Annotated in this window: 117 protein-coding genes, 1 tRNA gene and 4 pseudogenes (2 of these 122 only partly in view); 46 read left to right on the forward strand and 76 right to left on the reverse strand. The window is 73.1% G+C overall.

Features of this window, described 5'->3' with window-relative positions; translation table 11 throughout:
- Both PGB27_RS20255 and PGB27_RS20260 read right to left on the reverse strand, forming a co-directional pair.
- On the reverse strand, positions 1 to 897 hold the 5' portion of the coding sequence (locus PGB27_RS20255; protein WP_274202214.1) for a FecCD family ABC transporter permease. 168 nt of this gene lie to the left of the window's left edge; only the first 897 of its 1065 coding nucleotides appear in the window; the start codon lies at positions 895 to 897; its stop codon lies off the left edge, out of view.
- Positions 894 to 1979: a FecCD family ABC transporter permease gene (locus PGB27_RS20260; protein WP_274202215.1), complete on the reverse strand. Its 1086-nt coding sequence runs from the start codon at positions 1977 to 1979 to the stop codon at positions 894 to 896. Before PGB27_RS20260 ends, PGB27_RS20255 begins: the two co-directional genes overlap by 4 nt.
- Positions 1980 to 2101: 122 nt before the next feature.
- Here PGB27_RS20260 and PGB27_RS20265 point away from each other — a divergent pair, with 122 nt between their 5' ends.
- Genes PGB27_RS20265 through PGB27_RS20280 form a run of 4 tightly spaced genes read left to right on the forward strand, consistent with a single transcriptional unit; the run spans position 2102 to position 5903 of the window.
- Positions 2102 to 3166 carry an iron-siderophore ABC transporter substrate-binding protein gene (locus tag PGB27_RS20265; RefSeq protein ID WP_274202216.1) on the forward strand — a complete coding sequence of 355 codons (1065 nt, stop codon included), beginning with the start codon at positions 2102 to 2104 and terminating at the stop codon, positions 3164 to 3166.
- Between the two features lie 20 nt (positions 3167 to 3186).
- Positions 3187 to 4563, forward strand: a complete 1377-nt coding sequence (locus PGB27_RS20270) for a M14 family zinc carboxypeptidase (RefSeq protein ID WP_274202217.1) — start codon at positions 3187 to 3189, stop codon at positions 4561 to 4563.
- A gap of 9 nt (positions 4564 to 4572) precedes the next feature.
- Positions 4573 to 5160: a cob(I)yrinic acid a,c-diamide adenosyltransferase gene (locus PGB27_RS20275; protein WP_274202218.1), complete on the forward strand. Its 588-nt coding sequence runs from the start codon at positions 4573 to 4575 to the stop codon at positions 5158 to 5160.
- Positions 5160 to 5903, forward strand: coding sequence for a glycoside hydrolase family 16 protein (locus tag PGB27_RS20280; protein ID WP_274202219.1), 744 nt, complete (start codon positions 5160 to 5162; stop codon positions 5901 to 5903). Before PGB27_RS20275 ends, PGB27_RS20280 begins: the two co-directional genes overlap by 1 nt.
- Here PGB27_RS20280 and PGB27_RS20285 read toward each other — a convergent pair.
- Entirely contained in the window at positions 5894 to 7105 is a 1212-nt protein-coding gene (locus PGB27_RS20285) for an alanine racemase (RefSeq protein WP_274202220.1), read from the reverse strand. The two genes, PGB27_RS20280 and PGB27_RS20285, sit on opposite strands and share 10 nt — an antisense overlap.
- A 23-nt stretch (positions 7106 to 7128) precedes the next feature.
- On the opposite strand from PGB27_RS20285, the gene PGB27_RS20290 reads away from it, so the two are divergent.
- Together PGB27_RS20290 and PGB27_RS20295 are read left to right on the forward strand one after the other, a co-directional pair.
- Complete coding sequence (locus tag PGB27_RS20290) at positions 7129 to 8481, forward strand: D-arabinono-1,4-lactone oxidase (protein WP_274202221.1); 1353 nt, start codon at positions 7129 to 7131, stop codon at positions 8479 to 8481.
- 17 nt (positions 8482 to 8498) lie between these two features.
- Entirely contained in the window at positions 8499 to 9056 is a 558-nt protein-coding gene (locus PGB27_RS20295; RefSeq protein ID WP_274202222.1) for a hypothetical protein, read from the forward strand.
- A gap of 50 nt (positions 9057 to 9106) precedes the next feature.
- Here the strand turns inward: PGB27_RS20295 and rutA are convergent, their stop codons facing one another.
- From rutA to PGB27_RS20335, 8 genes are read right to left on the reverse strand one after another with little or no spacing between them, the layout of a single operon-like run.
- Positions 9107 to 10159 carry a pyrimidine utilization protein A gene (rutA, locus tag PGB27_RS20300; protein WP_274202223.1) on the reverse strand — a complete coding sequence of 351 codons (1053 nt, stop codon included), beginning with the start codon at positions 10157 to 10159 and terminating at the stop codon, positions 9107 to 9109.
- A gap of 22 nt (positions 10160 to 10181) precedes the next feature.
- Positions 10182 to 11237, reverse strand: a complete 1056-nt coding sequence (locus PGB27_RS20305) for an LLM class flavin-dependent oxidoreductase (protein WP_274202224.1) — start codon at positions 11235 to 11237, stop codon at positions 10182 to 10184.
- Complete coding sequence (locus tag PGB27_RS20310; protein ID WP_274202225.1) at positions 11224 to 12621, reverse strand: MmgE/PrpD family protein; 1398 nt, start codon at positions 12619 to 12621, stop codon at positions 11224 to 11226. The genes PGB27_RS20305 and PGB27_RS20310 overlap by 14 nt, the downstream gene beginning before the upstream one ends.
- Positions 12622 to 12673: 52 nt before the next feature.
- Positions 12674 to 14056: an amidase gene (locus PGB27_RS20315; protein WP_274202226.1), complete on the reverse strand. Its 1383-nt coding sequence runs from the start codon at positions 14054 to 14056 to the stop codon at positions 12674 to 12676.
- Entirely contained in the window at positions 14053 to 14271 is a 219-nt protein-coding gene (locus PGB27_RS20320) for a hypothetical protein (RefSeq protein WP_274202227.1), read from the reverse strand. Before PGB27_RS20320 ends, PGB27_RS20315 begins: the two co-directional genes overlap by 4 nt.
- The gene (locus PGB27_RS20325; protein ID WP_274202228.1) at positions 14268 to 15431 is read right to left on the reverse strand and encodes an acyl-CoA dehydrogenase family protein; all 1164 of its coding nucleotides are present in this window, start codon (positions 15429 to 15431) and stop codon (positions 14268 to 14270) included. The genes PGB27_RS20320 and PGB27_RS20325 overlap by 4 nt, the downstream gene beginning before the upstream one ends.
- Positions 15431 to 16648 (reverse strand): CaiB/BaiF CoA transferase family protein, encoded by a 1218-nt coding sequence (locus PGB27_RS20330; protein ID WP_274202229.1) that lies wholly within the window; start codon positions 16646 to 16648, stop codon positions 15431 to 15433. The genes PGB27_RS20325 and PGB27_RS20330 overlap by 1 nt, the downstream gene beginning before the upstream one ends.
- Positions 16645 to 17202 (reverse strand): MaoC family dehydratase, encoded by a 558-nt coding sequence (locus PGB27_RS20335; RefSeq protein WP_274202230.1) that lies wholly within the window; start codon positions 17200 to 17202, stop codon positions 16645 to 16647. Before PGB27_RS20335 ends, PGB27_RS20330 begins: the two co-directional genes overlap by 4 nt.
- 64 nt (positions 17203 to 17266) lie before the next feature.
- Between PGB27_RS20335 and PGB27_RS20340 the strand changes: the two genes are divergently transcribed.
- The 3 genes from PGB27_RS20340 (at position 17267) to PGB27_RS20350 (ending at position 18815) form a co-directional block, all read left to right on the forward strand.
- Positions 17267 to 18025 (forward strand): FadR/GntR family transcriptional regulator, encoded by a 759-nt coding sequence (locus PGB27_RS20340; RefSeq protein WP_274202231.1) that lies wholly within the window; start codon positions 17267 to 17269, stop codon positions 18023 to 18025.
- Positions 18022 to 18387, forward strand: a complete 366-nt coding sequence (locus tag PGB27_RS20345; protein ID WP_274202232.1) for a hypothetical protein — start codon at positions 18022 to 18024, stop codon at positions 18385 to 18387. Before PGB27_RS20340 ends, PGB27_RS20345 begins: the two co-directional genes overlap by 4 nt.
- Before the next feature lie 137 nt (positions 18388 to 18524).
- On the forward strand, positions 18525 to 18815 hold the full coding sequence (locus tag PGB27_RS20350) for a putative quinol monooxygenase (protein WP_274202233.1): 291 nt from the start codon (positions 18525 to 18527) through the stop codon (positions 18813 to 18815).
- Here PGB27_RS20350 and PGB27_RS20355 read toward each other — a convergent pair.
- The 24 genes and pseudogenes from PGB27_RS20355 to argS form a co-directional block, all read right to left on the reverse strand.
- Positions 18812 to 19243 carry a DUF2550 domain-containing protein gene (locus PGB27_RS20355; protein ID WP_274202234.1) on the reverse strand — a complete coding sequence of 144 codons (432 nt, stop codon included), beginning with the start codon at positions 19241 to 19243 and terminating at the stop codon, positions 18812 to 18814. The genes PGB27_RS20350 and PGB27_RS20355 overlap by 4 nt on opposite strands.
- Positions 19244 to 19274: 31 nt before the next feature.
- Positions 19275 to 19673: a F0F1 ATP synthase subunit epsilon gene (locus tag PGB27_RS20360; protein WP_274202235.1), complete on the reverse strand. Its 399-nt coding sequence runs from the start codon at positions 19671 to 19673 to the stop codon at positions 19275 to 19277.
- Complete coding sequence (atpD, locus tag PGB27_RS20365) at positions 19673 to 21142, reverse strand: F0F1 ATP synthase subunit beta (RefSeq protein ID WP_274202411.1); 1470 nt, start codon at positions 21140 to 21142, stop codon at positions 19673 to 19675. Before atpD ends, PGB27_RS20360 begins: the two co-directional genes overlap by 1 nt.
- Positions 21143 to 21147: 5 nt before the next feature.
- Positions 21148 to 22209 carry a F0F1 ATP synthase subunit gamma gene (locus PGB27_RS20370; RefSeq protein WP_274202236.1) on the reverse strand — a complete coding sequence of 354 codons (1062 nt, stop codon included), beginning with the start codon at positions 22207 to 22209 and terminating at the stop codon, positions 21148 to 21150.
- A 132-nt stretch (positions 22210 to 22341) separates the two neighbouring features.
- A pseudogene (gene atpA / locus PGB27_RS20375) lies at positions 22342 to 23952 on the reverse strand (F0F1 ATP synthase subunit alpha); the annotation flags it as partial.
- A gap of 70 nt (positions 23953 to 24022) precedes the next feature.
- Positions 24023 to 24868 (reverse strand): F0F1 ATP synthase subunit delta, encoded by an 846-nt coding sequence (locus tag PGB27_RS20380; protein ID WP_274202237.1) that lies wholly within the window; start codon positions 24866 to 24868, stop codon positions 24023 to 24025.
- Entirely contained in the window at positions 24865 to 25536 is a 672-nt protein-coding gene (atpF, locus tag PGB27_RS20385) for a F0F1 ATP synthase subunit B (protein WP_274202238.1), read from the reverse strand. The genes PGB27_RS20380 and atpF overlap by 4 nt, the downstream gene beginning before the upstream one ends.
- 43 nt (positions 25537 to 25579) lie before the next feature.
- Positions 25580 to 25786 carry an ATP synthase F0 subunit C gene (gene atpE, locus PGB27_RS20390; RefSeq protein ID WP_116706531.1) on the reverse strand — a complete coding sequence of 69 codons (207 nt, stop codon included), beginning with the start codon at positions 25784 to 25786 and terminating at the stop codon, positions 25580 to 25582.
- Between the two features lie 61 nt (positions 25787 to 25847).
- Entirely contained in the window at positions 25848 to 26678 is an 831-nt protein-coding gene (gene atpB / locus PGB27_RS20395; RefSeq protein WP_274202239.1) for a F0F1 ATP synthase subunit A, read from the reverse strand.
- Complete coding sequence (locus PGB27_RS20400; RefSeq protein WP_274202240.1) at positions 26675 to 26974, reverse strand: AtpZ/AtpI family protein; 300 nt, start codon at positions 26972 to 26974, stop codon at positions 26675 to 26677. The genes atpB and PGB27_RS20400 overlap by 4 nt, the downstream gene beginning before the upstream one ends.
- Before the next feature lie 88 nt (positions 26975 to 27062).
- Positions 27063 to 27545, reverse strand: coding sequence for a hypothetical protein (locus PGB27_RS20405; RefSeq protein ID WP_274202241.1), 483 nt, complete (start codon positions 27543 to 27545; stop codon positions 27063 to 27065).
- A 39-nt stretch (positions 27546 to 27584) separates the two neighbouring features.
- A complete protein-coding gene (locus PGB27_RS20410; protein ID WP_274202412.1) occupies positions 27585 to 28718 on the reverse strand; it encodes a glycosyltransferase family 4 protein in 1134 nt (377 codons plus the stop codon).
- A 107-nt stretch (positions 28719 to 28825) separates the two neighbouring features.
- Positions 28826 to 30112: a serine hydroxymethyltransferase gene (locus PGB27_RS20415; RefSeq protein ID WP_274202242.1), complete on the reverse strand. Its 1287-nt coding sequence runs from the start codon at positions 30110 to 30112 to the stop codon at positions 28826 to 28828.
- Positions 30113 to 30167: 55 nt separating this feature from the next.
- A complete protein-coding gene (locus PGB27_RS20420) occupies positions 30168 to 30812 on the reverse strand; it encodes an L-threonylcarbamoyladenylate synthase (RefSeq protein ID WP_274202243.1) in 645 nt (214 codons plus the stop codon).
- A gap of 11 nt (positions 30813 to 30823) precedes the next feature.
- Positions 30824 to 31642, reverse strand: a complete 819-nt coding sequence (gene prmC, locus PGB27_RS20425) for a peptide chain release factor N(5)-glutamine methyltransferase (protein ID WP_408630105.1) — start codon at positions 31640 to 31642, stop codon at positions 30824 to 30826.
- Positions 31639 to 32760 carry a peptide chain release factor 1 gene (prfA, locus tag PGB27_RS20430; protein WP_274202245.1) on the reverse strand — a complete coding sequence of 374 codons (1122 nt, stop codon included), beginning with the start codon at positions 32758 to 32760 and terminating at the stop codon, positions 31639 to 31641. The genes prmC and prfA overlap by 4 nt, the downstream gene beginning before the upstream one ends.
- An 87-nt stretch (positions 32761 to 32847) precedes the next feature.
- Positions 32848 to 33066 carry a 50S ribosomal protein L31 gene (gene rpmE, locus PGB27_RS20435; RefSeq protein WP_274202246.1) on the reverse strand — a complete coding sequence of 73 codons (219 nt, stop codon included), beginning with the start codon at positions 33064 to 33066 and terminating at the stop codon, positions 32848 to 32850.
- A gap of 163 nt (positions 33067 to 33229) precedes the next feature.
- A complete protein-coding gene (locus PGB27_RS20440) occupies positions 33230 to 35881 on the reverse strand; it encodes a phenylacetate--CoA ligase family protein (protein ID WP_274202247.1) in 2652 nt (883 codons plus the stop codon).
- A 211-nt stretch (positions 35882 to 36092) separates the two neighbouring features.
- Entirely contained in the window at positions 36093 to 38333 is a 2241-nt protein-coding gene (gene rho, locus PGB27_RS20445; RefSeq protein ID WP_274202413.1) for a transcription termination factor Rho, read from the reverse strand.
- A gap of 426 nt (positions 38334 to 38759) precedes the next feature.
- Entirely contained in the window at positions 38760 to 39629 is an 870-nt protein-coding gene (gene thrB, locus PGB27_RS20450; protein ID WP_274202248.1) for a homoserine kinase, read from the reverse strand.
- Between the two features lie 56 nt (positions 39630 to 39685).
- The gene (gene thrC, locus PGB27_RS20455) at positions 39686 to 40702 is read right to left on the reverse strand and encodes a threonine synthase (protein ID WP_274202414.1); all 1017 of its coding nucleotides are present in this window, start codon (positions 40700 to 40702) and stop codon (positions 39686 to 39688) included.
- A gap of 62 nt (positions 40703 to 40764) precedes the next feature.
- On the reverse strand, positions 40765 to 42126 hold the full coding sequence (locus PGB27_RS20460) for a homoserine dehydrogenase (protein WP_274202249.1): 1362 nt from the start codon (positions 42124 to 42126) through the stop codon (positions 40765 to 40767).
- A 3-nt stretch (positions 42127 to 42129) separates the two neighbouring features.
- Positions 42130 to 43554 carry a diaminopimelate decarboxylase gene (gene lysA, locus PGB27_RS20465; protein ID WP_274202250.1) on the reverse strand — a complete coding sequence of 475 codons (1425 nt, stop codon included), beginning with the start codon at positions 43552 to 43554 and terminating at the stop codon, positions 42130 to 42132.
- 40 nt (positions 43555 to 43594) lie between these two features.
- Complete coding sequence (gene argS, locus PGB27_RS20470) at positions 43595 to 45247, reverse strand: arginine--tRNA ligase (protein ID WP_274202251.1); 1653 nt, start codon at positions 45245 to 45247, stop codon at positions 43595 to 43597.
- A 123-nt stretch (positions 45248 to 45370) separates the two neighbouring features.
- On the opposite strand from argS, the gene PGB27_RS20475 reads away from it, so the two are divergent.
- Positions 45371 to 46297, forward strand: coding sequence for a DUF3105 domain-containing protein (locus PGB27_RS20475; RefSeq protein WP_408630101.1), 927 nt, complete (start codon positions 45371 to 45373; stop codon positions 46295 to 46297).
- Positions 46294 to 47064 carry a DUF305 domain-containing protein gene (locus PGB27_RS20480; protein ID WP_274202252.1) on the forward strand — a complete coding sequence of 257 codons (771 nt, stop codon included), beginning with the start codon at positions 46294 to 46296 and terminating at the stop codon, positions 47062 to 47064. The genes PGB27_RS20475 and PGB27_RS20480 overlap by 4 nt, the downstream gene beginning before the upstream one ends.
- Positions 47065 to 47208: 144 nt before the next feature.
- On the opposite strand, the gene PGB27_RS20485 is transcribed toward PGB27_RS20480, so the two are convergent.
- Entirely contained in the window at positions 47209 to 48207 is a 999-nt protein-coding gene (locus PGB27_RS20485) for an NAD(P)-binding domain-containing protein (RefSeq protein WP_274202253.1), read from the reverse strand.
- Positions 48208 to 48258: 51 nt separating this feature from the next.
- On the opposite strand from PGB27_RS20485, the gene PGB27_RS20490 reads away from it, so the two are divergent.
- The 8 genes from PGB27_RS20490 to PGB27_RS20525 all read left to right on the forward strand — a co-directional run bounded on the left by PGB27_RS20490 (position 48259) and on the right by PGB27_RS20525 (position 52946).
- Positions 48259 to 48333: transfer RNA gene (locus PGB27_RS20490), tRNA-Arg, on the forward strand.
- Between the two features lie 90 nt (positions 48334 to 48423).
- A complete protein-coding gene (locus PGB27_RS20495; RefSeq protein WP_274202254.1) occupies positions 48424 to 49869 on the forward strand; it encodes a tyrosine-type recombinase/integrase in 1446 nt (481 codons plus the stop codon).
- Between the two features lie 430 nt (positions 49870 to 50299).
- Positions 50300 to 50713, forward strand: coding sequence for a MerR family DNA-binding protein (locus tag PGB27_RS20500; protein WP_274202255.1), 414 nt, complete (start codon positions 50300 to 50302; stop codon positions 50711 to 50713).
- On the forward strand, positions 50710 to 51396 hold the full coding sequence (merB, locus tag PGB27_RS20505) for an organomercurial lyase (protein WP_274202256.1): 687 nt from the start codon (positions 50710 to 50712) through the stop codon (positions 51394 to 51396). The genes PGB27_RS20500 and merB overlap by 4 nt, the downstream gene beginning before the upstream one ends.
- Positions 51393 to 51731 carry a DF family (seleno)protein gene (locus PGB27_RS20510; protein ID WP_274202257.1) on the forward strand — a complete coding sequence of 113 codons (339 nt, stop codon included), beginning with the start codon at positions 51393 to 51395 and terminating at the stop codon, positions 51729 to 51731. The genes merB and PGB27_RS20510 overlap by 4 nt, the downstream gene beginning before the upstream one ends.
- Before the next feature lie 70 nt (positions 51732 to 51801).
- Entirely contained in the window at positions 51802 to 52284 is a 483-nt protein-coding gene (locus tag PGB27_RS20515; RefSeq protein WP_274202416.1) for a DUF1440 domain-containing protein, read from the forward strand.
- Positions 52281 to 52481 (forward strand): rhodanese-like domain-containing protein, encoded by a 201-nt coding sequence (locus PGB27_RS20520; protein WP_274202258.1) that lies wholly within the window; start codon positions 52281 to 52283, stop codon positions 52479 to 52481. Before PGB27_RS20515 ends, PGB27_RS20520 begins: the two co-directional genes overlap by 4 nt.
- Before the next feature lie 3 nt (positions 52482 to 52484).
- Entirely contained in the window at positions 52485 to 52946 is a 462-nt protein-coding gene (locus PGB27_RS20525) for a CBS domain-containing protein (protein ID WP_274202259.1), read from the forward strand.
- Between the two features lie 88 nt (positions 52947 to 53034).
- Here the strand turns inward: PGB27_RS20525 and PGB27_RS20530 are convergent, their stop codons facing one another.
- Positions 53035 to 53430 carry a DUF302 domain-containing protein gene (locus PGB27_RS20530; RefSeq protein ID WP_274202260.1) on the reverse strand — a complete coding sequence of 132 codons (396 nt, stop codon included), beginning with the start codon at positions 53428 to 53430 and terminating at the stop codon, positions 53035 to 53037.
- Between the two features lie 134 nt (positions 53431 to 53564).
- Here PGB27_RS20530 and PGB27_RS20535 point away from each other — a divergent pair, with 134 nt between their 5' ends.
- The 8 genes and pseudogenes from PGB27_RS20535 (at position 53565) to PGB27_RS20570 (ending at position 59088) form a co-directional block, all read left to right on the forward strand.
- Positions 53565 to 53831 (forward strand): metal-sensitive transcriptional regulator, encoded by a 267-nt coding sequence (locus PGB27_RS20535; protein ID WP_274202261.1) that lies wholly within the window; start codon positions 53565 to 53567, stop codon positions 53829 to 53831.
- Positions 53832 to 53906: 75 nt separating this feature from the next.
- Positions 53907 to 55280, forward strand: coding sequence for an MBL fold metallo-hydrolase (locus PGB27_RS20540; RefSeq protein WP_274202262.1), 1374 nt, complete (start codon positions 53907 to 53909; stop codon positions 55278 to 55280).
- A gap of 159 nt (positions 55281 to 55439) precedes the next feature.
- Positions 55440 to 56114, forward strand: a complete 675-nt coding sequence (locus PGB27_RS20545; RefSeq protein ID WP_274202263.1) for a rhodanese-like domain-containing protein — start codon at positions 55440 to 55442, stop codon at positions 56112 to 56114.
- A 2-nt stretch (positions 56115 to 56116) separates the two neighbouring features.
- A pseudogene (locus tag PGB27_RS20550) lies at positions 56117 to 56605 on the forward strand (TSUP family transporter); the annotation flags it as partial.
- Between the two features lie 67 nt (positions 56606 to 56672).
- Positions 56673 to 56915 carry a hypothetical protein gene (locus PGB27_RS20555; RefSeq protein WP_274202422.1) on the forward strand — a complete coding sequence of 81 codons (243 nt, stop codon included), beginning with the start codon at positions 56673 to 56675 and terminating at the stop codon, positions 56913 to 56915.
- 30 nt (positions 56916 to 56945) lie between these two features.
- Positions 56946 to 57272 carry a rhodanese-like domain-containing protein gene (locus PGB27_RS20560; protein WP_274202264.1) on the forward strand — a complete coding sequence of 109 codons (327 nt, stop codon included), beginning with the start codon at positions 56946 to 56948 and terminating at the stop codon, positions 57270 to 57272.
- Between the two features lie 113 nt (positions 57273 to 57385).
- Positions 57386 to 57583, forward strand: a complete 198-nt coding sequence (locus tag PGB27_RS20565) for an SHOCT domain-containing protein (protein WP_274202265.1) — start codon at positions 57386 to 57388, stop codon at positions 57581 to 57583.
- 50 nt (positions 57584 to 57633) lie between these two features.
- The gene (locus tag PGB27_RS20570; protein ID WP_274202266.1) at positions 57634 to 59088 is read left to right on the forward strand and encodes a multicopper oxidase family protein; all 1455 of its coding nucleotides are present in this window, start codon (positions 57634 to 57636) and stop codon (positions 59086 to 59088) included.
- A 560-nt stretch (positions 59089 to 59648) separates the two neighbouring features.
- On the opposite strand, the gene PGB27_RS20575 is transcribed toward PGB27_RS20570, so the two are convergent.
- The 3 genes from PGB27_RS20575 to PGB27_RS20585 all read right to left on the reverse strand — a co-directional run bounded on the left by PGB27_RS20575 (position 59649) and on the right by PGB27_RS20585 (position 61033).
- Entirely contained in the window at positions 59649 to 60176 is a 528-nt protein-coding gene (locus PGB27_RS20575) for an NUDIX hydrolase (RefSeq protein ID WP_274202267.1), read from the reverse strand.
- Entirely contained in the window at positions 60058 to 60345 is a 288-nt protein-coding gene (locus PGB27_RS20580) for a hypothetical protein (protein ID WP_274202423.1), read from the reverse strand. Before PGB27_RS20580 ends, PGB27_RS20575 begins: the two co-directional genes overlap by 119 nt.
- A 70-nt stretch (positions 60346 to 60415) precedes the next feature.
- Positions 60416 to 61033 (reverse strand): RNA polymerase sigma factor, encoded by a 618-nt coding sequence (locus PGB27_RS20585; protein WP_274202268.1) that lies wholly within the window; start codon positions 61031 to 61033, stop codon positions 60416 to 60418.
- A 564-nt stretch (positions 61034 to 61597) separates the two neighbouring features.
- On the opposite strand from PGB27_RS20585, the gene PGB27_RS20590 reads away from it, so the two are divergent.
- Complete coding sequence (locus PGB27_RS20590) at positions 61598 to 62788, forward strand: hypothetical protein (RefSeq protein ID WP_274202269.1); 1191 nt, start codon at positions 61598 to 61600, stop codon at positions 62786 to 62788.
- A 31-nt stretch (positions 62789 to 62819) separates the two neighbouring features.
- Here the strand turns inward: PGB27_RS20590 and PGB27_RS20595 are convergent, their stop codons facing one another.
- Complete coding sequence (locus PGB27_RS20595; protein WP_274202270.1) at positions 62820 to 64064, reverse strand: IS110 family RNA-guided transposase; 1245 nt, start codon at positions 64062 to 64064, stop codon at positions 62820 to 62822.
- Positions 64065 to 64672: 608 nt separating this feature from the next.
- Between PGB27_RS20595 and PGB27_RS20600 the strand changes: the two genes are divergently transcribed.
- The gene (locus tag PGB27_RS20600; RefSeq protein ID WP_274202271.1) at positions 64673 to 65008 is read left to right on the forward strand and encodes a hypothetical protein; all 336 of its coding nucleotides are present in this window, start codon (positions 64673 to 64675) and stop codon (positions 65006 to 65008) included.
- Here the strand turns inward: PGB27_RS20600 and ligD are convergent.
- Entirely contained in the window at positions 65005 to 66021 is a 1017-nt protein-coding gene (gene ligD / locus PGB27_RS20605) for a non-homologous end-joining DNA ligase (protein WP_274202272.1), read from the reverse strand. The genes PGB27_RS20600 and ligD overlap by 4 nt on opposite strands.
- Positions 66022 to 66348: 327 nt before the next feature.
- On the opposite strand from ligD, the gene PGB27_RS20610 reads away from it, so the two are divergent.
- Positions 66349 to 66957, forward strand: a complete 609-nt coding sequence (locus tag PGB27_RS20610; RefSeq protein WP_274202273.1) for a sigma-70 family RNA polymerase sigma factor — start codon at positions 66349 to 66351, stop codon at positions 66955 to 66957.
- Positions 66958 to 67003: 46 nt separating this feature from the next.
- Here the strand turns inward: PGB27_RS20610 and PGB27_RS20615 are convergent, their stop codons facing one another.
- On the reverse strand, positions 67004 to 67468 hold the full coding sequence (locus PGB27_RS20615) for an ArsI/CadI family heavy metal resistance metalloenzyme (RefSeq protein WP_274202274.1): 465 nt from the start codon (positions 67466 to 67468) through the stop codon (positions 67004 to 67006).
- A gap of 165 nt (positions 67469 to 67633) precedes the next feature.
- Here PGB27_RS20615 and PGB27_RS20620 point away from each other — a divergent pair, with 165 nt between their 5' ends.
- Entirely contained in the window at positions 67634 to 68377 is a 744-nt protein-coding gene (locus PGB27_RS20620) for a PIG-L deacetylase family protein (protein ID WP_274202275.1), read from the forward strand.
- 30 nt (positions 68378 to 68407) lie between these two features.
- On the opposite strand, the gene PGB27_RS20625 is transcribed toward PGB27_RS20620, so the two are convergent.
- Positions 68408 to 69277: a helix-turn-helix domain-containing GNAT family N-acetyltransferase gene (locus PGB27_RS20625; RefSeq protein ID WP_274202276.1), complete on the reverse strand. Its 870-nt coding sequence runs from the start codon at positions 69275 to 69277 to the stop codon at positions 68408 to 68410.
- A gap of 95 nt (positions 69278 to 69372) precedes the next feature.
- Between PGB27_RS20625 and PGB27_RS20630 the strand changes: the two genes are divergently transcribed.
- Together PGB27_RS20630 and PGB27_RS20635 are read left to right on the forward strand one after the other, a co-directional pair.
- Positions 69373 to 70722: an FAD-dependent oxidoreductase gene (locus PGB27_RS20630; RefSeq protein WP_274202277.1), complete on the forward strand. Its 1350-nt coding sequence runs from the start codon at positions 69373 to 69375 to the stop codon at positions 70720 to 70722.
- Between the two features lie 49 nt (positions 70723 to 70771).
- Positions 70772 to 72013, forward strand: a complete 1242-nt coding sequence (locus PGB27_RS20635) for an MFS transporter (protein ID WP_274202278.1) — start codon at positions 70772 to 70774, stop codon at positions 72011 to 72013.
- Here the strand turns inward: PGB27_RS20635 and PGB27_RS20640 are convergent.
- The 6 genes from PGB27_RS20640 to PGB27_RS20665 all read right to left on the reverse strand — a co-directional run bounded on the left by PGB27_RS20640 (position 71994) and on the right by PGB27_RS20665 (position 75401).
- Positions 71994 to 72512, reverse strand: coding sequence for a DinB family protein (locus PGB27_RS20640; protein ID WP_274202279.1), 519 nt, complete (start codon positions 72510 to 72512; stop codon positions 71994 to 71996). The genes PGB27_RS20635 and PGB27_RS20640 overlap by 20 nt on opposite strands.
- An 86-nt stretch (positions 72513 to 72598) precedes the next feature.
- Positions 72599 to 73003: an ester cyclase gene (locus PGB27_RS20645; protein ID WP_274202280.1), complete on the reverse strand. Its 405-nt coding sequence runs from the start codon at positions 73001 to 73003 to the stop codon at positions 72599 to 72601.
- 11 nt (positions 73004 to 73014) lie between these two features.
- Entirely contained in the window at positions 73015 to 73350 is a 336-nt protein-coding gene (locus PGB27_RS20650) for a YnfA family protein (RefSeq protein WP_408630102.1), read from the reverse strand.
- Positions 73351 to 73669: 319 nt separating this feature from the next.
- Entirely contained in the window at positions 73670 to 74110 is a 441-nt protein-coding gene (locus tag PGB27_RS20655; RefSeq protein WP_274202281.1) for a MerR family transcriptional regulator, read from the reverse strand.
- A complete protein-coding gene (locus PGB27_RS20660) occupies positions 74107 to 74442 on the reverse strand; it encodes a hypothetical protein (RefSeq protein ID WP_274202282.1) in 336 nt (111 codons plus the stop codon). The genes PGB27_RS20655 and PGB27_RS20660 overlap by 4 nt, the downstream gene beginning before the upstream one ends.
- Positions 74443 to 74783: 341 nt before the next feature.
- The gene (locus PGB27_RS20665) at positions 74784 to 75401 is read right to left on the reverse strand and encodes a cation transporter (protein ID WP_274202283.1); all 618 of its coding nucleotides are present in this window, start codon (positions 75399 to 75401) and stop codon (positions 74784 to 74786) included.
- A 64-nt stretch (positions 75402 to 75465) separates the two neighbouring features.
- Between PGB27_RS20665 and PGB27_RS20670 the strand changes: the two genes are divergently transcribed.
- Positions 75466 to 75789 (forward strand): ArsR/SmtB family transcription factor, encoded by a 324-nt coding sequence (locus tag PGB27_RS20670; RefSeq protein WP_274202284.1) that lies wholly within the window; start codon positions 75466 to 75468, stop codon positions 75787 to 75789.
- Between the two features lie 52 nt (positions 75790 to 75841).
- Here the strand turns inward: PGB27_RS20670 and PGB27_RS20675 are convergent, their stop codons facing one another.
- The 5 genes from PGB27_RS20675 to PGB27_RS20695 form a co-directional block, all read right to left on the reverse strand.
- Positions 75842 to 76006: a hypothetical protein gene (locus PGB27_RS20675; protein ID WP_274202285.1), complete on the reverse strand. Its 165-nt coding sequence runs from the start codon at positions 76004 to 76006 to the stop codon at positions 75842 to 75844.
- Entirely contained in the window at positions 76003 to 76395 is a 393-nt protein-coding gene (locus tag PGB27_RS20680; protein ID WP_274202286.1) for an NAD(P)/FAD-dependent oxidoreductase, read from the reverse strand. The genes PGB27_RS20675 and PGB27_RS20680 overlap by 4 nt, the downstream gene beginning before the upstream one ends.
- A 453-nt stretch (positions 76396 to 76848) precedes the next feature.
- On the reverse strand, positions 76849 to 77517 hold the full coding sequence (locus PGB27_RS20685) for an arsenate reductase ArsC (RefSeq protein ID WP_274202287.1): 669 nt from the start codon (positions 77515 to 77517) through the stop codon (positions 76849 to 76851).
- Positions 77517 to 78653, reverse strand: a complete 1137-nt coding sequence (arsB, locus tag PGB27_RS20690; RefSeq protein WP_408630103.1) for an ACR3 family arsenite efflux transporter — start codon at positions 78651 to 78653, stop codon at positions 77517 to 77519. Before arsB ends, PGB27_RS20685 begins: the two co-directional genes overlap by 1 nt.
- Complete coding sequence (locus PGB27_RS20695; protein WP_274202288.1) at positions 78650 to 79084, reverse strand: ArsR/SmtB family transcription factor; 435 nt, start codon at positions 79082 to 79084, stop codon at positions 78650 to 78652. The genes arsB and PGB27_RS20695 overlap by 4 nt, the downstream gene beginning before the upstream one ends.
- A gap of 497 nt (positions 79085 to 79581) precedes the next feature.
- Here PGB27_RS20695 and PGB27_RS20700 point away from each other — a divergent pair.
- A pseudogene (locus tag PGB27_RS20700) lies at positions 79582 to 79715 on the forward strand (Ig-like domain-containing protein); the annotation flags it as partial.
- A 298-nt stretch (positions 79716 to 80013) separates the two neighbouring features.
- Positions 80014 to 80235 (forward strand): annotated as a pseudogene (locus PGB27_RS20705) (L,D-transpeptidase); the annotation flags it as partial.
- 202 nt (positions 80236 to 80437) lie between these two features.
- Here PGB27_RS20705 and PGB27_RS20710 read toward each other — a convergent pair.
- From PGB27_RS20710 to PGB27_RS20730, 5 genes are all read right to left on the reverse strand, one after another.
- Positions 80438 to 81451, reverse strand: a complete 1014-nt coding sequence (locus tag PGB27_RS20710) for a cation diffusion facilitator family transporter (protein WP_332843845.1) — start codon at positions 81449 to 81451, stop codon at positions 80438 to 80440.
- A 1-nt stretch (position 81452) separates the two neighbouring features.
- Positions 81453 to 81824 carry a hypothetical protein gene (locus PGB27_RS20715; RefSeq protein ID WP_274202290.1) on the reverse strand — a complete coding sequence of 124 codons (372 nt, stop codon included), beginning with the start codon at positions 81822 to 81824 and terminating at the stop codon, positions 81453 to 81455.
- Between the two features lie 109 nt (positions 81825 to 81933).
- Positions 81934 to 82830, reverse strand: coding sequence for a vitamin K epoxide reductase family protein (locus PGB27_RS20720; protein WP_274202291.1), 897 nt, complete (start codon positions 82828 to 82830; stop codon positions 81934 to 81936).
- A 310-nt stretch (positions 82831 to 83140) separates the two neighbouring features.
- Positions 83141 to 83704, reverse strand: a complete 564-nt coding sequence (locus PGB27_RS20725; RefSeq protein WP_274202292.1) for a hypothetical protein — start codon at positions 83702 to 83704, stop codon at positions 83141 to 83143.
- Positions 83705 to 83869: 165 nt separating this feature from the next.
- The gene (locus PGB27_RS20730) at positions 83870 to 84382 is read right to left on the reverse strand and encodes a L,D-transpeptidase (protein WP_274202293.1); all 513 of its coding nucleotides are present in this window, start codon (positions 84380 to 84382) and stop codon (positions 83870 to 83872) included.
- 357 nt (positions 84383 to 84739) lie between these two features.
- Between PGB27_RS20730 and PGB27_RS20735 the strand changes: the two genes are divergently transcribed.
- Positions 84740 to 85375 carry a methyltransferase family protein gene (locus tag PGB27_RS20735; protein WP_274202294.1) on the forward strand — a complete coding sequence of 212 codons (636 nt, stop codon included), beginning with the start codon at positions 84740 to 84742 and terminating at the stop codon, positions 85373 to 85375.
- Between the two features lie 12 nt (positions 85376 to 85387).
- Here the strand turns inward: PGB27_RS20735 and PGB27_RS20740 are convergent, their stop codons facing one another.
- Complete coding sequence (locus PGB27_RS20740; protein ID WP_274202295.1) at positions 85388 to 85576, reverse strand: hypothetical protein; 189 nt, start codon at positions 85574 to 85576, stop codon at positions 85388 to 85390.
- Between the two features lie 45 nt (positions 85577 to 85621).
- Between PGB27_RS20740 and PGB27_RS20745 the strand changes: the two genes are divergently transcribed.
- From PGB27_RS20745 to PGB27_RS20760, 4 genes are read left to right on the forward strand one after another with little or no spacing between them, the layout of a single operon-like run.
- Positions 85622 to 86533 (forward strand): DsbA family protein, encoded by a 912-nt coding sequence (locus tag PGB27_RS20745; RefSeq protein WP_274202296.1) that lies wholly within the window; start codon positions 85622 to 85624, stop codon positions 86531 to 86533.
- Positions 86530 to 87147 carry a TlpA family protein disulfide reductase gene (locus tag PGB27_RS20750; protein ID WP_274202297.1) on the forward strand — a complete coding sequence of 206 codons (618 nt, stop codon included), beginning with the start codon at positions 86530 to 86532 and terminating at the stop codon, positions 87145 to 87147. The genes PGB27_RS20745 and PGB27_RS20750 overlap by 4 nt, the downstream gene beginning before the upstream one ends.
- Positions 87144 to 87965, forward strand: coding sequence for a cytochrome c biogenesis CcdA family protein (locus PGB27_RS20755; RefSeq protein ID WP_274202298.1), 822 nt, complete (start codon positions 87144 to 87146; stop codon positions 87963 to 87965). The genes PGB27_RS20750 and PGB27_RS20755 overlap by 4 nt, the downstream gene beginning before the upstream one ends.
- A gap of 54 nt (positions 87966 to 88019) precedes the next feature.
- Positions 88020 to 88646: a vitamin K epoxide reductase family protein gene (locus PGB27_RS20760; protein ID WP_274202299.1), complete on the forward strand. Its 627-nt coding sequence runs from the start codon at positions 88020 to 88022 to the stop codon at positions 88644 to 88646.
- 4 nt (positions 88647 to 88650) lie between these two features.
- Here PGB27_RS20760 and PGB27_RS20765 read toward each other — a convergent pair whose 3' ends face one another.
- Positions 88651 to 89043 (reverse strand): ArsR/SmtB family transcription factor, encoded by a 393-nt coding sequence (locus tag PGB27_RS20765; RefSeq protein ID WP_274202300.1) that lies wholly within the window; start codon positions 89041 to 89043, stop codon positions 88651 to 88653.
- 117 nt (positions 89044 to 89160) lie between these two features.
- On the opposite strand from PGB27_RS20765, the gene PGB27_RS20770 reads away from it, so the two are divergent.
- Positions 89161 to 91359 (forward strand): heavy metal translocating P-type ATPase, encoded by a 2199-nt coding sequence (locus PGB27_RS20770; RefSeq protein WP_274202301.1) that lies wholly within the window; start codon positions 89161 to 89163, stop codon positions 91357 to 91359.
- Between the two features lie 64 nt (positions 91360 to 91423).
- Here the strand turns inward: PGB27_RS20770 and PGB27_RS20775 are convergent, their stop codons facing one another.
- The 3 genes from PGB27_RS20775 to PGB27_RS20785 all read right to left on the reverse strand — a co-directional run bounded on the left by PGB27_RS20775 (position 91424) and on the right by PGB27_RS20785 (position 94073).
- Complete coding sequence (locus tag PGB27_RS20775) at positions 91424 to 92146, reverse strand: ZIP family metal transporter (RefSeq protein ID WP_274202302.1); 723 nt, start codon at positions 92144 to 92146, stop codon at positions 91424 to 91426.
- A gap of 134 nt (positions 92147 to 92280) precedes the next feature.
- On the reverse strand, positions 92281 to 93075 hold the full coding sequence (locus PGB27_RS20780) for an N-acetylmuramoyl-L-alanine amidase family protein (RefSeq protein ID WP_274202303.1): 795 nt from the start codon (positions 93073 to 93075) through the stop codon (positions 92281 to 92283).
- Between the two features lie 473 nt (positions 93076 to 93548).
- Positions 93549 to 94073: a hypothetical protein gene (locus tag PGB27_RS20785; RefSeq protein WP_274202304.1), complete on the reverse strand. Its 525-nt coding sequence runs from the start codon at positions 94071 to 94073 to the stop codon at positions 93549 to 93551.
- Positions 94074 to 94433: 360 nt separating this feature from the next.
- On the opposite strand from PGB27_RS20785, the gene PGB27_RS20790 reads away from it, so the two are divergent.
- The 3 genes from PGB27_RS20790 (at position 94434) to PGB27_RS20800 (ending at position 97644) form a co-directional block, all read left to right on the forward strand.
- On the forward strand, positions 94434 to 94931 hold the full coding sequence (locus tag PGB27_RS20790) for a hypothetical protein (RefSeq protein ID WP_274202305.1): 498 nt from the start codon (positions 94434 to 94436) through the stop codon (positions 94929 to 94931).
- Between the two features lie 203 nt (positions 94932 to 95134).
- Positions 95135 to 96172: an NAD-dependent epimerase/dehydratase family protein gene (locus tag PGB27_RS20795; protein ID WP_274202306.1), complete on the forward strand. Its 1038-nt coding sequence runs from the start codon at positions 95135 to 95137 to the stop codon at positions 96170 to 96172.
- A gap of 17 nt (positions 96173 to 96189) precedes the next feature.
- Complete coding sequence (locus PGB27_RS20800; protein WP_274202307.1) at positions 96190 to 97644, forward strand: M1 family aminopeptidase; 1455 nt, start codon at positions 96190 to 96192, stop codon at positions 97642 to 97644.
- 10 nt (positions 97645 to 97654) lie between these two features.
- Here the strand turns inward: PGB27_RS20800 and PGB27_RS20805 are convergent, their stop codons facing one another.
- The gene (locus PGB27_RS20805) at positions 97655 to 98245 is read right to left on the reverse strand and encodes a methyltransferase family protein (RefSeq protein WP_274202308.1); all 591 of its coding nucleotides are present in this window, start codon (positions 98243 to 98245) and stop codon (positions 97655 to 97657) included.
- Between the two features lie 114 nt (positions 98246 to 98359).
- On the opposite strand from PGB27_RS20805, the gene PGB27_RS20810 reads away from it, so the two are divergent.
- Positions 98360 to 98782 carry a hypothetical protein gene (locus PGB27_RS20810; protein ID WP_274202309.1) on the forward strand — a complete coding sequence of 141 codons (423 nt, stop codon included), beginning with the start codon at positions 98360 to 98362 and terminating at the stop codon, positions 98780 to 98782.
- Positions 98783 to 98792: 10 nt separating this feature from the next.
- On the opposite strand, the gene mobF is transcribed toward PGB27_RS20810, so the two are convergent.
- The 10 genes from mobF to ssb all read right to left on the reverse strand — a co-directional run.
- Positions 98793 to 103220, reverse strand: a complete 4428-nt coding sequence (gene mobF / locus PGB27_RS20815) for a MobF family relaxase (RefSeq protein WP_274202310.1) — start codon at positions 103218 to 103220, stop codon at positions 98793 to 98795.
- A 277-nt stretch (positions 103221 to 103497) separates the two neighbouring features.
- A complete protein-coding gene (locus tag PGB27_RS20820) occupies positions 103498 to 104361 on the reverse strand; it encodes a hypothetical protein (protein ID WP_274202311.1) in 864 nt (287 codons plus the stop codon).
- Positions 104362 to 104367: 6 nt separating this feature from the next.
- Complete coding sequence (locus PGB27_RS20825) at positions 104368 to 104742, reverse strand: hypothetical protein (protein ID WP_274202312.1); 375 nt, start codon at positions 104740 to 104742, stop codon at positions 104368 to 104370.
- On the reverse strand, positions 104739 to 105467 hold the full coding sequence (locus PGB27_RS20830) for a hypothetical protein (RefSeq protein WP_274202313.1): 729 nt from the start codon (positions 105465 to 105467) through the stop codon (positions 104739 to 104741). The genes PGB27_RS20825 and PGB27_RS20830 overlap by 4 nt, the downstream gene beginning before the upstream one ends.
- On the reverse strand, positions 105464 to 107437 hold the full coding sequence (locus PGB27_RS20835) for a hypothetical protein (RefSeq protein WP_274202314.1): 1974 nt from the start codon (positions 107435 to 107437) through the stop codon (positions 105464 to 105466). Before PGB27_RS20835 ends, PGB27_RS20830 begins: the two co-directional genes overlap by 4 nt.
- Positions 107434 to 109332: a type IV secretory system conjugative DNA transfer family protein gene (locus tag PGB27_RS20840; protein WP_274202315.1), complete on the reverse strand. Its 1899-nt coding sequence runs from the start codon at positions 109330 to 109332 to the stop codon at positions 107434 to 107436. Before PGB27_RS20840 ends, PGB27_RS20835 begins: the two co-directional genes overlap by 4 nt.
- Positions 109332 to 109688 carry a hypothetical protein gene (locus PGB27_RS20845; RefSeq protein WP_274202316.1) on the reverse strand — a complete coding sequence of 119 codons (357 nt, stop codon included), beginning with the start codon at positions 109686 to 109688 and terminating at the stop codon, positions 109332 to 109334. The genes PGB27_RS20840 and PGB27_RS20845 overlap by 1 nt, the downstream gene beginning before the upstream one ends.
- Positions 109681 to 110214 (reverse strand): hypothetical protein, encoded by a 534-nt coding sequence (locus PGB27_RS20850; protein WP_274202317.1) that lies wholly within the window; start codon positions 110212 to 110214, stop codon positions 109681 to 109683. The genes PGB27_RS20845 and PGB27_RS20850 overlap by 8 nt, the downstream gene beginning before the upstream one ends.
- On the reverse strand, positions 110211 to 110606 hold the full coding sequence (locus tag PGB27_RS20855) for a WhiB family transcriptional regulator (RefSeq protein WP_274202318.1): 396 nt from the start codon (positions 110604 to 110606) through the stop codon (positions 110211 to 110213). Before PGB27_RS20855 ends, PGB27_RS20850 begins: the two co-directional genes overlap by 4 nt.
- Positions 110599 to 110802 carry the 3' portion of a single-stranded DNA-binding protein gene (ssb, locus tag PGB27_RS20860; protein WP_274202319.1) on the reverse strand. Its footprint extends 219 nt past the window's final position, so 204 of the gene's 423 nt are visible here — the last part of the coding sequence; the start codon falls outside the window, past its right edge — the gene reads right to left on this strand; the stop codon is at positions 110599 to 110601. The genes PGB27_RS20855 and ssb overlap by 8 nt, the downstream gene beginning before the upstream one ends.

Here is a 110802-nt window from a genome sequence, read left to right on the forward strand (position 1 = left end):
CACCGGGGTGGCCGCGCGGGTCAGCGAGCGCGCGATCTGGGGCGCGGCGAGGGCGAGGAACGGGATCGGCCCGGCGGCGGCCACCGACGCCGCGGCCAGCCCGACCGCGCCGAGCAGCAGCACGGTGCGCGTGCGCCCGACGTCCACGCCGAGCGCGCCGGCGGGCCGGTCGCCGAGCTCGAGCAGCGCGAGCCGGCGCGCCCACCCGAAGAGCACCGGCAGGAGCAGGACGAGCACGACGCCGAGCGCGACGACCTGGGGCCAGCCGCGGTTGCCGAGGTCGCCGAGCAACCACGCCTGGGCGTCGACGGCGGTCTGGAGCTGCGCGGTGGTGATCAGCCAGCTGTTCACCGCGAGGAGGGCCGCGCCGATCCCGATGCCGATGAGCACCATGCGCAGGCCCTGCGTACCGCGCCCGGCCGCGAGGGCCACGACGAACAGCGCGGTGACCAGCCCGCCGACCAGGGCGCCGACCGAGGTCCCCAGCGTGCCCGCCCCGAGCACGATGATCGCGACGAGCGCGCCGGTCGAGGCGCCGGTGGTGAAGCCGATGACGTCGGGGCTGCCGAGCACGTTGCGCGAGAGGCTCTGCAGCACCGCGCCGCTGACCGCCAGCGCCGCGCCCACCCCGATCGCGAGCAGCAGGCGCGGCAGGCGCAGGGTCAGCACGACGAACTCGGTGGCCCGGCTGCCCTGGCCGACGAGCGTCTCGCCCACCTCGGCGAGCGTCAGCGGGAACTCGCCGGTGGTCATCGACACCACCGCGCCCACGAGGACCACGGCGGCGGCGACCGCCCCCACCGCGACCGAGCGCGGGCCGACGCGCACCGACACCCGGCCGCCGGCCAGGCGCACGAGCCGCCCGGTGACGAGCCCCGGTCCGGTCGCGCCGCTCACACGCCCACCAGCCGGCGCCGGCGGCACAGGGCCACGAAGACGGGCACGCCGAGCACGGCGGTCGTGACGCCCACCTGGATCTCGCCGGGCGGGGCGACGACGCGGCCGACGACGTCGGCGACGAGCAGCACGATCGCTCCCAGCACCGCGGTGTAGGGCAGCAGCCATCGGTGCGTGGGCCCGACGATGCCGCGCACCACGTGCGGGACGGCGAGCCCGAGGAAGGCGATCGGGCCGACGGCGGCGGTCGCGGCGCCGGCGAGGACGGTCACGACGGCGCCGGCCAGCACCCGGGTGCGCTCGACGTCGAGGCCCAGCGCCTGGCCGGCGCGGTCGCCGAGCGCGAGCGTGTCGAGCGCGCGGGCCATGGCGAGGGCACCGACGATCCCGACCGCGAGGAACGGTGCCACGGTGAGCAGGACGTCGAGGCGCCGCCCCGACAGCGAGCCGAGGTTCCAGAACCGGAAGGCGTCGAACGTGCTCGGCGTCAGGACCAGCGCGGCGTTCACCAGCGCGATGAGCACGGCGGTGACCGCCGAGCCGGCGAGCACCAGGCGTTCGGGCGTGCCCGAGGACCGCCCGGTGGCGCCGAGCAGGTGCACCACGAACATGGCCAGGGCCGCGCCGACCAGCCCGAACCACACGTAGCCGGTGATCGTGCCGACGCCGAAGACGCCGATGGCCACGACCACGAGCGCCGAGGCGCCGGCATTGACCCCGAGCAGGCCCGGGTCGGCCAGCGGGTTGCGCGACAGCCCCTGCATCACCGCGCCGGAGACCCCCAGCGCCGCGCCCACGGCCAGCGCGAGCAGGCCGCGGGGCACGCGCAGGTCGCGCACGATGGCGGCCTCGGTCCCCGACGTGTCGCCGGCCATCCCACCAGGGTCGCCCCACAGCAACGACCACGACTGCGCGAGCCCGATGTCGCGCGAGCCGATACCGATGCTGACCAGCAGCACGAGCAGCGCGATCCCGACCAGCGCGAGCAGCCCGACCGCGCGCGTCGCGGACCCCGCCACGCCGGGCGGACCCGTCCGCTGCCCCGGCGGGGCCTGCCCGGACGACGGTGCGTCCACCACCACCGCGCGCTCACCCCACTCCCGGGTACGGACCAGCCGCCGTGCAGCCTAACCGTTAGGGTTGCCTACCCTCAGGGTGTCCGAGCTGTCCGGTTCGTGCCCCGCCCCGACCGTCAGGAGTCCGCGTGTCCCCCGGACCGATCCGGCGTCTCGTCCATGGTCGAGCTCCGCTCCGCTCCGTCTCCCGAGTCCTCGCGACGGCCGCCGCCGCCCTGCTCCTCCTCGCGGCCTGCGGCGGCGGGGGTGAGAGCGGTGGTGGCGGTGGCGGCGGTGGTGGTGGCGCCCCGGCCGGCTCGGCCGCCGGCACCGCCTACCCCGCCACGATCGACACCCAGTTCGGCCCGGTGACCGTCGAGGAGCCACCGCAGCGGGTCGTCGCGCTGGGCTGGTCGGACGCCGAGACGGCGCTGGTCCTCGGCGTCCAGCCCGTCGGCGCGTCGGACTGGCTGGGCTTCGGCGGCACCGGCGTCGGCCCCTGGTCGCCGCCGTACCAGACGCCGCCGACGATCCTCGGCACCACGCAGCTCGACTACGAGGCCGTCGCCGCCCTGCGCCCCGACCTCATCCTCGACACGCGCTCCTCGGGCGACCAGCAGCGCTACGACACCCTCTCGCGGATCGCGCCCACCGTCGGCCCGCCGCCCGGGCTCGCGGCCGCGTACGGCACGACGTGGCGCCAGCAGATGGACATGGTGTCCCGGGCGCTGGGCAAGCCCGAGGAGGGTGCGCGCCAGATCGCGGGGCTCGAGGAGGAGTTCCGCGCCACGACGGCCGCGAACCCCTCGTTCGCCGGCAAGCAGGCCGCGGTCGGTGCCTTCTTCGGCGGCCAGTGGGGCGCCTACATCCCCGGCGACGCCCGGGTGGACGTCATGGACGGGCTCGGTTTCCGGACCCCGCCGCAGATCGAGGCGCTCTCCTCGCAGGCGGCCGGGTCGTTCTACGTCAACCTCTCCGGCGAGCAGGTCGGGCTGCTCTCCTCGGACCTCACCGTCGCCTTCCCGATCGGCGGCAGCGCCGACGCCATCCGCGCCGACCCCGTGCTCTCGCGCACCCCCGCCGCCCAGGCCGGGCACCTCGTCGTCCTCGACGACAAGACGACGAGCGACGCGTTCTCGTCGGGCTCCGTGCCCGGCACCGCGGCGGCGCTCGACCGGGCCGTGCCGCTGTTCGCGGGGGCGCTGGCCCGCTGACGCTGGCAGGATCGCCCGCCGTGAGCGCGCTCCCCGGCTGGCTCGTCGCCGAGATGGCCGGGGTCCCGCCCCGCGACACCCTCGCCGGCGCGGACGAGCTCGCGGCCGGGGCCGAACGCCTCGCCGCCGAGCACCCGGGGGTCGTCACGCGCCGGCGCGTCGGCACCTCGGGGCAGGGCGAGCCCCTCACGGCGCTGACGATCGGGGCCGGGGACGGGCCGGCCAGCCCCTCCGCGCTGGTCATCGGCCTGCCCCACCCCAACGAGCCGGTCGGCGGGCTCACCGCGCTGCACCTCGCCCGGCGGCTCGCGCAGGACGACGCGCTGCGCGCACGCCTCGGGCTCGTCTGGCACGTCGTCCCGTGCATCGACCCGGACGGGCTGCGCCTCAACGAGGGGTGGCTCGCCGGGCCGTTCACGCGCGAGCACTACGCCCGCCACCTCTACCGGCAGGCCGGGAACGAGCAGATCGAGTGGAGCTTCCCGCTCGCGCACAAGGACGCCTGGTTCGACGCGGTGCTGCCCGAGACGCTCGCGCTGATGCGCCTGGTCGACGAGCACCGCCCGGTGCTCATGGCCTCGCTGCACAACGCCGAGGTCGGCGGCGTCTACCACTACCTCTCCCGCCCCGAGCCCCCGCTGCACCCGCTGCTGCAGGCGATCCCGGCGCAGGCGGGCCTCACGCTGCACCGCGGCGAGCCCGAGGCGCCGTGGATCCCGCTGCTCGCCGAGGGCATCTACCGCTCGCTCGACATCCGCGACGCCTACGACCACCTCGAGGTCACCGGGGAGCAGGGCTCGCTCGTCGGCGGCAACTCCACCGGCGCGTACGCCGCCCGCCACGGCACGTTGACGCTGGTCACCGAGGTGCCCTACTGGCGCGACGACCGCCTGGGCGACGAGACCCCGAGCGGGCACGGCCGGTCGGGGCTGCTCGCCGACGCCGGGACGGCGGTCCGTGAGCTGGCCGCGACGCTGCGCGCGACCCTCGAGACCGTCGACGGCGCCGTGCACGAGTCCCCGTTCGTGCGCGCCACCCGCTTCTTCGCCCCGTTCCTCGCCGGCAGCGCCGACGACCTCGCCCGCCGCGCCGCCGCCGAGCCCGACCGGCCCGCCACCGTCGCCGAGCTGGCCTCGCTCGCCGAGATCACCGACATGTCGCGGCTGCGCTACGCCGGGATGCTGCTGCGCGCGCTCGACGCCGAGATCGCGCTGGGCAACGTGCGCCCGGCGGTGCGCGCCGCCCGGGCCGGGCTCGCCGAGCGCTTCGCCGCCTGGTGCGCCGAGGCCGCCGGGCGCACGCCCGCCGACACCGTCCCGATCCGCGACCTCGTCGCCGTGCAGGCGGCCTCGGTGCTCGCCGCCGCGGACCACCTCGCGAGGCCCGACGCTCCCTAGACTGGCGGCGTGGCCGTTCACCTCACCCGGATCTACACGCGCACCGGCGACGACGGGACCACCGGTCTCTCGGACTTCTCGCGCGTGCCCAAGACCAACCCGCGGCTCTCGGCCTACGCCGACTCCGAGGAGGCGAACGCCGCCATCGGCGTGGCGCTCTCGGTGGGCGACCCGCCGGAGGCGATCGTCGCGCCCCTGCGCCAGATCCAGAACGACCTGTTCGACGTGGGCGCGGACCTCGCGACGCCGATCGTCGAGAACCCCGAGTACCCGCCGCTGCGCGTCACCGAGCGGCAGGTCGAGCGGCTCGAGGGCTGGTGCGACGAGTTCAACGCCGACCTGCCGAAGCTGACCTCGTTCATCCTGCCCGGCGGCACCCCGGCCGCGGCGTACCTCAACGTCGCGCGCACCGTGACCCGCCGCGCCGAGCGCAGCACGTGGGCCGTCATCGCCGCCGACCCCGACCGCACCAGCCGCCTGCCCGCGCACTACCTCAACCGGCTCTCGGACCTGCTGTTCATCCTCGGCCGGGTCGCGAACCCGGGAGGCGACGTCCTCTGGGTCCCGGGCGGCCCCGAGGAGCAGCAGGAGGGCTGATGGCCGTCGACGAGCGCTTCGCCGACGGCCTCGACCCCGCCGTGTGGACGCCCGCCTACCTCCCGGCCTGGAGCTCGCGCGCCGCGGCCGCCGCGACGTGGTCGGTCGACGGGGACGGGCTGCACCTCACGATCCCGCCCGAGCAGCCGCTGTGGTGCGCGGGAGACCACGACCCGCCGCTGCGCGTCTCGGCCGTCCAGTCGGCCAACCGGTCGGGGCCGGTGGGCAGCACCGACGGCCAGCAGCCGTTCCGCCCCGGCCAGACCGTGCGCGAGGAGCAGCCGACCGTCCTCGGGATCACCCCGGGCGACGGCACCGTCGCCGTCGAATGCCGCGCGCGCATCGGGCCGTCGGCGATGTTCTCCGCGTGGCTCATCGGCCTCGAGGACGCCCCCGAGCGCTCCGGCGAGATCTGCCTGGTCGAGGTGTTCGGCGACACCGTCACCGGTGCCCACGCCGCCGTGGGCTCGGGCATCAAGGCCTTCCGCGACCCGCACCTCGTCGAGGACTTCGTCGCCGAGCCCCGCGACCTCGACGTCACCGCCTGGCACACCTACGCGGCGCACCGCCGCCCGGGCGGCGTCGAGCTGTCGATCGACGGCGTCCCGACGCGGACGCTCTACCAGGCTCCGGACTACCCGATGCAGCTGATGATCGCGGTGTTCGACTTCCCCGCGCACTCCCTGCACGACCCCTCCGACACCCCGGAGCTCGTGGTGCGCCGGGTCGTCCATCAGCCGTAGGCCTTCCCCTCGCCGCGGTAGGTCGGGACGGTCGCGACGACGCGGTCGCCGTCGACGAGGTGGTAGGCGGTGACGTGCTCGGCGAGCTCGCCGGCCTTGGCGTGGCGCATCCACACGCGCTCGCCCAGCGCCGGCGGGCAGGAGCCCCGCACCGGCGTCTGCACCTCGCCGGCACCCTCGGTGCCGGTGAGCGCGAGGTCGTCGCGCACCGGGGAGGGCAACCGCGAGGCCGCGGCGGGCCCCGAGGCCACCCAGCCGCCGCCGGCCAGCGTTGCGGTGCGCGCGTCGGGGCGGCGCACCACCGGCAGGGCGTAGGCGAGCGCGGGCCGCGGGTGCAGGCGGGTGTAGCCGTCGAAGAGGGTCGCGCCGACGAGCGCCGAGCCGGCGGCGATCTCGGTGACCGACGGGTCCGCGCGCGTCGACTCCACGCTGCCGCTGCCTCCACCGTTGACGAACGCGAGGTCCGCCTCCGCGCGCACGGCCCGCACCGCCGCGCCCCGCCGTGCCTCGAGCTCGCGCGCCGACCGTCCCTGCATCCAGCGCACCACCGCGTCGCGCGCCCGCGCGCCGGTCGCGTCCGGCACCCCGGCGATCTGCCCCTCGTAGGCCATCACACCGACCAGCTGGCACCCCGGCCGCGCCACGATCGCCCGCGCGAGCCGGCCGGCCTCGCGGGCGGTGTGTACCGGCGAGCGGCGGGCCCCGACGTGCACGCCCGGCAGCGGGCGCCAGGCGGCGTCCAGCTCCAGGCACACGCGCAGCTCGGGGTGGTCGGGGCCGAGGACGGCGTCGAGGAGGTCGAGGTGCGCGACGCTGTCGATCATGATCGTCACCGCCGCGCGGGCGCGGCCGTCGGCGGCCAGCGCACGCAGGGCGGCGCGGTCGACGGCCGGGTAGGCCACGAGGACGTCGTCGCTCACGCCCTCCCCCACCAGCCACAGGGCCTCGGGCAGCGTGTAGGCCATCAGCCCGGTGACCTCGCGCCGGGCGAGCGCGCGCTCGATCAGCGCGCGGCAGCGCAGCGACTTCGTCGCGAGCCGGATCGGGCGTCCGTCGGCGCGGGCCAGCAGGTCGTCGAGGTTGGCGTCGAACGCCGCGAGGTCGACGACGGCGACGGGCGGGTCGAGGTCGGCGGTCGCGCGGTCCCAGCGGGTGACGGCGGCGACGGCGTCCGGCCGGACGCGAGCACGGCGGCGGATCACCGCCCGGACGCTACGGTGCCGGCATGGGCGGCGGCACCTGGCACAACTGGGCCGGCACCGTGGCCGCCCGGCCCGCCCGCGTGCACCTGCCCCGCAGCGTCGACGACGTCGTCGCGGCCGTGCGGTCCGCGGCCGCCGCGGGCGCGACGCTCCGGCCCCGGGGCAGCGGGCACTCGTTCACCCCGCTCGCCGCGACCGACGGCCACGCCATCGACCTGCGGCACTTCACGGGCCTCGAGGCGCTCGACACCACCACCGCCCGGGTGCGGGTCCGCGCCGGCACCACGCTGCGCGCCCTCAACGCCGTGCTCGACGCCCACGGCCTGGCGCTGGCGAACCTCGGCGACATCGACGCCCAGACGGTCGCCGGCGCCGTCGCCACCGGCACCCACGGCACCGGCGCACGCCTCGGCGGCCTCGCGACCCAGGTCGTCGCCCTCGACCTCGTCCTCGCCGACGGCACCGCCGTGCACTGCTCGGCCGACGAGCACCGGGACCTCTTCGACGCCGCCCGCATCGGGCTGGGCGCGCTGGGCGTCGTCACCCATCTCACGCTGCAGTGCGTGCCGGCCTTCGCGCTGCACGCCGTCGAGCGCCCCGAGCCCCTCGACGACGTCCTCGCCGACCTCGGCGGGCTGCTGACGAGCGAGGACCACGTCGAGTTCTACTGGTTCCCCTACGGCGCGCAGGCCCTGGTCAAGCGCAACCGGCGGGTGCCGGTCGACGAGGCGCCGGCGCCACTGTCGGCCGCCCGGCGCGTCCTCGAGTACGACGTGCTCGAGAACGCGGCGTTCGGGACCCTGTGCCGGGTCGGACGGGCGCTGCCGCGCACCGCGGTCCCGCTCGGCCGGCTCGCGGCGGGCGTGCTGTCGGCGCGCGAGTACGGCGACCGCTCCCACCGCGTGTTCGCCACGACCCGGCGCGTGCGCTTCGTCGAGTCGGAGTGGGCGGTGCCCCGGGAGCGGCTCGGCGCGGTGCTCGACGACCTGCGCCGGATCGTGCCGCGCCTCGAGCACCCGGTGCTCTTCCCCGTCGAGGTGCGCGTCGCCGCCGCCGACGACGTCTGGCTCTCCACCGCCCACGGCCGCGACACCGCCTACGTCGCGATCCACCAGTACGTCGGCGCGCCCCGCGCCGAGTACTTCGCCGCGTTCGGCGAGGTGGCGGCCGCGGCCGGCGGGCGCCCGCACTGGGGCAAGGAGCACCACCTCGACGCCGCGGCCCTGGCCGAGCGCTACCCGCGGTTCGACGACGTCCGCCGCGTGCGCCGCGAGGTCGACCCCGGCGGGCTGTTCACCAACGCGCACCTCGAGCACGTGCTCGGCCCGGTCCGAGCCGCGGAGGGCACGTCCGGCAGGCCGCGCGCCTCTCGATGATGCGCACCGTGCCCCTCGTGAGCCGAGCGTTGACGCCGGTCGCCGCGCTCCACCACGGTGGAACGGTGACGCGCAACCTGCTGACCGGGGCGATCACGGTCGACGACCTCCCCGCCGCGACCGCGGCGTTCATCCGGACGCAGGGTGCGAAGCGCGGGCTCGACGGCGACCCGCTCGACGGCGTGACCCACGGCCTGCGCACCGACGAGGACACCCACGAGCGGCTGAGCTCCGGGCCGCGCGTCGAGCACCACACCACCGAGATGCTGCTGGGCCCGACGCTGCTGGTCATCGCCTACCGGCAGGGGCACGACGACCGCTACGACCGCGTCGACCCCGCCGCGCGCGTCAGCTTCCACCGCCTCGACCAGCTCGAGCTCGTCGACCCGCCCGCCGAGAAGCGCGGGCGGACGCTGGGCGCCGACGCCCAGGGCGTGCTCTCGCTCGCGAGCCGGCCGGTCGGCGGCCCGCCACGGCGCGCGACCCGGCACATCCCGACCGGCAACGCCCCGGAGGCGGCGTCGTTCCGCGAGGCCCTGGCGGCGGCCGTCGAGCGGGCGCGCGCGAGCGCCTGAGACCCCGGTGGCGGCTCCCGCGAGGGGCACGGGAGCCGCCACCGGGAGACCTAGCCGAGCAGGGGCTTCACCTTCGTGCCGAAGTCGTGCACGCCCTGCTCGAAGTCGTCGAACGTGAACATCATGCCCGCGACGCCGGGCATCTTGGCGACCTCGTCGACCTGCCGCGCGACCGTCTCGTACGACCCGACGAGGGTGGCCATGTTGAAGTTGACCGCACCCTCGGGGAGGTTGATCGTCCGCGCGGTGCCCGAGCCGTCGGCGGTCTTGTCCTGGCTCCCCTCGTCGGACATGTAGCCCAGCGCGGCCGCGTCGGCGCCCTCGTTGTACGAGCGCCACTTGGCCTGGGCCTCCTCGTCGGTCTCGGCCATGATCGCCATGAACAGCGGCAGCGAGCGCACGTCGCGGCCGGTCTCCTTGGCGAACGACGCGAGCCGCTCGGTGGGCTGGCGGTAGACCTCGGGGTCGTTGACGCCCGGCGACAGGATGAAGTTGTAGTCGCCGTACTCGGCGCAGAACCGCATCCCGCGCTCGGACTGCCCGGCGCACACGACGTCGACCTTGCCCTGCGGCCGCGGCGAGAGCACGCAGTCGTTCATCTGGAAGTACTGGCCGTCGAGGTCGCAGCGCCCGGTGTCCCACAGGTCGCGCAAGATCTTCACGTACTCGGTGGAGTAGTCGTAGCGGTAGCCGAAGTACTCGTCACCCGGCCACAGGCCCATCTGCTCGTACTCGTTCTTCGCCCAGCCCGAGACGATGTTGACGCCGAAGCGGCCGGGCGCGATCTGGTCGATGGTCGTCGCCATCCGCGCGACGAGGGCCGGCGGCAGGGTGAGGACGGCGGTGGACGCGTAGAGCTTGATCCGCTCGGTGACCGCGGCCAGGCCCGCCATCAGCGTGAACGACTCGAGGTTGTGGTCCCAGAACTCGGTCTTCCCGCCGAACCCCCGCAGCTTGATCATCGACAGCGCGAACGCGAAGCCCTGGCGCTCCGCCTCCTGCACGACGTTGCGGTTGAGGTCCCAGGTCGGCATGTACTGGGGCGAGTTCTCGGAGATGAGCCAGCCGTTGTTGCCGATCGGGATGAAGACGCCGAAGTCCACTTCGGACCACCTTCCTGTGGGGTCAGGAGACGGGGAGAGGGAGCGCGCGCAGCGCCGGGACCACCTCGCGGGCGAGGAGGTCGAGGGACGTCCGCGCCGCCTGCACCGGCATGCCGGCCCAGTCGGTGCGGAACACGAAGTGGTCGACGCCGAGCTCGTCGCGCCACGGGAGGAGTGCCGCGGTGCAGTCCTCCGGAGACCCCACCACGAACCGGTCGTGGGCGAGATCGTCGTAACCGACCCGGAACGACTCCGTCCCGGGCATGACACGGTCCTGGCCCCAGTCGGCGTAGACCTCGTACTTGCGGGCCAGGTGCGGCATGGCCAGCTCGAGGGCCTGCTCCCGCGTCGGGGCGCAGAACACCTCGCGGATCAGCGGGAGCTCCTCGACGGTCCCCCGCCCGGCCGCCGCGCGCTCCGCGTGGAACAGCTCGAGCTGCCGGGCGACGGTGGCCCGCGTGGCGTGCGGGTTGATCATCCACGTGTCGGCGAGCCGCGCCGCCCGCCGCACCGCGCCGTCGGAGTTCGCCGCCATCCAGATCGGGGGCCGTGTCCGCCCACCCGGCCGCGCCACGGGCCGGAAGGTGGCGCGGACGTCGTCGAGCCGGGTCCACGGCAGGTCGACGGTGACGGCCTCCCCGCGCCACAGCGCCTCGACGATCCGCAGGTTCTCGGTGAACCGGTGGACCTTCTGGTCCGGCGGCACCCCGAACGCGTCGTACTCCACCTGCCGGTAGCCCAGGCCCACCCCGAACACCGAGCGCCCGCCGGCGACGACGTCCAGCCCGGCGTAGGCCTCGGCGGTGTCGACGGGGTTGTGCAGGGCGAGCAGGTGGATGCCGGTGCCGACGGTCATGTCACCCGCGTCGGCCGCCAGCCGCGCGAGCCACGGCAACGGCTGGATGTGCGCCATGGACTCGGCGAGGTGGTGCTGCCCGGCGAACACGGAGTCCAGGCCGGCGTCGCGGGCGGTGCGCACCAGGGAGAGCTGCTCGTCGAGGGCCACGAGCGGGTCGCGGCCGGGCGGCTGCTGGTGGGTGAGGAAGACGCCCGCCTTCACCCCGTCAGCGCTGGTCACGGCACGCCTCCGCGAACTCGGCGGCGGGCCGGTCGTCGCCCAGCGAGAGCACCGCGTCCCGCACGCGCTCGGCGGTGGCGGCGTCGGCGACCCGGCCGATGGTCTCGGTGTACTTGGCGACGATCTCGGCGTTGGTCAGCGGGCGCTCCTCGTGCCCGCGGTTGACCTGCTCGCGGTGGGCGACCGCCCGGCCGTCGGCGAGCTCGATCTCCACGCGCCCGGAGTAGGCGGCGGGGAACAGGCCCTCGTGGTCGTCGACGACCTCGACGCGCCGGGCCAGCGCCAGGATCTCGCGGTCGGCGAGGGCCTCGTCCTCGAGCTCGGCCAGCGTGAACCGCCCTCGCACCAGCGCCGCGGCCACGGCGTACGGGAGGCTGAACTTCGCGTCGTACTCGTCGCGCGGCGCCCACTTGTTCTCCGGCGGCTGGCAGACGACCTTGCCGGGCACCGGGTGGATGGCGCAGCGGATCGCCCGCACGTCCTCCGCCCGCACGTCGTGCTCGGCGCGCAGCAGGAGCGCCGCGTCGGCGAACGCGTGGTTGAAGTGGCAGATCGGGTAGGGCTTCACCGCGGTGCGCATCAGCTCCCAGCGCTCGCCGAGGCCCTCGGTCACCGCCTCCGGGTGCGTCTCCCGGCCGCTGAGGTGCGTGGCGTAGAGCCCGAAGCGCCCCTCGTACACCGCCGCCGGGCCCGTCCATCCCGCGCGGGCGAACGCCGCCGCGGTGAGGCCGGACATCGCCGCCCAGCCCGGGTGCAGGCGCTTGGTCCACGACCCGTCCTCGAGGAACTCCAGCAGCCCGGCCGCCATCGAGCCGACGACGCCCTGCGCGGACGCGAGCCCCGTGGCGTCGAGCCCCGTGAGCTTCCCGGCGGCCACCGCGGCCCCGAACGCGCCGGCGACCGCCGTCGGGTGGAAACCGACGTCGTGGAACCCGCCGGCCCCGCCGATCCCGACGCGGGCCGAGACCTCCACACCGAGCACGTAGGCCGCGAGCAGCTCGCGCGTGCTCGCCCCCGCCACCGTCGCCGCCGAGATCGCCGCCGGCAGCGCGGCCGCGGACACGTGGGTGACGGCCGGGATGTGGGTGTCGTCGAAGTCCATGCCGTGCACGAGCACGCCGTTGAGCACGGCGGCGTCGCGCGGCGCGAGCCGGTCGGGCATGCCGAGCACCGGGTGGGCGCCGGCGCCGAAGGTCGTCAGCGCGTCCCGGGCGACGCCGGCGAACGGGTAGGCGGTCGAGGCGAAGGCCAGGCCGACGGCGTCGAGCACGAGGTGGCGCGCCCGCTCGAGGACCTCGTCCGGCACGTCGGCGGGATCCAGTGCCGCGGCGAACTCCGCGACCCGTCCCGCGGCAGCCGTGCGGGTGGGGCTCTCCAGCGACACGAACGCACCCTCTCGATCGGTGATCGGCCTCACAGGACCATACGTCAGACGTTTAGGACGCGGAAGGGGGCGCCTGCCGGTGGTGCGCGGTGCGCTCCTGGAACACGCGCGCGGCCCACAGCGCGGTGCCCTCCCGGTGGGGCGGGGCGACGAGCTGCGCGGACACCGGGCAGCCGTCGGGCGCGAGGCCCGTCGGCACCGCCAGGCCGGGTGCGCCGGTGAGGTTGCCGAGCATCGTCGAGCGCGACTGCGCGGCGTAGAGCGGGAACTCCTCGCCGTCGACGACGACCGTGCCGTCCGGCAGCCGGGGCGCGGTCGAGGGACACGTCGGGACGACGAGCAGGTCCGCGTCCGCGAACACGGCGTCCAGCTCGCGCTGCAGCTCGACGCGGAACTGCAGCGCGCGCAGGTAGTCGACGGCCGGGGTGACGATGCCCTGGCTGATGCGCCGGACGACGACCGGGTCGTAGGTGTCCCACCGGTCGGCGTCAACGCGGTGCAGCGTGGCCGCCTCGGTGAACACGATCTGGTAGCCGATCGGCAGCGCGTCGCCCGCCGAGGGCACCTCGCCGGGCACGACCTCGGCGCCGGCGGCGACCAGCTCGTCGACGAGGTGCGCGACGCCCGCGCGGACCGCGGTGTCGCAGAGCTCGGTGAACGCGCCGCCGGGCACGGCGATGCGCAGGCCGGCGAGGTCGGGGCGCGCCGGGACCTCGAGCGGGGGCAGCGGCGTGCTGCGCGGGTCGGCGCCGTCGGGGCCGCGCAGCACCGCGAACAGACGCTCGGCGTCGCGGGCGCTGCGCGCGATCGGGCCGACGGTCTCGGTCGTCCAGGACAGCGGGAAGACGCCGGTGCGCGGGATCGCGCCGGCGGTCGGTTTGAGCCCGGTGAGCCCGCACCACGCCGAGGGCAGGCGCACCGAGCCGCCGACGTCGGTGCCGAGCGCGCACGGGACGGCGCGCGCGGCGACGGCGGCCGCGGAGCCCGTCGACGAGCCGCCCGCCCAGCGCCCGGGGTCCCAGGGGTTGCGGACGGGGCCGAAGCGGGGCGGGTGCGGCCCGCCCACGGCGAACTCGGTGGTCGCGTCCTTGCTGACCGGGATCGCCCCGGCCTCCTCGAGGCGCCGCACGACCGTGGCCGAGGCGCTCGCGGGCTCGTCGCCGTGGTTCCAGGAGCCGTGCGTCGTCGGGACACCGGCCACGTCGATGACGTCCTTGACCCCGAACGGTACGCCCTCGAGCGGCCGCGCGGTGCCGTCGGCCCAGCGCCGGGCGGATGCGGCGGCGGCCGCACGGGCGCGCTCGTCGAGGACGCGGATCGTGCAGTTGTAGGCCGCGTGGGCCTTCTCCAGGCAACCCAGGGCCTCGTCGACGGCCTCGACCGGCGTGGTGCGGCCCGCGGCGTAGGCGCCGAGCAGGTCGGTGAGGTCGTTCACGGGCGGACCCATGCGTCGCCGTGGGCCGGGTCGGCGGCACCGTCCGCGGGCAGGGGGCGGGCGCGCAGGCGGGCGACCGCGGTCTCGGCGCCCACCACCGCCGCGCGCAGCGCCGCCACCGTCTCCTCGTCGACCGTGAAGCCGAGGCGGGCGGCGAGCGCGGCCAGCTCCTCGGCGCCGGGGACGGCGTCGGTCGTCCCACCCTCCCCGCTCACCCGATCGTCGCCTTCCCCGCGAGCAGCGACCGCGCGACGACGGTGCCGAGCATGTCGTTGGTGCCCTCACCGATCGACATCAGCGGCGCGTCGCGGTAGAGCCGCTCGACCTCGAACTCCGTCGAGTAGCCGTAGCCGCCGTGGATGCGCATGGCGTCGGTGGCGCACTCCAGCGCCGCGTCCGACGCGAAGATCTTCGCCATGCCCGACTCGGTGTCCATCCGCACGCCCTCGTCCATGCGCGACGCCGCCCAGTACGTCATCAAGCGGGCGGCCTGCAGCTTCACCGCGATGGCCGAGAGCCGCAGCTGCACGGCCTGGAAGTCGCCGATCGGCTGCCCGAACGCGGTGCGCTCGCGGGCGTAGGACAGCGCCTCCTCGTAGGCCCGCTGGGCGATGCCGACCGAGCGCGCCGCGATGTTGACCCGCCCCGTCTCCAGCGACGACAGCGCCTGCTGCAGCCCGCGCCCCTCGACCCCGCCGAGCAGCTGGGACGCCGGCACCCGCACGTCGTCGAGCACCACCTCGCACGACTCGGTGCCCTTGTAGCCGAGCTTGCCCATGTCCTTCGTGATCTCGAGCCCGGGAGAGCCGGCCTCGACGAGCAGCATGCTCATGCCGCGGTGCGGCGGCGACGCCGACGGGTCGGTCTTCACGAGCACCGGCAGCGGGTCGGCGTGCCGGGCGTTCGTGATCCACATCTTGGTGCCGCGGACGACGTAGTCGTCGCCGTCCCTCGTCGCCGTGGTCGTGATGCTCTGCAGGTCGGTGCCCGCGCCCGGCTCGGTGAGCGCGATCGCGGTGCGCCGCTCCCCCGTCGCGAGCTCGGGCAGGTAGCGCTGCTTCTGCTCCTCGGTGCCGTGGCGGGCGATCATCCAGCACGACACCGAGTGGCTGCCGAGGATGCCGGCGATGCCCATCCAGCCGCGCGAGATCTCCTCGAAGGTCAGGGCGAACGACACGGTGTCGGCCTCGAGCCCGCCCCACTCCTCGGGCACGGCCAGGCCGAACAGGCCGAGCTTGCGCATCCCCTCGACGATCTCCGTCGGGTAGCGGCCCTCGTGCTCCCAGTCGCGGGCGACCGGCACGATCTCGCGGTCGACGAACGACCGCAGCGTGTCCCGGAAGAGCCGCTGCTCGTCGCTGAGGCGGAAGTCCATCAGGGTGCCCCTTCGCCGGTACCGAACGCGCCCGCCGCCCGCAGGGCGGCCAGGCGCTCGTCGTCGTAGCCGATCCCGCGCAGCACGGACTCGGTGTGCTCGCCCATCGCCGGTCCGCCGCGGACGGCCGGGGTGTCGTCGCCGGGCGGGCCCACGCGCACCGGCGAGCGCAGCGACCGGACGGTCCCCCAGTGCGCGTGCTCGGTCTCGGCGACGAGGCCGCGGGCGACGGTGTGCTCGTCGGCGAGGGCCTCGCCGACGTCGTGGATCGGGGCGCACGGGATGCCGGCGGCCTGCATCGCGGCGATCCAGGTGGCGACGTCCCGGCCGCGGAACAGCTCCTCGAGCAGCGGGACGAGCACGTCGCGGTGCCGGTCGCGGTCGCGGAAGGTGATGAACCGGGGGTCGGCGGCGAGGTCCGGCTGCTCGAGCACGACCGTCAGGCGCTGCCAGAACTTCTCCTTCGCGCACCCGACGACCAGCCACCCGTCGGCCGCCTCGAACGCCTGGAACGGCACGAGCGACGGGTGCGCGGAGTGGTGCGTGCGCGCCGGCGTGTAGCCCTCGGTGAGGTGCCACGTCGCCGGGTAGGTCAGCAGGCTGACCGCGGTGTCGTAGAGCGACAGGTCGCAGTCGGTGCCGACGCCGTCGCGGCGCGCGGCGTGGATGCCGGCCAGCAGCGCGATCGCCGCGACGAACCCGCCGCTGTAGTCCACGAGCGACAGGCCCGCCTTCTGCGGCGCCCCGCCCGGCTCGCCCGTCAGCGACATCCAGCCGCCCAGGGCCTGGAGCACGTAGTCGTAGCCCGGCTCGGTGGCGCGTGGGCCGGTCATCCCGAAGCCGGTCAGCGAGCAGCAGACGATGCGCGGGTTGACCTCCTTGAGGTCCTCGTACCGGATGCCGAGCTTCGCCGGCACGTCGCCGCGCAGGTTCGAGTAGACGGCGTCGGCGGTGCGCACGAGGTCGTGGAACACCTCGCGCCCGGCCGGGGTGCGGATGTCGAGCAGCACCGACGACTTGTCCTTGTTGAACGACTCGAAGAACAGCGAGTCGCCGTCCTGCGCGTACGGCGGGACGTAGCGGCCGACGTCGCCGCCCGACGTCGGGTCCTCGATCTTGATGATCTCCGCGCCCAGCTCCGCGAGGTGCATCGACCCGAACGGGCCCGCGCCGTACTGCTCGAGCGAGACGATGCGGACGTCCTCGAGCGGCCTCATCGCTGGTTCTCCGGCGACTCGTTCTCCAGCGACTCGTTCTCCAGCGACAGGGGCACCGCGGCCTGCGGGAAGTGCGACGCCGCCCGCGGGGCGTCGCGGCGGTGCACGTAGAAGGCGCGCTTGAACGTCAGCACCTCGACGCCGTCCTGGTTGAGCCCGCGGCTGCGCACGCGCACGATCCCGGCGTCCGGGCGGCTCGTGCTCCCGCGCGTCTCCAGCACCAGCGACTCCGACCAGAGCGTGTCGCCGGCGAACACCGGGTTCGTCAGGCGCAGCTCGTCGATGCCGAGGTTCGCGAACGCGTTCTGGCTGGTGTCCGACACCGACTGCCCGAGCACGATCGAGATCGTCAGCGGCGACGCGACGATCATCCGGCCGAACTCGGAGTCCGCGCCGACCTGCGCGTTGAAGTGCGCCTGGTTCGTGTTCATCGTCAGCAACGTGAACCAGGTGTTGTCCGTCTCGGTGATCGTCCGGCCCAGCGGGTGCTGGTAGACGTCCCCCACGGTGAAGTCCTCGAAGAAGCGGCCCTGCCAGCCCGCGACGACGGCCATACCCGGACGCTAAAGGTCTGACGTATCGCGCCACAAGCACCCGGCGACCGTCTACGCTGACGCCGTGCCACCGCAGCCGCCCGCCGCGACGCCGGGGACGGCGCCCGTCGCCCACCTCCGGGTGCAGCGCGTGCGGCCCGCGTACCGCCAGGTCGCCGACGAGCTCCGCACCCAGATCCTCGCCGGCACCCTCCCCGCGGGCACGCGGCTGCCCAACGAGGGCGAGCTCGGGCGCGCGTTCGGGGTCAGCCGCAGCACGGCGCGCGAGGCGCTGCGGGTGCTGTCGAGCCAGCACCTCGTCGAGACCCACCGCGGCGTCCAGGGCGGCACGTTCGTCAGCGAGCCGGACCCGGCGCGCGTCGTCGAGGACGTCGGCAGCGCCCTCGGCGTGCTCGTCATGACGCCGCAGCTGCACGTCAGCGACCTGCTCGAGGCGCGCCTCCTGCTCGAGCCGGCCGCCGCCCGCCTGGCCGCGCAGCGCGCCGACGCCGAGACGGTCGAGGCCGTGCGCAACGCCGCCGCCGCGCACCGCGACGCCCGCGACCCCAGCGGCTTCGTCGGCCACCTCGACTTCCACACCACGCTGCTCATGGCCACCGGCAACCTCATGCTCACGCTCATGGGCCAGCCCGTGAACGACGTGCTGCGCACCCGCCTGCGCCGCGAGGGCGTCGAGGCCCACGAGTGGGACAAGGTCGACGCCTGCCACCGCGAGATCGCCGAGCACGTCGCCGAGGGCCGCGCCGACGACGCCGAGGCGGCCATGCGCGACCACCTCGTCGAGCTGCGCGGCCTCTACGAGCGCGAGGGGTTCTGGACGTGACCGCGCCGTCGCCCGTGGCGGCGGCCCTGCCCTCCCTCGACGGGCGCACGTTCGTCGGGGTCAGCAACACGGGCGACGGCGAGGTGGACGACGCCACTGTCTTCACCTACCACGAGCGCGACGGCCTGCTCTGGGCCGAGTACGCCGGCGGGACGATCACGCTCGGGCGGCTCGCGGGCACGCGTCAGGGCGACGTCCTCGACTTCCGGTACGTCCACGTGTCGCAGGACGGGTCCACGAGCTCCGGGCACTGCCGCGCCGAGCTCGAGCAGCTGCCGGACGGGCGGCTGCGCTCCTACGAGACATGGCAGTGGGAGTCGCGTCCCGGCGCGGGACGCAGCGTCGTCGAGGAACGTCGTTGAGGTCCCGGCGGCTGGGGGCTCCGGGCCGGTCGGATGCGTCGGAAACCGAAGCATCCGGGGCGACCGAGCCGACGGAGACGGGCCCTCGGCGATCGCTGGTTCACTTCTAGGACCACAAAGTTGCTAGACTGAGCGGCATGCTCATCATCGCCGGCCACATCGAGGTGGCGCCCGAACGCCGGGACGCGGTGGTCGCGACGCTCACCGACCTGGTCCGCCGGGCGCGGGCGGCGCCGGGCTGCCTCGACGTGGCGATCACCGCCGATCCCGCCGAGCCCGGGCGGGTGTACAACGTCGAGCGGTGGCGCTCCCGCGAGGACCTGGACGCCTGGCGGGCGGTCGCGCACGCGCCCGACCTCGGCACGCCGATCCTCGCCGACCACGTCCGCATGTTCGACGCGTCGAACGAGCGCAGCCCGTTCGCCTAGCTCGCCTGCCGGTACCCCGTCGACCGTCCGGGCGGGATGGACTCCAGCCACGAGGAGAAGCCGGTCAGCGCGTCGGCGCCGATCGCGAGCTCCCAGGTCGTCCCGCCGTCGCGGCAGGACAGCACCGAGCTGTTGGCCGGGTGCATCTCCCCCGGCAGCGGCGCGCGGCGGTCGACGATCTCGAGCCGCGTGCGGTCGAGCACCACGTTCGGCCCGGATCGCAGGCCGCTGATGCGGTACCAGCGGAACTCGTCGCCGCGGTAGCGGGCGAGCCCCGACCGCCAGCCGCCCAGGTCGCCGGTCGCCCGCGCCTCGCGCAGGGCGACGTCGACACCGCCGCGGCGCAGGATGCGGATGCGGCGCAGCAGCAGGAGACCGACGACGAGCAGCACCGCGAGCACCACGATGACCGCCAGCTCAGCGATCATCGCGGGACTCACCGGTGCTGCTCGCCTAGCCTCAGCGGTCCGGGTTCTCGCCGGCGGCCCGCAGACGGGCCCGGGCACGGGCGGCGGCCGCCGCCGTGTCGTCGTAGTCGTCGCCGCCGCCCTCGGCGCGCTGCAGCTCGTCGCGCGCCGCGGCCACGTCGATCTCGTCCGCCAGCTCGGCGAGCTCGGCGAGCACCGTCACCGACTCCGCCGTGACCGAGAGGAACCCGCCGAACACCGCGGCGTGGAACGGCTCCCCGTCGGCCGGGTCGATGCGCACCACGCCGGCCTCGTCGAGCGCGGCGATCATCGGCTGGTGCCCGGGCAGCAGACCGATGTCGCCCTCGACCGTGCGGGCCGAGACGAAGTTCGCCTGGCCCGACCACAGCCGCTTCTCGACGCCGACGATGGCGACCTCCATCTCGGCCATCAGGACGAGTACTTCTTGATGTTCGCCTCGACGTCGTCGAGACCACCGCTCATGGCGAACGCCTGCTCGGGCGCGTTGTCGTACTCGCCCTTGGTGATCTTGTCGAACGCCTCGACGGTGTCCTTGACGTCGACGAACGAGCCGGGCTCGCCGGTGAACTGCTCGGCGGCGTACATGTTCTGCCCGAGGAAGCGCTCGATCCGGCGCGCGCGGGCGACGGTGAGGCGGTCCTCCTCGGAGAGCTCGTCGATGCCGAGGATGGCGATGATGTCCTGCAGGTCGTTGTAGCGCTGCAGGATGCGGATGACCTCGCGGGCGACCCGGTAGTGGTCCTCGCCGACGTACTGCGCGTCGAGGATCGTCGAGGTCGAGGTCAGCGGGTCCACGGCCGGGAAGATGCCCTTGGCGAACACCGACCGCGAGAGCTCGGTGGTGGCGTCGAGGTGGGCGAACGTGGTGGCCGGCGCCGGGTCGGTGTAGTCGTCGGCGGGCACGTAGATCGCCTGCATCGAGGTGATCGAGCGGCCGCGCGTCGAGGTGATGCGCTCCTGCAGCTCGCCCATCTCGTCGGCCAGGGTCGGCTGGTAGCCCACCGCCGAGGGCATGCGGCCCAGCAGCGTCGAGACCTCCTGGCCGGCCTGCGTGAACCGGAAGATGTTGTCGATGAACAGGAGCACGTCCTGCTCCTGCACGTCGCGGAAGTACTCCGCCATCGTCAGCGCGGACAGCGCGACGCGCATGCGGGTGCCCGGCGGCTCGTCCATCTGCCCGAACACGAGCGCGGTGTCCTTGAGGACGTCCGCCTCGCCGAGCTCGACCCAGAGGTCGTTGCCCTCACGGGTGCGCTCACCGACGCCGGCGAACACCGAGGTGCCACCGAAGTTGCGGGCGATGCGCTGGATCATCTCCTGGATGAGCACCGTCTTGCCGACGCCCGCACCGCCGAACAGGCCGATCTTGCCGCCCTGCACGTAGGGGGTGAGCAGGTCGACGACCTTGAGGCCGGTCCAGAGCACCTCGGTCTTGCCCTCGAGCTCCTCGAACGGCGGCGGGTCACGGTGGATGCCCCAGCGCTCGGCGTCCGAGGCGTAGCCCGGCTCGTCGAGGCAGTCGCCGAGGGTGTTGAACAGGTGGCCCTTGACGACGTTGCCGACGGGCACCGAGATCGGCCCGCCGGTGTTCGTCACGTCCTGGCCACGCACCACACCGTCGGTGGGCTGCATGGAGATCGTGCGCACCTGGCCGTCACCGAGGTGCTGGGCCACCTCGAGCGTCAGCTTCTTGGTGTTGTCGCCGAGCGTGACCTCGATGGTCAGCGCGGTGAAGAGGTCGGGCACCTCGCCGCGCGGGAACTCCACGTCGACGACGGGCCCGAGGATGCGGGTGATGCGACCGGGAGCACCGTGCGAGCCGTTCTGCTCGGTGCCCGCGGCTGCCTCATTGGCGGCGGTGGACTGGGTCATCGTCAGCTCCCCTACTCGGCGAGGGCGTTGGCGCCGCCAACGATCTCGCTGATCTCCTGCGTGATCTGGGCCTGGCGGGCCTGGTTCGCCTCCCGGGTCAGGTTGTCGACCAGGTCGTTGGCGTTGTCGGTGGCCGCCTTCATGGCGCGCTGCCGGGCCGCCGACTCCGACGCCGCGGCGTCGAGCAGCGCCGCGAACACCCGCGCGCGGAGGTACTTGGGCATAAGCCGGTCGAAGAGGACCTCGGGCTCCGGCTCGAACTCGTACTCGGCCTGCCGCTCCTCGGAGTCCGAGGAGGAGGACTCGTCCGCGTCGTCCGGGGACTCCTCCTCGAGCACCAGCGGGGCGATCTGCCGGGAGGTGACGCTCTGGCTCGCGACCGAGGTGAACGCGGTGAACACCACGTGCAGCTCGTCGACGCCGGCCAGGCCCTCGGCGTCCTGTGGCGGGACGAAGGACGCGGCCCGGGAGGACCCGCCCTCTGAGCCCTCGCCGGAGCCGGACCCGTCACCCGAGCCGCCGCTCGCCCCGCCCGAGCCCTGCCCGTCGTCCTCCGACGGGCGCTGGACCGTCTCGTCGCCGCCGGTGAGGAAGCAGGCGGTCAGCACGTCCGCGGCGTGGGCGGCGTTGCCGTAGTCCGGCACCTCGGAGAAGCCGGTCCACTGGCCGGACATCTCGCGGTTGCGGAACCGGAAGTACGCCACGCCCTTGCCGCCGATGACGAACAGCGACGGCTCCTTGCCGTCGTTCGACAGCTCGCGCATGACCCGCTCGGCCTCGCGCAGCACGTTGGCGTTGTAGCCGCCGCACAGGCCGCGGTCACTGGTGACGACGAGGACGCCCGCGCGGCTCGGCTCCTCGCGGGCCTCGAGCAGCGGGTGGTCGCTGGCCCCGGCCTTCGCGGCGGTGGTCAGGACGTGGGTGAACTCGTCGGAGTACGGCCGCGCCGCATGGACACGTGCCTGCGCCTTCGCGATGCGCGAGGCCGCGACCATCTCCATCGCCTTGGTGATCTGGGCGATGTTCTTGGTCGACCGGATGCGCCGTCGCAGGACGCGGAGGGATGCGGGCATGGGGCCTTAGCTCCCGGAGCCCTGGGAGGAGCCCTGCGAGGAGCTCTGGGCCGGGCTCTTCTCGGCCTGCTCGGACGAGTTCGACGACGCGTCGGTGGACTCGTCCGAGGACGCCTCCTGCGGGCCCTCGTCGGAGTCGGTCCCGGACTCGCTCTCGCCGAACAGCTCGCCGGTGCCGCCGTCGTCGGCGACGCCCTCGCCCGATCCCGTCGCGAACTGCTCCTTGAACTCGGAGACGGTCTTGGTCAGCCGCTCCTCGTTCTCGTCCGAGAGCTGCCCGGTGTCGCGGATCTCCGAGAGCACCCCGCCATCGCGGCGGACGTGCTCGAGGAACTCCGTCTCGAAGCGGGCGACGTCCTCGACCGGCACCGAGTCGAGGTGACCACGGGTGCCGAGGAAGATCGACACGACCTCCTCCTCGACCGGGTACGGCTCGCCGGAGCCCTGCTTGAGCAGCTCCATGAGGCGGGCGCCGCGGTCGAGCTGCGCCTGGCTGGTGGGGTCGAGGTCCGAGCCGAACGCCGCGAACGACTCGAGCTCGCGGTACTGGGCCAGGTCGACGCGCAGGCGCCCGGCGACCGAGCGCATCGCCTTGACCTGCGCCGACCCACCGACGCGCGACACCGAGTTCCCGACGTTCAGCGCGGGCCGCTGGCCCTGGTTGAACAGGTCGGCCTCGAGGAAGCACTGGCCGTCGGTGATCGAGATGACGTTCGTCGGGATGTAGGCCGCGATGTCGCCGCCCTTGGTCTCGACGATCGGCAGACCGGTCAGCGAGCCAGCGCCGAGGTCGTCGTTGAGCTTCGCGCAGCGCTCGAGCAGCCGCGAGTGCAGGTAGAAGACGTCGCCCGGGTAGGCCTCGCGGCCCGGCGGGCGCCGCAGCAGCAGCGAGATCGCGCGGTAGGCCTCGGCCTGCTTGGACAGGTCGTCGAAGACGATGAGGCAGTGCTTGCCCTGGTACATCCAGTGCTGCGCGATCGCGGAGCCGGCGTACGGGGCGATGTACTTGAAGCCCGCGGGGTCGGAGGCGGGGGCGGCGACGATGGTCGTGTACTCCATCGCGCCGGCGTCCTCGAGCGACTGGCGGACACCGGCGATCGTGGTGCCCTTCTGGCCGATCGCGACGTAGACGCAGCGGACCTGCTGCTCCGGGTCGCCGGTCTCCCAGGCCTCGCGCTGGTTGATGATCGTGTCCGTGCAGACCGCGGTCTTGCCGGTCTTGCGGTCACCGATGATCAGCTGGCGTTGGCCGCGGCCGATCGGGGTCATGGCGTCGATGGCCTTGATCCCGGTCTGCAGCGGCTGCTTGACCTCCTTGCGCTGCACGACCGAGGCGGCCTGCAGCTCCATCTCGCGCTCGCCCTCGGACTCGATCTCGCCGAGCCCGTCCATCGGCTGGCCGAGCGGGTCGACGACGCGGCCCATGAACCCGTCGCCGACCGGGACGGAGAGCACGCGCCCGGTGCGCGTGACCTGCTGCCCCTCCTCGATGGTCTCGTAGTCACCGAGGATGACGACGCCGATCTCGCGCTCCTCGAGGTTCTGGGCCAGGCCCAGCACCCCACCGGGGAACTCGAGGAGCTCGTTCGTCATCGTCGAGGGCAGACCCTCGACGTACGCGATGCCGTCACCCGTCGAGGTGACGATGCCGACCTCCTGACGGGTCGAGTCCGCGGAGTACGAGGACACGTAGTCCTCGATCGCGCTACGGACCTCGTCGGAGGAGATGGTCAACTCGGCCATGGCTTCCGCTCTCGCTAGTCGTTAGGGGTCACGTGTCGGTGGGCCCGGCCGGGGTCGGCCGAACCGGCTGTCATCCCAGTCTCCGGCCGAGTTCGTCGAGCCGTCCGGCCACACTGCCGTCGATGACCTCGTCCCCCACCTGGATCACGAGACCACCGACCAGGGCGGGGTCGACCTCGAGGTGCAGGGTGATGTCCCGACGGTAGATGCGCGTGAGGGCATCGGCCAGTCGTCGTTGCTGCTGGTCGGACAGGGCGATCGGGGACCGGACGGTCGCGACGGAGCGCTCGCGGCGCTCGGCGGCGAGCTCGGCCAGGCGCTCGAGGCCCTGGGCGATCCCCCGGCCCGTGGGGTGCGCCACGAGCTGCGCGGCGAGCTTGCGGGTGGTGGTCTCGGTCCGGTCGGCGAGGAGCCGGTCCAGCACCTGCTGCTTGCCCTCGGCGTTCGCGGCCGGATCGGCGAGCAGGCGCTCGAGGTCGGGCTCCGCGGCGACGATGCGGCCGAGCCGGAACAGCTCGTCCTCGACGGCGTCGAGGCGCCCGTCCCGCTCGGCCGAGACCAGCAGGGCCTCGCGGGCGACGATGCGCAGGCCGTCGACCAGGTCGTCGGGACGCGACCACGCCGACGACACCGCCGTGCGCACGACGTCGGCCGTGGCGGAGGTGACCTGCTGGTCGACCAGGCGCGACGCGAGGCCCTCCCGGTCCTCCGCGGAGCGCGACGAGTCGGCCAGCGTGCGGCGCAGGACGGGCTCGCGACGCAGGAGGTCGGCGACCGCGTCGAGCTGGTCGGCCACCGTCTGCAGGTCGCCCGCCGACGCCTGCCCCGTCGCCTCGCCGAGCCGGCGGCGCGTGGCCTCCAGCGCGTCGCGGCTCGCCGCGTGGAAGTCGGCCAGGATGCCCGTCGAGGACGTCACGACTGCGCTCCGTTCCCCTGGGTGGGCGTGGTCGACGGGCCGGCCGGGCCGGCCGTCCCGAACGCCGCCGACGTGGCGGACCGGCCGGACCCGTCGCCGGACGCGTCGGCAGGCCCGTCGCCGGACCCGCCCATGGCCTCGAGCTCGTCGAGGAAGCGGTCGACGCTCTGTCCGCGGCTCGCGTCGTCGGACAGCGCCGACTCGACGATGCGCCGCGACAGCTCCACCGACCGGCGCCCGGTCTCGGCCCGCAGCTCCGCGATCGCGCGCGACCGCGAGGCCTCGAGCGACTGCCGGCCCTGGCCCTTGATCCGCTCGGCCTCCTCGGCCGCACGGTTGTCCATGTCCTGCCCGATGCGCTCGGCATCGGCCCGGGCGTCGTCCCGGATCCGCGCGGTCTCGTCGTCGACGCCGGCCAGCCGCTGGCGGTTGCGGGCGAGCTCGGCCTTGGCGTCGGCCTCCATGGCCTCCGCCCGCGCGATGCCCGACTCGATCTGCTTCTTCGTGTCCTCGTGCGAGGAGACCAGGTTCGGCCAGGCGTACCTGTAGAGCACGTAGATGAGCAGCGCGAACGCCACCAGGCCGACGATGATCTCCGCGGTGTGCGGCAGCGTCGCGTAGGGCTTGCCGGCCGGCTGTTCCTCGGCCAGCAGCTGGGTCAGGCTCATCGGTTCACCTCCCGCCCGTGCGGTGTCGACCGGTCAGGGGGAATCAGATGGCGAACGCGAGGACCAGACCGATGATGGCGAGCGCCTCGGAGAGGGCGAAGCCGATGAACGCGATGGTCTGCAGCTGGCCACGGGCCTCGGGCTGGCGCGCCACGCCGTTGATGAACGCCGCGAAGACGATGCCGACGCCGATACCGGGGCCGACGGCGGAGAGGCCGTAGCCGACCATGTTGAGGCTGCCCTGAACCATGAGGGGTTCCTTTCCGGTGTTCGTTCTGGGATCGGGGAGGAGGCGCCGGTGGTTGCGGCGACTAGTGCTCGTCGGCCAGCGACGCACCGATGTACGACGCGGTGAGGATCGTGAAGATGTAGGCCTGCACCACCTGGATGAAGGCCTCGAAGAACGTCATGACGATCGCGAAGGCGAACGCGAACGGCGACAGGACGTTCAGCACGAGCGAGTCCGCGACGGTGAGCATGTACTCGCCGCCGAAGATGAAGACCAGCAGCAGCAGGTGGCCGGCCAGCATGTTGCCGAACAACCGCAGCGAGAGCGTGACGGGACGCAGGATGAAGTTCGAGAGGAACTCGATCGGGGTCAGGATCACGCGGACCCAGCCCGGCACGCCCGGCGGCCAGGTCTGGAGCTTGATGTAGCCGCCGAACCCCTGCTTGCGGATGCCGACGTAGTTGTAGATCACCCAGGTCACGGCGGCGAGCGCGTACGCCATGCCGGGGTGGGAGAACGTCGGGAACTGGATGAACGGGAAGATCCCGAACACGTTGTTCACGAGGATGAACGCGAAGAGCGCCACCAGGTACGGGACGTACTTGCGGAAGTCCGGGCCGATGTTGTCGCGCGCGATCTGGTCGCGGACCAGGCCCTGGAACTTCTCGGCGAGGAACTGCATGCGTCCCGGGATGATCGACGGCGCCTTCGTCGCCACGGCGAAGAACCCGTAGACGATGAGCGCGGCGAGGATCAGCTGGATCGAGGGCTTGTCGAACCACTCGAGGACCGGGACGCCCTCGAAGATGGGCGGGATGTTGAAGTCCTCGACGCCGGGCGCCTTGAAGCCCTCCGCCGGGGTGCCGGGCGGGACCGGCGGCGCCGGAGCCTGCGTCCACAACGACGAGATCACCCGTGCTGCTCCTTCCGGTCCTCCGGGCCGGCGGGTCCACCGGGGCGAGGGGGGTCGGGGGGGACGTAAAGGTATCGGATGTAGATCAACGCGAAGGAGGCAGCCCCACCGGCCAACAGACCGATGAGGAGGAACCACCGCGTCTCGAGCAGGGCGTCGAGTACCCATCCCAGCCCGCCGAACACCAGGAATCCGGTGATCAGGTGGGAGAGGACCGTCCATGCCTCCGACGGCGAGTGGTCGGACCCCTGCGCGGGGGTGCGTCCCGCATCTCCGCGGAGGCTGTCCTGCGCCATCGAGGCGCACCATATCAGCAGGTTCGTCACAGTCCACTACGGGTCGTCGGAGGCCACACCCCTGGTCGGGGGACCGTGACGCGCCCGGTCAGACCGCGATGGTGGGTCCGGGCTTGCGGGCGTACGCGATGACCTCGCCGACGATGAAGGCGATCGCCGTCGGCCCCAGCGCGAGCGCGGCGATGCGGGTGTCGACGACCTCGAGCGCCTGCAGCACCAGGAAGACCACGAGCAGCAGGCCGAGCTTGCCCATCATGCTCACGAGCGCCGCGGCCATGACGACCATCGGGTCGGCGGCCGCGGTCCAGCGCATCACCAGCGGCCCGAGCGAGCAGACGCCGATGACGACGACCGCGCCGACGACGGCCGCGACCACCCCGGTGACGCCCGCGAGCAGGCCCGCGACCACCGCGGCGAGCACGGCGACGACGACCGCGGGCCACAGGCCCCCGCGCAGCATGGCGCTGCTGGCCTCGAGGACCTGGGCGGTGGTCGCCGGGGTGGCGTGGGGCGTGCCCGCGGGGGTGGGGCGGGGGCTGTCGGCGCTGTTGGGGCTGTCGGGGCTGGTCATGGCGGGTCCTCGATCGGGTGGGGCGCGGGGAGCGCGGGGTCAGGCACGGGCGCGCAGGCGCGGCACGGCGGAGGCGAGCACGGCGACGAGCACGCCGGCGGTCACCATCCAGACCACCAGGAACGCGTTGTCGACGAGCGCGAGCGCGACCGCCCCGAACGCCAGCACGCCGGCCCACAGGTAGATGAGCAGCACGGCGCGGCGCTGGGAGTGGCCGATCTCGAGCAGCCGGTGGTGCAGGTGCATCTTGTCCGGCGCGAACGGGCTGGTGCCCGCGCGGGTGCGGCGGATGACCGCGAGCAGCAGGTCGAGCAGCGGCACGAAGACCACCGCGGCGACGACGATCAGGGGCGTGACCAGCGCGAGGGCGCCGGTGGCGCCGGTGGTCGAGTAGTTGGTGCGGCCCGACGCGGTGGTGGTGGCCGCGGCGAGCGTCAGCCCGATGAACATCGAGCCCGAGTCGCCCATGAACAGGCGCGCGGGCTGGAAGTTGTGGGGCAGGAACCCCGCGCACGCCCCGGCGAGGACCGCGGCGATGAGCGCGGGCGGGTAGGCGTTGACGTCGCCGCCCTGCTGGCCGAGGAGCCCGAGTGCGAACGCGCAGGTCGCGGTGGCGGCGATGGTGCCGATGCCGGCGGCGAGCCCGTCGAGGCCGTCGACGAAGTTCATCGCGTTGACCAGCAGGACGCACAGGAAGACGGTGATGAGCACGCCCTGGTCCTGGCCGAGCAGCAGCACCGAGCCGGTACTGCCGCCGGTGCCGCCCCAGGGCAGGTACACCGCGGTCCACTGCACGCCCATGAGCACGAGCACGCCCGCCGCGGTGGCCTGCCCGGCGAGCTTGGTCAGCGCGTCGAGGCCGAACCGGTCGTCGAGCGCCCCGACCACCACGATCACCCCGCCCGCGACGAGCACGGCGACGGTCTCGTTCGAGTAGTCGAAGGCGCGGCGCAGCACCGGCAGCTGCGAGGCGACGAACACGCCCCCGACGACGCCGAGGTAGATGGCGACGCCGCCGAGGCGCGGGATCGGGATGGTGTGCACGTCGCGCCCGCGCGGGACGGCGATCGCCCCGACGCGCAGCGCGAACCGTCGGACCAGGCCGGTCAGCAGGTACGTGACGACCGCGGCGGACAGCCCGACCAGGAGGTACTCCCGGATCGGCAGCCCCATCGGGGCGAAGTCCGGTGACGGGCCCACGGAGTCCGAGGGTAGACCCAGCGCCACCCGCGAAGCGGTCAGGGGAGCACGCCGATGGGGGAGCCGGGCCGTGTCGGGGCTTACCGGGCGTACGCGGGGAACCGCGACACGAGGTTCCCGACCTCCTCGCGCACGTCCGCGAGGGTCTGCTTGCCCGACTCGGAGGTCTCGTCGGCGGTCACCGCGGAGGCGATGAGACGCGCGACGTCGCCCATCTCGTTCTCGGTCATGCCCTGCGTGGTGATCGAGGGCGAGCCGACGCGAATGCCCGACGCGGTCATCGGCGGCTGGGGGTCGTACGGGATCGCGTTCTTGTTCAGCGTGATCCCGGCCAACCCGCTGCGGGCCTCGGCCTCCTTGCCGGTGACCCCGAGCGGCTGCAGGTCGAGCAGGGCGAGGTGGGTGTCGGTGCCGCCCGAGATCGCGCGCATGCCCTGGGACTCGAGCGCGGAGGTGAGCGCCTGCGCGTTCGCGATGACCTGGCGCGCGTAGCGCTGGTAGTCCTCGGTGGCGGCCTCGGCGAGCGCGACGGCCTTGCCGGCCACCGCGTGCATGAGCGGGCCGCCCTGCAGGAACGGGAACACGGCCTTGTCCAGCGCCTTCGCGTGCTCGGCCTTCGAGACGAGCATGCCGCCCCGGGGGCCGCGCAGGACCTTGTGCGTCGTGAAGGTGACGACGTCGGCGTACGGGACGGGGCTGGGGATCGCCTTGCCGGCGACGAGGCCGATGAAGTGCGCGGCGTCGACCCAGAGGATCGCGCCGGCCTCGTCGGCGATGGCGCGGAACTTCTCGAAGTCGATGAGGCGCGGGTAGGCGGTGGCGCCCGCGACGATCATCTTCGGGCGGTGCTCGAGGGCCAGGTCGCGCACCTGGTCGTAGTCGATGAGCCCGTCGTCCTCGCGGACGGTGTAGGGCACCGGCTCGAACCACTTGCCCGAGAAGCTGACCTTGGCGCCGTGGGTGAGGTGGCCGCCGTGGGGCAGGCTCATGGCCAGCACCTTGTCGCCCGGCTGGCAGAAGGCCGCGTACACCGCGAGGTTGGCGTTGGCGCCCGAGTGCGGCTGGAGGTTCGCGTGCTCGGCGCCGAAGAGGGTCTTCGCCCGGTCGATGGCGATCTCCTCGGCGCGGTCGACGACCTCGCAGCCGCCGTAGTAGCGCCGGCCGGGGTAGCCCTCGGCGTACTTGTTCGACAGCGTCGAGCCGAGCGCGGCGAGCACGGCGGGGCTGGTGAGGTTCTCGCTGGCGATGAGCTGGAGCCCTCCGCGCAGCCGGGCGAGCTCGTCGTCGACGACCTGGGCGATCTCGGGGTCGACGGCCTGGAGGGCGTCGTAGTCCGGGCCCCAGAAGTGCTGCGAGTCGGCTGCCATGTCGGCCCACGTTACCGGCCCTTCACCGGCGCGGGCTGCCCCCGTGGTAGCTAGCTCACAGGGTGACCGGGACGCCGACGACGCGGGACACGTCCTCGGCGCTCACCGCGCCCTCGCGGCGCAGGCGGGGCGTCTCGCCGGTGAGGTCGACGATCGTCGAGCCCACGCCGGACGCGCAGACCCCGCCGTCGAGGTAGACCTCCACGGAGTCCCCGAGCTGGTCACGGGCCTCCTGCACCGTCGTCGCGGGCGGCTGCCCGGAGACGTTCGCGCTGCTCTGGGCCATGGGCCCGACCTCGCGCAGCAGCTCGAGGGCCACCGGGTGCAGCGGCATCCGCAGCATCACGGTGCCGCGCGTCGTGCCGAGGTCCCAGGCGAGGCTCGGCGCATGGGGCAGGACGATCGACAGCCCGCCCGGCCAGAACGCCTCGACGAGGTCGCGCGCCACGGGCGGCACGGAGCCGACGAGCCCGTCGATGGTCGACCAGCTGCCGACGAGCACGCCCAGGGGCATGTCCGGGCCGCGGTGCTTGGCGGCGAGCAGGTCGGCGACCGCGCGGGCGTTGAACGCGTCCGCGCCGATGCCGTAGAGCGTGTCGGTCGGGATCACCACGAGCCGCCCCGCGCGGACGGCCGCGGCGGCGGCCGCCAGCCCCTGGGGTCGCAACGCGGGGTCCTCGCAGTCGTACACGGTCGCCACGGGGAGCGAGCCTAGGCCCGGTGCCCGACGGCCACGCGCGGGCGTCCCGCGAGATCGGTCAGGGTCCTGACCTCGGCGAACCCGGCGCCGGCGAGCACGTCGCGCACGGCGGCCGGGTGGGAGTCGTCGTGCTCGACCCCCACTGCTCCCCCGGGCCGCAGCAGCCGGTGGGCCAGGGCGGTGAGGGGGCGGATGACCGCGAGCCCGTCGGGCCCGGCGAACACCGCGCCGGCGGGGTCGGCGTCGACCTCGGGGGGCACGGCCACCCCGGTGGGCACGTAGGGCGGGTTGGCGACGACGAGGTCCACGGTCCCGTCGAGCCCGGCGAGGACCCCGGGGGCGGTGACGTCGGCGGCGTGCAGCACGACACCCGAGCCGGCGAGGTTGCGCTCCGCCCAGGGCAGCGCGCCGGGGTCGACCTCGACGGCGTGCACGGTCGCGGCCGGGCGTTCGCGGGCGATGGCCAGCGCCAGCGCGCCGGTGCCGGTACAGAGGTCGACGACGACGTCCGCGGGCTGCTCGAGCGCCCAGGCCAGCAGCGTCTCGGTCTCCGGCCGCGGCACGAACACCCCGGGGCCGACGGCCACCTCGACCGGGCCGAGCACCGCGGATCCGAGCAGGTGCTGGAGCGGCTCGCGGGCGGCCCGGCGCGCGACGAGGGCGTCGAGGGCCCCGCGCTGCGCCGCGTCGGGCGGGTCGGCGAGCGGCAGGCGCCCGCGCGGGACGCCGAGGACGTGGGCGACCAGCAGCTCCGCGTCGACCCGGGGCGAGGCGACCCCGGCCTCGGCCAGCCGCGCGGCGGCCGCCGTGACCAGGTCGCGCACGCTCAGGAGGAGGCCTCGTCGGCGGCGCGGGCCATCCGCTCGCTGCGATCGGCGGCGCGCAGGGCGTCGAGCACGCCGTCGAGGTCGCCGTCGAGGACCCGGTCGAGGTCGTGCGACTTGTACCCGATGCGGTGGTCGGAGATCCGGTTCTCGGGGAAGTTGTAGGTGCGCACGCGCTCGGAGCGGTCGACCGTGCGGACCTGGCTGCGCCGTTCCGCCGACGCCTGCGCCTGCTCGGCCTCGTCGGCCATGGCCTGCAGCCGACTGCGCAGCACCTCGAGGGCGCGCGCCTTGTTCTGCAGCTGCGAGCGCTCGTTCTGGCAGCTCACGACCACGCCGGTCGGCAGGTGGGTGATCCGCACCGCGGAGTCGGTGGTGTTGACGCCCTGCCCGCCCTTGCCCGAGGAGCGGAAGACGTCGACGCGCAGGTCCTTCTCGTCGATCTCGACGTCCGGGGCGTCCTCGGCCTCGGGGTAGACGAGCACCCCGGCCGCCGAGGTGTGGATGCGGCCCTGCGACTCGGTGACGGGCACGCGCTGGACGCGGTGCACCCCGCCCTCGTACTTCAGCCAGGCCCAGACGCCCTCGGGGTCGTTGCCCGGCGCGGTCACCGTGACGGTGACGTCCTTGAAGCCGCCGAGGTCGGACTCCGTCGCCGACAGGACCTCGACCCTCCAGCCGCGCCGCTCGGCGTAGCGGGAGTACATGCGCAGGAGGTCGCCGGCGAAGAGCGCGGACTCCTCGCCGCCCTCCCCGGACTTCACCTCGACGACGACGTCGTTCGCGTCGGCCGGGTCCCGGGGCACGAGCTGCTCGGCCAGGCGCGCGCGCAGCGCCTCGACGCGGCCCTCGATCTCGGTGGCCTCGGCGGCGAACGCCGGGTCCTCGCGGGCGAGCTCGCGGGCGTCGTCGAGGTCGGCCTCGGCGGCGCTGAGCTCACCCACCGTGGCGACGGTCGGCGACAGCGCCGCGTACCGGCGGCCCAGCGAGCGGGCGAGCGCGGCGTCGGCGTGCACGTCGGGGTCGGCGAGGCGTGCCTCCAGGCCCGCGTGCTCCTCGAGCAGCGCGGTGACCCCGGGTGACCGTGTCATTCCCTGGGTCGTCGAGTCCACCTGGTACGCCATCTCCCCTCCCCTCTGCTCAGCTCCCGGAACGGCACGACGCCCGCCGCCCCCGGCCGGGATCGGCGGGGACGACGGGCGTCGGAGGAGCTACTTGCGGCCGGCGCGCTTGCCGTACCGGGCCTCGAAGCGGGCCACGCGGCCACCGGTGTCCATGATCCGCTGCTTGCCCGTGTAGAACGGGTGGCACGCGGAGCAGATCTCGACGGTGATGTTGCCGCCCGGCTTGGTGCTACGGGTGGTGAACGAGTTGCCGCAGCCGCACAGCACCTGGGTCTCGTGGTAATCGGGGTGGATGCCGCTCTTCACGGATCGTGGTCCTCTCGCGTCGTGGTCGCCGGGTCCCCTCGGCGTCTCGCCGTCGTGGCTGGGGTGAACCGGAACCGGATGTGCGGGCCATTCTTCCAGGACCGCCCGCTGGTCCGTGCAACCGGCTCGGGGGGCCGGTTGTTCCCGGCTGGTCGAGCTGCCCTCAGGCGACGCGTGGCGCGACCACCTGCGCGTCCAGGCCCGCCGCCTCGGCGCCGTCGGCGTCGAGGAGCCACACGTACTCGTTCTTGAGCCGCGCGCCATCGCCTGCGAAGACGCCGGTCCGGAAGGGGTAGATGCCGACCGTGGGCGCGGTGCCCGGAGCGCCGGTGGCGACGGCGTGGTCGAGGTCGCGGTTGGCGCGGCGCATCGCGGCGAGCAGCCGGTGGGCGGCCGCGGCGGGGTCGGCGAGCGTGCGGCCCTCGGCGAGCTGCAGGGCCAGGTGCAGCTGCCGGTCGCCGGCGCGGTCCTCGTAGGAGATCACCCGGTGGTTCTCGACGGCGGCCACCAGCTCGGGGTCGCCGGCGACGGCGTCGCGGACCCCGTCGGGCGGGACGACGGCGCCGTTGTGGTCGACGGCGTGGTCGCTGCGCCCGTACTGCAGCAGCAGGGGCAGGTCGAGGACCCGCTCGTCGAGCACCTCGGTCAGGCCGGAGCGCCGCAGGACCGGGAGGACGTCGCGCATCCGCAGCACGTGCCCGCGGTCGTGGATGTTGTAGCGGATGCGGGGGTCGACGTTCTGCGGGCGCGTGATGGTGACGACCAGCTCGCCGGCCTCGTTCTCCTCGACGAGGTAGGCGTACGGGTTGAACTGGAAGATGTTGGGCAGCACGCCGTACTCGTCCTGCCGGGTCAGGGCGCTCGCGAGGGCCGGGTCGGCGGCGATCGCGCGGCGCAGGGCGATGGTGAACTCGGTCTCGACGGCGATGCTGATCTCCAGGTCGCTGGCGCCGTAGGCCCCGACGACCTTCCGTGCCCGGCGCAGGGTGTGGTCGCGCATCCCCTCGCTGATCCCCTCGCCGCCGAAGGCGCAGACCACGTCGTAGGCCGCCCAGTCCAGCCGGTCGTCGGAGAGCAGGCCCTTGAGGAAGGGCGGGTAACTGGTGATCACGTAGGTGTAGCCGGTGCCGAACTCCCGCATGGTGTTGATGATCTTGTCGCGGTCGGGCCCGCAGGACTTGATCGTCGAGACCCGGGTGAGGGCCGCGGTGACGTTCATGCCGGTCGCCCAGGCGCCGAGCGAGAAGGCGTTGATGACGAACACCGGGCGGTCGGGCGTCGCGTGCCGCAGGAAGCCGACGCGCAGCACCTCGCGGGAGGCGCGCCGCTCGATCGGCCCGCGGACCCAGCTGGTCGGGGTGCCCGTCGAGCCGGACGACTCGTCGACGACGACCCCGCGGCGCGGCAGCCGCCCGCCCACGCACCGCTCCGGGATCGGGTAGCGCGTGATGTACGAGCGCTTGTCGGTCTCGGGCAGCGCCGCGAAGGCCCGGTCCGCGCCGCGGCGGGGCAACGTCGTCGCCGCGCCCTGCTCGGCCAGGAAGCGCCGGTAGGCGGGCACGCGCCGGACGGTGCGGGCGAACGTGCGGTGGGCGCGGCGACGCCCGAGCCACCAGCGCAGCCGCTCGAACCCGGGAGCGAGGAGCAGGGCGTGGGTGCGGGGGAAGCGTCCGAGCAGGTCGACCAGGAGCTCCTGGCACCACCAGAGGAGCATCACCGGGCCACCGCCGGAGGGAGACGCAGCGCAGCGGAGCTCGACCCGTGCGGCACGTCGGTGTCGAGCAGCATCGCGTCCAGCCCGCGCCGCCAGGACCGCGGCGGCGTCTCGCCCGTGCCGTAGCGGAAGAGCATCCACGCCATCCGGCCGCCCGACTCGTCGATGCCGGTGCGCTCGACGAACGCGGCGTGCGAGCGCGGGTTGGTGATCACCGTGCCGAACGGGTGCAGGTCCACGCCGTGGCGGGTGAGGGCGAGCCAGACCCGCAGGAAGCAGCGCCCGGCCTCGACGTGGTCGGCCGGGGCCGTCGAACGGGCCGGTGAGCCAGCCCAGCTCGCGCACCCCGCGCATCGTCGAGAGGTAGACCCGGCGGACGAGGCCCCCGACGACGGGCAGGTCCCACAACCACCGGTGGCGCATCGCGATCCGCAGCAGCGGGCCGGGGATCAGCATCGTCTCGGCCGAGAGGCCGTCGCGGGTGGCGGCGGCCTGCCGCTTCGACGTGCGGAGCCAGGTGAGGATCTCCGCGTGCACGGCGTCGTCGCGCAGGTCGTCGAACAGCGTCTCCTGGTTGATGCGGATGAGGTCGTCGACGAGGTCCTGCTCGCCGGTGCGCCCGAACTCCTGGCCCATCCCGGCGGCGATCGCGGCGACCTCGTCGGTGGCCCGGGGGTCGACGGGGCGGCGGTCGTACGGACGGCGCGAGGTCCGGCGCCGGCGGAACGCCGCCCACTGCTCGCGCGCCTCCGCCGTGACCGGGACCGGCGTGAGCTCCAGGTGCCCGAGCGGGTGCTGGCGCTCCGGCGACGCGAAGTCCATCGCGTCGAGGCGCAGGTCCTCGCGGACCGCCCAACCGTGCGCCGCGGCCACCGTCGCCAGGGACTCGAGGAACACCCCGGCGCAGACGTGCGCGAACGGGATGCCGAAGTCCTCGGCGGGCAGGCCGCGGTCGAGGTCGTAGAAGAGGTCGGCGCGCCGGCCGTCGTGCACCCGCACGGTGATCGGCTGCGAGTTGTGCGGCGAGGGGTAGCGGCGCGCCTCGTCGAGGATCGCCGACCAGGGGCCGGGCAGGTCGGGAGCGCCGAGCTGGGCTGTCATGCCCTGGAGCCTCGCGGGCCGCGGGGGTCCGGCTCAGCCGTGGAACTACTCAACCCCGCCCGCAGCGAACGCGCTGTTCGGTGCTTCTAGGCGCACGAACGACGCGTTCGCTCGCCGCCGCGCCGTCGCCCGCTCGGCGCGAGCGGGGAGTTTGCGCGCCTAGAGGCAGCGAACAGCGCGTTCGCTACCTCCAGGCGCGCGCGATCGGTGTCTAGTCCTCGTCCTTGCCGGGCGTCGTCTTCGCGACCTGCATGAGGAACTCGATGTTCGTCCGGCTCTTGCGGAGCCGGTCGAGGACGAGCTCGATGGCCTGCTGGGAGTCCAGCGCGGCCAGCACGCGGCGCAGGCGGTGGGTCACCGCCATCTCGTCCGGCGAGAGCAGCAGCTCCTCCTTGCGCGTGCCCGACGGGTCGGGATCGATCGCGGGGAAGATGCGCTTGTCGGCGAGCTTGCGGTCGAGCTTGAGCTCGGCGTTGCCGGTGCCCTTGAACTCCTCGAAGATCACCGTGTCCATCGTCGACCCGGTCTCGACCAGGGCCGTCGCGAAGATGGTGAGCGAGCCGCCGTCCTCGATGTTCCGCGCGGCGCCGAGGAAGCGCTTCGGCGGGTAGAGGGCGGTCGAGTCGACACCACCGGACAGGATGCGCCCGGACGCCGGGGCCGCGAGGTTGTACGCGCGACCGAGGCGGGTGATCGAGTCGAGCAGCACCACGACGTCGTGACCCATCTCGACCAGGCGCTTCGCCCGCTCGATGGCCAGCTCCGAGAGCGAGGTGTGGTCCGACGGCGGCCGGTCGAAGGTCGAGGCGATGACCTCGCCCTTCACCGAGCGCTGCATGTCGGTGACCTCCTCCGGCCGCTCGTCGACGAGCACGACCATGAGGTGGACCTCGGGGTTGTTCGTGGTGATCGCGTTGGCGATCGCCTGCAGCACCATCGTCTTGCCGGCCTTCGGCGGCGAGACGATCAGCGCGCGCTGACCCTTGCCGACCGGCATGACCAGGTCGATGACGCGCGTGGTCAGCAGGTGCGGCTCGGTCTCGAGGCGCAGCCGCTCGTTGGGGTAGAGCGGCGTGAGCTTGGTGAACTCCGGGCGGCGCTTGGCCTGCTCGGGGTCGAGCCCGTTGATCGAGTCGATGCGGACGAGCGGGTTGAACTTCTGGCGGTTCTGCTCGCCCTCGCGCTGCTGGCGCACCTGGCCGGTGACCGCGTCACCGCGGCGCAGCCCGTGCTTGCGCACCAGCGACATCGACACGTAGACGTCGTTCGGCCCCGACGCGTAGCCCGAGGTGCGCACGAACGCGTAGTTGTCGAGGACGTCGAGGATGCCCGCGACCGGGATGAGGACGTCGTCGTCGCGGACCTCCGGCTCGCCGCCGCCCTGCCCGCGCTCGTTGCGCTCACCGCGGTCGTTGCGGTTGCGACGACGGTCGCGGAAGCGGCGGCCGCGGCGACGGCCACCGCCGTCCTCGTCGTCGTCCTCGTCGTCGCGCTGGTTGGTCTGCTGCTGACCGCCCTGCTGACGGTCCTGCTGACGGTCCTGCTGGTTGCGGCCGCCCTGCCCGTTCTGCTCCGGCCGGCCGCCCTGCTGACGGTCACCCTGCTGACGGTCACCCTGCTGGCGGTCGCCCTGCTGGCGGTCGCTCTGCTGACGGTCACCCTGCTGCCGGTCGCCCTGCTGGCGGTCGCGCTCGCGCTGGCGGCGGGACCGGCCCTGACCGCCGTCACCGTCACCGTCGCCGTCGGGCGTGGTGTCGGGGCGGGTGTCGGGGCGGGTGTCGGGGCGCTCGGTGGCCGGCGCCGCGTCGGTGGTGCCGGTGGCCGCGGTGCCCTCCGCCTCGGCGGCCGCGGCGGGCGCCGGGGCGGCGGCGCCGTTGCTGGTCGTGTCGCCGCCGGGACCGGTGGTGTCCGACGGGCCCTCGACGCCGGGGCCGGCGTCGCGGCGGGCACCGCGGCGGCCACGGCGCGACGAGGTGGGGGCCTCGCCCGGGGTCTCGTTGCTCGCGGGCGCCTCGGTGGCGCTCGCGGCCGCGGCCTCGGCACCGGGGACGGCGTCGGACGCGGCGGTCACCGCGCTCGCCTCGGTGGCGGCGGCACCGTCGCCGCTGGTCGCGGCGGCGGGCTCGGGGGCAGCGGCGGGAGCGGTCGGCTCGCTCGCCTCGGCCGGCGACCCGGAGGCCGCGGTGGCGCGTCGACGGCCGCCGCGGCGGCGGGTCGGGGCGCCGTCGGCCGGCTCGGCCGGGGCGTCGCCCGGCGTCTCGGCGGGGGTCTCGGTGGACGCGGTCGCGGCGTCGGTGCCGGACGCGCCGTCGGCGTCGTCGGCGAGCGGGAGCTGGTCACCGCCCCCGGACTGCCGCTTCTTGATCTCGGCGATGAGGTCGTTGCGCCTCATCCCCGTGGTGTCGGAGACGCCGAGCGAGGTCGCGAGGTCGCGGAGCTCGGCGAGCACCATGCCGGAGACACCTCCCCGCCGGCGCCGCTCGGGCGCAGAGCCGCCCGACGCGGGGGTCGCGGCGCCGTCGGCGCCGTCGGTGGAGATGACGTCGGTCTCGGTCACGCAGGTCCTTCCTGACCGGCCCGGGGACCACCCGGACCAGCGGATGTGTCCGCCCCGCGCACGGCGGGGCTGATCACGGGTCCGTCCCGTCCCGGAGGGTCGACAGCCGTCGGTCCCGAGTGGGGAGGCCCGCGGAATTCTCGTACAGCGATCATGAGTGTCCGTCCGCCGGGACGACCCGACGGCTGGGGAAGAGGGTGGACCCGAGCAACGCGGGGCCAGGGGCACCGACGCGCCACACGCGTGGTCGCTGTGTTCGTCAGGGTAGACCTCGCCCCTGCCACCGGCAACAACCACCCCCCGCGTGCCGGAGCCGGAGGTTCAGACGACCTCGACGCACGCACCGCCGGTGTCGACAGCCAGCGGCGCGACGGTGAAGCCCGTGGTGTCGAGCCCGGCGGGCAGGTGGCCGTCGAGGGTCAGGGCCAGCACCGTCGGGCCTGCGCCGGAGACCACCGCGGGCACGCCGGCCCCGCGCAGGTGGTCGACGACCGCCGCGGTCTCCGGGTAGGCGGGGCGGCGGTAGGGCTGGTGGAGGCGGTCCTCGGTGGCCGCGAGCAGCAGCTCGGGCTCACTGGTCAGGGCGTGCACGAGCAGCGCGGAGCGCGCCGCGTTGTACGCCGCGTCCGCGTGCGGGACGCGGTCGGGCAGCAGCCCGCGGGTGGCCTCGGTGGAGCTCGACCGGTGCGCGATCAGCGCGACCGGGCGCAGCGCGGGATGCGGCGTGAGGTGCGCGGCGTGCCACGCCCCCTCGTGCCCCCAGCTGACGACGAGCCCGCCGTACAGGCAGGCGGCGACGTTGTCGGCGTGCCCGTCGAAGCCCGCCGCGAGGTCCAGCACGGTGTCCTCGTCGAGCGGGTGGGTCGAGGCGAGCAGCGCGCGGGCGGCGACGATCCCGGCGACCGCGGCCGCCGCCGACGACCCGAGCCCCCGGCTGTGCGGGATGACGTTGCGGCACCGCAGCCGCAGCGACACCCGCGGCGCGCCCGCGCGGGCGAACGTGGCGTGCGCGGCGCGCAGGACCAGGTGGCGCTCGTCGCGCGGCACGCGACCGGCGCCCTCCCCCTCGACGTCGACGACGCAGCGCTCGCCCTCGCCGACCGAGAGCTCGACCTCGTCCCACATCGCCAGGGCCAGGCCGAGGGTGTCGAACCCGGGCCCGAGGTTCGCCGAGGTCGCCGGCACCCGCACGCGGACCACCGTGCCCGCCGGAGGGGTGACCTCCGACGCCACCTCCGCCCCGGCGCTCAGCGCAGACCCAGGGCGTCGGCGACGGCGTCGACGTGCGGCGGGAGCACGACGGGGTCGGACGCGTCCGCGAGCGCGGTGGCCGGGTCCTTGAGCCCGTGACCGGTCACCGTGCAGACGATCAGCTGGCCGGTGTCGAGGCGCCCGGCGCGCGCCGTGGCCAGCAGCCCGGCCACCGAGGCCGCCGACGCCGGCTCGACGAACACGCCCTCGCGGGCGGCGAGCAGGCGGTAGGCCTCGATGATCGCGTCGTCGTCCACCGCGGTGATCTCGCCGGCGGACTCGTCGCGGGCGGCGATCGCGCCGTCCCAGGAGGCCGGGGACCCGATGCGGATGGCGGTCGCGAGCGTCTCCGGGTCGCTCACCGGCGCCCCGTGCACGAGCGGCGCCGCACCCGCGGCCTGCACCCCGAACATGCGCGGCGTGCCGGCCACGACGCCGTCGCCGGCGTACTCGGTGTAGCCGCGCCAATAGGCCGTGATGTTGCCGGCGTTGCCGACGGGCAGGGCGTGGACGTCGGGCGCGCGGCCGAGCTGGTCGCAGATCTCGAACGACGCCGTCTTCTGGCCCTCGATGCGCGCCGGGTTCACCGAGTTGACCAGCGCGATCGGGTACTGCTCGGCGGCGCGGCGGGCGAGCTCCAGGCAGGCGTCGAAGTTGCCCTCGAGCTGCAGGATGCGCGCGCCGTGCACCGTGGCCTGCGCGAGCTTGCCGAGCGCGATCTTGCCCTGGGGCACGAGGACCGCGCAGGTCATGCCGGCGCGCGTCGCGTAGGCCGCCGCGGAGGCCGAGGTGTTGCCGGTGGAGGCGCAGATGACCGCCTGCGCGCCGCCGGCGAGCGCCTCGGTCATCGCCACGGTCATGCCGCGGTCCTTGAACGAGCCGGTGGGGTTCGCGCCCTCGATCTTGAGGTGGACCTCGCAGCCGGTGAGCTCCGAGAGGTGCGGCGCGGACAGCAGCGGGGTGCCGCCCTCGCGCAGGGTCACGACCTCCCAGCCGGGCTGCACGCGCGGCATGCGGTCGCGGTAGGCGTTGATGATGCCGGGCCACTCCACGCGGGCCCCGGGGACCACGCCGGTCACGATCCACCCCCCAGCTCGGTCACCGGACGACCCAGCCCCTCGACGCGCAGCACCCCGGCGACGCCCTGGACGGCGTCGAGGCCGGTCAGCGCCTCCACCGTGGCCGCGAGGGCGGCGTCGGAGGCGGAGTGCGTCACGATCACCAGTGTGGCGTCCTTCGGGCCCGGCGCGCCATCGTCCGCGTCACGCCCGGCCTCACCCCGCCCCTCCTGGCGCACCGTCGCGATGCTGACGCCGTGCTCGGCGAACACCCCCGCCACCTGCGCGAGCACGCCCGCGCGGTCGGTGACGTCGAGGGCGACGTGGTAGCGGGTGTGGGTCTCCCCCATCGGCAGCACCGGCAGGGCCGCGTGCGCGGTGTCGCGGGGCCCGCGGCCGCCGATGACGCGGTTGCGCGCGGCGGCGACGAGGTCGCCGAGCACCGCGCTCGCCGTCTGCGGCCCGCCGGCGCCCTGGCCGTAGAACATCAGCTGCCCGGCCGCGGCCGCCTCGATGAACACGGCGTTGTACGCGCCCGACACCGACGCGAGCGGGTGCGAGCGCGGGATCATCGCCGGGTGCACGCGGGCGGACACCGCCCCGTCGGTCTGCTCGCAGATCGCCAGCAGCTTGACGGTGCAGCCCAGGGCCTTCGCGGCGGCGATGTCGGCGGCGGTGACGTCGCGGATGCCCTCGCGGTACACGTCGTCGGCGGTCACCCGGGTGTGGAAGGCGAGGCTCGCGAGGATCGCGGCCTTGGACGCGGCGTCGTAGCCGTCGACGTCGGCGGTGGGATCGGCCTCGGCGTAGCCCAGCCGCCCCGCCTCCTCGAGCGCCTCCGCGTAGTTCGCGCCGGAGGACGCCATCGCCGAGAGGATGAAGTTCGTGGTGCCGTTGACGATGCCGGCCACGCGCACGATGCGGTCGCCCGCCAGCGACTGCTGGATCGGGCGCAGCAGCGGGATGGCGCCGGCCACCGAGGCCTCGTAGTAGAGGTCGGCGCCGGACTCGTCGGCGGCCGCCGCGAGCGCCGCGCCGTCCTCGGCGAGCAGCGCCTTGTTCGCCGACACCACCGACTTGCCGTTCTTCAGCGCCGTGAGCAGCAGCCCGCGCACGGGCTCGATGCCCCCGACGAGCTCGACGACGACGTCGACGTCGTCGCGGGTCACGAGGCCGGCGGCGTCGGTGGTCAGCAGGTCGTCGGGCACGTCCGGGTGCCGCTGCGGGCGACGTACCGCCACGCCCGCGAGCCGCAACCGCGCCCCGATCCGCGCGGCCAGCTCGTCGGCCTGCTCGGTGAGCAGCCGCACCACCTGCGAGCCGACGACGCCGCACCCGAGCAGCGCGACCGAGATCTCGCGCCCGTCGTTGGAGGACATGCCCTACCCCACCTCCAGCCGTGCCAGGTCGTCGAGGGTCTCGCGCCGCAGCAGCGGGCGCGACGTGCCGTCCGCCACGGCGACGACCGCGGGGCGCGGGACCTTGTTGTACGCGCTCGCCATCGCGTAGCAGTAGGCCCCCGTCGCGGCGACCGCGAGGAGGTCGCCCGGGGCGAGGTCCGCGGGCAGCCAGCAGTCACGCACGACGACGTCACCGGACTCGCAGTGCTTGCCGACGACGCGGCTGCGCACGGGCGGGGCGCCGGACGCCGAGCGCGACACCAGCCGGCAGTCGTAGTGCGCGTCGTAGAGCGCGGTGCGGATGTTGTCGCTCATCCCGCCGTCGACGCTGACGTAGCGGCGCCGCGCGCCCCCGCCCAGCTCGACGTCCTTCACCGTGCCGACCTCGTAGAGGGTCACCGTGCCCGGCCCGGCGATCGCGCGGCCCGGCTCGACGGCGATCCGGGGCGGCGCGAGGCCCACGCGCGCGGACTCCCGCTCGACGATCGCCCGCAGCTCGCCGGCCATCCAGGCGGGCGAGCGCGGGTGGTCGGCGACCGTGTAGGCGATGCCCATGCCGCCGCCGAGGTCCACGGTCCCGAGCGCGTCGGCCATCGCCTCGCCGTGCTCGTCGCGCAGCTCGGCGAGCAGCCCGATGACGCGGCGGGCGGCCAGCTCGAAGCCGTCGGCGTCGAAGATCTGGGAGCCGATGTGGCTGTGCAGGCCGACGAGGTGCAGGCCCGACGACTTCAGCACCCGGCGGACCGCCTCGGCGGCGTCGCCCGCGGCCAGCGAGAACCCGAACTTCTGGTCCTCGTGTGCGGTCGCGATGAACTCGTGGGTGTGCGCCTCGACCCCGACGGTCACGCGCACCATGACCTGCGCCCGCACGTCGCGCTCGCGGGCGATCTCGTCGAGGCGGGCGATCTCGACGTAGGAGTCGAGCACGATCGCTCCGACCCCGGCGTCGAGCGCCGCGGCGAGCTCGCGCCGGCTCTTGTTGTTGCCGTGCACGGTGATCCGCTCGGCGGGGAAGCCGGCGCGCAGCGCGATCGCGAGCTCGCCCTCGGTGCAGACGTCGAGGCCCAGGCCCTCGTCGGCGACCCACCGGGCGACCTCGGTGCACAGGAACGCCTTGGCCGCGTAGTGCACGAGCGCCGGGTCGCCGTAGGCGGCGGCGTGCTCGGCGCAGCGCGCGCGGAAGTCGGCCTCGTCGACCACGAACAGCGGGGTGCCGTGCTCCCGGGCGAGGGTGGTGACGTCGACACCGGCGAGGCGCACGACGCCGTCGTCCCCCCGGGTCGCGTGGCGGGGCCAGACCGCGGCGGGCAGGACGTCCAGGGCCGCGGCGTCCGGCGGGCCGGCGCCGTCCTCGTGCTGGGGGATGACGTCGGCGTGGCGGGGCCCGGCGGGATGGGCGCGGGTCATCGTGGGTGCAACCAGCTTCGTTCGTGGGGATGTGTGGTGATCACATGCGCTCGGGCGCGCTGACGCCGAGCAGGCCGAGGCCGTTCGCGAGCACCTGACGGGCCGCAGAGCACAGCGCGAGGCGCGCCGTGTGGATTCCCGCGGGCTCCTCGTCGCCCTGCGGCAGGACGCGGCACGTGTCGTAGAAGCGGTGGTAGGCGCCCGCGAGCTCCTCGAGGTAGCGGGCCACCCGGTGCGGCTCGCGCAGGCCCGCGGCCGACGCGAGCACGCGCGGGAACTCCCCGAGGGTGCGGATGAGGTCGCCCTCGCGCGGGTGGGTGAGCAGCGCGAGGTCCGGGTCCTGCGCCGAGACGCCCAGATCGGCGGCGTTGCGGGCGAGCGACGCGAGCCGCGCGTGGGCGTACTGCACGTAGAACACGGGGTTCTCGTTGGTGCGGCTGGAGATGAGGTCCAGGTCGATCTCGAGCACCTGGTCCACCGAGCTGCGCGCGAGCGTGTAGCGCGCCGCGTCCACGCCGACCGCGTCGACGAGGTCCTCCAACGTGATGATCGTGCCGGCGCGCTTGGACATCTTCACCGGCTCGCCGCCGCGCACCAGGTTGACCAGCTGCCCGATGAGCACCTCGACCCGCGCCGGGTCGTCCCCGAACGCCGCCGCCACCGCCTTGAGGCGGTGGATGTAGCCGTGGTGGTCCGCGCCGAGCATGTAGATCGCCAGGTCGGCGCCGCGCGCCCGCTTGTCGCGGTAGTAGGCGATGTCGCCGGCGATGTAGGCGGGCCGGCCGTCGGACTTGATGACGACCCGGTCCTTGTCGTCGCCCTGGTCGGTGGAGCGCATCCACCACGCGCCCTCGGCGAAGTAGAGCGCGTCGCCGTCCTTGAGGTCCTGGACCGCCTTCTCCACCGCGCCCGACTCGTGCAGCGCGAGCTCGGAGGACCACACGTCGAAGTGGGTCCCGAACGCCTCGAGGCTCGCGCGCATCTCGTCGAGCATCACCTCGACGCCGAGGCGCTTGAACGCGGCGAGCTTCTGGTCGTCGGGCTGGTCGAGCACGCCCTCCTCGGTCTCGACGACCTTCTTCGCCACCTCGCCGACGTACGCCCCGCCGTAGCCGTTCTCCGGCACCGGGCGCCCCTCGGCGGCGGCGATCAGCGACTCGGCGAACCGGTCGATCTGCGCGCCCGCGTCGTTGACGTAGTACTCGCGGGTGACCGCGGCGCCCTGCGCGGCCAGCACGCGGCCCAGCGCGTCGCCGACCGCGGCCCAGCGGGCACCGCCGAGGTGGATCGGGCCGGTGGGGTTGGCGGAGACGAACTCGAGGTTGATCGCCTGCCCGGTCAGCGTGTCGGCGTGCCCGTAGCCCTCGCCCGCCGCGAGCACCGCGGCGACGATGCCGGCCTGGGCGTCGGCGGCGAGGCGCAGGTTGAGGAACCCGGGGCCCGCGACCTCGGCGGTCGCGATGCCGTCCGTGTCCTCGAGCCGGGTGGCCAGCCAGCCCGCGAGCTCCGCCGGCGCGACCCCCGCCTTCTTCGCCGAGCGCAGCGCGATGTTCGTCGCGTAGTCGCCGTGCTCGGGGTTGCGCGGGCGCTCCACCGTGACCGTCTCGGGCAGCACCGCCGTGTCGAGGCCGCGCTCGGTGAGCACGTCCACGGCGACGGCGTGCAGGAGGTCGGCCAGGGCAGCGGGGGTCACCCCGTGGATTCTAGGGACCGCGCCCGGTGTGACCTCGCTCCGGCGTCCCCACCCTGCGTCGATCACCCGGGGGTGCCGCACCCGTCACCTCCGCGCTACGACGTCCTCCGTAAACTCGCGGCCATGGCGAGTGGTGGGTCCGGCCGGCGGACCGGGTCGAGCTCTGGGTCGTCGGGACCCTCGCGCTCCGGGCGGGACGGACGGTCGCAGGGCGGCCAGCGGTCCGGCAACGGGCAGCGGTCCGGCAACGCCCCGCGCGGTGGTGGCCAGCGTGGCGGGGGTCAGCGCACCGCCCAGCGTCCCGGGCAGAAGCGCGGCCCGAACCCCGTCACCCGCGGCAAGCGGCCCGCGCCCGGCACCCGCCGCCAGGTGCCGTGGCTGGTGATCGGCGCCGTCGCCGTGGTGCTCGCGCTCGCCGCGGTCGTCATCGGCTTCGCGCTCTCGCGCGAGAGCGAGGTCAGCGCCTGGCGCCCGAGCGAGGACAACCGCGACCCCTCGCTCGCGATCCCGGGCATCGTCACCGGCCAGTACGCCGGCCAGCAGCACGTCAACGCCCAGCAGCGCGTCGCCTACGACCGCTCGCCGCCCTTCGGCGGCCCGCACGACGCCTACTGGGCCGCGTGCAACGGCGTCGTCTACCCGACCCCGGTGCGCAGCGAGAACATGGTCCACTCGCTCGAGCACGGCGCGGTGTGGATCGCGTACAACCCGGACCAGGTCACCGGGCCGGCGCTGCAGACGCTCGCGGCGAAGGTGCAGGGTCAGGACTACACGATGATGTCGCCCTATCCCGGGCTCGACCAGCCGATCTCGCTGCAGTCGTGGGGCCACGAGCTCAAGGTGGCCGACGCGAACGACCCGCGGATCGACCAGTTCATCTCGTCGCTGCGCCAGAACCAGTACACGTTCCCCGAGGTCGGGGCGAGCTGCGACGCCCTCGGGCCGGGCTACTTCGACCCGGACAACCCGCCGCCCTTCGACGCCTCCCCGCCCCCGCCGGACGCGGTGACCATGGACGGCCGGGGCGCCGACGCCGGGAACGGCGGATGAGTGCGCCCAGCGCCGTGACCGATCAGGACCGCCTCGACCCGCCGCCCGTCGACGACGACGGTGACGGTGACGGGGGCGACGACGGCGGCTCCGGCGGGTGGTGGGCGGCGAGCCCGCCGTGGGCCAAGGTCGTCGTGGCCGCCGGGCTCGCGCTGCTGCTCGTCGCGGTCGGCGTCATCGGCGGCATCGCGCTCGGCCGCTCCACCGCCGAGTCGTACGGGCCCGCCGAGGGCTCGATCGACGTCGGGTTCCTGCAGGACATGACCGTGCACCACGGCCAGGCGGTCGAGATGGCCGTGTGGGCGCGGAACAACACCGCCGACCCGCAGGTGCGCCAGATCGCCTTCGACATCGAGTCGACCCAGACCGCCCAGGTCGGGCGCATGGAGGGCTGGTTGACCCTGTGGGGCCGGCCGCTGTCCCCGCCGGCCGGGCAGTACATGGCGTGGATGGGCATGCCGACCGCGACGATGCCCGGCATGGCCTCCCCGGAGGACCTCGCGCGGCTGCGCGCGGCGACCGGGCGCGAGCTCGACGTCGTGTTCCTGCAGCTCATGCTGCGCCACCACCAGGGCGGCCTGCCGATGATGCAGGCCGGGGCCGCCGACGCCTCGGTGCCCGCGGTCCGGGCGCTCGCCCAGAGCATGGTCGCGTCCCAGTCCGCCGAGTCCGCGACGATGACGCAGATGCTCGCCGAGCGCGGCACCACACCCCTGCCGGCCCCCGCCGACCCCCACGCGGGGATGCACGGCACGCACGGCGGCTGAGCAGTCGCTGACGTGTCAGCGTGGCGTCCACGCTGACACCGGACGCCAGGAAATCCGCCGGCTCGTGCCGCGGTGGTCCGCATGATCGCGATCCGGGTGACGAATCCCCGCAGATGTGCGGGGCTTCGTCACCCGATCCGTGATCTACGTCCCCAGCCGCGCCCGCACCTCGGCCTCGGCGGCGGCGATCGGGCTCGCGGCGGCCTCGCGGTGCAGGGCCTCGAGCTGCTCGCCGGCCTCGGGACGGCTCCACTCGCGCGCGAAGGCCCCGGACAGGATGTCGTCGTGCATCACGCGGGTGAAGCGCCGGGCCAGCTCGCCCTGCTCGTCGAGCGCCGCGAGCGAGCGCAGCTGCCCGTACTGCGAGGTGCGCGAGTGCAGCCCGAGCTGCCCGAACAACCCCTCGCGGGCGACGTGGGCGAACACCTCCGCGGGCTCGGCGGACAGGTAGAGCTCGTTGAGCACCGCCTCCTCGCTGAACCCGGCCTCGACAGCGACGCGGTGGGCGGTGCGCACGACGTCGAGGATCGCCGGCCACACGGCCTGCTCGCTGAACAGGTCGAGCGCCGCCTCCTCCCGCGCGCTGGAGACGATCGCGCCGCCCAGCGTGCCCCCGATGGCCCGGGCGACCGCGAGCGTGGTGTCCCACGCGTGCCCCGTGGCGTCCCGCTCCACCGAGACGAAGCACGGGAAGCCGTGCCGGTCGACGTAACGGTCGCGGACCGCCGCGCCGATCATCCGCGGCGCGACCATGACCACGTCCACGCCGTCGGGCACCGCGAGCAGCCCGAAGTGCCAGTTGTAGCCGCTGGCCACGACGAGGGTGTCCCCCGCGCGCAGCCCCGGCGCCACCTCGTCGCGCACCAGGTCCGGCTGCACCTCGTCCGGCACGAGCAGCAGGGCGATGTCCGCGGCCGCGGCCGCCTCGGCGATCGAGCGCACGTCGAAGCCCTGCTCGCGCGCGCCCGCCACGTACTCGTCCTCCCGGTTGCCGACGACCGGCGCGAGCCCCGAGTCGCGCAGGTTCGCCGCCTGCGCCGCGCCCTGGTTGCCGAACCCGAGGACGGCGATGGTGCGCCCGGACAGCGCGGCGAGGTCCGCGGCGTCGACGGTGCGGTCCTGGTGGATCTCTGCGTGTGCCATCACCCGAGCGTCGGTGCTCACCCGCCCGTGCGCTAGGCTGATCCACGGTTCGCCCCCGTAGCTCAGGGGATAGAGCACCGCCCTCCGGAGGCGGGAGCGCAGGTTCGAATCCTGCCGGGGGCACCACCCGCTGACCAGCGAAAACGTCTATGGGCCGTTACCGGCCCGAGTCCGCGTGGGACGAGTCGTGGGACGAACGCTTCCTACTCTCACCCCATGCCACCTCGCACACGCCGCCGCCGGGGCTGGATCGAGCAGCTGCCGAGCGGCTCCCACCGCGCGTGGGTCTACGCCGGCACCGACCCGCTGACGGGTCGTCCGCGCCGCCTGCGCGAGACGGTGGGCACCTACGCGGAGGCCGAGAAGGCCCTGACACGCCTGCAGCGCCAGGTCGACGAGGACCAGCACCCCAAGTCCGAGATCACAGTGCGGCGAGCCGTGGAGCAGTGGCTCGAGGTCGTCGAGCTCGAGGACACCACCCGCGAGCGCTACGACGACCTGATCCGCCTCTACGTGCTCCCAACCTTCGGCCACCTGCCGGCGGGACGGTTGGACGCCGAGCTCCTCGAGCGCTCTTACGCTCGGCTCCACCGTTGCCGGGTCCTGTCGTGCAACGGCAAGGCGCGTGGCGGCCACGTCTGCCGCCCGCTGAGCACGAGCACCACGCGCAAGGTGCACTACATCATCCGCGGCGCGCTCGACCGGGCCGTGCGTTGGCGCCACCTCGGGGTGAACAAGGCGGCCATGGCCGAGGCGCCGGCTCCGCGTCGCACCGAGCCGGACCCGCCCAGCGCCGACGAGGCGGCACGGCTGCTCAATGCGGCGTGGGCCGACCCAGAGTGGGGCCTGCTGCTCTGGCTGACGATGCTCACGGGCCCGCGTCGTGGCGAGGTCTCGGCGCTGCGCTGGCGGCACATCGACTTCGACCGTGGGCTCCTGTGGGTGCACCAGGCCAACGCCCAGACGAAAGCCGGGCTCAAGGAGAAGAGCACCAAGACGAACCAGCGGCGCAAGGTCGCTCTCGACGAGCGCACCGTCGAGCTCCTGCAGGCGCACCGCGAGCGGTGGCGCGAGCGCTGCGAGCAGTTCGGGGTCTCTCTGAGCCCCGACAGCTTCGTCTTCTCCCCCGCTCCCGATGGTGCGACGCCCTACCTGCCTCGAGCCATCAGCCAGCGCTACCGCCGGCTCGCCCTGCGGCTCAAACTGCGCAGCACGCGCCTGCACTCGCTGCGGCACTACTCGGCCACCGAGCTCGTCGCGGCCGGGGTCGACATTCGCACCGTCGCCGGCCGCCTCGGACACGGCAGCGGCGGCGCAACCACGCTCAAGGTCTACGCCGCCTGGGTCGACGAAGCCGACCGTCGAGCAGCCACCACCATGGCAACGGTCCTCCCCCGCCCGGTCCCACAAGCAACAGTCCGACGCAGCCCGTATGAGGACATCGCCGAAGCGCTGCGGGAGCAGATTCGCTCGGGAGCCCTGCAGCCTGGTGCCGAGCTCCCCACGGTCGCCGAGATCGCCGTCGCCAACACCGTCGCCGTCGGCACCGCCCACCGCGCCCTCGCCGCCCTCAAAGCGGAGGGCCTGGTGAGCGTGTCTCGCGGACGGCGAGCTGTCGTTTGCACGCCGCACTCGAATTCGAACGCTCGATCTCCGGATTAAGGAACGCGGGCTCACGCACACTGCGGTCGTCGCTGCTGCTCAGGCTGACCTACACAACGGCGATGCTGCCTGCGCTGCTCACAGTCGCGTCAGACTCGCAGTCATGTAGTCGATCATGCGTCGCGGGCGGGTCCTTGTCGAGATCCCTGCCGAAGCGGCCTGTAAGCCGGACCGAGTTCAAAGGTGCGGGTGAACAAGCCTACCGAGACAATACGGGCGCTGAGCTGGTTGTTGACCTTCTCGTGGGTTCTGGGGTGTCTTCCGGCTCGTCGAGGCTTCGTGTGCCCCCGAGGGTGCCCCGGCAGTGATCCATCGCGATCGCCGGAACCTCCTCGGCATGAGGTGTGCTTGGCCATGTGTCGACCCTCGCCGAAGGTGTTCGAGGGGCGACTTGACCTCGTACCTGGGTACAGGGTCCATCCTCGGGGGCATGCGGACGAGCGAGGTAGCCGCCGAAGCGCGGGTCAACCCGCAGACGTTGCGGTACTACGAGAGACGAGGGCTGCTGCCAGACCCGGCACGATCCTCGTCGGGATACCGCTCGTACGGATCGGAAGCCGTTCGGCTGGTGCGGTTCATCAAGCGCGCCCAAGCCCTCGGCTTCGCCCTCGATGAGGTCAAGTCCCTGCTGGAGCTGGCCGAGGGCGGTCCCGACCGCTGTGAGGCCGCTCGCCACCTGGCGACCTCCAAGATCGCGGACCTGGAGGGCCGGATCGCGGACCTGGAGGCGATTCGCGCAGGTCTCGCGCGGCTGGTGGAGACCTGCGATCAGCCCCGGGATCGGCGGGACTGCCCGATCTTGGCCGACATCAGCGGCGACAGCGACAAGGAGGTAGACCGATGACCGCCGCCAGCGGACCGCTGAGAATCGAATCGCTGTGCGACAGCGACGGGAGCGGCGTCGTCGCCCGGCAGCGCGCCCTGCCGCCCGCGACGCAGGAGGTGCACCGCATGGTGCTTCGCGCGTTCCTGAGCAGCGACGAACCTCCCCGTCGTCGTGATCTACCGGAATCGTGCGGGATCGACGTGGACGAGGCCTTGGCCCTGCTTGACGAGGTCGACTTGGTACACCTGGACGCGGACGGGCGAGTGGTCGTGGCCTACCCGTTCGCCGGCCGCATCACCGGGCACACCGTGCGCGTCGACGCCGATCCCGCGCTGCAGGCGATGTGCGCGATCGACGCCCTGGGTATCCCGATGTTGGCAGGGCGAGACGGGGTCATCGAGTCGGCCGATCCGCTCGATGGACAGCCGATCCGAGTCGAGTGCACCGGCGGCAGCTGGCGTTGGGCTCCGGCGGAGACGGTCGTGCTGCTGGCCCAGTCCGCGGAGTGCGGCGTTGCCGCCGAGTGCTTGTGCCCGGCAATCACCTTCCACGGGACTCGACACGGCGCCGAGGCTCATCTTGACGGCCGATCAGACCTGACCGGGCTGGTGCTCGGCCAAGACCAGGCGCTCGAGATCGCTCGCTTCTCTTTCGGCCTGTTACTTGCTCCGGCCGCGGACGCTAATGGAGACATTGGATGACGATCGAGCTCTTGCATACCGAGGAGTGCCCGAACGCCGCGACATACCTGCCTCGACTGCGGCAGCTCGTCGCCGATGCTGGGGTGAACGAGCCGGTACAGGTACGGCTCATCGCGGACCCGACGCAGGCGCAGCGCGAGGAGTTCCTCGGATCGCCGACGGTCCGCATCGATGGTCGGGACGTCGACCCCAGCTCCGACGAGCGCCGCGACTACGGCCTGAGCTGCCGCCTCTACGCCGGCCCGTCCGGGCTGAGCGGCGCGCCACCGGACAGCTGGGTCTTGGAGATGCTCCGACGACGCGGAACGGTGGAGACTAACGATGCGGAGGCGTAGCCCACGACCAGTTGCCGCCGCCGAGGGCATCGCCTTGGCCGCGTTGAGCGGCTATGTCGGAACTAAAGCTATGGACCCCGTGTCGCAGAAGTTGTACGAACCAGAGTCCGTCGCCGATCGGGCCCGCGAGGACGCAGCTCGGCCCGGCCCGCCGTACCGCATCGCCGCCGAGAAGCTCGCCTCGTTGTCCGGGCTGCATCTCCACGACGCGCAGCTCGACCGCGCCGCGCTGGTCTTGCACTACGGCTTAGCCGTGTCCTGGGCGCCCGTCTACATGCTGCTACGCCGAGCGGCCGCACAAGGTCCGGTAACCGCGGCGTTGGTCACCGGTTCGGCAATGAGCCTCGTTGCCGATGAGCTGATGACTCCCGCTTTCGGGTTCTCCGCGCCAAACCTGGAGTACCCCCTTGCGACTCACCTTCGTGGGTTCGCAGCCCATCTGGCCTTCGGGCTGGCCGTTGCAGCGGTCAACGAAACCGCGTGGTGGCTACTTGGCCACCAGCCGCACATGAAGACGGCTACGACACGAGACAGAAGGGACAGCCAGCGGTGAAGGCAGTTCAGTACCCGGAGCTACAACAGTTGCTTGACCAGGGCGCGCAGCTGGTCGAGGTGCTCCCGGCCGAGGAGTACGCTGAGATGCACCTGCCCGGTGCGGTCAATATTCCACTCAAGCACCTCGATGAGGCCACGACCGCTGACCTGGACCGCGATCAGCCTGTCGTCGTCTATTGCTGGGACGGTCTTTGAGACATGAGCCCACGAGCCGCGTGCCGGCTCCAGACGCTCGGGTTCACTCAGGTCTACGATTACATGCCCGGAAAGGTCGACTGGCTGGCGCGAAACCTTCCCATTGAAGGCACTGAGCCCAACGCTCCGACCATTGGGCGATTCCTTCTTGACGATGTGGTCGCAGCCGCACCCGAAGAGGCCATCGCGGATGTACGCAGTCGGGTCGCCGCGTCTCCGCACTCCGTCGCGCTGGTCACCGAGTCCGGTGTCCTAATCGGCCGGCTCCGCGCCAGCCATCTAGAAAACACCAGCGACTCTTCCACCGCAGCCGCCGTGATGGAGCCCGGCCCCTCAACACTGCGACCACACGAGCTCGCGGAGTCCACCCATGCCCGTCTCACCGAGAAGGGCTTGCATTACGCCATCGTCACCGACCCCGACGGACGCCTCCTCGGCATCGTCCGGCCCCAAGATCTAGCCTGACGCTCACTCGACCTCCTGCTTGAAGACGTAAAGAATGTCCTCACCAGGCATTGAATGCCCGTCTGGCCTGTTCCGGTCACATCGAAAGCTACGACGTCAGGGTGTCGAGCGCGGCTCGGAGTCGCTTGCCGGCGTCGGCGGCGACGTCGCCGAGGTCGGCTTCGCCGTCGGTGGCCATGCTGAGCAGGGAAGCGGGGTCGACGGCCTGGACGACGGTCCGGTCGCCGACACGACGGACGGTGACGTTGCACGGCAGCAGGAGCCCGACCTCGGGGCTGGCGGAGATGGCGGCGTGGGCGAGTTGCGGGTTGCACGCGCCGAGGATGGTGTAGTCGTCGATCTGCTCGCCGAGCTTGGCGGCGAGGGCGCCCTTGATGTCGATGGTGGTCAGTACGCCGAAGCCCTGCTCGCCGAGTGCGGCGGTGACGGCGTCGATGGCTTGTTGGTGGTCGAGGTCGACCTCGATGGTGTGGGCGATCTGCACAGTGAATGCACCTCCTGCTTGCGGTCCGGGTGGTCGGGGTCACAGCGTAGGCGAAATACCCCTGGGGGTACCTTCGTTGTGCGAGGGGCAAGCCCATGGACCCACCGTGGGGATGTCCAGAGACGGAGACGGCCATGCAGGTGCAAGCCAGCGAGCTGAGCGACGTGGTGAGCCGGCTGCGCCGGGTCGAGGGCCAGATCAGCGGGATCATCCGCATGATCGAGGACGGACGCGAGTGCAAGGACGTGGTCACCCAGCTCGCCGCCGCGGCTCGCGCCCTGGACAAGGCAGGCTTCAAGATCATCGCGACTGGCCTGCGGCACTGCATGACCGAGAACGACGAGGGCGAGCGCGCGGTCGACGTCGCCGAGATGGAACGCCTGTTCCTCTCGCTGGCCTGACCGCCGCCGGCTCGCGTCCTCCCGCACCAGGACCGACGCATCGGTAGGAGATACCCTACCGGGTAGGGAAACACCATGATCGATATCCAGACGATCGCCACCCCCGGGCTGGGCGACCGCAGCTACCTGGCCCACGACGGCGAGGTCGCGCTGGTGGTCGACCCGCAACGCGACATCGACCGCGTCACCGAGCTGGTCGAGCAGCTGGGCGTGCAGGTCACGCACGTCGCCGAGACCCACATCCACAACGACTACCTGACCGGCGGCCTCGATCTGGCCGAGCGCACCGGCGCCGCGTACCTGGTGGATGCCCGCGACGAGGTCAGCTTCGAGCGGACCCCGGTCTCCGACGGCGACGAGATCGCCGTCGGATCGATGCGGCTGCGCCCGATCGCCACGCCCGGGCACACCCACCACCACTTGTCCTACGCGCTGGCCGACGAGTCGGGCGCCGTGGCGGCGGTGTTCACCGGGGGCTCGCTGCTCTACGGCACCACCGGGCGCACCGACCTGGTCTCCCCCGACGACACCGACCAGCTCACCCACGCCCAGTACCACTCCGTGCGCCGCCTGGTCGACGAGCTCCCCGCCGAGGCCGCGGTGTACCCGACACACGGGTTCGGCAGCTTCTGCGCCGGCACCCCCGCCTCCGGCGCCGACAGCTCCACCATCGGCGAGGAGGCCGACGCCAACCCCGCGCTGACCAAGGACGAGCAGCAGTTCGTCGACGACCTCATCGCCGGGCTCGGCGCCTACCCCGCCTACTACGCCCGCATGAGCCCGACCAACGCCGCCGGCCCCGCCCCGGCCGACCTCTCCGCACCCGAACAGGTCGACACCACCGAGCTGCGGCGTCGCCTCGAAGCCGGACAGTGGGTCGCCGACCTGCGTGACCGCACCGCGTTCGCCGCCGGGCACCTGCCCGGGTCGCTGTCCTTCCAGCTCGCGCAGCCGTTCGTGACCTACCTGGGCTGGCTGTTCCCCTTCGACCAGGAACTGACCCTGATCGGGGAGACACCCGAGCAGATCGCCGACGCCCAGCGCGAGCTCGTGCGCATCGGCATCGACCGCATGGCCGCCGCCACCGGCAGCATCGACGAGCTCGCCGACGGGCAGGGCCTCGAGTCCTACCCGGTGTCGGACTTCGCCGGGCTGGCCGAGCGCGAGCCGGACCAGGTGTTCGTCATCGACGCCCGCACCGACGGCGAGCGCGCCGGCGGCGGCGTCCGCGGCTCGGTGCACATCCCGCTGCACGAACTCCCCGCCGGCCGCGACGAGGTCCCCACCCAGGGCGAGGTCTGGGTCTACTGCGGCTCGGGCTACCGCGCGTCGATCGCCGCCTCGCTGCTCGCCTCGGGCGACGACAAGGACCGACACCTCGTCGTGATCAACGACGAGTGGGCCAACGCCGCCGACGCCGACCTGCCCATCACCACCGACGGCCAGTAGGCCCGTCCGGATCAGCCGGAGCCCGCAGACCCTCCGCGTTCAGGCGCGGCGAGGGCGGCCCGGTACAACCGGGCCGCCCTCCAGCCGGCGGAGCACTCCGGTCCGTCATCACCACCAAGCGTCTTCACCGAGCATCTACCGAGAGGAAACCGTTTGCCCATGGCCGCCTCCGCCACCCCGGAGACGCTGACTGCTCCGACGCTGACCACCTGGATGCGACCAGACAGCGGCGCCGAGCGCTCTGCTGCACCTCTCGTCGTGGACGTGCGCAGCGCCGCCGAGTACGAAGCGCTGCACATCCGCGGCTCTTACCACGTGCCGTTGCCCATCCTGTCCGAGCACACCGAGCAGCTGGTCCGTCAGCTCGGCACGCCCCGGCCGTCCGGGACGCCGGACGAGGGCACGCCGGACGGGGGCGCGCCGGTCGTGCTGGTCTGCCAGTCCGGGGTCCGCGCCGAGCAGGCCCGCCGGCGCCTGGTCGCGGCCGGCTTTGACGACGCCCGCGTGCTCGACGGCGGGGTACTGGCGTACACGGCAGCCGGCGGCGAGGTCGTACGCGGACGCCGCACCTGGGCCCTGGAGCGCCAGGTCCGCCTCGTCGCCGGGTCCCTCGTGCTCGTCGGACTCGGTGCCGGGCGCTACCTCTCGCCGAGGGCACGGCTGCTCACCACCGGTGTCGGCGCCGGCCTGACCTTCTCCGCGCTCTCGGACACCTGCGCGATGGGCCGGCTGCTCTCGCGGTTGCCGTTCAACCAGGCCACCCCGGAACCCACCGCCACCGAGAGCCTCACCCAGCTCGACGACGTCTCCACCTCGAGGCCCCGGAGGCGATGACGATGGCCCTGACCGCCGTGCTCGCCGCGGTGTTCGGGCTGGTCATCGGGGCCCTGCTCGGCCTGGTGGGCGGCGGCGGGGGCATCCTCGCCGTCCCCGCCCTGGTCTACGGCCTGGGACTGCCTCTGGCCGCCGCCGTGCCCGCGTCGCTGGTGGTCATCGGTACCGCCTCCGCGGTCGCGGTCGCCCCGCGGGCCCGCCACGAGGTCGCCTGGCGCCTCGCGGCGATCATCGGGGCGGCCGGCATCCCCACCGCTCTGGCCGGCGGCGTGGTCAACCGCCACCTCGACCAGCAGTGGCTCATGCTCGCCTTCGCCGCGATCATGGTGGCCGCCGGGGTGCGCATGCTGCGCGGCACCGGCCAGGGCGGCGGGGTCTGCGAGCTACCCGGAGGCGGTGTGGCCTGGCGGCGCTGCCTGCCCCGGGCCGTCCTGACCGGGCTGGCCGTCGGCTTCCTGACCGGCCTGCTCGGGGTCGGTGGCGGCTTCCTGTTGGTCCCCGCACTCATCGTCGCGCTCGGCCTGCGCACACCCACCGCGGTCGCCACCTCCCCTAGTAGTGGTCACCATCAACGCCGTCGCGGGCCTCATCCCGTACCTCACCGCCCCCACCGGCAGCGGGCCCCCGATAAACTGGGCCGTCATCGGCACCTTCGCCCTCGCCGCGATCGTCTCGTCCCTGCCCGCCGGGCACCTCGCCCGGCGGCTCCGCGCCAAGACCCTGCGCCGCGGTTTCGCCGTGCTCGTGCTCCTCGTCGCCGCCGGCATCGCGACCGACACCGTCGTCGACCTGCTCACCTGATCACTCACCGGAACCCCGAAAGGACCTCGCATGACCACCCCCGAGAACACTCCTGAGACCACGATCGACGAGCTCGACCGCCACCTCGCCTCCGGCGGACGCGTGCTCGACGTGCGCAACCCCGACGAGTACGCCGACGCCCACATCCCGGGCGCCACGCTGATCCCGCTGCCCGAGCTCGACCAGCGGCTGGGCGACGTCCCGTCCGATCGGCCCGTCCACGTCGTGTGCCAGTCCGGGCGCAGCGCGCAAGCCGTCCAGCAGCTCATCGAGGCCGACGTCGACGCCGTGTCCGTCACCGGCGGAACCAGCGGCTGGAGCGAGTCTGGCCGACCCACCGAGACCGGCAGCAGTTGAACCGACCGGCGCCGTCTCCGGCCGCGGTGGCACCGACGTACTCCGTGACCGGACTCCCGGGCGCACCACAGCGCACCCATCTCCCGAAAGGAGCAACCACCATGATGGGTCCGATGAGCATGCTGGGCTGGCTGTGGCCCACCTTGATCATCATCGGGCTGATCGTGCTCGCCGTCGGCGTCATCGCCCTCAGCCGTCAGCGCGGGGTCGCGAGCTCCGGGTCCACCGCCCGCGAGCTCCTCGACCAGCGCTACGCCCGCGGCGAGATCGACGACGCCGAATACCAGCGCCGACGCGACCAGCTGTCATGAGCCACCCCTCTCGCGGGCCCCGGATGAGCCGGCGCGCTGCCCTGGGGTTGATGGGACTGGGCGCCGCCGCCGTCGCCGCCGGCACCACGGGATGGATCACCACTACCAGCGACGGTGACCGGCTGGAGCCCGTCACCGGCCAACCGCTGCGCGACCCGCCTCCGGTGCGCAGCGCCGGCGGTCGGCTGGCCCTCGAGCTCACCGCCGGCGTGGGGACCGTGCTGGCCGGACACCGCACCCGAGCGCTGGGCTACAACGGCTCCTCGCCCAGCCCGACCCTGCGGGTACGTCCCGGCGACGAAATCGCGCTGCGGCTGCGCAACGAACTCGACCAGCCCACCAACCTGCACACCCACGGGCTGCGCGTCTCCCCCGAAGGCAACTCCGACAACCCCTTCCTCCGGATCGACCCCGGCGCGACCTTCGACTACCGGATCGCCATCCCGTCCGACCACCCCACCGGCACCTTCTGGTACCACCCCCACCACCACGGCACCGTCGCCGACCAGCTCTTCGGCGGCCTCGCCGGCGCCCTCATCGTCGACGGCGGCGACGAGCCGCCCGTCGGCGCCGAACACACCGTCCTCGTCACCGACACGACCCTCGACGCCGACGGCGGCGTCGTCGCTCCCGATGCGATGCAGCGCATGGCCGGCCGCCAGGGCGAGCTGCTCCTGGTCAACGGCCAGCACCAACCCGTCATCGACGCCGCCGCCGGGGATGTCCACCGCTGGCGGGTGATCAACGCGTGCAGCTCGCGTGCACTGGCGCTGCGCCTCGACGACCACGCCCTCACCCAGATCGCGCTCGACGGCGCCTACCTGCCCGCGCCCGCCGTCCGCGACCGCGTCCTGCTCGCTCCCGGCAACCGCGCCGACGTCCTCGTCCGGCCCACCCGACCCGGCACCTACGCCCTGCGCGCCGAACCCGACGACCGCGGCACCACCGCCATGGGCATGAACCCCGGCGGCGTCAACGCCACGTCCGCCACGACCCTGGCCACCTTCACCGTCACCGGCGCCGAGACCGACCCTGCAGCCCTTCCTGCGACTCCGACCTCCGGAGACTCCCCCAGCGGGCCGATCACCGGTCGCCGTCAGATCGCCTTCACGATGGGAATGGGCGGGGGAATGGGCGGGGGAATGGGCGGGGGAATGGGCGGGAACGGTCCCGGGACCGGGATGACCTTCGCGATCGACGGCCGACCCTACGATCCCGCCCGGACCGACCAATCCGTCGCTCTCGGCTCGATCGAGGAATGGACGATCACCAACCCGACCCCGATGGCTCATCCGTTCCACCTGCACGTCTGGCCCTTCGAAGTCCTCGCCACCAGCGCCGGGACACCACCCACCGGCACCCTCCAGGACGTCGTCCTCGTCCCCGCCCAAGGGTGGGCGCGACTCCGCATCCCCTTCACCGCCCATCCCGGCCGAAGCGTCTATCACTGCCACGTCCTGGACCACGAGGACGCCGGCATGATGGCCACCGCCGACGTGCGCTAGAGCGACCTCGGCGAACTACCGAAGCTGTCGAACCATTCCGTTGTGAAGGCGCGCATCCGGGAACGTCATTTGCGCGAAGCCTCCCGGAGCCCGAGCGCTCAACGCCATTGCTCTCCGGACACGCCGAGCGGCTCCCGCGATGCGTCGGGGCAGGCCGAGACGTCTCACAAGACCTAGCCCGAATCATAGTCGTCGGGACGCCGCGGAGATGCCCGATCAACAACGTCTCGAGGTGCCGGAGCGTCGGGGTCGTGGTCAGCCCCGAACCACACGGCTCGCGGCACCCGGTCCCACTCCAGCGGCCCGGGCGGGTCCACGGCCTCATCGACTGCCTCCGCAGGGCGTCGAAGTCGCCAGGCCCGCCACCCATCTCGTGCGTCATGACCGGCACCCACCCCCACCGAATAGATCGAAATCGGTCGTTTCGCGCACGTCCTGGGTGATCGCAGGACGCAACGGCGACGCGTTGCGCGGGGAGATCCGCAGCTGAGCACCAGCTTGCAAAGATGGGCGGCCCGGTTGACCAAGGCCTTCACCAGCAACGATGTCCTCGCGGCGTGTCACTCGGTGCTCCTCGACATCGCCGTAACTCTCGTCTCGTGCCACAGGGCGTGCCACGTCGCTAACTGATCTACCGCGTCCGGATGGTTGCCACGGGTCGCGAGCCCGCACCGTCTCCGTGGTCGACGTACTCCATCACCTGGACGCGCACCGAAGCTGGCGAAGCTCAGCGGCGACGTAGGCGATGGCATGCCCGTGACGGGATGGACGCGTCGACCGAGGACGCGCACCGTTCGAACGCGGTGACCAGTCTCCTCGTCGGTCTCCCGGACCGCGGCCTGCTCGACGGTCTCGCCGAGCTCGACCTTGCCCCCCGGGAACGCGACCGGCGGGAGGCCGTCGCGGCGTTGGATCAGCAGGACTCCGTTGAACCGGTCACCACCGCCAGCGCAACGGTCACTTGGGGCCTCACGACGAGCGCTGACGGTCGCGGAGCGCCGCCAAGGTGCGGTCGATACTCGCGAGTAGGTCGGGCGGGGTGGGCTGGGCGGGGTCTCGGTTGGCGCGAAGTAGCGCCCAGGACGCACGACGCGCGGTGTCGTCGAAGCCGCCCAACAGGTGCAGGGCGGCTTCGGCGTGGCAGTCGCCCTCGAGGGCGGCAGCGAACAGTCGCCCTACCGCATCCCGAGAGCCGCCGCCGGCGGCGCCGCCCTCGACGTCGTCGATGGAGCGCGTGCTGGTGTGGCGGGTGGTCATGATGGTCTGACGTTGCCCGCGAGCTCGCCGTTCCCACCGCCGCGGAGCAGGTGGGAACGGCGAGCGGCCGTCATAGATCGGCCCCAGCGTCCGCGCGAGCCCTTGTCGCAAGGTGCGCGACGATAGTTACTCGGGCGCGGTGCGCTCGCGACTTGATGGTGCCCACGGCCACGCCGAGCAACTGAGCGGCCTCCTCGTTCGTGAGCCCGTCGAGGTGCAGCACTTCGAGCACCAGGCGCTGGTCCCGGGGTAGCTGCGCGAGCAGGTCGGGCAGCAGCGCAGCCGCGTGCTCGCGGTCGACGACCGGCTGTGCGGGGTCGGCCGGGTCGTTGCGGTCGGCTAGGTCGAAGCTGCCGAACACCTCGCCGACCGGGGTCACCGGGCGGGTTCGACGGCGTCGGGCTGCCGTGATGGCCTCGTTGACGGTGATGCGGTGCAGCCAGGTCGACACCTTGGCCTGGCCGGAGAACGTGGCCGCGCTCTGCAGCACGCGCAACCAGACCTCCTGCACCACGGCCTCGGGGTCCGGCTCGAACCACGCCAGGTTGCGCACGAGGCTCAGCAGCACCCGCTGGTAGCGGTGGACGAGCACGCCGAGCGCGTCGCCGTCTCCGCTGACGTAGGCAGCGAGCAGGTCGGCGTCGGTCCGGCTGTCGGTGCGCGGGTCCTGGCTGGGCTGCGTGGTCATGGTGGCCTCCGACCGATGAGGGGTCGGGGCTGGTGGGCCCCGGGGCGGTGGGCGGAGGCGCTTGCTGCCTCCACCGCCCGAAGGGCGCCGAGCGGGCCGCGGAGACATCCCTGGCCTCGCGCGGTCAAGTCGCCCGTGCTGACGGACCCCGTGCTCGGATCGCGTGATCGGGCCCGGTGTCCTGGCGGTGGAGGCGTTCTGTGCCTCCACCCCGGGGGCGCCGCGTCCGCCCGCGGAGGCTCACCAGCAAGGGTCGGAGAGCAGAAGATCTTCGGGCCGCGCCCGGCGATCAGACGTAGCCGGCCGTAGGGCCATCGATATGGCGCGGCCCGAAGATGTTCTGCGGCCCTTGCTGGTGAGGGGCGGGCGGATCAAGCTTCCGGGCCCGAAGAAGGAGCAGCGCCGCCGCAGGCGGCCCCGTTGAGGTCGTGGCCGCGCGGCCCTGAGCGCCGGGGCCCTGACCGCGGCGAGGTCGATACCGCGGGCGGGGTTTGCCGTCCGGGCTGCGCCGTTCATCCTCTCGCCCCGCAGCCCGTCCGGCGGCGGGTGCGGTCAGGAGGACCGATGACCGACGTCGAACAGGATCAGGGCCCGAGCCCAGGGGCGACCGGTCGTCGCACGCTGGTGGTGGGCCTGCTCGCCGACCCCGACACTCCCGCGGAGGTCGCGGCGAAGCTGGTCGAGGACCTGCCCGACGAGCTCGCCGCGCGGGTCGACCGCGGGACCACATGGGACGTCCGCACGATGACCCACCCGGTCACGGCCTCGGTGCAGGACCCCGAAGAGGTCCTCGGCGCCGTGGCCGACCAGACGACCCACACCGACTGGGACATCGGGATCTACCTCACCGACCTCCCGATGCAGCACGGCGACCAGCCGATCCTGGCCGACCTCGACCACGACCGCCGCGTCGCCGGACTCTCCCTGCCCGCCTTCGGCCCGTTCCTGCAGCACCACGAGGTGCGACACGCGATCGTCCGCCTGGTCGCCGACCTCACCGGCACCGCCGACGCAGGCCTCGACCACGGGCGGCACCATCCGAACCGGCTCGGACGCGCGACCGCGAGGCAGCTGCAACCGGTCCACGTCGTCCAGGCCGGGGAGGGCGAGCACACGCGGCGTTACGTGACCACGCCGTGGCGCGGGCGCGCCCGCCTGCTGGCCGGCATGGTGCGCACCAACCAGCCCTGGCGCCTTGTCCTCGGCATGCGCAGCGCCCTGGCCGCCGTCCTCGGAACGAGCGCCTACCTGACCATCACCTCGACGATCTGGCTGCTCTCCACCCGACTCGGGGCGGGCAAGCTCGTCCTGACCACCCTGGTATCGGTCGCGCTGATGGTCGCCTGGATCATCGGCGCCCACCATCTGTGGGAACGCGCCCGCGACGCGGGCGAACGCGAGGAGACGCTGCTCTACAACGCCTCCACGGTGCTCACCTTGAGCATCGGCGTGCTGGTCATGTCCGCCGCGGTCTACGTGCTCACCTTGCTCGGGTCCCTGTTCTTCCTCGAGCCCTCGGTGCTCGGCTCGAGCCTGGGCCGTCCACCCACGTTCGGCGACCACCTCGTACTCGCCTGGCTGGCCACCGGCCTGGCCACCGTCGCCGGCGCGCTGGGCTCCGGACTCGACAGCGAGGACGCCGTGCGCCGCGCGGCCTACGGCTACCGCGAGCGCCAGCGCCGCGACGAGATCGGCCAGGACAGCGAGAACACCCAGAACATCGAGGAAACCGAGAACTCGTCCTCGTCGTCCTGATTGCGTCGAGCCGCTTCGTAGCGCCCCGCGGTCATGCAGCCGCCGCGCGATGTCGGTGATGCCAGGCGATCTGCTCGTCGTAGCGGGTGCCGGTCTTGAGGCAGCCGTGCAGGATCCCGACCAGCCGATTGGCGAGCTGTCGCAGAGCGGCGAAATGACCAACTCCGCGAGCGCGGAGCTCGTCGTAGTAGCGCCGGGCTCCGGGCGAGACGACCAGAGCGCCTTGGGCCTGGCGGGCCACCGCGTCGACGAGCCGATCGTTGTGCACGAACCGCGCCGCCACGGTCTTCTTCTTGCCCGACTGGCGGGTGATCGGACTGGTCGCGGCGTAGTTCTTGCGAGCGCGGGCGTCCGCGTAGCGCTCGGGGTCGTCGCCGAACTCGGCCAGCACCCGCGTCGCCAGCACCGGCCCGAGCCCGGGCTGGCTGCGGTAGATCTCCGCCTCGGGGTGGGTGTCGAAGGCCTCGCGCAGGCTCCGCTCGAGCACGGCGACCTGGGTGTTCACCGCGGCAATGACCGCGACCAGCGCGCGGGTGACCGCGGCGAACGCGGCCACCACCGCAGCCGGCTGGGTCAGGCCCGGCGTCCGCAACGCCGTCTGCAGCGCCACGGCCTTATCCTTCACCCCATGGCGGTGCGCGTGGCGCAGCGCCGCCTCGATCTGCGGGCGGGTCAACCTCGCCGCGCTGGTCGGGTCCGGGGCCTTGCCTAACAGCTCGAGCGCGTCGGTGGCGGCGAGCTCGTCGAAGGCCTCCAGCGCGGCCGGGAAGTATTCCCGCAGCCCGGCGCGCAGCCGCAGCGCGTGCCGGGCGCGTTCCCAGATGAGGGTCTGGTGCGCCCGAGCCATGACCTTCACCCCGGCCGCGAGCGGGCTGTCCCCGGAGATGGCGCGCAGCTGGTGGCCGTCCGTGCGCAGCATGTCCGCCAGCGCATGCGCATCACCGACGTCGCTCTTCCCGCCGGCGTTGCCGTGCCGCTCCCGGTATCGGGCAACCTGCCGCGGGTTGATCGGGAACACTCGATAACCCGCGGCGACCAGGGCCTGCACCCACGGACCCCGATCGGTCTCGATCCCGACCCACACCCGGCCTGGATCGCCGAGCTCACCGCTCGCCGCGTCATCGTGCTCGGGCAGGGCGGTGGCGATGAGCTCGTGCAACCGCGCGACCCCGGCCAGCCCCTCCGGCAGCCGGGCCCGCGCCAACCGTCGGCCCGTGGCGTCCTGCAGCTCCACGTCGTGGTGGTCCTCAGCCCAGTCGTCACCGACGAACAGCACCCTGTCGCTCCCCTCCGCTTGATTCCGGTCCAGTAGCGGCGGAAGGACTGCCCGCGGCCTCATGGTCGAGTGCTCACGGCGCCACTCCGCACCGGGCACGCCATCCCTTCAGCGGTCCACGTCCTTCCGACCACCGCCCGGGCCACGTTCTCCACGCAGGAGTCGGGGCTCCAGGCTCGCGGAGTGGTCACCGGGCGGCGGCTACCGCCACCGAGCCTGTCGAACTCGCTCGGCTTGCCCCATGAGGCTCGCGGTCAAGGGCCGGACGCAGTCCGGTCGCGCAGCGACGCGTAGCGCAGCGGAGCGCCCTTGAACGGGAGGGGCGGCCCGATCAAGCTCCCGGGGCCCTCCAGCGCCGGCCGCCGCGCAGCGGCGTCGATCTCGCGCCGCAGGCGCCTGGGCCGCCCGGCCTTGAGGAGCCCTCGTTACTCACCCGTGGTGGGCGGTAGGTGCGCCTCGCTCGCTGCGGGAGCCGCGGCCGATTCGCTGACTCGGCGAGCAAGGGCCGGATCGTGCAGGACCAGCATCGGTACCTCGTGCCACGCTGAACGTCGTCGCCGCGCTTCCCCCGCGGACGGACGCTCTTTCGTCCTGTCCAGGAGGTGCATGTGGCGCATCCAGCCGACCTCCGTCGCCGCGAGCAGCGACGGCTCGAGGCCGAACTGATGGTCGACGCCGCCTCGGTGGTGCGCGAGCGCGGGCCGGGCGGGTTCGCCGGTCTCGACCGCGAGTCCGCGGATGCGGTGGGCGCGTTGCTCGAGGCCGTCGCCGAGGACTGGCGCGAGCGCCCGCGGTCGCCGCGGGTGTGGGAACAGGCCGCCCGCGCCGCAGACCGCTTGGTGCACGACCCGATCCGGGATCCGGCGCCGCGGTTCCGCGGCCCGCTACCCGCGGGCTACGAGAGCCCGGTGAGCCGCCGCGATGTCACCGACCACCCGCTCTAGCCCCGGCTGTTGTGCCAGCGGTGTCCCGGAGGAGCGGCGTCCCCTCGATCAGCGGCCGGAAGACCACCGGGCAGGTCGTCGGGCTGGCGGTCGAGGCGCAGCCCTCGCCAGGAGGAGTGCCGCAGGACCCCGTCGTCGGACCAGGACCGGAAGCGGGCCTCGGCCACCAGCGTCGGCTGGGTCCATCGGGCGGCTCGTTGCTCAGGTACAGGACCGTCGAAGGGGCTGTCGGCGGTCTCGGCATCGGCGAGCTGGACGTGTAGCTGGTCGCGCTCGGTGTCGCGCAGGCCGGTGCCGACGTGGCCGATGTAGCGCAGGCAGCCTGCGGGCGTGGGAAGTCCGAGAAGGACGGCGCCCACGGCGCCGGCATGGCGGCCGCGGCCCTCGGCCCACCCACCGATCACGGCCTCGGTCGTGCGCCACAGCGGCGTCTTGACCCAGGCGTGCGAGCGGCCTGGCCGGTAGGGCGCGTCGCGGCGCTTGGCGACGATGCCCTCCATGCCGTGGCTCCCCGCCACCTCGAGCGCGGTCTGCGCGTCGAGTCCCTCCAGCACCGGGGACACGACAAGGCCCCGGTGCCCGTCGAGGCCGAGCCGTTCGAGCCGGGCCCGTCGCTCGAGGTATGGCAGGTCGAGCAGCGGCTCGTCGTCGCAGCACAGCAGGTCGAAGGCCACGAAGGTGGCCGATGCCGTCTCGACGAGCTGCGGAGACGGCTTCTGCACGCCCATGCGCAGCTGCAGCCGGTTGAAGCTCGGCCGCGCCGGTGCACCGGCCGACGGCGCTGACAGCACGACGATCTCCCCGTCGAGCACCACCCGACGCTCGCCGGCGACCGCCGCGAGAGCCCGCGCGACGTCGGGAAAGGAGCGCGACACCCGGCGACCGGCCCGCGACACGAGGACCACGTTGTCCGGGTCCAGGCCCTCGACATAGGCCAGGGCGCGCATCCCGTCCCACTTGAGCTCCAACGCCCACTCAGGACCGGGAGGTACCGACCCCGCCGTGGCCAGCATCGGCGCCACCCGCTCCAGGCCACGTGCCCACGAGGGATGGGGCGAGGCGGATGGGACGGGCACCCATCTGGTCTACCCAGTGGTTCGCGCTGGTTGCTGCCGTCGCGCGGACCCCTGGAGGACCTCCACGTGGTCGTCCCAGTTGGCGCGCTGCAGCACTCCTGCTCCGTCCGCCGGGCGCGCCAGCACCGACCGCTCGAGCTCGGCGATCGACTACGTAGTCGCCCTGCGACGGGCTGCTTCAGTGCCGGGTCCTGCGTCCTTTCGACGGGTCTGTCGTCTGTGGGACCGTCCATCTCTATCCCGCACCCATGTACGGGGGTCGGCGTGACGACATCAACCCACGAGCCTGTGGCCGGTCCGGGCAGCCGGACGAGCGAGGACGTCTGGCGCGAGTTCGGGGCGCAGCTGCGTGCGTTTGTGCATCGGCGGGTCGCCGATCCGCAGCGCGCGGAGGACGTTCTCGGTGAGATCGTGCTGCGCATCCACCGCAACCTCGGTCGGGTCGAGGATCACGAGCATCTGACGCGGTGGGTCTACAGGATCACTCGCAATGCGATCGTGGACGAGTACCGGCGTGCCGAGCGAGAGCGTGCCCGGGAGCGCGCGCTGCCCGACGACGCGGCCGAGCTCACCAACGAGGTCGACGACGAGGACGACCCGACGGTTCTCCGGGAGCTGGCGGTGTGCATGCGGCCGCTGCTCGAGGGGTTGCCGCCCGAGCAGCGCCGAGCGTTGGAGCTGACCGATCTGGAGGGGCTGACCCAGGTCGAGGCTGCCGGACGCGAGGGCGTGTCGGTCTCGGGGATGAAGTCGCGGGTGCAGCGTGGCCGGCGTCGGCTGGCGGAGTTGCTCGGTCGGTGCTGCGAGCTGACTCTCGACGCGCAGGGCACGCCGATGGACTACATCCGGCCGGCTGGCTGCCGGTGTGGCTGAACCCCGGACCGGGGTCCGCTGACGGCGGGACCCCGACCCGGTGCCGTCAGCTACAGCACATTCCACCGGCAGCGGCGGCCTTCGCCTCGCACGCAACCGCACACACCGACGTCGACTCCCCCTCGGGATTGGCCGCCAAGTCGTCGGTGACCGCGTAGTACTCCCACCAGCCGGTGGGTGTGTCCGGAGCGGTGACGAACACCTTGTCCTGCACCGCGTGGCAGCACACGTCCTGCTCGGCCAGCGTCGCCTCGAGCCCGGCGCCGCGGAAGCGGGTCAACGCCGCAGTGACCTCTTCGGGAGTCTGGGCCTCGACCCCGAGGTGATTGAGGTGCTCTCCGTCTCCCGGCTTCTCGATCAGCACCAGCTTCAGGGGCGGGTCCTCGACGGCGAAGTTCGCGTAGCCCTCGCGCCGCTTGTGCGGCGGCACGCCGAACAGCGCCGTGTAGAAGGTCGTCGCGGCTGCGAGGTCGGTGACGTTGAGCGCGAGCTGGACGCGGGTGGTGGTCATGGTCGGGCCTCCCTAGTCTCCGGCACCTGGCCGGGTCGCCCCTGTTGGGTCCCGGCGCCGTGGTGCACCGCTACTGACGGCAGGACGGGGCGAGGGACGCAGCTGCGTCCTCCGCTGAGGGTCGTCGTCAGTACCGGCATCACAGGACGTTTCGGAGGTTCCGCGATGGACGGACAGCTGCAGGTCATGCCGGAGGACTGGAGTCGGGCGATGGCCATCGTCGCCCACCCCGACGACCTGGAGTACGGCGCGGCCAGCGCGATCGCGCGTTGGACCCGGGCCGGCCGGTCGGTCGCCTACGTCATCGTCACCGACGGCGAGGCCGGGATCGACGGTCTCGACCCGATCGAGGCTGGGCCGGTGCGGCAGAAGGAGCAGGTCGCGAGTGCCGCACTCGTCGGGGTGGACGACGTGGCCTTCCTCGGACACCGCGATGGCGTTGTCGAGGGTGGCCTGGACCTGCGCCGCGACATCGCCCGCGAGATTCGCCGGTTCCGTCCGGAGGTGCTGGTCACCGCGACCTTCGAGTTGACCTACGGCATGGGCGGCGGGCAGCACATCCTGAACCAGGCCGATCACCGGACCGTCGGCGTCGCGGTGCTGGACGCCGCGCGCGACGCCGGCAACCGGTGGATCTTCTCGGAGTTGCTCGATGAGGGCTACGCGCCGTGGGACGGGGTGCGCCACGTCTACGTGATGGGCGCGAACGAGCCCACTCACGCGGTCGACGTCACCGACGCCCTCGAGCCCGGGGTGGCCTCGCTCCGTGCGCACGAGGCGTACCTGCGTGGGCTGGGCCGCGACTTCGACCCCGAGACGTTCGTGCGGGGCATGACGGCGATGGCCGGGCCGGCCCTCGGCGTTCCGCACGCCGTCGCGTTCGCCCAGATACAGCTCCAGGGCGTGTGACGACTGCCAGGGCCACGACGCAGGGTGGCGTCACGCAGCCTGACCGCTGCGGCGGCGCTCGAGGAAGACGATGTCGCGCCAGACGCCGTGGTGCTGGCCGATGCGTTCGCGGACGCCGAGGGTGCGGTAGCCGGCGGAGTGGTGCAGGGCGATGGCGGCGCGGTTCTCGGTGAAGATCGTGGCCTGCAGGGTCCAGAGGCCGGCGGCGTCGGCCGCGGTGACCTGGCGGTGGATCAGTGCGCGGCCGACGCCTCGCCGTCGGTGGGCCTCGCCGACGTACACCGAGGTCTCGGCGACCCCGGAGTAGACGGGTCGGGTCGAGGTCGGGCCGGCCGCCGCCCACCCGACGACCTGGCCGTCGATCTCGGCGACCCACCGGTGGTCGGGTAGCCACGTCGCGTCGAGGGTGTCCGCGTCGGGGACCTCAGTGTCGAAGGTGGCGTCGCCGGTCGCGATGCCCTCGGCGTAGATGCGCAGGACGGCGTCCCAGTCGTTCGGCTCCATGGCGCGCACGGTGACGTCGTCGGGAACGTCGTCGGGGCAGCACGGGCGGGGTGCGAGCAGCCCCAAGACCGCGTCGGCGGCGTGCGGGAGCCCGACGCAGCAGGCGGGGTTCACGCTGACCCGGGTGGAGGTGCCCTCGCGGCGCAGGACGAGGAAGCCGGTGTCGGCGAGCTTGCGCAGGTGGTGGGAGCACGTCGCCTGGCTGATGCCCGTGAGCTCGGCGAGACGACCGACCGACACGGGCCCGGTGGCGGTCGCGACGGCGTGCAGGAGCCGCACCCGGACCGGCTCGGCGAGGCAGGCGAACCAGTGGGCGTAGGTCGCGGCATCGTCGCCCGAGAGCTGCGCGCGCGCACCCCCGGGCGAGGCGACGAGGGGCGGCGAGCTCGCGGTCATGAGCAGAGTCTATCGATCCTCGTCGATGGTTGCACCCATCGACGCGCCTCGATACTCTGCGGCCGTTCGATCGAAGTGCGTCGATGGAGGCCGTGATGAGCGAGACGGAACTGCCGATCGTGGTGGTCGGAGCGGGTCCGGTGGGCCTGGCGGCGGCTGCCGAGCTGCTCGAGCAGGGTCTGGACCCGTTGGTGCTCGAGGCCGGCGAGCAGGTCGGGGCTTCGGTGCGTGCGTGGGGTCACGTGCGGCTGTTCTCGCCGTGGGAGTGGGTCGTCGACCCGGCGGCCCAGCGGCTCCTGGAGAAGGACGGCTGGACCCCGCCGGACCCGGAGACCTACCCGAACGGCGTCGAGTGGGTGGAGCGCTACCTCGCACCCCTCGCCGAGGCGCTCGGGTCGAGAGTGGTGACGGCAGCTCGGGTGATCGGCGTGGCTCGCCGCGGTCGTGATCGCGTGGTCGACGCCGGCCGCGACAGCGAGCCGCTCGTGGTGCACGTGGCCACCGACTCCGGAGAGCAGCGCATTCTCGCCCGTTCCGTCATCGACGCGTCCGGGACCTGGACCTCGGCGAACCCGCTGGGTGGCGACGGGCTGCCCGCGGTCGGAGAGCGGGCCGTCGGCGACCGTGTGCGGGCTGGTGTTCCGGACCTGACCGTGCCGGCCGAGCGGACCCGCTACGCCGGTCGCCACATCGTGGTCGCGGGCTCCGGGCACTCGGCGCTGACCGCGCTGGCGTCCTTCGCCGACCTCGTGCACACCGAGCCGGGCACGGAGGTGTCGTGGCTGCTGCGCCGCGGCTCGTTCGGCCAGGTCTTCGGTGGAGGCGACGCCGACCAGCTCCCGGCGCGCGGCGCCCTCGGCCAGCGCGCCGCCGAGGCGGTCGACGCGGGACTGGTCACGCCGCGGTTCGGGTTCCGCACCGAGCGGGTCGAGCCCGGCGCGGACGGCACGCTCGCCCTGGTGTCCGACGACGGTCAGCGCGTCGAGGGCGTGGACGAGGTCGTGGTCCTGACCGGCTTCCGCCCGGACCTGTCGTGGCTCTCCGAGGTCCGCCTCGACCTGGATCCCACGCTGCAGGCGCCCAGGGACCTCGCTCCGCTGATCGACCCCAACGCGCACTCGTGCGGCACGGTCTACCCGCACGGGGCCGCCGAGCTCGGACAGCCCGAGCGCGGTCTCTACCTCGCGGGCATGAAGTCCTACGGCCGCGCCCCGACGTTCCTGGCCCGCACCGGCTACGAGCAGGTCCGCTCGATCGCCGCGGAGCTCGCCGGCGACCACGAGGCGGCCGCGCGGGTGGAGCTGATCCTCAACGAGACCGGGGTCTGCGGAGGCGCCGGGCTCTTCGACGCCGACACCTCCGCGGCCGAGACCGCCGCCGGCAGCGGGTGCTGTGCCGCCCCCGCCGAGCCCCTGTCCGTGACGGTCCCGAGCGCGGCCGGCTGACCCCGAGCGCGTGGGACCAGGCGACCAGCAGGGCGGACCCGCCCCGGCCGTGACCGACGATCCGCCGGACGACTCCGGTGGGCTGTCGCGTCGCGGCCGGTGGCGGGTGCTGCTCGTCCTCTGCCTCACCGAGATCACCAGCTGGGGCGTCCTCTACTACGCGTTCCCCGTCCTCGCGCCCACGCTCGCCGAGGACACCGGCTGGTCGATCAGCACCGTCACCGCCGCGTTCTCCGCCGGCCTGGTCGTCTCCGCGCTCGTCGGCATCCCGGTCGGGCGCTTGCTCGACCGCCGCGGGCCGCGCTGGGTGATGACCGCAGGCTCGCTGATCGGGGTCCCGGCGATCGTCGCGGTCGCCACAGCCGAGTCGCTGCCGTGGTTCTTCGCCGCGTGGCTGCTGGTCGGCGTCGCCCAGGCCGCGGTCTTCTACCCGCCGGCCTTCGCCGCGCTGACCCGCTGGTGGGGCCGCGACCGCGTCCGGGCACTTACCGCGCTCACCCTGGTCGCGGGCCTCGCGAGCACGGTGTTCGCGCCGCTGACCGCGGCGCTGCTCGACCCGTTCGGCTGGCGCGGCACCTACCTGGTGCTCGCCGTGGTGCTCGCCGCCGTCACCGTCCCGGCGCACCTGGTCGGACTGCGCGGTCGCTGGCCCGAACCCGTCGAGGACGCCGAGACCACGCCCGTCGACGACGACGACCGCACCGCCGGGTCCATCGCCCGCAGCCGCCCGTTCGTGCTGCTCGTCGTCGCCGTCTGCCTCGGCGCCTTCACCGCGTTCGCGGTCACCGTGAACCAGGTCCCGCTGCTCATCGAGCGCGGCATGTCGACCTCCCTGGCCGCGTGGGCGCTCGGGCTCGGCGGCGTCGGGCAAGTCCTCGGACGCCTGGGCTACAGCCCGCTCACCCGCCGCACCGGCACCCGTGGCCGCGCCGTGCTGATCCTCGGACTGCTCGCTCTCACGACACTTCTGCTCGCCGTGCTGCCCGGCCCGCCGCTCGCCCTGATCGCTGCCGCGATGCTCGCCGGCGCCGCCCGCGGCATCTACACACTCCTGCAGGCCACCGCCCTCTCCGACCGGTGGCCGGCGCGGTTCTACGGCCGGCTCAACGGCATCCTCACCGCTCCGGTGATGCTCGCCATCGCGATCTCCCCGTGGGCCGGCAGCGCCCTGGCCGACCTGCTCGGGGGCTATCCGCCGGTATTCGTCATACTGGCTGCGGCTTCGCTCGCGGCCGCCATGTTGGCCCTCGCGACCGTGCCCGCCGCCGAGCTCAACCGTCGTCGAGCGTGAGCTGACGGCGGTGGAACTCGAAGTGCTGGGTCGGGAAGCGGTAGAGGTCCGCGAGGGTCATGTAGTCGTGGAAGAACGGGTCCCACCGCGTGGGGTAGTGCATCCCGCGAGCCAGGGCCGCGTCCGTCTCCCCGTCCAGGCGACGATGCAGCGCCGCGATCACGCGGTCGAAGAGAGCCGTCTGCCCGCGGCGGCCGAGGGTGGACCCACCGGCCCAGGACCCGAGGAAGTTCGCGGCGTCGAAGGGCCCGGTCGCCGCGTTCAGCAGCCGCGCGTACGCCCGACCGGCACCGTCGGGCAGGCGACCGAACACCCGGACCAGGTTCATCAGCGCCCGCATGATCAGATAGCCGAGCAGCATGTGGAACAGGAGCTGCTGGTTCGTCCAGCGGGTGCCGGACGAGCCGCGGTGCAGCTCGACCTCACTCGCTCCCGCCCAGAGCTGGTGAAAGCTCGCCCGGGCCCGCTCCATCTCCTCATGGACGATCTGTCGGTCCATCCCGTGCATGGTCCTCCGACAGGACACCCGTCGTGAAGTCATGCTTCGCGTCGATCACTACGACCGCTTCTTGGTCTACCGACGCATCACGAGTTGCCTGCCGCAGCTTCGTCCAGGTCGAGGTGGCCGAGCTGGGTCATCCGCGACAGGTTGTCCTCCAGGCCCCACGCCGACGCGATCTTGCCGTCGCGCACCTCGAAGAAGTAGACCTCGGCGACTCGCTCGAACCGTTGCCCGGTGGGCGGATGTCCTTGCCATTCGCCGTGCTGCGTGCCCGAGCACAGGAAGCGCCCCACGACGGTGTCGCCTTCAGCAACGAGGGTGACGATGCGCATGTGGACGTCGGGGAACGACGCACGGAACGGGGTGATCCACGCCTTTGCTGCGGCGGCCAGGCGCGGTGTGTAGATGTCGTCGAGGACGTCGAGGTGGCCGGCGTTCATGACTTCGTCGATGAGCCGGCGCACGACCGCCTTGTTCTGCTCGCTCACCGGCACCTTCCTCAGACTGGTCGTGGGCCGTACATGATGACCGCGACGCCGACGAGGCAGATCAACGCGCCGATGACGTCCCAGCGGTCGGGCCGGAATCCGTCGAGCACGACCCCCCAGAGCAGCGAACCGGCCACGAATATCCCGCCGTAGGCAGCGAGGATGCGTCCAAAGTTCGCGTCGGGCTGCAGCGTCGCCACGAACCCGTAGACGCCCAGGGCGAGGACGCCGGCACCGATCCACAGCCAACCGCGGTGCTCCCGCACGCCCTGCCACACCAGCCACGCGCCGCCGATCTCGGCCAACGCCGCGAGGACGAACAGGACGACGGATCGCGCAACGGTCACGATGCGAGCGTAGATCGACTCGTCGACCCGTCCCGAACCTCGGCGGTGCAGCCGCACCCGGCCTCCCCGCCGCACCCGCTGTCCCGCCCGCGCCGGACCCGCACCCACCTGGGCAGCAGGATCACGAGCGCAGCGACGACCGCGAGCGCCACCGCGAGACCGGGCAGCCACCCCAGGACCCCGCTGAGCACGCCCCCACCCGCGACCAGCCCGGCGGTGGCGAGCAACGGCACCGCGCAGCACGCCGCGCACGCCACACCGGCAAGACCCGCCAGCCCCGCAGGCCAACCTCCCTGCGCGGGGCGGCCGGTTCGAGCGGTCACGACCGCGACCCCGAGACCGAGCCGAGCTCGACGAAGGGCAGCGGGCAACAGTCGGTCTCCGCGCAGGTCATCAGGTCGTCGCAGCCGGCGTCGAGCGCAGCGCGCAGCGTGTCGCGGATGATGGCGAGGTCAGCGAGCTTGGCCTCCACCTCGGCCAGCTTCGCCGCCGCTCGGGCCTGCAACCCGTCGCCGGCTCGGCGGCGGTGGTGATGACGGCCCGCCTCCACCAGGTCCGCGACGTCGTCGAGGGTGAACCCGAGCCGCTGCGCCGCCTTGATCACCCGCAGCACCGTGACGGTCTCGGGCGCGTAGACCCGATGCCCACCCAGCGTGCGGTCCGGCTCGTCCAACAGCCCGCGACGTTCGTAGTAGCGCAGGGTTTGCACGTTGACCCCCGCCGCTGCGGCCAGCTCGCCCGTTCGCAGCCCCTCGCTCACGCCCGCACACCTGCCGCACGCGCCGCCTCAGCCCGCTGCTGCATCGCATCGAGCACCGCGGTCTGCGACTCCGGAACCCGCACCTCCAACGCCGTCTCGACGTCGGACGGAGCCAGGTCGAAGGAGAAGAACGAGCAGCACCCGGTCTCCCGGGCGACCAGCTCCCGCGTCACCGACACCGTCTCGGCACCGGCCGGCAGGTGCACCCGCAGCCTGGTGCGGTCGACGCGCTCGGCCGGCCGCACCGCGCTCGCGAACAGGTCGTCGAACTCCGCCACCCGCAACGGCTGCTCCACCGTCGGCAACGTGCACGACTCCGGAACCCACGTCATCGCTCTCACCCTCGTCCTCCGGCGCCATGCCCAGCGCCACACCGACGACGGTAAGCCCGTACTTGGGTACCGGTTGCAAGTGTCAGCTCGGCCTCGGACAGCGCGGGCTGGAGAGGAGCGACGGGGCGAAAGGTTAGGGCTCCGGAGCTCAATGGATGGTCCCGGCCGCCCGGACGGGTTCGCTGAGCAGCACGGGCGCAGCCACCCTGCGTACGCAGCCAGGCCTGGGTGCCCATCTGGACCGCATCCCAGGGCGACCCGAGCGGCGGGGTGTAGGAGCGGTTCAGCTCGCCAACGTCGTCGACGCTCATGCTGAGGGCTCGAAGCCGCGGGCCGCGAGGTCAGCAGCCCCGCCCGCGCCACGTGCGGATACCGGTGCCGAGCGACGCCACCGCGAGAACCAGTGCTGCCGTGGGATCGGCCCACCACCATCCGAGCGTCGCGTTGAGCACGAGCCCCGTGAGGATCGTCGCGGAGAGCGCGGCGCAGATGAGGTGTTGGCTGCCCTCACCGCTCGTCGCCGCTGAGCCCGCCTCCACTCCGAGGCGGCGCTTCGCACGACCGAACACTGGCATCAAGATCATGCCGATCGCGGCAAGCGCCACTCCTGCCCAGCTGGCATGCGGTGGAGTAGCGGTCAGGAGTTGAGTCAGAGCCGCTCCCGCGATGTAGGGCGCGAGCAGGAAGAAGCTGACGGCCACGACCCGTTGGGCTCGTCGCTCGGCGTCGGCCGAGGTGATGCGGCGCCCGGTGAACCGCCAGATGATCACGCCGCTGCCCAGACTCTGGATCGCACTGTCGAGTCCGTAGCCCAGTAAGGCGACCGAACCGGTGGCGATCCCCACGGCGGTGGCGACCACGCCCTCGATGCCGAGCCAGACGAGGCTCGACCAGGAGACTCGTCGAATGCGACGAGCCACGGCCTGGTGATCGGTCGGCGGCGCTGCACGGATCCCCACCTTGACCACAGTAGCGGACTTCGGCGCTGATATCGACAAACGCTGATGCTACTACCATTATCCGATGCCCGCGGACTCGAACGAGGTCGAGCGCTGTCGCGCTCTGGCGACGACCTGGGCACCCACCCTGCAGGCCCTCGGCAATCAGGACCGTTTGCTGATCGTGCTGTGGCTCGCCGACGGAGCTCACTCGGTTCGTGAGCTGGAAGAGGTCACGGGCTTGGCGCAGTCGACGGTCTCCTACCACCTGGCCCACCTACGCGATGCGGGCTTGGTCGACTCGTCGCCCGCGGGCCGGAGCAACCGCTACAGCCTCAGCGGCCTCGACCTGCAGCAGGTGGCCACCATTCTCGGAGCCTTGAGCCCCCGACCTGCCGCCGAACCCTGACCACACGTCCGACGTGCGCCTCGGCTCGAGACATGATCGGCGAACAGGTAGCTCACCGCCGAGATATGTCCCCGGCAGGTACGGGTTCGGTAAGCAGCACCGGTGCGGCGCCCTGCGTGCGCACCCAGGCCTGGGTGGCCATCTGGACGGCGTCCCAGGGCGAGCCCAGCGGCGGGGTGTAGGAGAGGTCCAGCTCGCTGACGGCATCCACGCTCATCCGGTGGAACAGCGCGGTGGCGAAGGTGTCGACGCGCTTGGCGACTTCGGCGCCCGGCGCCCGATCAGCTGGGCTCCGAGCAGCGCACCCGAGTCCGCGTCGCCCGTGACGGCGATGTGGATCGGGGTGGCGCCCGGGTAGTAGGCCTTGTGATCGTCGGGGCTGGCGGTCACGGTCGCCGGGGAGAGTCCGGCCGCGACGGCCTCGTGGTCGCGCAGCCCGGTGCGGGCGGCGACGACGTCGAACACCTTGACGACCTGGGTTCCGAGACTGCCGGTGAACCGTCGGTCGCCACCGAGGGCATTCTCCCCGGCCACACGCCCCTGCTTGTGGGCCGTGGTCCCGAGTGGCAGGTAGGTGACGCCGAGCTGTAGGTGGTGGGTGATCACGCAGTCGCCCGCGGCGAAGACGTACGACCAGCTCGTCGTAGACCAGCGTGTCTTCCCGGCCCTCGGCGTCGCGCGGGGCGAGCCGGCGGCCCTCGACGTCGATGCCGGTGGCGGTGGTGTTCAGACGCAGGGCCATGCCGGTGGCCTCGAGGTCGGCGTGGGTGCGGTGGGCCAGGTTGCGCCAGTGGGTGACCTCCCCGGAGACGTAGTAGGGGATGCCGCAGATCGAGAAGTTCGGGTAGGCGTCGGCGACCACGACCGTGACGTCGGTCGAGGGGTCGAGTTCGCGGGCGCGCAGCGCGGCGGAGATGCCGGCGTCGCTGCCATCGATCGCGACGAGGTGCACGGGAGGGCCTTCCTGGGAAGGGGAGCTGCGGGGTGTCGCGTGGCTGAGGGAGCAGGAGCCGGGGGGCGGGGACCTGCGGTGCGCGGGCAGGTGCCCGCCCCGGTGCCTCAGCGGGCGGTGGAGTGCAGCGGGGTGGCGCCGATGTCGTTGAGCAGGCCGCGGACGCGGCGCTCGACCTCGTCGCGGATGGGTCGGGTGGCGTCGAGGTCGAGCCCCGCCGGGTCCTCCAGGACCCACTCCTCGTAGCGCTTGCCGGGGAACACCGGGCAGGCGTCGCCGCAGCCCATGGTGATGACCACGTCCGCGGCGCGGACGACCTCGTCGGTCCAGGGCTTCGGGAACTCGGTGGAGATGTCGATCCCGACCTCGGCCATCGCGGCCACCGCGGCCGGGTTGACCTCGCTGGCCGGCTCCGAGCCGCCCGACCAGGCCACAGCCTGCTCACCGGCGAGGTGGGTGAAGAACCCGAGCGCCATCTGCGAGCGGCCGGCGTTGTGGGTGCACAGGAACAGCACCGTCGGGCGCTCGTCGTGGGACAGTCCCTCGACCTTCGCCAGAGCCTGCAGGCGCTGGCGGGCGAAGCGCTCCGCGAGCAGCGGCAGGAACTTGATGATCGTCGCGCGGCCGGCGAACTCGTCGTAGGACGAGTGCAGGAAGCGCTCGATCGTCTCGAGCCCGAAGGTCTCGGCGAACTCGCGCTGCAGGTTCGTCGCCGCGGTCTTGAGCGCGAGACGCTGGTCGATCGACAGGTCGTGGCGCTGGTAGGTCTCGGTCATCACTGGCTCCGTTGCGAGTGGGTGGATGCTGAACTGTCGGCAGCGGACAGCGGCGCCGGTGCGGGGAACAGGCGACGCCGAAGCCAGAGGGAGACGTAGACCAACGCCACCAGCACCGGGACCTCGATCAGGGGACCGACGACCCCGGCGAGGGCCTGGCCGGAGGTGGCGCCGAAGGTCGCGATGGCGACGGCGATGGCGAGCTCGAAGTTGTTGCCCGCGGCCGTGAAGGCCAGCGTGGTCGTCCGCTCGTAGTTCAGGCCGACGGCGCGGCCGAAGGCGTACGAGCCGGCCCACATCACCGCGAAGTAGACGAGCAGCGGCAGCGCGATCCGGACCACGTCGAGGGGTCGGCTGGTGATGGCGTCGCCCTGCAGGGCGAAGAGCACGACGATGGTGAACAGCAGCCCGTAGAGAGCGAACGGCCCGATGCGCGGCAGGAAGCGCTCCTCGTACCACGTGCGGCCCTTCGCCCGCTCCCCCAGCCTTCGGGTGAGGTAGCCGGCGAGCAGCGGGATGCCCAGGAAGATCAGCACAGAGCGGACGATCGCCCACGCGGAGACGTCGAGGCCGGCGGTGGACAGGCCCAGCCAGCCGGGCAGGACGGCGAGGTAGAACCAGCCCAGCGCGCCGAAGGCGATCACCTGGAACACGCTGTTGAGCGCGACGAGCACGGCGGCGGCCTCGCGGTCGCCGCAGGCGAGGTCGTTCCAGATGATGACCATCGCGATGCAACGGGCGAGCCCGACGATGATCAGACCGGTGCGGTACTCGGGCAGGTCGGGCAGCAGCAGCCAGGCCAGCGCGAACATCAGGGCCGGCCCGATCAGCCAGTTCAGGATGAGCGAGGAGACCAGGAGCCGCTTGTCGCTGGTGACGGTGTCGAGGCGGTCGTAGCGCACCTTGGCCAGCACCGGATACATCATGATCAGCAGCCCGAGCGCGATCGGGAGCGAGACCCCGTCGAGCGCGACCGCGCCCAGGGCTTCGCCGAGGCCCGGGACCAGCCGACCGGCCAGCAGCCCCACGACCATCGCCGCGAGAATCCAGAGCGGCAGGAACCGGTCGAGCGTGGAGAGCTTCGCGACGACGCCGGCCTCGTTCGGGTCGTTCGAGGTCAGGTTCTCGGTGCTCACGCCTCCACCACCGGGAGCTCGTGGCGAGTTTGCGGCACGACGTCCCCGAGCCCGTTCGGCACCGTGTCCGGCGCGGCCGGGACGAGCACGGCGGCCAGCGCCTCGAGCACCTCGGGCTGGATGCGGTAGTACACCCACGTCGCGCGCCGCTCACCGGTGATCAGGCCCGCCTCCCGGAGCACCTTGAGGTGGTGGCTGATCGTCGGGCCCGACAGGTCGAACACCTCGGTCAGGTCGCAGACGCACGCCTCGCCCCCGGCGTGCGAGGCGATCAGGGACAGCAACCGCAGCCGCACCGGGTCACCCATCGCCTTGAACAGCCGGGACAGCTCCCCGGCCTGCTCGCCCGACAGCGGCTCACGGACCAGCGGGGAGTAGCACCCCAACTGCTCCACCAGCCCCGGAGGCACTCGCTCCTCGTGCTTCGACATACTTCTATCTTCACAGACGTCGAAGCAGCCAACAACCCCTAGTTAGACGACCATCAAGAGACGGACGAACGACGCCCATCTGTAAAGCTCGCATGGCTGGTCGAGTCGACCGGCCCCCGGTGGTCGGGCCGGGCCCGACCTCGTTGAAGACAGCGGCGCAGGCGTCCTATGCCCAGCTCGGTCATCGGCCCGTGGGTCATGGTTCGTGCGTGCCGCGCGGCTGTTGTCTCCCGGGACACTGAGCGCCATGACCCAACGCCTGGTGGCTATCCCGATCCTCCCGGTCCGGGACATGGCCGAAGCGTTGGACTTCTCATCGCGGCTTCCTCACCTGACGGTCGAGCAGTACGACGGCGGCGGTTACGCCTTCGTGCGACATCTCGGCGCCGAGGTCATCCACCTGGACCACCGCCCTGAAATGGACACCTCAGCCAACATGGCGGGCTGCTACCTGCGCGAGCATTCGGCCCACCGACGGCCAGACCGTCGGCGTGGCCATGCCGATCTCGATCACCTTCGACGCGCCCGTCACCGACCGTGCCGCCGTCGAGCGCCGGGTGTCGGTGACCACCTCGGTGCCCACCGAGGGCTCGTTCCGTGGATGTCCGACGAGCAGCTCAACTGGCGCCCGAAGGAGTACTGGCGCCCCGGCACGCAGGTCGCCGTGGAGGCGCGCCTGTTCGGCGTCGACAGCGGCGAGGGCGTCTACGGCGAGGAGGACCGCTCGTTCTCGTTCACCGTCGGCCGCGACCAGCGGGCCCGGGGCGACGTCAACGCCCACACGCTCGTGCTCTACCAGGACGGGCAGGAGCTGCGGAGTCTGCCGGCCTCCTACGGCCGCGACGTCTACCCGACGCAGCACGGCGTGCACGTCGCGTTCGAGAAGCACGAGGTCAAGCGGATGCGCTCGGGACACGTGGGGCGGCCCCGCCGAGGGCCAGCCCGGGTTCTACGACGAGGATCTCCCCCTGGCCGTGCGCATCTCGAACAACGGCGAGTTCGTGCACGTCAACGCGGACACGGTGCGCCAGCAGGACCGCAGCAACGTCTCCCACGGCTGCGTGAACCTGTCGCCGGCCAACGGGCGCTTCTTCTACGACTGGGTGCAGATGGGCGACCCAGTGGAGATCGTCGGCTCGAGCCGCCCCTGACCACCCGCGACGGGGACATCGCCCGACTGGACGATCCCCTGGGAGGAGTACCGGCAGGGCTCGGCGCTCGCCGGCGGGGCCTGAGGCCGGCCCCGAACTTCGTCCCGGGGGGAGGGACGGCGTTCGGAGCCGGCGATCCGATGGTGACATGTCGGAACGAGCTCGTGTGGCAAAGGCGCGGTGCCTCCTCCTACCCCTGCGGTCAGACGTTCGCCGAAGCTGAGACCGCCGGCGACGGTTCGGGGGGCACGCAGGCGGACTCGTGGGCCGCGTGCGCCGCCGCTTCTACCTGCAGCGTGCTGTGGTGCAGCGCGAACCGTTCCTCCAGCACAGCCGTCGCCGCGTCGAGCACACCGTGCTCTCCGCAGTCGGCGGTGGCGCAACCGTCCTGACCGATCACCAGATGTGCCGAGACGGCCGGGTTGCGGTCGTTGATGGCCCAGACGTGAAGGTCGTGCACCTCCTCGACGCCGGGGAGGGCGAGCAGCGTCGAGCGCACCTCCTCGACGTCGATCCCGGCCGGCGCGCCCTCGAGGAGCAAGTGCGATGCCTCGCGCAGCAGCGCGACGGTGCGCGGGACGAGGATCGCGACGATGGCGAGTGAAGCCACCGTGTCGGCGTAGACCCACCCGGTCGTCAAGGTCACCGCGGCGGCCACCAGGACCGCCACCGAACCGAGCGCGTCGCCGAGGACGTGCAGCGCCGCACCGCGGACGTTCATGTTCTCGGCGGCACCACGGCTGAGCACCAGCAGCGCGACCAGGTTGCCGACCAGCCCGATCGCGCCGAACATCAGCAGGCCCAGTCCCGGCACGGGCGTCGGATCCCCGAGGCGCTCGAACGCCTCGATCGCCACCCAGACGGTGACCGCCAGCAGAGCGAGGGCGTTGAGCGCCGCGCCGAGTACCTCGGCGCGGCCGAGACCGAAGGTGCGTCGGGTGCTCGGCGGACGCTGGGCGAGCCGGGCGGCGACGACGGCCGCGATCAGGGCGGCGACGTCGGTCACCTGGTGCCCCAGGTCGGCGAGCAGCGCCAGCGACCCGGTGACGACAGCACCGACCGCACCGCTGATGAGCACCGTCGCGGTGATCGCGAGCGCGATCGTCAGCTTGCGGCCGTCCGAGCCTCCGTGCCCATGACCATGTCCGTGCCCCATGGCTCGAACAATACATGCACGCATGCGCATGCGGCTATGGGTATCGGCCTCGACGGACATCTCAGTGGCCGACGAGCGTGAGGGCCCCGAGCGCGGTGGCGGCGGCCACGGCGGCGCCGATGTGCCAGTTCCGGAGCTCGCCGGTGCGGCGCTTGTCCCGTGCCATGCCGATGCCGACCATCGCCGTGCGGAGCAGGACCCCGGCCACCAGCGCGAGCAGGATGGGCACGATCGTCTCCGGCAGCGGGCTCACGGACGCCACGATGACTCCGGCGACGGGCCCGAGGACGGCGATCACGAGCCACGGCACCATGCTCTGCCGCGCCTGCTTGAAGAGCGCGGCGAGGGCGAGGCCCTCGCTGGCCGAGTGCACGAGCAGCGCCGCGATGACCGGCACCGACGGGGTCAGCGCGAGCGTCGCCCCCTCGATCACGCGGTGCACCGTGAGCGCGGCCGCGGCTCCCACACCACCGAGGGCAGCCGGTCGGTCGGCGCCCGCAGGACGGTGCCCCCCGGTGGGCGGGCCCTGGTCCGAGGGCTCGTCATCGTGGCCGTGGCCGCAGCCTCTGCGGGTGAACCATGTCACGACGACGAAGCCGGCTACGAGCGCGAGGACCGGCATCCACAGCGGCCGCTTCCTCGGAGACGTGCCAGACGTCCGGGACGATGTCGGTCAGCGCGCTGGCCAGCATCATCGCTGAGGCCAGCGAGAGCCACAGCCCCACGCGGCCGGAATAGCGGCTGGCGAGCCAGGCGCCGAGCACGGTCGCCGCGGAGATCAAAGCGACGGCGCCGAACGCGCCGCCCTCCACCGGATCGCTCTCGTACCAGTCGCTGGTCAGGAAGACGGCCGTCAGGACCGCGAGGGACCAGCAGCCGACGACCCAGCGGTCGTGCTCGACGAGACCGCGTGCGGCGGCCGGCAGGGGAAGCCACGCCTCCTTGTAGGCGGTCACGACCGTGGACCAGAACAAGGGGATCGCGACGAGGCAGGCGGCAACGCAGTAGGCGCACAGCGCGTCGGCGAGGAAGAGGCTCTGGACGAGTGACCAGTGGGCGATCGCCGTGCCGGTCGAGACTGCGGCGAGCAGCCCGACCCCGACCTGGCGCGACAGCGTGACCCCGGCGGTGGCGATGGTGCCGATGGCGGCGACGGCGGCGAAACCGGCGATCCCGATCAAGGGGACGAGATGGCCCCAAGGACTCGCGGCGGCCGGTTCGCACACCGGCCCGGCTCCTTCTCCGCAGGCCGGCACGAGGTCGAACACCACCGCGTTCTCCGCGGCGCGCACCACCGACACCAGCAGCCCGATGGCGCCGCCGATCAGCAGCAGCCACGCGAACCCTCGATGGTCCGGAGCGGGTTCCGCCGGTGCGGGAGGAGGTTCGGGCGCGGCGAGACCGCAGAGGTGACCGCTGGGGAACGGCGCGGTCGCCACGCTCGCGACGGCGTCGAGGAAGCCGTGACCACCGTGGCCTCGCTGCCGGGGAAGCGGGGAGGTGAGGGCCTCGTCGGGCCGCTGGGCGCGGGGCGCCGGGCGCCCGCGTGGCTGGAGCGCGACAACGCCCGCGGGGTCGGGCGGCCGAGGCGGCCGTTGCTGTTCCTGCACGTTCATCGGGGGTGCCTCTCGGGCGGAGGTGGGGAGCGTCGGGGCGGGTCGTCGCCGACGGCTCCCACGCATCGCCGGTCCACTCGAGGCCGTTCTCGTCGGGGGCGAGAGGCGCTTCGGGTCCGTGGAGCGAGGTCGACTAGTCAGCGACGGCGAGCCGCGGCGGACCCCGCCGCACCGCATAGGCGACCCAGACCAGGGAGACGGTCGCTCGCGCCGGCCTCGTCACCGCCGGTCGCTCGGAGGTCGAGTCCTCGGGCGCGTCGGAGATCAGCGACCGCAGGCAGCGAGCGAGCCGGTGGACGGCCTCGGCGCACGCCAGCAGCACCACGTCCACGGCCGCCACGAGCAGGACCATCGCGACGGCGACCACGACGTAGCCGACGAGCAGGCCAAGGTGCACGGCGCTGTGTGCAGCCGTCAGGTCCGCGGTGGTGCGATCCCACACCTCGCCGGCGGCGTGGAGCGCCGGCTGCGCCAGGACCGTGGCGCTGGCCAAGAACGCGGCGACGCGGTGTTCCCGCCCGAAGCGGTGGAGCCGGAGCAGCCCGACCACGGCCGACACCGAGCCGAGGGCGACGACGTGCCCGAGACTGGCGCCGCCGACGAGGTCGAGGAGGACCGAGGCGACGAAGGTGGCCGCGGCTGCAGCGATTGCCGGCCAGCGGGGGCCTGAGCAGGTCCGAGGGTGGGTCGTCCGCATCGCTGCGTCCACTCTCGCCTCCGTGGGCTGCTGGTGCCTGCGGTTCTTCCGCGTCAGGTCTGGCGCTCAGCCGTCGAACGGTCGACCCACCATCGCGGTCCTACGTACGGTCACCGGTTGGTCTCGGATAGTAACGGCGCGGTGACGTGGCCCGTCGTCGGGGCGCTACGCACCCCGGGCGGCGGCTTCCTGGGACGCGTTCACGACCTGGACCTTGTCGCCGTTCTGGAGCTCGGCGAAGGTCGCCTGGGCATCGGGGGTCTCCATGCGGATGCACCCGGCCGACGAGCGGGAGGGGTCGCCCGCGTGGAAGGCGATGCCGCCGTCGGCGAAGAACGTCGAGTACGGCATCGGCGCGGGACGGCCGTCGCGGGTGGTCGACTCCCCGCTGACGTGGTGCTCCTCCTTGCGGTACACGCGGAACGAGTGCCCCACCGGAGTCGCCTGACCTTCTCCACCCGAGGAGATGGTCATCGGCCCGCGGACCACCTGGCGGTCGCGGATCAGCCATGCACGCTGCGACTCGAGATCGACGCACGCCCGCGCGGACGCCGAACACGGCGTTCCCGGCACCACGGCCTCACTGTGTGCTGCCTGCGCGACCGGGCTGGCCTCGGGATTCGCCGGTGGGGTGCTCTCCGCCAGCGCCGGCACGGCGAGCCCGCCGACCGCCGCCAAGACGCCTATCGAGACGCCGGCCGCGGCCCACCACGGCCTCCGTCGTGCGCCTCGAGACCGAGGCGCCGCCGTCATCCGGTGCCGGCCGGTCGTGGATGCCGTCTTCTCGCTGATGGGTTCGCTCCTCCTCGCGTGGAGGGCGAGGCCCTCCGCGTCCGTCGTCCCTCCCATCGGCGCGACTCGAACTGTGATCGAGCCACCGACCGGGCGACGGTAACTCCGACGAGGACGCCGGACGGTCACCGGTCTCGTCCGCGTGGTGTGCGATGGCCTCGGTGGCTCGCTGACGAGCGCAAAGTCCGAACCCCTTGACGGTCGTGCTCTCATGCACATGTCTGCATATGTCAGGAGGAAGTCATGGAGCTGACGGCACTGCTTCTGTACGTGGGCGGACTCACCGTGTGCTTCGGGGTCCAGAGCTGGCTGCACCGAGCCCGGACCGGTGGGGACGCGGGCTTCCGACGACCACTGCGCGAGCCCCGCTCCCCGGCGTGGTGGGGGGCGGTGTCGTTCGTGGCCGCGCTCGTCCTGGGACTCGCCGGCCTCCTGCTCGGCACCCTGGGACTGGTCGGCCCGCTGCTCCCGCTCGACCGCGTGCCCGCCGTGCCGTGGCTCGGTTTCCTCCTGGCGCTGGCCGGCTTCGTCGGCACGGTCGGCGCGCAGCAGGCGATGGGCCGCTCGTGGCGCATCGGGGTCGAGGCGACCGAGCGCACCGAGCTCGTCGAGTCCGGGGTGTTCGGCTGGTCCCGCAACCCGGTGTTCCTGACGATGATCGCCAGCCTGGCCGGGCTGACCCTCGTGGTCCCGAACGTCCTCCAGCTCGCGGCGCTGGTCTGCCTCGTGCTCGCGGTCGAGGTGCAGGTCCGCGGGGTCGAGGAGCCCTACCTGCTCCAGACCCACGGGGCCGACTACGCGGAGTACACGTCGCGGGTCGGCCGGTTCATCCCCGGAGTCGGACGGCTTCCGCGCTCCGGGATCGCCGCCAGCTCGTGAGTCCCGACCCGCTCAGGGCGTCGTGGCGGGCCCGGGCGCGACGCCCTCTGCTCGACGCCGCAGGACGGCCAGGCACCACGCGGCGACCGCGGCGAGGACGGCGAAGCCGGCGGCAAGGGCGAGGAACAGCAACGAGCCACTCAGCACGGCGACCACGACCCACACCGCCGCGAACGCCGCGCACGTCCACACCTGGAACACGTACCGGCGCTTCTCGCTCTCGCGTATCCGACCAGCCGACTCATCGTGCGGCCCGACCCCTGCACCGGCCTGCTGCAACGCCCGGCGGCGCGCCTCGGAGGCGTTCCGCGGCTTCCGCTCGCGATCCGGCCCCGCTCGGTCGTGCATGTCCGCTCCCTCGTCCGACGCCGCCTCGCGCTCGAGGTTAATGAGGAGCCGACGGCGACCTCACAGCAACATGCTTTAGCGTGTCGCTCCGTGGCGAACAGGACTTCCCGGACATCAGCCGCCTCGACGCGCGCCATCGTCATCACTACGACGCTCGTCGTGCTGGTCGTCGCGGTCATTGTGTCCCTGGTCCACGCGAACCGCAGCGAGCAGCCCGCGACGACTGCCCTCGCCGAGCGTGGCGGCGCCGTCCTCGGAGCTCCGGTCCCAGCTGCGCTACTCATCCGCCCGGATAGCCACCGTCTCGGGCCGCCCGCCGGCGACCGCGTCCGCTTTGTCGAGTTCCTCGACTTCGAGTGTGAGGCGTGCCGCGCGGCGTACCCGAGTGTGGAGCGCCTCCGGGCCGAGTACGCCGGGCAGGTCGATTTCGTGGCTCGGTACTTCCCGTTGCCAGGGCACGCGAACGCCGAGCCTGCCGCCCTCGCTGTCGAGGCCGCGGCCCGTCAGGGGCGCTTCGAGCAGATGTACCAGACGATGTACGAGACGCAGGCGTCGTGGGGCGAGCAGCAGGTCTCGCACGCGCCGACGTTCCGCGGCTTCGCCGAGCGCCTCGGGCTGGACATGGCGGCCTATGACCGTGACGTCGCCGACCCCGCGGTCCGCGACCGCGTGCTGGCCGACCGCGACGACGGCATCAGCGTCGGCGTGCAGGGCACCCCGACGATCTTCGTCAACGACCGGCCGGTGGAGGGCGACCGCTCGTACCCCGCCCTGAAGGCAGCCATCGACCAGGCCCTCGCGACGCCGTGAGGCACATTCCCGGTCGAAGGACACGACGGCTCTCGGTCCTGCTCGCCGTGGCCGTGACCGCGGTGCTGGTGGGCTGCGGTCACGACCAACGACCGGGGACCTTCACGTTCACCTCGCCCGGCGGGCAGAGCCGCGTGTTCTACGACCCGCCGGCGACCCGCGGCGTGGTTCCCCCCATCGCCGGGGAGGACGTGCTCCGGCCCGGTGTCGAGATCGGGACCGCCTCCTACCCCGGGCAGGTCGTCGTGCTCAACATCTGGGGGTCGTGGTGCGGGCCGTGCCGCGCGGAGACCCCGGAGCTCGAGGCCGTCGCCCGCGCGACCGCTCCCCTGGGCGTGCAGTTCCTCGGGATCGACGTGCGGGACGACCGCGACGCCGCGGCGGACTTCCTGCGCGACCGGGGCGTGTCGTACCCCTCGATCTACGACCCCCCGGGCCGGAGCCTGCTCGCGCTCCGCGGCTTTCCCCGCAACGTCGTGCCGTCCACGATCGTCCTCGACCGGGAGGGCCGCGTCGCCGCGGTCTTCCTGACCGCGGTGCTAGCGGCCGACATCGAGCCCACGATCCGCCGGATCGCCACCGAACCTCCGGCCTCGGCGGGAGGCGGCCCGTGAACCCCACGGACATCGCCCTGACCGGTCCCCTGCTCCTGGCGATCGTCGTGAGTGCGGCCGCGGGCGCGGTGAGCTTCGCGTCGCCCTGCGTCGTGCCCCTCGTTCCCGGCTACCTCGCGTACCTCGCCGGCCTGGTCGGGGCGCAGCGCCCGCCGACGCCTGCCGAGCGCGGGCCGGGGCACTCCCGGGCCCCGAGCGAGCCGGCGCCGGCGGTGATGACGGCGCCCCGCCGCCGCGGCCGGCTGGTGGCCGCTACGGCGCTGTTCGTCGCCGGCTTCACCGTCGTCTTCGCCGTCGGGCTCGGCACCGTCGTCTGGCTCTCGGACCTGCTGCTCATCAACCAGGACGTTCTGCAACGCATCGGCGGAGTCGTCACCGTCGCGATGGGCCTGGTGTTCCTCGGTCTGGTGCCCTCGCTCCAGCGCGACACCCGCCGCATCCGGACGCCGGAGGCGGGGCTCCTCGGCGCACCGCTGCTCGGGGCCACGTTCGGGCTGGGCTGGACGCCGTGCCTCGGCCCGACCCTCACCGGCGTGATCGCCCTGGCGGCGGGCACGCCCTCAGGTGGCGCCTCCGTGCGCGGTCTGGTCCTGGTGCTCGCCTACTGCGCGGGGCTGGGTCTGCCGTTCCTCCTGCTCTCCCTCGGGACGGCCCGCACCGTGCGGGTGCAGGCGTGGCTCAGCGCCCACACCCGGACGCTGCAGAGGGCGGGCGGTGTCATGCTCGTGGTCGTGGGGCTCGCCCTGGTGACGGGTCTGTGGGGCGATCTCGTCGCCCTCCTGAGAGGCCCGGTCTCCGGGTTCACCACAGTGCTCTGATCAAGCTCGCAACGACCGGCCGCAACGACTCGAAGTGGAGCGAAGGGACACCGCATGATCGTCGCACCCGAGGACGCGGCGACGCCGCCGACCGCCTCGGTCTCGTCGTCCCGTGGGACCGGGTCGGTCCTGCTGGTCGCCGGTCTCATCGGCGCCGCAGCTGCGCTCGTCCTGCTCGTCGAGAAGATCGCGTTGCTGGCGAAGCCGGACTACCTGCCGAGCTGCAGCATCGACGCGGTCCTGTCCTGCGGCTCGATCATGCGGACCGCGCAGTCGGAGGTCCTGGGCTTCCCCAACCCGATCATCGGACTCGCCACCTTCCCCGTCGTCGCCGCCGTGGGCGCCCTGCTGCTCGCGCGTACTCCCCTGCCGGCCTGGTGCTGGCTGGCGTTGCAGGGCGGAGTCGCCGCCGCCGTCGCGTTCGTGGGCTGGCTGATCATCCAGAGCGTCGCGGTGATCGGCGCGCTCTGCCCGTACTGCATGGTCGTCTGGGCGGCCACGATCGCCGTGTTCTGGTTCGTCACCGCCGAGAACCTCGAACGCGGGCACCTCGTGGCCGGCCCGCCCGGACGGCTCGTCGCCCGCCACCCGGGAGCGGCGACCGTGGTGTCCTACGTCGTGGTGCTCGCAGTCGTGGTGGCCTCGTTCCCCACCTGGTTCGCCGGCCTCATCGGCCTCTGACCGGTCAGGAGTCGACCGCGGCCCGGTCCGGCGCGGACGTCTCGCCGAGCACGGCACCCACGAGCGCACGACCGACCGGCGTGAGCCGATACATGACGAGCTTGCCGTCACGGCGGGACGTCACCAGCCCGGCGGCGCGGAGCACGCGCAGGTGGTGGGAGGCGAGGTTCTGCGCCTGGCCCACGACCCACGCCATGTCGCAGACGCACAGCTCGTCGCCCGCCAGCAGCGCCGCGCCGACCGCCAGCCGCGTGGGGTCGGCGAGCGCCTTCCCGAGCGTCGCCGCCGAGGTCAGAGCGTCGAGGTCCGGGAGAGACGTGCGGATGTCCTCGGCGTGCGGCAGGTCCAGGCACAGCAGGTCGCACTGGTCGTCCGCCGGTAGCGTGCTCTCGCCCACGGGGTCACCCTAACGTTCGTTGGCGCGAAGTGCGCCGACCGCATCGACCTGACACATCAACAGACATTAGAATGACTGGCCAGCGAGCCCTGGTTCGAGCGGACGGAAGGAGCAGCCGTGTCCGACGCCTGCTGCGGGCCCGAAGTGGCATCGAGTGCCGACGGCAGTCACGACGAGGGTCCGGCACGACTGTGGCAGGTCCGCGAGCTGCAACTCTCCCTCGCCGCCGCGGTGCTGCTCGGCGTCGCCTGGCTCCTCGAGCGCGGTGACGTCATCCATGTTGTGGTGACCGGACTCGAGCTGGTCGCCGCCGTCGTCGCCGGCTCGACGTTCGTGCCCGCCGCGCTGCGGAACCTCCGGCACGGCCGCATCGGCGTCGGGACGCTGATGACGATCGCCGCGATCGGCGCCGTCGCCCTCGGCCAGGTCGCCGAGGCCGCCCTGCTGGGCATCCTGTTCTCGATCGCCGAAGGCCTGGAGCACTACGCGGTCACCCGCACTCGCCGCGGGTTGAGGGCCCTGCTCGGGCTGGTCCCGCCGACGGCGTCGGTGCTGCGCGACGGCCGCGAGGTCACGGTCGCGCCCGACGACCTGGTCCTCGGCGACGTGCTCGTCCTTCGCCCGGGTGAGCGGGCCGCCACCGACGGCCACATCCGCGCCGGTCGCACGAACCTCGACACCTCGGCGATCACCGGCGAATCGGTGCCCGTCGAGGCCGGCCCCGGCGACCGGCTCTACGCCGGCGCCATCAACGGCGGCGGCGCGATCGAGGTCGAGGTGACCGCCGCGGCGTCGGACAGCTCGCTGGCGCGCATCGTGCACATCGTCGAGGAGGCACAGGAGCGCAAGGGCGCGGGCCAACGCCTCGCGGACCGGATCGCCCGCCCGCTCGTGCCCTCGATCGTGGTCCTCGCGGTGCTCGTTGCTGCGGTGGGCTCCCTGCTCGGTGACCCGCTGCTCTGGCTCGAGCGGGCCCTCGTCGTGCTCGTCGCGGCCTCGCCGTGCGCGCTGGCGATCTCTGTGCCGCTCACCGTGGTGGCCGCGATCGGGGCGTCGAGCCGCCACGGCGCCCTGGTGAAGGGCGGCGCCGCCCTCGAGGAGCTTGGACGCATCCGCGCCGTGGCCCTGGACAAGACCGGCACCCTCACCCGCAACGAGCCCGAGGTCATCGACGTCGTCGCCGCGCCCGGCCACGAGCCGGGCGAGGTCCTCGCCCTCGCGGCCGCGCTTGAGGCCCGCAGCGAGCACCCCCTCGCGCGGGCAGTCCTGTCTGCCGCGGCCGGCCCGGAGCGCGCGGTCGAGAGCTCCCGCGCCGACGACGTCACGGCGATCCCGGGCCACGGCCTGACCGGTACCCGGGACGGCGTTGACCTCCGCCTCGGCAGACCAGGCTGGATACCGACCGGTGCGCTGGCGCCCCATGTCGAGCGGCTGCAGAGCGAGGGCGCGACCGTCGTGCTCGTCGAGCGCGCCGGGGCGCTGCTCGGCGCGGTCGCGGTCCGCGACGAGCTGCGACCGGAAGCACCCGAGGCTGTACGCCGGCTCCACGACCTGGGCATCGAAGTCGCGATGCTCACCGGCGACAATCAGCGCACCGCGATCGCGCTCGCCGAGCAGGCCGGCATCACCGGCGTGCACGCCGAGCTGCGGCCCGAGGACAAGGCCGAGCTGCTGCCGCGCATCGCGCCCGGCCGACGCGTCGCCATGGTCGGTGACGGCGTCAACGACGCGCCCGCCCTGGCCACCGCCGACGTCGGCATCGCCATCGGCGCCATGGGCACCGACGTCGCCATCGAGACCGCGGACGTCGCCCTCATGGGCGAGGACCTGCGCCACCTCCCGCAGACCCTCGCCCACGCCTGGCGCGCGCGGTGGATCATGCTGCAGAACGTCGCGCTATCACTGCTCATCATCGGCGGGCTCATCCCGCTCGCCGCCTTCGGTGTCCTCGGCCTGGCCACCGTCGTCGTCATCCACGAGGCCGCCGAGGTCCTGGTCATCCTCAACGCGGTCCGAGCCGCCCGATCCCGGCCCCTGCCCGGCCTCATCGCCGCACCGGCCAGCACGGGGCGCCACCACGTCACCGTCGAAGCCGCTCCAGAGCCCGAGGACCCCTGCTGCGCCCCCGCGCCCTCCACGTCCTCGACCCAGCCGGGCGGGTCGACCGGCGTGGCGATCCCGCTCCTGGACGCGTCGCAGATCGGCACCGCCGACGCCGACGCCGGCTGCGGCGACGGCTGCTCCTGCTGCGTCTCGCTGCCGTCGACCAGCGCCGGCCGCGCCGACGCGGTCGACGGCCGGACCCCTTCGGCGTAGGCGCCGGGCGCTCCAGTCGTGATGGAGGTTGCTCGGAGCCTCGTGGGGATGCCCGTCGTGACGGCTACTCGACGGACACGTAGACCGAGACCGCCGCGAAGAGGGCGAAGCCGACGGTGAGGTAGAAGGCGTCCCGCCGGCTCGTGAACTGGTCATGAGCCTCGGGGAGCATCTCCTCGAGGGCGAGGCTCAGCAGCGCCCCACCGGTGAACGCGAGCACGGAGAAGGTCACCATGTCCGGCGCCTGACGAAGCGCCAGGAAGCCGAGGGCGGCGCCGACGAGGATCGGGACGACGAACCCGACGGCCGCGAGAAGACGCATCCGGCGACCCACACCGGCGCGTCGCAGAGCGCCGCCCGCGGCGAAGCCTTCGGGCGCATCCGCGGGCGCCTGCCCCAGCGCCAGCAGGACTCCGAGGGCGGGATTGAGGACGCTTGCGGTGCCGATGAGGACACCGTCGCTGAACAGATCCAGCCCGACGCTGCCGTACACCGCCCACGCGCGGCCGTTGCCCCGGTTCTGCAGCCGGTCCGCCGCCGCGTCGATGGCCAGGAACAGTCCCGCGCCGGCGACGAAGGCCAGCATCGGCACCCAGGGCATCGGTACCTCGAGCGCGCGGGGCATCACCTCCAGGCCCACGACCGCGACGACGATGCCGACCGCGATGTGCAGCGCAGCACTGAGCGCCCGTTGCGACACGGCCCGCACTTCGGCCAGGACACCCCCGACGAAGTTGGCCCCGGCAGGAATGAGCGCGACGAGCAGCACGGACAGGAGCTCTGGCATCCCTCGTCCTCCTCCATCTCGACGACGGTCACGAGTGATTCCGTGGTTGCTGGTCTGCCGGAGCGATCGGCGCGATCAGGTTCCGCCCAGATGCCCGCACCCTCCCCTACGTCAGCGCCCGTCGCGGGCTCCCATCAACGGCGGCGGGCTCCGGCGAGGTAGTCCGAGACTCCGCCGGAGACGGCCTCGCCCAGCGCATCCATCCCGGTCGATGAGGCAATCGCACCGAGGTCCGTGGGGTTGGTGATGAACAACGGCTCGACCAGGGCCGCCGGCATCGCGCTGGGTTCGTCGATGTAGCCGGGGATGCGCGGACCCAGGAGGACGAGGTGTCCGCCTCCCGCCTCTCCTCCGGACGAGTCGTCGACGACCCCGCGGTCAGCCGGCGGGCGACCCAGCTCCGCCAGACGCGACCGGATCGACGTCTGCAGCGACTCAGCGAGCGCACGACTCTGCGGTGCCAGAGGTCGCTCGGGTTCGTACAGCGTCTCGGTGCCGCCGACGGTCGGGTCGGCGAAGGAGTTGAAGTGCACCGACACGAGCGCGTGGGCGCGGGCCAGGTTGGCGCAACGCACCCGTGCCTCGAGGTCCTCCTGGCTCATGTCCGTCGTCAGGGCCCCGACCTGCCCGTCGTCAGCGCCCACGCCAGTCCCGAGGGCCTCGGTGGACCGGGTGAGCACCACCGTGTTCCCGCGGTCCCGGAGGTCGTCGGCCGCGGCCAGGGCCACGGCCAGCGTCAGCTCCTTCTCGACCACCGCCGTCCCGTCGGGTGTGGTTCCCACGGCGCCCGGGTCGGGGCCTCCGTGTCCGGCGTCGAGCACGACCGTGGCCGACGACCCGCCCCTGCGCGCAGGCAGGGCGACGCACCCCCCGTCCGGAAACGTGCGCGGGTCCAATTGCACTGGTGCCGGCTCTGCCGCCGCGGTCACCTCCCCCTCAGGACCTGGACCCGAGGGAGGCGGGTTGCCGGGCAGGAGCACCCCGATCACGAGGGAGGCCGCGCCGAGAGCCCCGACGACTGCCGCCTCGAGGATTCGTCGGAGGACGGCGTCCTGTGCGGGGCGCGCTCTCGCAGCCCTGTGCCTGGTCATCGCGACCTCGGCACCGCGCCGCAGCCGGTGCCGGCGGTCGTGAGGGCACCCGCGCCGTGCCGGTCCGGAACAGGAGACAAGCGCCGTCCTCCATGTCGGCGGTGGAGCGCATCCACCGGGGGTGTGAGGGCCCGCCACGAGCGACGGGAGGGTCGAGAGAACCCGGCGGCTCGGAGTGCAGCGCACCGCCGCGGACACGACAGATACGCCGGGAGGAAGGCGCCAGGCGTCGCGACGACGTGCGCGATAGGCACCTCGTCGGGCGCCCTCAGAAGGAGGGCGTCGAGTGCTCCGACCCGTGCGGCCGGAGGTCAGGCCGGTCGTGGCGGGCCCCGGACGGTGCGTCCGTCGGCACCTCGTCCGGCGCGGAGCGCTGCGGGACCCGGGGAGGCACACGCCGTGCGGGTCGGCGCAGTCGGCTCCGCCGGCACCGCCCACCAGCGCGGCAGTAGCACGTCGAGCACGGAAATCGTGTCGTCGAGGATGCGACGACCGCCCAGGAGGAGCCCACCGGCCAGGAGCCCGGCGGCGACGTGCACGCCTGCGGCCTCGAGCGGCCGGCCGAGCAGGCTGCCGTGGCAGATCAGCAGGGTCTCGACGGCGAGCTGCCCGAACCAGAGCAGCGTGATGGCCTCCCAGCACCACCGACGCCGCGCTCCGCTCCACTGGGCGAGTCCGGTGGCGCCGGCCGCGATCCCGACGACGCCCAGGAAGACCGGCATGTCGGTGGGCAACTCCCCCGCGCCCACGACGTGACCGGCGATGCCGAGCGTCGCGGCGAGCAGGGCCGTGGCGCCGAGACGCCAGAACGGCCCGCGACGCGTCTCCGCCGTCATCCGTCCAGCCGTCACACGGTCGAGAGTAACGGTGAGGTCACGACGAACCAGGCGGGGTCAGCGTCCCGCGCGCGCCAGGACTGAGCGCGTTCGGCTCATGGTGAGACACGCATGAGCAAACGCGCTCGCCGCGACCGTGCACGAGGCCCGGTAGGCGCCCGCCCACGTCGCGCCTCGAGCCCGTCGGTCGGTTCGGAACGGGTGACCGCTGTCCCGCGCCCCGTTCGGCCCGATCACTGGCAGGCGCCGGGATCACCAGCGCTCTACCTCGTAGGCGGTATCGTCCAACTTGTGCTCGGCGGACCTGCAACGGTGCGTGAGCTGACGACGGCCAGGACCCTCGCTCTGATCACGTCCTCGGTGCTCGTCCTGTCCGCAGCCGTGGGCTTCGACGTCGCCGCCGACGAGCGGCCGATCCACACCGCGACCGTGGCGCTGGCGGCGGTCATCGTCGGCGTCGGCCGGCTGTGGATGCAGGGACGGTTGCGCGGTGTGTTCGCCGCGGTCAACCTCGCCATCATCGGACAGCCCGCGGTGCACGCCGTGACCAAGTTGACCTACGTGGCGGACGCGGTGCCGCACGCGCACGGCTGGCCGGAGACCTTCTCGAGCGTGGCGCTGCACATCGCGGTAGCGCTGCTCCTGGTGGCTGTCTCTGCCAGCGAACCGGTGTGCGCGTTCGTCGCCGGCACCATCGTCCGGTCCCTGCGGCTGGCCACGTCGCCCCGTTCGTCCGACGCGCCGTCGCCGATCCGTCCGGGCCGACACGATGAGCCCGGGGACATCGAGCAGCAACTGCTGAGCAGTCGGTGCGTCAGCCGTCGCGGGCCACCCAGCACGCCGGTGCTCGCCGGCTGAATCTCGCGGTTCCCCGAACGGCCCTGCCCGAGGTCCCTCGCCTGCCCTCTCTCCGGCACTCGCCGCGTACGTGGCGGTGCAGGCGCGCGGGCTCCCGGGAGTGCCCTTTTCGGTACGCGGACGCCCCTCGCGAGCCCACGGATGTCCCCGTTCCGCGCCGGCGACCCTTCTCCCGGGGCCGGCCGTCCCCTGTGAGGCCCGACATGTCCTACCCAACCCACGACGCCCCTGACGTCGACGTGCCCCTGCCCCGGCACCACGCCCGCCCGCGCCACTTCCCTGAAGGCTCTCCGCACCGGTCCGAATGGGTCGGCCGGCGCGTCCTGGTGACGGGCGCGCGCGGCTTCATCGGCCGACACCTGACCGACCAGCTGCTCGAGGCCGGCGCTGAGGTCCACACCCTGGTCCGGCCGGATTCCCGGCCCCCGCTCCGGGCGGGGTGGACCGAGCATCTTCGCGCGAGCCGGCAGGCCTGCAACCTCACCGACCCCGACGACGTCAGGCACCGCATGGCGGCGACCGCTCCCGAGGTCGTCTTCCACCTCGCGAGCCGCGTCGAGGGGACGCGCGACGCCGACCTGGTCGGGCCGATGCTCGAGGACAACGTCCGGAGCGCCGTGAACGTCATGGCCGCGGCCTGTGCGCTTGACCGGCCTCGGGTGGTGCTCTCGGGCTCTGTCGAGGAACCCCGCGAGCCGGGCGAGGCCCCGAGCTCGCCCTACGCGGCCGCAAAGGCGGCTGCGACCGGGTATGCCCGGCTGTTCCACCTCCAGTGGGACCTGCCCGTCACGGTGCTGCGCCTCGCCATGGTCTACGGGCCCGCCCAGCCAGACTCACGCAAGCTCGTCCCCCATGTGATCACCAGCATGCTCGCCGGTCAGGTGCCGCGCCTCGGCAGTGGCCGCCGGATCATCGACTGGGTCTACATCGATGACGTCTGCGAGGCACTCATGACCGCGGCCACCCATCCCGGCGCCCCCGGTCTCGTGGCCGACATCGGTTCGGGCACGGGCATCAGCATCGCCGACACCGTCCCGCTCCTCGCGGAGCTGATCGGCTACGACGGCCCTCTCGGCTTCGGCGCAATCGACGACCGACGTCACGACCGTGCCCTCATCGCCGACCTCGCGGAGGCGACGACGGCACTCGACTGGAGCCCTCTCACCTCGCTGGAGAGCGGGCTCGCTCGCACCGTGCACTGGTACCGGTCCCGGGCCGCGGCCGCGGCTTGTGACGGCTGACCTCGCGAGGACCACCCATGCTGCACAGCCCCGCTCGTCCCGCAACCGTCCGACCTCGCGGCACCCGGTCCGGAAGACTCGCCGCTCTCCTGATCGCCGTCCTCGTGCTGACTTCTGGCTGTGGCGCCGTCGCCGAGGACGGCCCCTCGACGTACGCGGCGAACCTCCGCGAGGACCGACCCGTCGTCGATCTCAGCTTCGACCTCGCTCCCAGTCTGGACCGTGTCGCCGGCCGGGAGCGCGTGGTGTTCACGCCGGACCTGCCGGTGTGCGAACTGGTGTTCCGCGCCTGGCCCAACAAGCCAACCATGGCCGACGGCGGCACCGAGCTGCGTGTCGACGGCGCCGCCGTCGACGGTCGCCCCGCTGTGCCATGGATTCTCCCCGCCGGTGCTCCCGAGGGGGTGGCCGGGACCCTCGTCGAGTTGCCCCTGGCCGAGTGCGCACCCCCGGGCCGCCCGATCACTGCCGACCTCGTCTTCACCTTGACGCTGGGCGAGGATGTCAACGATCGCGTCGGTTTCTCGCATTCCTCGGAGATGGCCTGGTGGGCCACCGGATTCCCGCTCCTGGCCTGGGTCCGTGGAGAGGGGTGGGCACGGGAGGACGCCGTCTCCATTCCCGGTGAGACCGCGACCAGCGAGGACTTCCGCCTCAGGGATCTGACCGTCACCGCTCCGGCTGGGCTGGAGGTCCTCGGCACGGGTACTAGAACCGGCACGTCTCCCGGACCCGTTCCCGGGACGACCACTCACCGCTTCCGCGCTGAGGCGGTACGCAACGCAGCAGTAACGGTGGGACGCCTCGACGTCGTCGAACGCGAGGTCTCCGGAGTCCGGGTACACCTCGGCACGCCCCTGAGCGGGACCGAGGTGCCACCGCAGGAATGGCTCGGCCGGGTCGAGCAGTACATCGACCGGCTCAGCGAGTTCGTGGGCCCGTTCCCCTACCCGGAGTTGTGGATCAGCGTCATCCCCGCGCAGAGCTCGGGCCTCGAATTCCCCTCCGCCCTCCAGTTCGGCGACCTCGGCCTCGGCGAGCTCGACGGCCTGGTCGCGCACGAACTGGCCCACCAATGGTTCTACGGTCTCGTCGGCAACAACCAGGCACGGGACCCCTGGCTCGACGAGTCCTTCTCGACCCTCGCTCAAGCCGTCGCCACCGAGCGAGAGAACGACTACGTGCTCGCCGACATCCCCGCCGGGCACCGGGGCGACATCGGCCGCTCGATGAACTCCTGGGGCTACGGATACACCTTCGACCGCTACTTGCATGTGGTCTACGACCAGGGCGCCGCCGTCCTCCTCGAAGCCCGACGCCGCGCCGGAGAGGACCGCTTCGACGACGCTCTCCGCGCCTACGTCACCGAGAACGCCCATCGGGTAGCAGCCCCCGAAGACGTCGCTACCGCTTTCGAGGACCTGCCCGAGGTGCGCGCCCTCCTCATCGAGAACGGCGCCCTGCCCTCGTAGCAACTCGGGCCTATGCGCCGGGCCGGCGGGACATGCCGAGCCACCGTGGGGTCCGGGCGAGGTAGCGCTGGTAGGCCTCCCCGAAGACCGGGGCGAGATGACGTTCCTCGACCGGCACCCACCAGGCGAACGCCGCAGCCGCACCCGCGGCCAGCCCAGCGGCCGGCACGGACCGACGAGCCCCCGCCAGGCCGCCCAGCGCAGCCACATAGCCGACGTACTGGGGATTGCGGCTCCAGCGGTAGGCGCCACCGACCGCGAGCTGGTCGTCGGTCATCCCCGAGACCTGGGCGGCTCCGGTGAAGCGGCTCATGCCCGCGATGAACATGGCCGTACCGGCCGCGGCCAGCCCGTACCCGGCGACCGTCGCGAGGCGGGAGCCGGCAGTCCGCCCCCTCGGGCGGCTCTGCCGGAGGGCAACCGCAGTGGCAGCGGCGTGGACCCCATAGGTGCCGTACATCCAGGCGACCGTCGGCGTCGACAGCTGCCCGTGGGCCTCGAACTCCCGGCGCATACGGCGGAGCAGAGCTGCGGTGGTACCTGACGCGCTGGCGAGGAATCCGGCCACGACGACGGGCGACAACGCGTGCGGGTCAGTCATGACCAACAGGTAAACATATGGACATGTCGCGACGCAGGCGATCTTTCCTGACGTTGTCGACAGTTGCCCGACCTGTACTTCCAGATGTCGGTCCCTGATGTCACCGTGTCTCGCATGGAGGTGACCGACGCGGACGTGGCAGGAACTCCAGCGCGCAACGTCCGCGTACGTCGCGGCGAGTTCGTCGCGGTCTGGCGAGCCGCGTCCGACCGGGACCACCACGACGCAGCGCACGGTGGCGAAGGCTGGTATGCGGCCGCTGTGGCGATGACGTGTCGGTGGCTCGCGACAGCACCGTCCCGGCTCGCGAACGGCCTTGTCGACCCCACGCCAGCGCCTGCAACGCGGCGGACAGCGATGGCGTACGAGGAGTTGATCGAGGCCGAGTGGCTCGCCGCCGAGCGGCTCGAGGAGACGCGCCCCGATCTCGCGCGGTCTCGACCTGGCTGGTGCGAAGGGGTACGGGCGACGCTGCGGTGGGCGTGGCGTCGCCAGGGTCCCCCACCGCTCAAGGCCGACGTTCCGGTCGAGCGGTGATGGCGCGGAGTCACGCGTCGACATCGTCCAGGTCGTCGGCGTTTTCGGCGTCGAGGCCGTCGACAGGTTCGCTCGAGTCGTCAGGGGTCTCGACCTCCTCGTCGCGTGCCTGCCAATGCGTGAGCTGCTCCGCGCGGTGTTCGGCTTCCTCTCTTGCGTCGGCGTCTTCGCGGGCGCGGATTTCGGCGAGCGCGCGGTTCGCCTTCTCGACGGCGGCCGACGTCTCATCGGCAGTGGGCACGCGTACGTGGTCCTCAGCCACCGGGCTCGGCTCCGAGGCGGCCACCTCTCGGATGTCGGGCTCGCTCGGCTCGACCTCGTGGTCCTCGCCGTCGTGGTCCGCTTCGTCGCGGTCCACATCCACGAGTTCGTGCTGGTGCAGGTCGGATGGGCGGTCGCTGACGTCGTCCTCGGTGACGTCGCGGTGGGCCTCGTCATCGGCGACAGCTGCGCGGTGGGCGGCGAGCCACTCGGCTGCGGTGGTGCGCTCCTCGGGTTCGTCGTCGGCGTGGCGAGCGGCGAGCTCGGCCTTGGCTCGTTCGGCGGCGGATCGGGTGCCGGCGGTGTGGGCGAGCCAGCGGGAGCGGGCGTCGTCTAGCTCGCTGAGCTCGGCAGCGCGACCTTCGAGGGTCTGCGCGAGGGTTGCGGTTTGTTCAGCTTCGGCCCGGAGCCGTGTCTGATCGTCGGGGTCAGTGGCCGCGTCCGTCTCGGCGTGACGTAGCTGCGCGTCTTGTTGAGCGCGCGCGGCAGCTTGACGGGTGCCGGCGAGCTCATTGGCGACATAGCGAGGCGCCCAGGCTGCTTCGCGTTCGTAGGCGCGGACACGGACGCGGAGCTGGCCGTCGGAGAACTCGAGCTCCTCGCGATCGATCTCCGGTCGCCCGAGGGCGCGCCAGGCGGCGCGGTAGGCGGCGTAGGCCTCGACCTTGCCTGGCCCCGGAGCGGGGCCGAGCGCGTCCTCGGCGTCATCGTGTCCGATGAGTTCCCGCCAGGCGGCGATGGACCTTGCTCGGTCCTGCCACTGGTCGCGCTCCGCCAGCGTCTCGGGAACCGGACCCAGGGCGTCGGCGAGCCAACGCGGCGGGCTTGTAGCGAGCTGCTCTCCAAGCTCGGCGCCGCGTTGGTCAGCAGCGTTGGCGAGGGAGGAAAGGTAGCGGTCCCAGTCGGCGCGGCCGGTGGCCGGGGTCCAGTCGGCCCAAGTGCGGCCTTCGGGGTCAAAGGTGTGGGCGTCGCGGATGCGGCCGTGGATGACGTTGGTGAGGTTGCGTGCGCCGTCGAGGGGCCGGTCGGTGACCGCCTCACGCAGAACGGTTTCGGGGTCATCGCCGGCCAGTTCGGCGCGACGCAGGATGCGCGTCAGCGAAGCAGCGCCGTCCTCGGCCGCGAGCCGTGCACGGCCGTGGTCGGTGATAGTGCCGTCGGCGGCGAGCTCGTCGAGCCACCGGCTGGTGCGTTCGGTGGCGGCGAGGTGCGCGGCGTCGGCGAAGAGCTCGCCGGCGGTGCGGGTTCTGCCGGATGCGGTGGCGGACTCAGTCGCGGTGGCGAGTGCGGAGGCGGAGTCGGCGTGGTCGTCTCTGGCGATGACCGCGGCCAGGACGGCGACGGGGTCTCGGTGCAACGAGTGGTCCGCGGTGACTCCCTGCGCGGGATCGGTAGGGCCGGTGATGGTGGCGACGTGGGCGGTGTTCGCCTCACGACCGCGGGTGAGTCCGACGTAGCTCGCGGCGCGGCTGGTTCCGGGGCCGGCGACGAGATGGCTCGTGTCGACCGTCGTGCCCTGCGTGGCGTGGATGGTGCCGGCGTAGGCCAACGCGACATCCGCGGCGACGTAGTCGCTGGGCAACGAGATCGGGTGCCCGAGGATCTCCCGGCCATCGGAGTCGCGGCCGTGCACGGGCGCGACGGTCAACGCGCCGTCCTCGCCGAGGGTAGTGACCCGGTAGGTCTCGCGGTTGATCGGGCCCTGCTTGTTCCCCTCGTGGCCCGTCAGCTCCCAGCCGTTGCGGCGTGCGGCGACGAGGTCCCCGACTCCGGCGTAGTTACCGTCGCGACCGAGGCGAACGCCGTGTTGCCCGACCTGTCCGAGGCGAACGAGCTCGGCGCGCAAGATTGCGGAGAGACGGTCGGCCTGGTCGTTGGTGTCGACCACCAGCACCGAGCGCCGGCCAGCGAGGGTTTCAGCCAGCCACGCCCGGCTGGCGGACGCCTCGGCGTCGTCCAGGGTCCCGGCGTCGACGAGACGACCGTGGCGGTGGTACTCGCGCAGCACGGTCTCGTCGCCCTCGCGTAACCGCAACGAGGCGGGCCCTTCCCAATCCTCGCGGAAGCGGCGGGTCTCGCTCAGCTCGTAGCGAGCGCCGGCGTGGGCGAGCAGGTCCATCGCTCCGCCCGCGCCGACGGCCGCGAGTTGCCGGTGATCGCCGACGAGCAGCAGCTTGGCCCCAGCGGCGTCGACATGCTCATGAATGGCAGCCAGTGCAGTGGTGTCGGCCATGGCCGACTCGTCCACCACCACGAGGTCATTGGCGCGGAGCCGCCACCCGGCTGCGTCCTCGACCGGGGCGCCCGCCGCGAGACGCTCCTGGGTGCGCAGCCAACGCTCGATGTTGCGAGCGTCCAGGCCCTCGTCAGCGAGGACCTGGGTGGCGATCTGGCTGGTCGCCAACCCGAAGACGCGCCCGGCGGCTGCGCCGCGGAGCTCGGGGTCGGACCAGGCCTTGGCCAGAGTGCCGACGACGAAGCTCTTGCCGGTGCCCGCCGGGCCGACGAGGGTCTCGATCTGGGCGCCAGAGGTGAGGACGCCGCGGACGGCGGCTGCCTGGTCGACTCCCAGCTCGAGGCCAGACTCCCGCAGTTGGGTCAGGAACCGGTCGGCGACGAAGGCTGGTGTCGCGGCAGCCTCGCCGCGGCGGGCGGCGGCGGTCATCGCGCGTTCGGTGTGGACGTGCTCGGGGGTGGCGTAGAGCTTGGCGCCGGGCGCGTCGTAGGCCGGGCGGCCGTTTGCGAGTCGCAGTTCGTCAGGCAGGGCGTCGTTGCCGGGGCGAGCGGTGTCGAGCGGGGTGGCGAGGTCGAGGCCTTCGTCGGTGAGCCAGTCCAGCAGTCCAGCCACATCGTTGCCGTCGGTCAGGCCGAGGGTGTCGGGCAGGGCATCGTTGATCGCCCGAGTGAGGTCGGCACGGGTCCACGCGGCCTTGCGGGCCTGCACGTCGGCCAGCGCGGTCTCGAGGATCTCCTTGGGAGACCACTCCCCCGCCTGTGGTGGGTCCTGGTCACGCGCGTTGAGAGCGTCTTCGGCAACGGCGCGCAGGCCTCCGGCGACCTCGTCGCGGAGCTGGGCGTCGACGCGATCGAGGAACTGGCTGCGCGTCTCGCCGTCGTGGGACTTCGCTCGGCGGGTGGCCATGGTTGCCTGCCGGGAGAGCCGGTCGCGCTCGAGGCCGTTCGCTTCGCGGCCGTGGTGGGCTTCGAACTCGGCGATGAGCTCAGCGGCCTTCTCGGTGACCGCGCGCCGCCGCGACGAGAACAGGTCGGTGACAGTGTCGTCGATGCCGACGACCTCGCGGGCCTTGCCGTCCGGGCGCATCGCCAGTCGCAGCCCGAGGGCGTGGGCGAGGTGCTCCTCGGTGGTGCGCTCCCCGACCGCGGCCGCGGCGGGCCGGAACTTGTGGATCGCGCGCGAGTCGAGAGTGCGCCACTCGTCGTCCTCGTCGCCCGGGGCGCGGTTGAGGATCGGGTTGTGGATGTGCAGCTGCGGGTCGTGGTCACGGGAGTCATGCTGGAAGAACGACGCGACGACCCACCCGTGCGCGTCGATCCACCGCCCCGCGGCACCGCCGTGGTGCCCGACCCGGGCGTAGCCGGCCTTGTCCTGCAGGTAGGACAGGGCGGCGTTGTTACCCGCCCAGATGGCGTCCTCGACAGCCTGGCGGTACTCGCTCCACGCCGCGGCGGCTTCCTCGTCGCCGCCGTTGCGGGCCTTGACCTCCTCGGCCTCGAACGCGGTGTGCAGCACGGTGACGCTCTTCTGAACGCTGAACGTGGCGTCCAGAAAGGCGACGTTGTGACGAGCCTGCTTGCCCGCCTCGACGCGCAGTTCAGCGCGGCGTTCAGCGCTGGCGTCGGGCTCGCGTTCAAACGCGGCGGCGTACAACTCGTCCTCGGTCGCGTACCGGCGTCCGGTGTGGCCCAGGGTCGGGACCTCGTCCCACCGGTCCGGGTCGACGAACCCCTCGTGCCGCGGGTCGAGGAACCGCTCGTAGATCCCACGCATGTCTTGGGCGTCGACGAGCCCGCTCAGTCCGAGCTTCTCCGCGCCCCGGCCCCACCAGCGCCCGGGCGGCTCGCCGTCGGTGACCGCGCCGGTGTAGTAGGACTCGCGGCCCGTCGCGACCTCATTGAGAAGGTAGTCCGGCGAGTAACCGGACGAGACGCTCAGCATCCGAGCGACCTCGTGAAGATCGACAACGCTGGCTCCGCAAGGACGTCGGCATCACGCCGTTCTTCGGGCCGGCCGAAGGCCGGCCCGGGCCCTCGGATCGTGATGCCTAGGTGTGCGTCTTCTGATCTTTCCCTTGATCTTTTCGTCTCGGTGTCTTGTCGGTCGTGTCTGGTCGTCTGTTCGGCGTAGTGATCGGTGTCGGGAAGTGGTCTTGGTTCTTGATCTTTTTCTTGGCTCTGGTTCTTGCTGGTGGTCGTGGTGATCGGCTGGTGGTTGGTCATGGTTGGGCCTCGTCGGTGGGGTCGGGGTCGCTGGTGTTGATCAGGTGCAGGGGTAGTGGTCGGTCTCGGAGCGTTTTGAGCGCGGCCGCGGCGGTGCCGCGTGAGACGCCGGCGGCGGTCTCGAGCTCGGTGACCGTCGGCCAGGCGCCGTGGCGCTGCGCGTGGCGCGACGCGGTCCCCTCGGCCCGGTCGCGGGCCGGCGAGGACGCAGTCCGTGACCGGGCAGGGTTGCCCGGGCTGTCCCCGGCCGTGCGCTCGTCGCCTGCTTCCGTAGCGCTGCTCGTCGACGGCCGTACGGGAGCGGACAGCGCCTCGGACTGAACACCCGGCGTGGTGAACGGCCCGGGTTGAACGCTGCCGGGCTGAACGACCACCGGGTCGGACACCTCGTCGTGCGCCGGTCGCGTCTGAACGACGTCGGAAGGCCCGGGCTCCGCGGTCGCTAGGAGGTAGAGCAGGTGGGCGACGACTGCCGCCGCGATCGCCGGCCACGCGCCGACCCCGAACCGCAGCGCCGGGGCGACCTCCACGGTGGGTCCGCCGGCGAGGTAGGCGGCCTGGGCGAGCCCGGACAGGCCGGCCGCGGTGACGACGACGGTCCAGGCGTAGCGGGCCGGGCGCCCGCGCAGGCGGGCGGTGGCGCCGTAGGCGACCAGGGCGAGCCCGTCGGTGATCAGCGGGTAGAGCCACGCGATGCTGGTCGGCACCCGCGCCGCCACGGCGACCTCGAACAATCCGTGGGCGGTGGCGATGGCCGCGCCGAGCGCGACCGCCAGGCCCGGCAGCCACAGCAGCGCACCTTTCCCGCCGCGGAGAGCCGTCGGAGGCTCGCCCTTGCCGGCAGCGCGCTTCTCGACCATCGAGCTTCACTCCGCGTCGGCGTCGTCGGCGCCGTGCTCGGCTGCGCGGTCGTCGGCGTGCCAGCGGTTGAGCTGCTCGCGGCGGGCCTGGTCCGGGAGCGTCTGCGTGTGGTCCTGGTGGGCTAACCCGCGGTTCGCGGCCTGGGCCGCGGTGGGGCGCCTCGCCGGGTCGCGTGCTGCTTGCCGGTCGAGGTCGGCGACCGCTTCGCGGAGGTCGTCGAGGGAGCCGCAGAAGCAGTGGAACTGGTCGGGGGCGATCGCGTTCATGTGCGCGAAGTAGATGTCGCTGAGCCGGTCCCACTCGGCGCGCTCGGCGGCTTCCCGAGCGCGCTGCTCCGCCCGCGTTTCAGCCGTAGCGTCGGCCTGTTCGGCGGCGGTCAACGCGACCACCCCTCGCGGGCGCGGCCACCGTCGACCGCCGCCCCGATGCCCGAACCGTGGCGTCCCGTTGGCTCGTCGAAGGCCGGCTCGGGCGGGGCGTCGTCGCGGGCGGCGGCCCACCACCAGGCGATCGACGTCGCCGCGTCGGCGCCGGGGACCGGGGTGGCACCGAGGGGGGTGCTGTTCCAGCCGGGGCGGGTCTGGTGGCGTTCCCGCGAGCAGGAGCCGACCGCGGTGCGCAGGCGGCGCACGACGCCGGGGCGTTGGCGGTCGTGCCAGTCCCCGGCCAGCTGCACCGAGGCGCCGCAGCCCTCGTAGGCGGCGCGCCAGGCGTGGGAGAGCCAGAGCAGCTCCTCGATGACATCGGGGTGCCAGAGCCAGCACTCGGGCAGCACCGCCGCCCCGTCGGGGTAGCGCAGGAAGACCGCGTGCAGCCAGCGACACAGCTCGTCGAGCAACACCGCAACGGCTTCGGAGTCAGTCGGTGCGGTCAGCCACGAGGGCGACACGGTCGGGCCCGGGCGCGCGGGGACGGCGGCGACGGCGTCGGCGAGCTGGGCGACGGTGCGGGCTAGGTCGTCGACCCGGGTCGGAGTGCCGACCAGGGCTTCCAGGCCGCGGCGCAGCCCGTCGACCTCGCGGGCCAGCCCGGCCAGTGCCTCGACCCGAGCGAACTCGTCGCCGTCGCTCCCGCCGCCGGGCGGTCCGAGTGGGCGGCGGGTCATCGGGTCCACCCCGGCTCGCCGTCGCCCAAGCCGTCCTGGGTGTCCTGCTGCGTCTCCGTCGGGGCGTCGGTGACGCGGTGGTCGTCGTCGTGCCAGCGCTGGAGCTGTTCGCGGCGTTCCTCGCCCTCGGCGCTCGCTTCCCGAGCGGCGATCGCACTACGGAGGTCCTCGATGCGCTGGCGCAGCCGCTGCGGGTCGTCGGGGGCCTCGAGCTGCCCGTCGTCGTGGTCCCTCGCCGGGTCGCAGGTGCCAGCCGCCCAGGCGCCGGTGGAGGGCCACCACCGCCCCCGCGGGTCCGTGAACGGGTCGTCAGCGCTGTCGCCGGTAGCAGGGACGTCGAGGGCGGCCTGGTCGGCGAGACGGTCGCCGGCGACGCGGTCCTCGCCGTGCCAGTCCTCGACGGTGGCGAGCGCGTCGAAGTCCGGTTCGTCGTCCGCGAGGTCGTCGAGGGCGTCGCGCTCGGGCAGCGGGGCGAGGCCGGCGAGGGCCTCGAGCCGTCGGTACTGCGCCCACGCGTGGGGGTCGTGGTCGTGGGCCCAGTCGGAGTGGACCGCGCGCTCGCGGGCGGCGTCGAGGGCGTCGTCGACCTCGGTGTTTGTCGGCGGCGACCAGCCCGACGCGGGCGGGACGTTCTCTGCGAGCCACGAGGTGCGTGCCGCGGCTTCGGCGTCCGAAGCGGGCTCGCGCCAGTCCGGGTCGCCGTAGTCCGCGGCCGGGTTGAACGGCGAGGTCTCGTCGGGCCGGCTGTCGAGGTAGGCCTCGTGCTCGTCCGCGGACCACCGCGCCGGCTGCGTCGGTCGGGCGGCGCGGACCTGCTCGGCCAGCGTCGCGCGTTCGTCGGCGCTCAGCGCGCGGACCCCGCCGGGCGCGGCCGGGTCGACCAGGACGAACCCGTCGCGCTCGGCGATCGCGGAGGAGGCCTCCCCGTCGACCGCGCCCAGGTCCTTCGCACCGGCTCGTCCGTCGAGGCGGACGACCTGCCCGGTGTCGGGGTCGGTGTAGACGTCGGTGTCCGGGTCGTAGCCCGCGACATCCAGCCCCGCGGCCTGGGCCAGGCTCTGCGCGCGATCCGCGCGCTCCCCCACCGTCAGCTCGCCGCCAGCACCGCGCGCGGCGGTGCTCGGGACGCGGTCGGCGGCGAGGCCGAGGGCGGGTTCGCTGGACGGCAGCGCACCGTCGAGCTGCTGGCGCCACGTGGCGGCCTCAGCGGCCAGCGCGTGGTCGTAGTCCTCGCGGACCAGACCGATGTAGCCGGCGACCTGGGCCGGGACGCTGATCGCGGGCTGTCCGGCGGCGCGGCGCTCGGCTTCGTCCCATGCGGCGTCGAGGTCGCGCAGCGCGGCGGCCTGGTCAGCGGCGCTTCCGGTGTGGGCGATCTCGTCGCAGTAGGCGGCCCGGGCGATGAGCTCCCGGTCGGTGAGCTGCGCGGGCGGCAGGGTCGGGTCCGGCGTCGGCCACGCCGGGTGAGCTGCGGCAGCGCCGGTGTCGTGGTCGGCGGTCTCGCTCATCGAAGCCTCCTGTACTGGTGCGGCCGGCTCGTCGTGACCGAGCTCGTGCTGGGGCTCGTCGGCATCGAGGCGGTAGCGGTCGTGATCGAACTCGAGGCCCGCCGCCAGCGCGGCGGCCTCCGCGCGCGTGAGCTGCCGGGCGTGGTCGGCGCGAGCCGCCTCGGCGGTGGTGCCCGTCGCGGCGGCGACGTCGTCCCAGGTGGCGCCCTCGGCGCGGGCCGCGGCCACGGTCTGCCAGCGCCAGCCCTTGAGCAGCGAGGCGAGTTCGTGCTGTGCGGCCAGCGCCGCGGTCCTCGACGGCGCCTCCTGGCCGTCGAGGAGGGCGTGCAGCGCGGCCGCGCGCTCGGTGTCGCCGGCGTTGGCGGCACGGCCGGCGGCGCGGGCGAGGACGTCGCGCCTGTTCCACGCCTGCCAGGTCGCCAGCAACCCCTCGAGGCCCGGCGAGGGCTCGAGCGGGCTCACCGCCACCACGTCCCCTCGCCGCGGTCCTCCTCGCCGATCACGGGCTCGACCACCGGTTCGACGTCGATGACCAACGGAGGTCCGGCGTCCGACGGCGGGCGAGGTACCGGCACGGTCGTCGCGCTGCGGCGCCGGGTCGCCAGCCGGTGCCACAGGTCGGTCAGACGGGTCTGCACGGTGCGCCGGCGCGGGGTGGCCAACCGGCGCACGACGGCGGCGAGGCCGACATCGGCCCAGGCGCGGACGCGCTGCCAGCGACCCCGCCAGCCGGTCGCGACCTGCTGCCGCTGGGCGCGGACGTCGGTGCGGGTCCAGGCCATGCGGGCCCGCCCGATCACCGGGGCGATCCCTCGCCGGTACACCACGACCTTCCCAACCGGGAGGTTCGCGATCTGCGCCGGGGCGAGCACCGGCACCTTGCGCACCGTCCGGCTTGCGACCCGGCCGTGGAGGTCGGTGGTGGTGACCCGTTCGTCGCGCTCCCCGGCCAGGGTCGACCAGAAGTGCAGGTCGGCCTGGTCGCGGGTGCCGCCGAACAACATGACCGAGCCGGTGTTGTTCAGGATCGTGGCGGTCTTGTGCTCGCCGTAGCGGGCGAGCAGCTGCGCTCTGGATTGGAAGGGGGCGATGATCGTGACCCCGCGCCCGCCCATGTCCGCGGTCCAGTTCTCCAGCGGCACCGGTGAGATGAGTGCCGCCTCGTCCAGCGCCAGCAGCAACGGCGGGTCCAACCGCCCCGAGGGCCTGGCCACGGCGAGCCGGCGGGCTTCGCGGGCGATGTGCCCGGTCAGCGCGCACACCAGCGGGCCGGTGTCGGCCTCCTCGGCACCGAGCAGGAACACCGTGGCCCGCGCGGCGAGCAGCTCCTCCACGTCGAAGTTGCGCCCGGACGCCGCGGCCGCGGCGGCGGGATGGTTCAGCCACCCGAGGGCCGGCATGATCGAGTTGGTGATGCTGGTTCGGGTGCGGTCGTTGGTGGTGACGAACTGCTCGGCCGCCTTGTCAAAGGTCTCCACCTGACTGCGACGCAGCAGCGCCGGCACCTCGCGGGCGGCACGGTCGTTGTCGGCGACCCAGCCGAGCACGTCGCGCATCGACCCGCCTCCGAGCGCCGCGGCGTGCAGCAGGGCCGCCAGCACCCGGCGGGCCTGGGCGTCCCACCGCTCCGCGTCCCCGGAGGTGGCGCGGGAGGTGGCCGAGACCATGTCGGTGGCGCGTTCCATCGCGGTCACCGGGTCGGTGCAGCCGGTCAGCGGGTCGAAACTGATCGTCGAACGGAGGCCGCCGAGCCCGACCGGGTTGAACACGAACACCGGCCCGCGGCTCTTCTGCCGGATCGGGGCGCACAGCTCGAGCAGGTCGATGCGGGTCGAGGTGACGACGGCGGCGCCGGGGGCGTCGAGGACGCGGCCGGCGAGCCAGCCGGTCTTGCCGGTGCGCGGGCCACCGAAGACCAGGGTCACGTCCTCGATCGAGGACCACACCCGCTGCAGCCCGACCCGGCACAGCTCCACCCCGACCGCCGACGTCGGCGTCGCCCACCCCTCGCGGCGCACCAACGAGCCAAGCGACGGCCGCACCGTGCTCCCGCGGCGTCGCGTCGCGACCGTGCCCGCGTGCCGGGCAATGTCGATCGTGGACGCGACCCCCGCGCGGCGCCGCGACCGCGCCGACCACCGCGTGACCGTCGCCCGGGAGCGGGACCAGCGGTGCCACAGGACCAGCGCGAGCACGGCGCTCCCGACCAGCAGCGCCGGCCACGACAGCGCCTGCAGCAGCGTCGTCGCGGGCAGCGCCGCCAGCGCCCCGCACACCAATGCCGGCCGGACCGCGCCCCGCATCAGCTGCACCACGGAGGCGCCCACCAGCAGCACCAAGATCAGCAGCGTCGCCATCACCGTGACCACCTGTTCTCAGGCGGCGGCAGCTCACCGGCGTCGGTGACGTCGGCGAGCCAGTAGCCCCCCGCGTGGTGCGCGAGCTGGAAGCGCACGGGCTCGCCGGTGATGCGGTGGGCCCAGGCCTGCGCGGCGTCGTCGGTCAGCGGCTCGTCGGTACGGCCGGCCACGACGCCGTCGATGAACAACGCCCACGTGATCGGCTCACCGCACGGCACGTCCCCGAGCACCAGCCCGAGCACGCTCCTGGCGACGTCGGCGCGGACCAGCTCGATCCCGAGCAGCAGCGGCACGGTCGCGTGCGCCTGGTTGTCCGGTGCCGGTGTCGTGCTCGTCGGTCGGCGGTTACGCATCGGTGCCTCCTTCGGTCCTCCACGCCTCGAGCGCTGCGACGCGGCGAGGGCAGTCGTCGTGATGGCCGGTCTCGCGGTCGTCGGGGTGCGAGGCGAACGGGCCGGCATCGCGCACCCGTGCCGCGCACGTCGTGCACGTCCACACCGCCGACGCCGGCGCCCCGGCCCGGGGCGAGGGCGCGGGCGGTCGGTGCTCGACCAGCCACTCCCACGCCGCCTCCGCCCGGCTCGTTCCGCCGGGTTCTGCACGCAGGTCCAGCGCCTCACCGACGTCGTCCCAGGTGCGACCCGCGCCTCGGGCCCGCAGCGCCCACTCCCGCAGGGCACCTGTGGCCACCTCGGCGACCAGGCGGCCTGCCTGCACTCCTGCGAGGGGTTCGTCCAGCACCGGGCGCGACAGCCCGTGGAAGCCCTCGACCGGCTCCATCGCCTCGGTGGCGCCGAACGCCGACACCGCCACGCGCCGCACGTGCTCGCGCGTCGACCACGCGGCTTGCTCCCGCCGGCTGACCTCGATCGCGCTCACCGAGGATCACCTCGGCCCGACGCGACCTCCTCGCGAAGTCGGGACACCCAGCGGTCGACGGTCCGTACCGTCACCCCGCACTCGTGGGCGATCTCCGGGTGCGAGCGCCCGGCGTCGAGGAGTGCCTGCCACCGCGGGGTGTCGGCCTTGGCGAGGCTGTCCGCCGACCGCACTCGGCGACGCTCCTGCTCGGTGAGCCCTCCGGCGATGCCGTGCGGCAGCCGCAGCAGCGCGTCGGCGAGGCACCGGTCGCGGACGGGACAGACTCGGCACACCGCCTTCGCCGCCGCTACCTGCTTGCGCACGAGCAGCTCGTCCGAGGACTCCGGGAAGAACAGCTCCGGGTCTACTCCGCGGCAGGCCGCCTGACCGCGCCAGTTCGAGTCAGCCATCGCTGCTCACCAGGCCCTCAACGGCCGTCGCTCCGTTGGCATCGGCCGCTGGCGCGTTGACGCGCTGGGGACGCGCCGTGGCGAAGCGCAACGACGCACCGAGCTCGTCGACCTCGAGCTCGATCACCTGGCGGCGCTGGCCCTCGGCGGTCTCGAACGACCGCTGCCGGAGGCGGCCCACCACGACGACGTGGTC

Source organism: Actinomycetospora lemnae, assembly GCF_028737315.1.
Taxonomy (GTDB): domain Bacteria; phylum Actinomycetota; class Actinomycetes; order Mycobacteriales; family Pseudonocardiaceae; genus Actinomycetospora; species Actinomycetospora lemnae.

Bases quoted from the DNA above. Each gene is read 5' to 3' on its own strand.
- PGB27_RS20845 (WP_274202316.1), bottom strand. From the start codon at position 109,688: ATGCGTAACCGCCGACCGACGAGCACGACACCGGCACCGGACAACCAG.
- ligD (WP_274202272.1), bottom strand. From the start codon at position 66,021: ATGCTGGCCACGGCGGGGTCGGTACCTCCCGGTCCTGAGTGGGCGTTG.
- PGB27_RS20805 (WP_274202308.1), bottom strand. From the start codon at position 98,245: ATGACTGACCCGCACGCGTTGTCGCCCGTCGTCGTGGCCGGATTCCTC.
- PGB27_RS20820 (WP_274202311.1), bottom strand. From the start codon at position 104,361: ATGGTCGAGAAGCGCGCTGCCGGCAAGGGCGAGCCTCCGACGGCTCTC.
- PGB27_RS20440 (WP_274202247.1), bottom strand. From the start codon at position 35,881: ATGACAGCCCAGCTCGGCGCTCCCGACCTGCCCGGCCCCTGGTCGGCG.
- atpF (WP_274202238.1), bottom strand. From the start codon at position 25,536: ATGAGCCTGACCCAGCTGCTGGCCGAGGAACAGCCGGCCGGCAAGCCC.
- PGB27_RS20350 (WP_274202233.1), top strand. From the start codon at position 18,525: ATGCTCATCATCGCCGGCCACATCGAGGTGGCGCCCGAACGCCGGGAC.
- PGB27_RS20775 (WP_274202302.1), bottom strand. From the start codon at position 92,146: ATGCCAGAGCTCCTGTCCGTGCTGCTCGTCGCGCTCATTCCTGCCGGG.
- PGB27_RS20590 (WP_274202269.1), top strand. From the start codon at position 61,598: ATGACCGACGTCGAACAGGATCAGGGCCCGAGCCCAGGGGCGACCGGT.
- PGB27_RS20545 (WP_274202263.1), top strand. From the start codon at position 55,440: ATGGCCGCCTCCGCCACCCCGGAGACGCTGACTGCTCCGACGCTGACC.
- PGB27_RS20830 (WP_274202313.1), bottom strand. From the start codon at position 105,467: ATGACCCGCCGCCCACTCGGACCGCCCGGCGGCGGGAGCGACGGCGAC.
- PGB27_RS20695 (WP_274202288.1), bottom strand. From the start codon at position 79,084: ATGTCGAAGCACGAGGAGCGAGTGCCTCCGGGGCTGGTGGAGCAGTTG.
- PGB27_RS20355 (WP_274202234.1), bottom strand. From the start codon at position 19,243: ATGATCGCTGAGCTGGCGGTCATCGTGGTGCTCGCGGTGCTGCTCGTC.
- PGB27_RS20565 (WP_274202265.1), top strand. From the start codon at position 57,386: ATGAGCATGCTGGGCTGGCTGTGGCCCACCTTGATCATCATCGGGCTG.
- PGB27_RS20405 (WP_274202241.1), bottom strand. From the start codon at position 27,545: ATGACCAGCCCCGACAGCCCCAACAGCGCCGACAGCCCCCGCCCCACC.
- PGB27_RS20640 (WP_274202279.1), bottom strand. From the start codon at position 72,512: ATGGACCGACAGATCGTCCATGAGGAGATGGAGCGGGCCCGGGCGAGC.
- atpE (WP_116706531.1), bottom strand. From the start codon at position 25,786: ATGGTTCAGGGCAGCCTCAACATGGTCGGCTACGGCCTCTCCGCCGTC.
- PGB27_RS20510 (WP_274202257.1), top strand. From the start codon at position 51,393: ATGACGATCGAGCTCTTGCATACCGAGGAGTGCCCGAACGCCGCGACA.
- PGB27_RS20735 (WP_274202294.1), top strand. From the start codon at position 84,740: ATGGAGCTGACGGCACTGCTTCTGTACGTGGGCGGACTCACCGTGTGC.
- PGB27_RS20485 (WP_274202253.1), bottom strand. From the start codon at position 48,207: ATGGCACACGCAGAGATCCACCAGGACCGCACCGTCGACGCCGCGGAC.
- PGB27_RS20280 (WP_274202219.1), top strand. From the start codon at position 5,160: ATGGCCGTCGACGAGCGCTTCGCCGACGGCCTCGACCCCGCCGTGTGG.
- PGB27_RS20515 (WP_274202416.1), top strand. From the start codon at position 51,802: ATGGACCCCGTGTCGCAGAAGTTGTACGAACCAGAGTCCGTCGCCGAT.
- lysA (WP_274202250.1), bottom strand. From the start codon at position 43,554: ATGACCCGCGCCCATCCCGCCGGGCCCCGCCACGCCGACGTCATCCCC.
- PGB27_RS20400 (WP_274202240.1), bottom strand. From the start codon at position 26,974: ATGGCGCAGGACAGCCTCCGCGGAGATGCGGGACGCACCCCCGCGCAG.
- PGB27_RS20795 (WP_274202306.1), top strand. From the start codon at position 95,135: ATGTCCTACCCAACCCACGACGCCCCTGACGTCGACGTGCCCCTGCCC.
- PGB27_RS20585 (WP_274202268.1), bottom strand. From the start codon at position 61,033: ATGACCACGCAGCCCAGCCAGGACCCGCGCACCGACAGCCGGACCGAC.
- PGB27_RS20535 (WP_274202261.1), top strand. From the start codon at position 53,565: ATGCAGGTGCAAGCCAGCGAGCTGAGCGACGTGGTGAGCCGGCTGCGC.
- PGB27_RS20415 (WP_274202242.1), bottom strand. From the start codon at position 30,112: ATGGCAGCCGACTCGCAGCACTTCTGGGGCCCGGACTACGACGCCCTC.
- thrC (WP_274202414.1), bottom strand. From the start codon at position 40,702: ATGCCGCGCGTGCAGCCCGGCTGGGAGGTCGTGACCCTGCGCGAGGGC.
- PGB27_RS20840 (WP_274202315.1), bottom strand. From the start codon at position 109,332: ATGGCGACGCTGCTGATCTTGGTGCTGCTGGTGGGCGCCTCCGTGGTG.
- PGB27_RS20540 (WP_274202262.1), top strand. From the start codon at position 53,907: ATGATCGATATCCAGACGATCGCCACCCCCGGGCTGGGCGACCGCAGC.
- PGB27_RS20410 (WP_274202412.1), bottom strand. From the start codon at position 28,718: ATGGGGCTGCCGATCCGGGAGTACCTCCTGGTCGGGCTGTCCGCCGCG.
- PGB27_RS20620 (WP_274202275.1), top strand. From the start codon at position 67,634: ATGGACGGACAGCTGCAGGTCATGCCGGAGGACTGGAGTCGGGCGATG.
- PGB27_RS20785 (WP_274202304.1), bottom strand. From the start codon at position 94,073: ATGACGGCGGAGACGCGTCGCGGGCCGTTCTGGCGTCTCGGCGCCACG.
- PGB27_RS20625 (WP_274202276.1), bottom strand. From the start codon at position 69,277: ATGACCGCGAGCTCGCCGCCCCTCGTCGCCTCGCCCGGGGGTGCGCGC.
- PGB27_RS20855 (WP_274202318.1), bottom strand. From the start codon at position 110,606: ATGGCTGACTCGAACTGGCGCGGTCAGGCGGCCTGCCGCGGAGTAGAC.
- PGB27_RS20810 (WP_274202309.1), top strand. From the start codon at position 98,360: ATGGAGGTGACCGACGCGGACGTGGCAGGAACTCCAGCGCGCAACGTC.
- prfA (WP_274202245.1), bottom strand. From the start codon at position 32,760: ATGGCGTACCAGGTGGACTCGACGACCCAGGGAATGACACGGTCACCC.
- PGB27_RS20330 (WP_274202229.1), bottom strand. From the start codon at position 16,648: ATGAGGCCGCTCGAGGACGTCCGCATCGTCTCGCTCGAGCAGTACGGC.
- PGB27_RS20525 (WP_274202259.1), top strand. From the start codon at position 52,485: ATGAGCCCACGAGCCGCGTGCCGGCTCCAGACGCTCGGGTTCACTCAG.
- PGB27_RS20760 (WP_274202299.1), top strand. From the start codon at position 88,020: ATGATCGTCGCACCCGAGGACGCGGCGACGCCGCCGACCGCCTCGGTC.
- PGB27_RS20370 (WP_274202236.1), bottom strand. From the start codon at position 22,209: ATGCCCGCATCCCTCCGCGTCCTGCGACGGCGCATCCGGTCGACCAAG.
- PGB27_RS20475 (WP_408630101.1), top strand. From the start codon at position 45,371: ATGGCGAGTGGTGGGTCCGGCCGGCGGACCGGGTCGAGCTCTGGGTCG.
- PGB27_RS20660 (WP_274202282.1), bottom strand. From the start codon at position 74,442: ATGACGTGGGTTCCGGAGTCGTGCACGTTGCCGACGGTGGAGCAGCCG.
- PGB27_RS20630 (WP_274202277.1), top strand. From the start codon at position 69,373: ATGAGCGAGACGGAACTGCCGATCGTGGTGGTCGGAGCGGGTCCGGTG.
- PGB27_RS20685 (WP_274202287.1), bottom strand. From the start codon at position 77,517: ATGACCGAGACCTACCAGCGCCACGACCTGTCGATCGACCAGCGTCTC.
- PGB27_RS20710 (WP_332843845.1), bottom strand. From the start codon at position 81,451: ATGTCCGTCGAGGCCGATACCCATAGCCGCATGCGCATGCGTGCATGT.
- rho (WP_274202413.1), bottom strand. From the start codon at position 38,333: ATGGTGCTCGCCGAGCTCCGCGACCTCGCGACCTCGCTCGGCGTCTCC.
- PGB27_RS20325 (WP_274202228.1), bottom strand. From the start codon at position 15,431: ATGGACTTCCGCCTCAGCGACGAGCAGCGGCTCTTCCGGGACACGCTG.
- PGB27_RS20570 (WP_274202266.1), top strand. From the start codon at position 57,634: ATGGGACTGGGCGCCGCCGCCGTCGCCGCCGGCACCACGGGATGGATC.
- PGB27_RS20460 (WP_274202249.1), bottom strand. From the start codon at position 42,126: ATGTCCTCCAACGACGGGCGCGAGATCTCGGTCGCGCTGCTCGGGTGC.
- PGB27_RS20560 (WP_274202264.1), top strand. From the start codon at position 56,946: ATGACCACCCCCGAGAACACTCCTGAGACCACGATCGACGAGCTCGAC.
- PGB27_RS20675 (WP_274202285.1), bottom strand. From the start codon at position 76,006: ATGAGCGTGGATGCCGTCAGCGAGCTGGACCTCTCCTACACCCCGCCG.
- PGB27_RS20500 (WP_274202255.1), top strand. From the start codon at position 50,300: ATGCGGACGAGCGAGGTAGCCGCCGAAGCGCGGGTCAACCCGCAGACG.
- PGB27_RS20725 (WP_274202292.1), bottom strand. From the start codon at position 83,704: ATGCGGACGACCCACCCTCGGACCTGCTCAGGCCCCCGCTGGCCGGCA.
- merB (WP_274202256.1), top strand. From the start codon at position 50,710: ATGACCGCCGCCAGCGGACCGCTGAGAATCGAATCGCTGTGCGACAGC.
- PGB27_RS20670 (WP_274202284.1), top strand. From the start codon at position 75,466: ATGCCCGCGGACTCGAACGAGGTCGAGCGCTGTCGCGCTCTGGCGACG.
- PGB27_RS20290 (WP_274202221.1), top strand. From the start codon at position 7,129: ATGGGCGGCGGCACCTGGCACAACTGGGCCGGCACCGTGGCCGCCCGG.
- mobF (WP_274202310.1), bottom strand. From the start codon at position 103,220: ATGCTGAGCGTCTCGTCCGGTTACTCGCCGGACTACCTTCTCAATGAG.
- PGB27_RS20480 (WP_274202252.1), top strand. From the start codon at position 46,294: ATGAGTGCGCCCAGCGCCGTGACCGATCAGGACCGCCTCGACCCGCCG.
- PGB27_RS20335 (WP_274202230.1), bottom strand. From the start codon at position 17,202: ATGGCCGTCGTCGCGGGCTGGCAGGGCCGCTTCTTCGAGGACTTCACC.
- PGB27_RS20615 (WP_274202274.1), bottom strand. From the start codon at position 67,468: ATGACCACCACCCGCGTCCAGCTCGCGCTCAACGTCACCGACCTCGCA.
- PGB27_RS20495 (WP_274202254.1), top strand. From the start codon at position 48,424: ATGCCACCTCGCACACGCCGCCGCCGGGGCTGGATCGAGCAGCTGCCG.
- PGB27_RS20800 (WP_274202307.1), top strand. From the start codon at position 96,190: ATGCTGCACAGCCCCGCTCGTCCCGCAACCGTCCGACCTCGCGGCACC.
- PGB27_RS20580 (WP_274202423.1), bottom strand. From the start codon at position 60,345: ATGACCACCCGCCACACCAGCACGCGCTCCATCGACGACGTCGAGGGC.
- PGB27_RS20360 (WP_274202235.1), bottom strand. From the start codon at position 19,673: ATGGCCGAGATGGAGGTCGCCATCGTCGGCGTCGAGAAGCGGCTGTGG.